90 protein-coding genes (1 of these 90 running past the window's edge) are annotated in these 115,343 nt (G+C 62.9%); 36 read left to right on the forward strand and 54 right to left on the reverse strand.

Annotated elements, in window-relative coordinates; all coding sequences use genetic code 11:
- Positions 1–698: 698 nt before the first annotated feature.
- Complete coding sequence (locus JAO73_RS07285) at positions 699–1,277, reverse strand: GNAT family N-acetyltransferase (protein WP_198976436.1); 579 nt, start codon at positions 1,275–1,277, stop codon at positions 699–701.
- A gap of 159 nt (positions 1,278–1,436) precedes the next feature.
- On the opposite strand from JAO73_RS07285, the gene JAO73_RS07290 reads away from it, so the two are divergent.
- On the forward strand, positions 1,437–3,482 hold the full coding sequence (locus tag JAO73_RS07290) for a HelD family protein (protein ID WP_198976437.1): 2,046 nt from the start codon (positions 1,437–1,439) through the stop codon (positions 3,480–3,482).
- A gap of 36 nt (positions 3,483–3,518) precedes the next feature.
- On the opposite strand, the gene JAO73_RS07295 is transcribed toward JAO73_RS07290, so the two are convergent.
- The 4 genes from JAO73_RS07295 to JAO73_RS07310 all read right to left on the reverse strand — a co-directional run bounded on the left by JAO73_RS07295 (position 3,519) and on the right by JAO73_RS07310 (position 9,766).
- Entirely contained in the window at positions 3,519–5,651 is a 2,133-nt protein-coding gene (locus tag JAO73_RS07295; protein WP_198976438.1) for a glycoside hydrolase family 97 protein, read from the reverse strand.
- Between the two features lie 156 nt (positions 5,652–5,807).
- Entirely contained in the window at positions 5,808–8,045 is a 2,238-nt protein-coding gene (locus tag JAO73_RS07300; protein WP_198976439.1) for a xanthine dehydrogenase family protein molybdopterin-binding subunit, read from the reverse strand.
- A gap of 117 nt (positions 8,046–8,162) precedes the next feature.
- Positions 8,163–9,143 carry an FAD binding domain-containing protein gene (locus JAO73_RS07305; protein WP_198976440.1) on the reverse strand — a complete coding sequence of 327 codons (981 nt, stop codon included), beginning with the start codon at positions 9,141–9,143 and terminating at the stop codon, positions 8,163–8,165.
- Entirely contained in the window at positions 9,140–9,766 is a 627-nt protein-coding gene (locus tag JAO73_RS07310; RefSeq protein ID WP_223827641.1) for a (2Fe-2S)-binding protein, read from the reverse strand. The genes JAO73_RS07305 and JAO73_RS07310 overlap by 4 nt, the downstream gene beginning before the upstream one ends.
- A 334-nt stretch (positions 9,767–10,100) precedes the next feature.
- Here JAO73_RS07310 and susR point away from each other — a divergent pair, with 334 nt between their 5' ends.
- The 6 genes from susR (at position 10,101) to JAO73_RS07340 (ending at position 19,023) form a co-directional block, all read left to right on the forward strand.
- Complete coding sequence (gene susR / locus JAO73_RS07315; RefSeq protein ID WP_198976441.1) at positions 10,101–11,702, forward strand: SusR family glycan utilization regulator; 1,602 nt, start codon at positions 10,101–10,103, stop codon at positions 11,700–11,702.
- A gap of 253 nt (positions 11,703–11,955) precedes the next feature.
- Positions 11,956–14,076, forward strand: coding sequence for a glycoside hydrolase family 97 protein (locus JAO73_RS07320; RefSeq protein WP_198976442.1), 2,121 nt, complete (start codon positions 11,956–11,958; stop codon positions 14,074–14,076).
- 47 nt (positions 14,077–14,123) lie between these two features.
- Positions 14,124–15,530, forward strand: coding sequence for an alpha-amylase family glycosyl hydrolase (locus JAO73_RS07325; RefSeq protein WP_198976443.1), 1,407 nt, complete (start codon positions 14,124–14,126; stop codon positions 15,528–15,530).
- Between the two features lie 246 nt (positions 15,531–15,776).
- Positions 15,777–16,856, forward strand: a complete 1,080-nt coding sequence (locus tag JAO73_RS07330; protein ID WP_233168862.1) for a sensor histidine kinase — start codon at positions 15,777–15,779, stop codon at positions 16,854–16,856.
- 27 nt (positions 16,857–16,883) lie between these two features.
- Positions 16,884–17,618, forward strand: coding sequence for a LytR/AlgR family response regulator transcription factor (locus JAO73_RS07335; RefSeq protein ID WP_198976445.1), 735 nt, complete (start codon positions 16,884–16,886; stop codon positions 17,616–17,618).
- 64 nt (positions 17,619–17,682) lie between these two features.
- Positions 17,683–19,023, forward strand: a complete 1,341-nt coding sequence (locus tag JAO73_RS07340; RefSeq protein ID WP_198976446.1) for a metal-dependent hydrolase family protein — start codon at positions 17,683–17,685, stop codon at positions 19,021–19,023.
- A 122-nt stretch (positions 19,024–19,145) separates the two neighbouring features.
- Here JAO73_RS07340 and JAO73_RS07345 read toward each other — a convergent pair whose 3' ends face one another.
- The 5 genes from JAO73_RS07345 to JAO73_RS07365 all read right to left on the reverse strand — a co-directional run bounded on the left by JAO73_RS07345 (position 19,146) and on the right by JAO73_RS07365 (position 25,129).
- A complete protein-coding gene (locus JAO73_RS07345; RefSeq protein ID WP_198976447.1) occupies positions 19,146–19,853 on the reverse strand; it encodes a head GIN domain-containing protein in 708 nt (235 codons plus the stop codon).
- A gap of 75 nt (positions 19,854–19,928) precedes the next feature.
- On the reverse strand, positions 19,929–20,399 hold the full coding sequence (locus JAO73_RS07350; protein ID WP_198976448.1) for a hypothetical protein: 471 nt from the start codon (positions 20,397–20,399) through the stop codon (positions 19,929–19,931).
- A gap of 81 nt (positions 20,400–20,480) precedes the next feature.
- The gene (uvrB, locus tag JAO73_RS07355; protein ID WP_190924764.1) at positions 20,481–22,526 is read right to left on the reverse strand and encodes an excinuclease ABC subunit UvrB; all 2,046 of its coding nucleotides are present in this window, start codon (positions 22,524–22,526) and stop codon (positions 20,481–20,483) included.
- Between the two features lie 226 nt (positions 22,527–22,752).
- The gene (locus JAO73_RS07360) at positions 22,753–24,480 is read right to left on the reverse strand and encodes a hypothetical protein (RefSeq protein ID WP_198976449.1); all 1,728 of its coding nucleotides are present in this window, start codon (positions 24,478–24,480) and stop codon (positions 22,753–22,755) included.
- Positions 24,470–25,129, reverse strand: coding sequence for an RNA polymerase sigma factor (locus JAO73_RS07365; RefSeq protein WP_317191207.1), 660 nt, complete (start codon positions 25,127–25,129; stop codon positions 24,470–24,472). The genes JAO73_RS07360 and JAO73_RS07365 overlap by 11 nt, the downstream gene beginning before the upstream one ends.
- 375 nt (positions 25,130–25,504) lie before the next feature.
- On the opposite strand from JAO73_RS07365, the gene wrbA reads away from it, so the two are divergent.
- The gene (gene wrbA, locus JAO73_RS07370; protein ID WP_198976451.1) at positions 25,505–26,119 is read left to right on the forward strand and encodes an NAD(P)H:quinone oxidoreductase; all 615 of its coding nucleotides are present in this window, start codon (positions 25,505–25,507) and stop codon (positions 26,117–26,119) included.
- A 200-nt stretch (positions 26,120–26,319) separates the two neighbouring features.
- On the opposite strand, the gene JAO73_RS07375 is transcribed toward wrbA, so the two are convergent.
- Both JAO73_RS07375 and JAO73_RS23340 read right to left on the reverse strand, forming a co-directional pair.
- Positions 26,320–27,129 carry a LytR/AlgR family response regulator transcription factor gene (locus JAO73_RS07375; RefSeq protein WP_233168863.1) on the reverse strand — a complete coding sequence of 270 codons (810 nt, stop codon included), beginning with the start codon at positions 27,127–27,129 and terminating at the stop codon, positions 26,320–26,322.
- A gap of 180 nt (positions 27,130–27,309) precedes the next feature.
- Positions 27,310–28,485 carry a sensor histidine kinase gene (locus JAO73_RS23340; protein ID WP_198976452.1) on the reverse strand — a complete coding sequence of 392 codons (1,176 nt, stop codon included), beginning with the start codon at positions 28,483–28,485 and terminating at the stop codon, positions 27,310–27,312.
- A 276-nt stretch (positions 28,486–28,761) separates the two neighbouring features.
- Between JAO73_RS23340 and JAO73_RS07385 the strand changes: the two genes are divergently transcribed.
- The 4 genes from JAO73_RS07385 to JAO73_RS07400 all read left to right on the forward strand — a co-directional run bounded on the left by JAO73_RS07385 (position 28,762) and on the right by JAO73_RS07400 (position 34,737).
- Entirely contained in the window at positions 28,762–30,186 is a 1,425-nt protein-coding gene (locus JAO73_RS07385) for a serine hydrolase (RefSeq protein ID WP_198976453.1), read from the forward strand.
- A 69-nt stretch (positions 30,187–30,255) separates the two neighbouring features.
- Complete coding sequence (locus JAO73_RS07390; RefSeq protein WP_198976454.1) at positions 30,256–31,179, forward strand: ATP-binding cassette domain-containing protein; 924 nt, start codon at positions 30,256–30,258, stop codon at positions 31,177–31,179.
- On the forward strand, positions 31,176–32,009 hold the full coding sequence (locus tag JAO73_RS07395) for an ABC transporter permease (protein ID WP_198976455.1): 834 nt from the start codon (positions 31,176–31,178) through the stop codon (positions 32,007–32,009). Before JAO73_RS07390 ends, JAO73_RS07395 begins: the two co-directional genes overlap by 4 nt.
- Positions 32,010–32,217: 208 nt before the next feature.
- Positions 32,218–34,737 (forward strand): TonB-dependent receptor, encoded by a 2,520-nt coding sequence (locus tag JAO73_RS07400; RefSeq protein ID WP_198976456.1) that lies wholly within the window; start codon positions 32,218–32,220, stop codon positions 34,735–34,737.
- Positions 34,738–34,869: 132 nt separating this feature from the next.
- Here JAO73_RS07400 and JAO73_RS07405 read toward each other — a convergent pair whose 3' ends face one another.
- Both JAO73_RS07405 and JAO73_RS07410 read right to left on the reverse strand, forming a co-directional pair.
- Entirely contained in the window at positions 34,870–35,622 is a 753-nt protein-coding gene (locus JAO73_RS07405; protein WP_198976457.1) for a shikimate dehydrogenase family protein, read from the reverse strand.
- Between the two features lie 125 nt (positions 35,623–35,747).
- The gene (locus JAO73_RS07410; RefSeq protein WP_198976458.1) at positions 35,748–36,425 is read right to left on the reverse strand and encodes a DedA family protein; all 678 of its coding nucleotides are present in this window, start codon (positions 36,423–36,425) and stop codon (positions 35,748–35,750) included.
- A gap of 440 nt (positions 36,426–36,865) precedes the next feature.
- Here JAO73_RS07410 and JAO73_RS07415 point away from each other — a divergent pair, with 440 nt between their 5' ends.
- Both JAO73_RS07415 and JAO73_RS23345 read left to right on the forward strand, forming a co-directional pair.
- Positions 36,866–37,789, forward strand: coding sequence for a bestrophin family protein (locus JAO73_RS07415; RefSeq protein ID WP_190924785.1), 924 nt, complete (start codon positions 36,866–36,868; stop codon positions 37,787–37,789).
- Between the two features lie 823 nt (positions 37,790–38,612).
- A complete protein-coding gene (locus JAO73_RS23345; RefSeq protein ID WP_198976459.1) occupies positions 38,613–41,276 on the forward strand; it encodes a T9SS type A sorting domain-containing protein in 2,664 nt (887 codons plus the stop codon).
- 107 nt (positions 41,277–41,383) lie between these two features.
- Here JAO73_RS23345 and JAO73_RS07425 read toward each other — a convergent pair whose 3' ends face one another.
- From JAO73_RS07425 to JAO73_RS07450, 6 genes are all read right to left on the reverse strand, one after another.
- Positions 41,384–42,214: a phosphosulfolactate synthase gene (locus JAO73_RS07425; RefSeq protein WP_190924789.1), complete on the reverse strand. Its 831-nt coding sequence runs from the start codon at positions 42,212–42,214 to the stop codon at positions 41,384–41,386.
- Positions 42,215–42,343: 129 nt separating this feature from the next.
- A complete protein-coding gene (locus tag JAO73_RS07430) occupies positions 42,344–43,741 on the reverse strand; it encodes a tetratricopeptide repeat protein (RefSeq protein WP_190924791.1) in 1,398 nt (465 codons plus the stop codon).
- Between the two features lie 164 nt (positions 43,742–43,905).
- Positions 43,906–44,922: an NAD-dependent epimerase/dehydratase family protein gene (locus JAO73_RS07435; protein WP_198976460.1), complete on the reverse strand. Its 1,017-nt coding sequence runs from the start codon at positions 44,920–44,922 to the stop codon at positions 43,906–43,908.
- Positions 44,923–45,015: 93 nt separating this feature from the next.
- Positions 45,016–45,798, reverse strand: coding sequence for a tyrosine-protein phosphatase (locus JAO73_RS07440; RefSeq protein WP_233168865.1), 783 nt, complete (start codon positions 45,796–45,798; stop codon positions 45,016–45,018).
- Positions 45,799–45,812: 14 nt separating this feature from the next.
- Positions 45,813–48,323: a polysaccharide biosynthesis tyrosine autokinase gene (locus tag JAO73_RS07445; RefSeq protein ID WP_198976461.1), complete on the reverse strand. Its 2,511-nt coding sequence runs from the start codon at positions 48,321–48,323 to the stop codon at positions 45,813–45,815.
- Between the two features lie 63 nt (positions 48,324–48,386).
- Positions 48,387–49,340, reverse strand: coding sequence for a polysaccharide biosynthesis/export family protein (locus tag JAO73_RS07450; protein WP_198976462.1), 954 nt, complete (start codon positions 49,338–49,340; stop codon positions 48,387–48,389).
- A gap of 254 nt (positions 49,341–49,594) precedes the next feature.
- Between JAO73_RS07450 and JAO73_RS07455 the strand changes: the two genes are divergently transcribed.
- From JAO73_RS07455 to hpf, 4 genes are all read left to right on the forward strand, one after another.
- Positions 49,595–50,740, forward strand: a complete 1,146-nt coding sequence (locus tag JAO73_RS07455; RefSeq protein ID WP_198976463.1) for an acyl-CoA dehydrogenase family protein — start codon at positions 49,595–49,597, stop codon at positions 50,738–50,740.
- A gap of 117 nt (positions 50,741–50,857) precedes the next feature.
- Positions 50,858–51,052 (forward strand): 30S ribosomal protein S21, encoded by a 195-nt coding sequence (gene rpsU / locus JAO73_RS07460; RefSeq protein WP_190924805.1) that lies wholly within the window; start codon positions 50,858–50,860, stop codon positions 51,050–51,052.
- Between the two features lie 165 nt (positions 51,053–51,217).
- A complete protein-coding gene (locus tag JAO73_RS07465) occupies positions 51,218–52,096 on the forward strand; it encodes a tyrosine-type recombinase/integrase (protein WP_198976464.1) in 879 nt (292 codons plus the stop codon).
- 38 nt (positions 52,097–52,134) lie between these two features.
- Positions 52,135–52,434, forward strand: a complete 300-nt coding sequence (hpf, locus tag JAO73_RS07470) for a ribosome hibernation-promoting factor, HPF/YfiA family (RefSeq protein WP_190924809.1) — start codon at positions 52,135–52,137, stop codon at positions 52,432–52,434.
- 71 nt (positions 52,435–52,505) lie between these two features.
- Here the strand turns inward: hpf and metK are convergent, their stop codons facing one another.
- The 4 genes from metK to JAO73_RS07490 form a co-directional block, all read right to left on the reverse strand.
- The gene (gene metK, locus JAO73_RS07475; protein ID WP_198976465.1) at positions 52,506–53,768 is read right to left on the reverse strand and encodes a methionine adenosyltransferase; all 1,263 of its coding nucleotides are present in this window, start codon (positions 53,766–53,768) and stop codon (positions 52,506–52,508) included.
- 185 nt (positions 53,769–53,953) lie between these two features.
- Positions 53,954–54,688: an SDR family NAD(P)-dependent oxidoreductase gene (locus JAO73_RS07480; protein WP_198976466.1), complete on the reverse strand. Its 735-nt coding sequence runs from the start codon at positions 54,686–54,688 to the stop codon at positions 53,954–53,956.
- A 105-nt stretch (positions 54,689–54,793) separates the two neighbouring features.
- Positions 54,794–56,002: a class I SAM-dependent methyltransferase gene (locus JAO73_RS07485; protein WP_198976467.1), complete on the reverse strand. Its 1,209-nt coding sequence runs from the start codon at positions 56,000–56,002 to the stop codon at positions 54,794–54,796.
- A gap of 28 nt (positions 56,003–56,030) precedes the next feature.
- Complete coding sequence (locus JAO73_RS07490) at positions 56,031–56,567, reverse strand: hypothetical protein (RefSeq protein WP_198976468.1); 537 nt, start codon at positions 56,565–56,567, stop codon at positions 56,031–56,033.
- Positions 56,568–56,801: 234 nt separating this feature from the next.
- On the opposite strand from JAO73_RS07490, the gene JAO73_RS07495 reads away from it, so the two are divergent.
- Entirely contained in the window at positions 56,802–57,539 is a 738-nt protein-coding gene (locus tag JAO73_RS07495; RefSeq protein WP_198976469.1) for a DUF4397 domain-containing protein, read from the forward strand.
- 72 nt (positions 57,540–57,611) lie between these two features.
- Here JAO73_RS07495 and JAO73_RS07500 read toward each other — a convergent pair whose 3' ends face one another.
- Positions 57,612–64,922 carry an NIDO-like domain-containing protein gene (locus JAO73_RS07500; protein WP_198976470.1) on the reverse strand — a complete coding sequence of 2,437 codons (7,311 nt, stop codon included), beginning with the start codon at positions 64,920–64,922 and terminating at the stop codon, positions 57,612–57,614.
- Positions 64,923–65,176: 254 nt separating this feature from the next.
- Between JAO73_RS07500 and ahcY the strand changes: the two genes are divergently transcribed.
- Positions 65,177–66,496, forward strand: a complete 1,320-nt coding sequence (gene ahcY, locus JAO73_RS07505) for an adenosylhomocysteinase (RefSeq protein ID WP_198976471.1) — start codon at positions 65,177–65,179, stop codon at positions 66,494–66,496.
- A gap of 74 nt (positions 66,497–66,570) precedes the next feature.
- Here the strand turns inward: ahcY and JAO73_RS07510 are convergent, their stop codons facing one another.
- The 5 genes from JAO73_RS07510 to JAO73_RS07530 form a co-directional block, all read right to left on the reverse strand.
- Complete coding sequence (locus tag JAO73_RS07510) at positions 66,571–67,074, reverse strand: hypothetical protein (protein ID WP_198976472.1); 504 nt, start codon at positions 67,072–67,074, stop codon at positions 66,571–66,573.
- A 66-nt stretch (positions 67,075–67,140) separates the two neighbouring features.
- On the reverse strand, positions 67,141–68,178 hold the full coding sequence (locus JAO73_RS07515; protein WP_198976473.1) for an LLM class flavin-dependent oxidoreductase: 1,038 nt from the start codon (positions 68,176–68,178) through the stop codon (positions 67,141–67,143).
- A gap of 117 nt (positions 68,179–68,295) precedes the next feature.
- Positions 68,296–70,353: a prolyl oligopeptidase family serine peptidase gene (locus JAO73_RS07520; RefSeq protein ID WP_317191208.1), complete on the reverse strand. Its 2,058-nt coding sequence runs from the start codon at positions 70,351–70,353 to the stop codon at positions 68,296–68,298.
- A complete protein-coding gene (locus tag JAO73_RS07525; protein ID WP_190924830.1) occupies positions 70,331–70,528 on the reverse strand; it encodes a hypothetical protein in 198 nt (65 codons plus the stop codon). The genes JAO73_RS07520 and JAO73_RS07525 overlap by 23 nt, the downstream gene beginning before the upstream one ends.
- Before the next feature lie 72 nt (positions 70,529–70,600).
- Complete coding sequence (locus JAO73_RS07530; RefSeq protein ID WP_198976475.1) at positions 70,601–71,674, reverse strand: hypothetical protein; 1,074 nt, start codon at positions 71,672–71,674, stop codon at positions 70,601–70,603.
- A gap of 341 nt (positions 71,675–72,015) precedes the next feature.
- Between JAO73_RS07530 and JAO73_RS07535 the strand changes: the two genes are divergently transcribed.
- The 4 genes from JAO73_RS07535 (at position 72,016) to JAO73_RS07550 (ending at position 75,570) form a co-directional block, all read left to right on the forward strand.
- Positions 72,016–73,539 carry an IS1182 family transposase gene (locus JAO73_RS07535; protein WP_198976476.1) on the forward strand — a complete coding sequence of 508 codons (1,524 nt, stop codon included), beginning with the start codon at positions 72,016–72,018 and terminating at the stop codon, positions 73,537–73,539.
- 494 nt (positions 73,540–74,033) lie between these two features.
- Positions 74,034–74,348: a hypothetical protein gene (locus tag JAO73_RS07540; RefSeq protein ID WP_198976477.1), complete on the forward strand. Its 315-nt coding sequence runs from the start codon at positions 74,034–74,036 to the stop codon at positions 74,346–74,348.
- A gap of 98 nt (positions 74,349–74,446) precedes the next feature.
- Positions 74,447–74,830, forward strand: a complete 384-nt coding sequence (locus JAO73_RS07545; protein WP_198976478.1) for a hypothetical protein — start codon at positions 74,447–74,449, stop codon at positions 74,828–74,830.
- An 89-nt stretch (positions 74,831–74,919) separates the two neighbouring features.
- Entirely contained in the window at positions 74,920–75,570 is a 651-nt protein-coding gene (locus JAO73_RS07550) for a hypothetical protein (RefSeq protein ID WP_198976479.1), read from the forward strand.
- A gap of 124 nt (positions 75,571–75,694) precedes the next feature.
- Here the strand turns inward: JAO73_RS07550 and JAO73_RS07555 are convergent, their stop codons facing one another.
- The 10 genes from JAO73_RS07555 to JAO73_RS07600 all read right to left on the reverse strand — a co-directional run bounded on the left by JAO73_RS07555 (position 75,695) and on the right by JAO73_RS07600 (position 87,666).
- Positions 75,695–76,282 (reverse strand): DUF4291 domain-containing protein, encoded by a 588-nt coding sequence (locus tag JAO73_RS07555; RefSeq protein ID WP_198976480.1) that lies wholly within the window; start codon positions 76,280–76,282, stop codon positions 75,695–75,697.
- A 56-nt stretch (positions 76,283–76,338) separates the two neighbouring features.
- Positions 76,339–76,836: a hypothetical protein gene (locus JAO73_RS07560; RefSeq protein WP_198976481.1), complete on the reverse strand. Its 498-nt coding sequence runs from the start codon at positions 76,834–76,836 to the stop codon at positions 76,339–76,341.
- Positions 76,837–76,919: 83 nt separating this feature from the next.
- A complete protein-coding gene (locus JAO73_RS07565) occupies positions 76,920–77,471 on the reverse strand; it encodes a hypothetical protein (RefSeq protein WP_198976482.1) in 552 nt (183 codons plus the stop codon).
- A gap of 262 nt (positions 77,472–77,733) precedes the next feature.
- Positions 77,734–78,009 (reverse strand): DUF1493 family protein, encoded by a 276-nt coding sequence (locus JAO73_RS07570; RefSeq protein WP_198976483.1) that lies wholly within the window; start codon positions 78,007–78,009, stop codon positions 77,734–77,736.
- A 199-nt stretch (positions 78,010–78,208) separates the two neighbouring features.
- Positions 78,209–78,853 (reverse strand): hypothetical protein, encoded by a 645-nt coding sequence (locus JAO73_RS07575; RefSeq protein WP_198976484.1) that lies wholly within the window; start codon positions 78,851–78,853, stop codon positions 78,209–78,211.
- Between the two features lie 456 nt (positions 78,854–79,309).
- The gene (locus JAO73_RS07580) at positions 79,310–79,678 is read right to left on the reverse strand and encodes a hypothetical protein (protein ID WP_198976485.1); all 369 of its coding nucleotides are present in this window, start codon (positions 79,676–79,678) and stop codon (positions 79,310–79,312) included.
- Positions 79,679–79,877: 199 nt separating this feature from the next.
- On the reverse strand, positions 79,878–80,591 hold the full coding sequence (locus JAO73_RS07585; protein ID WP_198976486.1) for a DUF3800 domain-containing protein: 714 nt from the start codon (positions 80,589–80,591) through the stop codon (positions 79,878–79,880).
- A 215-nt stretch (positions 80,592–80,806) separates the two neighbouring features.
- Complete coding sequence (locus JAO73_RS07590) at positions 80,807–85,237, reverse strand: DUF2339 domain-containing protein (protein ID WP_198976487.1); 4,431 nt, start codon at positions 85,235–85,237, stop codon at positions 80,807–80,809.
- Between the two features lie 762 nt (positions 85,238–85,999).
- A complete protein-coding gene (locus tag JAO73_RS07595; RefSeq protein WP_198976488.1) occupies positions 86,000–86,725 on the reverse strand; it encodes a dolichyl-phosphate beta-glucosyltransferase in 726 nt (241 codons plus the stop codon).
- A gap of 5 nt (positions 86,726–86,730) precedes the next feature.
- Complete coding sequence (locus JAO73_RS07600; RefSeq protein WP_198976489.1) at positions 86,731–87,666, reverse strand: radical SAM protein; 936 nt, start codon at positions 87,664–87,666, stop codon at positions 86,731–86,733.
- 338 nt (positions 87,667–88,004) lie between these two features.
- Here JAO73_RS07600 and JAO73_RS07605 point away from each other — a divergent pair, with 338 nt between their 5' ends.
- From JAO73_RS07605 to JAO73_RS07615, 3 genes are all read left to right on the forward strand, one after another.
- A complete protein-coding gene (locus JAO73_RS07605) occupies positions 88,005–89,024 on the forward strand; it encodes a sensor histidine kinase (protein ID WP_198976490.1) in 1,020 nt (339 codons plus the stop codon).
- Positions 89,021–89,770, forward strand: a complete 750-nt coding sequence (locus tag JAO73_RS07610) for a LytR/AlgR family response regulator transcription factor (RefSeq protein ID WP_198976491.1) — start codon at positions 89,021–89,023, stop codon at positions 89,768–89,770. The genes JAO73_RS07605 and JAO73_RS07610 overlap by 4 nt, the downstream gene beginning before the upstream one ends.
- A gap of 168 nt (positions 89,771–89,938) precedes the next feature.
- Positions 89,939–90,100 carry a hypothetical protein gene (locus JAO73_RS07615; RefSeq protein ID WP_198976492.1) on the forward strand — a complete coding sequence of 54 codons (162 nt, stop codon included), beginning with the start codon at positions 89,939–89,941 and terminating at the stop codon, positions 90,098–90,100.
- A 559-nt stretch (positions 90,101–90,659) separates the two neighbouring features.
- Here JAO73_RS07615 and JAO73_RS07620 read toward each other — a convergent pair.
- From JAO73_RS07620 to JAO73_RS07635, 4 genes are all read right to left on the reverse strand, one after another.
- Positions 90,660–91,085 carry a hypothetical protein gene (locus JAO73_RS07620; RefSeq protein ID WP_198976493.1) on the reverse strand — a complete coding sequence of 142 codons (426 nt, stop codon included), beginning with the start codon at positions 91,083–91,085 and terminating at the stop codon, positions 90,660–90,662.
- Between the two features lie 93 nt (positions 91,086–91,178).
- Positions 91,179–91,742 (reverse strand): hypothetical protein, encoded by a 564-nt coding sequence (locus JAO73_RS07625; RefSeq protein WP_198976494.1) that lies wholly within the window; start codon positions 91,740–91,742, stop codon positions 91,179–91,181.
- A gap of 273 nt (positions 91,743–92,015) precedes the next feature.
- Positions 92,016–92,312, reverse strand: coding sequence for a hypothetical protein (locus tag JAO73_RS07630; RefSeq protein ID WP_198976495.1), 297 nt, complete (start codon positions 92,310–92,312; stop codon positions 92,016–92,018).
- Positions 92,313–92,612: 300 nt separating this feature from the next.
- A complete protein-coding gene (locus JAO73_RS07635) occupies positions 92,613–93,614 on the reverse strand; it encodes a sugar phosphate nucleotidyltransferase (protein WP_198976496.1) in 1,002 nt (333 codons plus the stop codon).
- Positions 93,615–93,813: 199 nt separating this feature from the next.
- Between JAO73_RS07635 and JAO73_RS07640 the strand changes: the two genes are divergently transcribed.
- From JAO73_RS07640 to JAO73_RS07650, 3 genes are all read left to right on the forward strand, one after another.
- Positions 93,814–94,392, forward strand: coding sequence for a LemA family protein (locus tag JAO73_RS07640; protein ID WP_198976497.1), 579 nt, complete (start codon positions 93,814–93,816; stop codon positions 94,390–94,392).
- 105 nt (positions 94,393–94,497) lie between these two features.
- On the forward strand, positions 94,498–94,956 hold the full coding sequence (locus tag JAO73_RS07645) for a TPM domain-containing protein (protein WP_198976498.1): 459 nt from the start codon (positions 94,498–94,500) through the stop codon (positions 94,954–94,956).
- Positions 94,953–95,807, forward strand: a complete 855-nt coding sequence (locus tag JAO73_RS07650; protein WP_198976499.1) for a TPM domain-containing protein — start codon at positions 94,953–94,955, stop codon at positions 95,805–95,807. Before JAO73_RS07645 ends, JAO73_RS07650 begins: the two co-directional genes overlap by 4 nt.
- A 94-nt stretch (positions 95,808–95,901) precedes the next feature.
- Here JAO73_RS07650 and JAO73_RS07655 read toward each other — a convergent pair whose 3' ends face one another.
- Positions 95,902–96,534 (reverse strand): DUF1684 domain-containing protein, encoded by a 633-nt coding sequence (locus JAO73_RS07655; RefSeq protein ID WP_198976500.1) that lies wholly within the window; start codon positions 96,532–96,534, stop codon positions 95,902–95,904.
- A gap of 131 nt (positions 96,535–96,665) precedes the next feature.
- Between JAO73_RS07655 and JAO73_RS07660 the strand changes: the two genes are divergently transcribed.
- The gene (locus JAO73_RS07660; RefSeq protein ID WP_198976501.1) at positions 96,666–96,845 is read left to right on the forward strand and encodes a hypothetical protein; all 180 of its coding nucleotides are present in this window, start codon (positions 96,666–96,668) and stop codon (positions 96,843–96,845) included.
- Between the two features lie 79 nt (positions 96,846–96,924).
- Here JAO73_RS07660 and JAO73_RS07665 read toward each other — a convergent pair whose 3' ends face one another.
- The 6 genes from JAO73_RS07665 to JAO73_RS07690 all read right to left on the reverse strand — a co-directional run bounded on the left by JAO73_RS07665 (position 96,925) and on the right by JAO73_RS07690 (position 102,302).
- Complete coding sequence (locus tag JAO73_RS07665) at positions 96,925–97,602, reverse strand: sterol desaturase family protein (RefSeq protein ID WP_317191209.1); 678 nt, start codon at positions 97,600–97,602, stop codon at positions 96,925–96,927.
- Between the two features lie 36 nt (positions 97,603–97,638).
- Positions 97,639–98,223, reverse strand: a complete 585-nt coding sequence (locus tag JAO73_RS07670) for a shikimate kinase (RefSeq protein ID WP_198976502.1) — start codon at positions 98,221–98,223, stop codon at positions 97,639–97,641.
- Positions 98,224–98,253: 30 nt separating this feature from the next.
- A complete protein-coding gene (locus JAO73_RS07675; RefSeq protein ID WP_198976503.1) occupies positions 98,254–99,312 on the reverse strand; it encodes an ABC transporter permease in 1,059 nt (352 codons plus the stop codon).
- Positions 99,313–99,348: 36 nt separating this feature from the next.
- Positions 99,349–100,533, reverse strand: coding sequence for a BT_3928 family protein (locus JAO73_RS07680; protein WP_233168875.1), 1,185 nt, complete (start codon positions 100,531–100,533; stop codon positions 99,349–99,351).
- A 67-nt stretch (positions 100,534–100,600) separates the two neighbouring features.
- Positions 100,601–101,740 carry an acyltransferase family protein gene (locus tag JAO73_RS07685; RefSeq protein WP_198976504.1) on the reverse strand — a complete coding sequence of 380 codons (1,140 nt, stop codon included), beginning with the start codon at positions 101,738–101,740 and terminating at the stop codon, positions 100,601–100,603.
- A gap of 25 nt (positions 101,741–101,765) precedes the next feature.
- The gene (locus JAO73_RS07690) at positions 101,766–102,302 is read right to left on the reverse strand and encodes a DUF1599 domain-containing protein (protein WP_233168877.1); all 537 of its coding nucleotides are present in this window, start codon (positions 102,300–102,302) and stop codon (positions 101,766–101,768) included.
- Positions 102,303–102,416: 114 nt separating this feature from the next.
- Between JAO73_RS07690 and folP the strand changes: the two genes are divergently transcribed.
- From folP to JAO73_RS07710, 4 genes are all read left to right on the forward strand, one after another.
- On the forward strand, positions 102,417–103,331 hold the full coding sequence (gene folP / locus JAO73_RS07695; protein ID WP_198976506.1) for a dihydropteroate synthase: 915 nt from the start codon (positions 102,417–102,419) through the stop codon (positions 103,329–103,331).
- A gap of 105 nt (positions 103,332–103,436) precedes the next feature.
- Positions 103,437–103,820, forward strand: a complete 384-nt coding sequence (locus tag JAO73_RS07700; protein WP_198976507.1) for a four helix bundle protein — start codon at positions 103,437–103,439, stop codon at positions 103,818–103,820.
- Positions 103,821–103,934: 114 nt separating this feature from the next.
- On the forward strand, positions 103,935–104,768 hold the full coding sequence (gene cdaA, locus JAO73_RS07705) for a diadenylate cyclase CdaA (protein ID WP_198976508.1): 834 nt from the start codon (positions 103,935–103,937) through the stop codon (positions 104,766–104,768).
- A 358-nt stretch (positions 104,769–105,126) separates the two neighbouring features.
- A complete protein-coding gene (locus JAO73_RS07710) occupies positions 105,127–111,675 on the forward strand; it encodes a DUF8696 domain-containing protein (RefSeq protein ID WP_198976509.1) in 6,549 nt (2,182 codons plus the stop codon).
- A gap of 76 nt (positions 111,676–111,751) precedes the next feature.
- Here JAO73_RS07710 and kbl read toward each other — a convergent pair whose 3' ends face one another.
- The 3 genes from kbl to JAO73_RS07725 all read right to left on the reverse strand — a co-directional run bounded on the left by kbl (position 111,752) and on the right by JAO73_RS07725 (position 114,645).
- Positions 111,752–112,999 (reverse strand): glycine C-acetyltransferase, encoded by a 1,248-nt coding sequence (gene kbl, locus JAO73_RS07715; RefSeq protein ID WP_198976510.1) that lies wholly within the window; start codon positions 112,997–112,999, stop codon positions 111,752–111,754.
- Between the two features lie 87 nt (positions 113,000–113,086).
- On the reverse strand, positions 113,087–114,163 hold the full coding sequence (locus JAO73_RS07720) for a patatin-like phospholipase family protein (protein ID WP_198976511.1): 1,077 nt from the start codon (positions 114,161–114,163) through the stop codon (positions 113,087–113,089).
- A gap of 44 nt (positions 114,164–114,207) precedes the next feature.
- The gene (locus JAO73_RS07725) at positions 114,208–114,645 is read right to left on the reverse strand and encodes a BLUF domain-containing protein (RefSeq protein ID WP_198976512.1); all 438 of its coding nucleotides are present in this window, start codon (positions 114,643–114,645) and stop codon (positions 114,208–114,210) included.
- 143 nt (positions 114,646–114,788) lie between these two features.
- Here JAO73_RS07725 and JAO73_RS07730 point away from each other — a divergent pair, with 143 nt between their 5' ends.
- A protein-coding gene (locus JAO73_RS07730; protein ID WP_190924878.1) for an NAD-dependent epimerase/dehydratase family protein crosses the window boundary here: on the forward strand, positions 114,789–115,343 show its 5' portion. It continues 441 nt past the right edge of the window; the window shows 555 of its 996 coding nt (coding positions 1–555); its start codon is at positions 114,789–114,791; its stop codon lies off the right edge, out of view.

The raw sequence follows: 115,343 nt of genomic DNA on the forward strand, positions 1-115,343 counted from the left end.
GTTCATCCTGAGCCAAGATCAAACTCTCCATTGTAAAAATTTCTACACTCACCCGAAGATGAGCTGATGTCGAGTGCGAATCCGACCCGCTTTAACGAGCTATATTCAATGTTACGCTTGTTGTCGGTTTGTTTTACGTGTGTAGAACAAACCTTACCATTTGTCTTTTCCAGTCATTCAAAGAACGTTTGCTAGCTCCAATCGAGCTGGCATTGTTGCTACACCGTGATATAGCTGAGTGGCTTTCCTCGTCTACTGCCCACTTGTTTCAAGCCGGGTAACTAACAGAGGCAACACTCTTTTTGGTTCGCGTTTCCTAATCTTTTTCGCTTCCGTCCGAAGCGTCTTTCGTGATTGGGAGTGCAAAGGTACCAGGAGTTTTTTAGTCTGCAAGGCCATGGCGTAAAAAAAATTGTTGCATCATCGATTTTCTGCTCAAATGCGACTGTAATTCATTAGTAGGCAATGAGGTGTGTTTGGGGCGGCGTTTGATATTTTTTTGGAATTCAATCTTTGATAATAATTCCTCAATTGCTGGCTTGCCTTGCGGTGCTGAATATGGTAGGGTTTTGTACTGGTGGCGAACCCTAAACGTGGAGCGGCGATAAAGCCGAAAGCTGACCACTGGAAACGTGGGTCTCTTGAAACTTGTGTTCGAGCGCTTATTCGGTGAATGACCGTGAACTGGGTCGGTAAGTTCAGCAGATGCTGAGCTGCGAGGGTGGGACGTTGGATTGGTTTTTTGGGGTCCAGGACGACTTAATTATCTCATATACAAAGTTCAGCTTGAGGGCCTCGCCGAAATAGGCCACTTCCTGCTCGGCTACCTTGGTGGCTCCCAGCCGCTGAATGGCGACTTGTGAGCGCACATTGCCGGCCCCGATGTGGAAACGCACTGTTTCAACGAACTGAAACAGGTAGTTCAATAGGAGTGCCTTTACGGACGGGTTGATGCCTTTGCCCCAGTGCTGGATGCCGTAGAAGGTGTAACCGATGAAAATGCTGTTGTCCTCCGGTTGATAATCGTAGATGCGGGTGCTTCCCAACACGGCGCCCGTGGCTTTCTCTACCACTTTAAATGCGCCGCCGCTGTGCAACGCGCCCTCGAAGAAGGTAGCGAAGACGGGCTGCTGCCACCGGTCGGGGTTAGGATGCTGGGCCCAGATGGCGGGGTCGGCGGCTACGGCATACAGGGCGGCGAAATCAGCTGGCTGCAGGGGCAGCAGCTGCAGGGTATCGGTTTCGAGGGACGGCTGAAAAGAAAAGGGAATCGTCATGGATGGTAAACAACTTATGGAACAAAGGTGATATGGGAAATGGGGGGGGCTGTGTGGACGTTGCATATTAATGGCGGCATCTAACCCAGATGGTAAGAGGCGGCGTGCAGCGGAAATTTGCCAGCACCTTTGCAATCCATTTAGCAAGTGCCGCCCGGGATGAACGCAACAGAGCAGGAAGAAAAAGAATATCTGGAAGAAATAAAGGAGAAGCTGACGCTGGCCATCCGGCGCGGCGATGAGGCCGTGCGGCAGCATTCGGAAGAGCTGCGCGAGAAAAAGCAGTACATCCACGAGCACCAGTCGGGCATGGACGAGGCCGACATGGTGGCCGCCGACCAGTCTATCAACCGCATGGCTTTCACGGGGGAGGCGGCGGTGGGGCGCAAGCGCCGGCTGCTGAAGCTGGCGCAGTCGCCCTATTTCGGCCGCATCGACTTCACAGCGCGCGGCAGCAAGGAGGCCACGCCGGTGTACATCGGCGTGCATTCGTTTCTGGACGAGCGCCAGCGCAAAGGGTTGATTTTTGATTGGCGGGCGCCCATCTCGTCGATGTTCTATGATTTCGAACTGGGGCCGGCTTCATACCAAACGCCATCCGGCATTATTGAGGGCCATATTGGATTGAAGCGGCAGTACAAGATTCGCGACGGCCGCATGGAGTTCATGCTCGACAGCGGCGTGAACATTCACGACGACGTGCTGCAGCGCGAGCTGGCCAAGTCGTCGGACGACAAGATGAAGAACATTGTCGCGACCATTCAGCGCGACCAAAACGCGGTGATTCGCAACGAAACCGCGCCGGTGATGGTCATTCAGGGCGTGGCTGGCTCGGGCAAAACGTCCATTGCGCTGCACCGCATCGCCTTTTTGCTGTATCGCTACCGCGAGAGCATTCGGGCCAAAGACGTCCTCATCATTTCACCTAACAAGGTGTTTGCCGACTACATTTCCAACGTGCTGCCCGAACTGGGCGAGGAGCACCTCCCCGAGCTGGGCATGGAAGAGCTGGCGGCCGACCTGCTGGGCAGCCAGTTCGGCTTCCAGACCTTTTTCGAGCAGGTGTCGGCGCTGCTCGAAAACCACCACCCGGCGTTCATTGAGCGCATTCAATTCAAGGCGTCGTTTGAGTTTCTGAGCCAGCTAAACCAGTACCTGCTGCACGTCGAGAACCACTACTTCGCGCCCACCGAGCTGCGGGTGGGCAGCACGCGGGTGCCGCAGGCGTTCATTCAGGGGCGGTTCAAAGCGTATCATCGGGTGCCGCTATTGAAACGCTTTCCGTTGGTGGCCCAGGACGTGCGCGACCACGTGCGCGACGCGGCCCGCCGTAAGCTCACGGGCGGCGAAAAGGGCACGATTGGGGAAGCCATTCCGCGCATGTTCAAGTTCGCCAGTGCGTTGGAATTCTACCGGGATTTTTACCGCTGGGTGGGCCAGCCCGAGCTATTCCGCTACGAGCCTGGGCGGAACCTGGAGTACGCCGACGTATTCCCGCTGATTTACCTGCGCATTCGGCTGGAAGGCCTTGCGACTTACGACCACGTGAAGCATTTGCTGGTGGACGAGATGCAGGACTATACGCCCGTGCAGTACGCGGTGCTGTCGCGGCTATTCAGCTGCCGCAAAACCATTTTGGGCGACGTAAGCCAGACGGTGAACCCCTACAGCGCGTCTTCGGCCGAAACCATCGAGCGCGTGTTTCCGCAGGCTGAAGTGGTGCGGCTCTATCGCAGCTATCGCTCCACGATGGAGATTACGGCCTTCGCCCAGCGCATCACGCCCAACCCTAACATCATTCCGCTGGAGCGGCACGGGCCGGCACCCGCAGTGCTGCGCTTCCATAGCCATGCCGAAGAGCTGCACGCCATGCAACGGCTGCTCCAGGATTTTTCTGGCGCCGGCAACCAGTCGCTGGGCATCATCTGCAAAACGCTGCGGCAGGCTGAGGAGGCGCACGCGGCGCTGCAAGGCCCCGGCGTGCATTTGCTCACCGACGAATCTACTGCCTTCAAGGAAGGCGTCGTTATCACCACGGCGCACCTGGCCAAGGGGCTTGAGTTTGATGAGGTCATCGTGCCCTTCGCCTCGGCCCGTACCTACCGCACGGAGGTCGACAAGAGCATGCTTTACGTGGCCTGCACCCGAGCCATGCACCGGCTCACGCTCACTTGCCACGGCGAGGTTTCCGAGTTCCTGGCGTAGTCTGCGGGTTAACTTGTCAGTAGAACGGAAGCCGGGTTAGCGGCCGGCTTCCATCACGCTGATGGCGTAGCCGCCGCCCGGTGCACAGTACTGTGCCAGCTTGGATTTGCGGGTCACGTTCACTTTGCGAATGGCGTAGGCCTGCGGGTTTTTCTCATAGTGGGCGTCCTTGGCGTCGGCGTAGATGGTGGCGACGTACTTTTTGCCGGGCTCCAGGAAGCTCAGGTTGATGGTGGAGGTGCGGCCGTTTTCGTCGTTGGTGCTGCCGACAAACCAGCTGCTTTTGCCCTTGGCCTTGCGGGCAATGGTGATGTAGTCGCCGGGCTCGGCTTCGAGCACTTTCGAGTCGTCCCAGTCCACGGCCACGTCCTTGATGAACTGAAACGCGTCGAGGTGCTTGTTGTAGTTTTCGGGCAGGTCGGCGGCCATTTGCAGGGGCGAGTACATCGTCACGTACAGGGCCAGTTGGCGGGCCAGCGTGCTGTGCACGAAGGACTTGTTCTGTGGGTTGATGGCGCTGATTTGCGTCTGGAAGATGCCGGGCGTATAGTCCATCGGCCCGCCGATGAGGCGGGTGAAGGGCAGGATGGTGGTGTGGTCGGGATTGCTGCCGCCGAAGGCCTCGTACTCGGTGCCGCGGGCAGCTTCGTTGCCAATGAGGTTGGGGTAGGTGCGGGCCAAGCCGGTGGGGCGCACGGCCTCGTGGCCGTTCACCATGATTTTGTGCTCGGCGGCTTTTTCCAGCACGTAGTTGTAATGGTTAACCAGCCACTGGTCGTAGTGGTGGTGGCCCAGCGGCACGATGTCGCCCACGTAGCCGGTTTTCACGGCGTTGTAGCCGTATTTGTTCATGAAATCGAAAGCGTCTTCGAGGTGCCGCTCGTAGTTGCGCACCGAGCCGCTGGTCTCGTGGTGCATGATGATTTTGACGTTTTTGCTGGCGGCGTACTGTTGCAGTTCCTGCACGTTGAAATCGGGGTAGGGCGTCACGAAGTCGAACACGTAGTCTTTGTGCTTGCCGAACCAGTCTTCCCAGCCGGTGTTCCAGCCTTCCACCAGCACCGCGTCGAAGCCGTGCTGGGCCGCGAAGTCGATGTACTCCTTCACGTGGGCCGTGTTGGCGCCGTGCGTGCCGTTGGGCTTCACGGTTTTGTAGTCGATGGAGTCAAGCTTGATGTTGTCCATGTTGGTGTACGACCACGTGCTCTTGCCCGTAATCATCTCCCACCACACGCCCACGTACTTCACCGGCTTAATCCAGCTCACGTCCTTGAATTTGGTGGGCTCGTTCAGGTTCAGCACCAGCTTCGATTCCAGAATGTCGCCCGCTTTATCGCTCACAATCACCGTGCGCCAGGGCGAGAGCGCCGGCGTCTGAATCAGGCCCTTGTCGCCCACCGCGTCGGGCGTGAGGTGCGACTCCAGCACGAAGTTCTTGTCGTCGAGGTCGAGGTGCATGCAGGAGTAGTCAATCAGCGCCGCCTCGTGGATGTTGATGTAGAGCCCGTCCTGGCTTTTGAGCATGAGCGGCGTCTGCACGCCGGTGGGAGAGAAGGTGGTTTGCGAGGCGTTGGGCGTCACGGCCGCTTTCATGTTGCCGCGCACCTCCGAGAGCTTCGAGGTCACGGTGCTGTACTCCTGGGTGTCGTAGTCGCCCGGAATCCAGAAGGCCTTGTGGTCGCCGGCCAGGGCAAACTGCGTGCGTTCTTCCTTGATGGTGAAGTAGTCGAGCTTGGGCTGGCGCGGAAACTCGTAGCGGAAGCCCAGCCCGTCGTCGAACACCCGGAAGCGCACCCGGATGCTGCGGTCGGTGGCGGCCTGCTTCAGCGTCACGGCCAGCTCGTTGTAGTGGTTGCGAATGGTTTTGACCTCGCCCCACACCGGCTGCCAGCTCTCGTCGAAGCTGCGCTGCTTGGTGTCGGCCACGGCAAAGCCGCTGGTGAGGGCGGTGGCGCCTTTCAGGTCCAGCCCCAGCTTGCTGGTTTTGATGACCTCGCGGCCTTTATACGTGAGGCGGTAGGTGGGCACACCGTCGTTTTGCAGCGCAAACGTCAGCCGCAGCTGGCCGTTGGGCGACTTGATTTCCTGCGCGCCCGCTACGTGGCAGAGCAAGCTAAGACAAACCAGAAGCAAGACGTGGGTGGGCCGGCGAAGCGAGAAAGTTGCCATGAAAAGCGGACGAGGTGAGCGGTTGTGGAAACGTTTGCACAAATGACGCAGTTGCGGTCCGAAAAGCAAGCGGCCCCTCCCCAAAATGCAAAGTCAGGACCCGACGCACGGGCCCTGACTTCGTCGCAGGTTGGTGTGGAGTTGAGCCGTGGCCGCCTACACCAGCTTATCGGGGGTGATGGGCAGCTCCCGCACCCGCTTGCCAGTGGCATTAAATACCGCGTTGGCAATGGCCGGGGCCACGCCGATGATGGCAATTTCGCCGATGCCTTTGGTGCCCAGCGCGTTCACGTGCGGGTCGGGCTGGTTCACAAACAGCACCTCCACGGCGGGGGCGTCGGCCTGCACGGGCACGTGGTAGTCGGCCAGGTCCTTGGTCACGTAGCGGCCGAAACGGTCGTCCATGTGGGTGGCCTCCATCAGCGCCATGCCGATGCCGCCCACGGCGCCGCCCTTCATCTGGTTGCCGGCGGTTTTCTGGTTCACGATGGTGCCTGCGTCGGCACAGGAAACCAGCTTGCTCACGCGCACCTCGCCGGTGAGCGGGTTCACCCGCACCTCGGCAAAATGCACCGAATACGAGTACATGGAATACTTCTGGCCATTCTCGCCGTTGGGTTTCGACTCCACCGTGACGAAGCCGCCGTCGGCCTGCTTCAGCAGGTCGGCGTAGCTGGCGCGGGCGGTGTCGTTTCCGTTTAGCGTCAGGTATTTGTCGGCGAACACAACATCTTCATTCCTGGCCGAAGCGAAGGCGGCATTGCTGGTGCCCGCCATGGTGCGCAGCTTTTCTTTCAGGGCCAGGCAGGCTTCCTGCACGGCCGGGCCCACGGTGTTCACAATGGCCGAGCCGCCCTGCGTGGGCGCGGGCGCAAACTCCGAGTTGCCCCACTCAAACCGGATTTTCTCGGGCGGCAGGCCCAGGGTGTCGGCCGCAATCTGGGTCATGGCCGTGCCGGTGCCGGGGCCGATGTCGGTCACGGCGCTTTGCAGCACCACGGTGCCGTTGGGCAGCAGCCGCACGTTGGCCTTCGACGAGCCCCGGTGCGCCCCGAAGGTGCCCACGCCCATGCCGTAGCCAATCAGCCAGTCGCCGTCGCGCAAGGAGCCCGGCTTCAGCTGCCGCTTGCTCCAGCCAATGCGCTCGGCACCCATTTGGTAGCACTCCTTCAGGAACTTGCTCGACCAGGGCTTGCCGTTTTCGGGGTCCTTGTCGGTGTAGTTGCGCAGACGGAACTCCATGGGGTCGAGGTTCAGCAGGTGGGCCATTTCGTCCATGGCCGATTCCAGCGCAAAGGCGCCGGTGGCCTCGCCGGGTCCGCGCATCCAGATGGGCGTGCTCACATCGAGGGCCGCCAGGCGGTAGCGGGTGTTCACGTTGGGCGCCGTGTACATCATGCGCGTCTGCTGCACCGTCGATTCCGTGAACTCCTCGTAGCTAGAGGTTTGCCCCGTGGCTTCGTGGGTGATGGCCGTGATTTTGCCGTCGGCCGAGGCGCTCATCCCGATTTTCTGCCAGGTGTGGGGGCGGTAGCCCACCATCGTCGTCATCTGCTCGCGGGTGAGCACCAGCTTCACCGGCCGCTTTACCTGGCGGGCCGCGATGATGGCCGCCGACTCGTGCGGCCAGCTGTGCAGCGCGTTGCCGAAGGCGCCGCCCACAAACGTGGCAATGACCTTCACGTTTTCCTCGGGCAAGCCCCACTCCTTGGCGAAGTCGCGGCGGGTGGCCATGGTGCCCTGCGTTTTGTCGTAAATCGTGAGGCGGTCGGGCGCTTCCCAGTGCGCTATGATGGCCTGCAATTCCATGGGGTGGTGCACCTCGGTCGGAATCACGTACTCGGCTTCGAGCTTGACCGCGCCGGTTTTGTAGGCATCGGCGGTGCCGCGCACGTAGTCGGCCACGCCCGATTTGGGGTTCTTCTTGGCCTGCGTGGGCACAAAGGCCTGCTTCAGTCCCGCGGCCATGTCGGTTTCGTGCTTCTCCTGCTCGTACTCGGCCTTCACCAGCCGCGCCGCGTAGCGGGCCCGTTCCAACGTGTCGGCCACCACCACAGCAATGGGCTGGTCGTTGAAGCGCACCTTGTCGTCGTTGAACACCTTGAGCCGGCCGCCCGTCGTTTGGGGCTGCGAGGGGTCTTTGCCCGTGGGCGTGAAGCCCGGCACCTTGGGCGAGTTGAAATGGGTGATGACGGCCAGCACGCCCGGCGCTTTTTCAGCCGCCCGGGCATCAATGCTCTTGATGCGGCCCTTGGCGATGGTGCTGCCCACCAGCACGGCGTAGCTCATGCCGGGCAGCTCGTACTCGGCCGAATAGGTGGCCGCGCCCGTCACTTTCAGGTGGCCGTCCACCCGGTTCAGCGTGCTGCCGATTTGCTTGCTTAGTGGTTTCATAGGGGAGGTTAGAAGCTAAAAGCGTCATGCAGAGCGCAGCGAAGCATCTCGCGTGCTTAACTAATTAGTTGCCCCGAGCGAGATGCTTCGCTGCGCTCTGCATGACGTCCTGAAGGTTTAGGCGGCGGCTGCGTTTTTAAGGGACTGCACCAGCGTGTTGGGCGCCAGTCGCAGCTTGTATTCGTTGTGCTTGAAAGCTTTAGCTCCCTGCATGGCCACGGCTGCAGCCTGCTTAAAGCTCTCTTCGGTAGCCGGCTTGCCCACCAAAAACTGCTCGGCTGCCGTGAGGCGCCACGGCTTGTGCGCCACGCCGCCGAAGGCCAGCCGCGCCGCTTTGATGGTGCTGCCGTCCAGGTCCAGCGCCGCGGCGGCCGATACCAGTGCAAAGGCATAGCTCGCCCGCTCGCGCACCTTGTGGTAGCTCACGTGCTTCGTAAACGGGTTGTCGGGTACCTCCACGGCCGTGATGAGCTCGCCGGGCTCCAGCGTGGTGTCTTTTTCGGGCGTGTCGCCGGGCAGGCGGTGCAGGTCGGCGAAGGCGATGCGGCGGTCGCCGCGCGGGCCGCTCACCAGCACGGTGGCGTCGAGGGCCACCAGGGCCACGCTCATATCGGACGGGTGCACGGCAATGCATTTGTCCGAAAAGCCGAAGATGGCGTGCATCCGGTTGATGCCTTCCAGCGCGCCGCAGCCGGTGCCGGGCTCGCGCTTATTGCAGGGCATGGCCGTGTCGTAAAAATAGGGACAGCGGGTGCGCTGCAGCATGTTGCCGCCGGTGGTGGCCATGTTGCGCAGCTGCGCCGACGCCCCGGCGTTGATGGCCTGCACCAGCAGCGGCTGGCGCTCGCGCACCTGCTTGTCGTCGGCCACGGCCGAGTTCAGGGCCAGCGCGCCGATGCGCAGCTTGCCCGGGTCGTGGTCAATTCGGGCGAGGGGCAGGCGGTTGATGTCGACCAGCTTTTGCGGGGCCATCACGCCGCGCTTCATCAGGTCGACGAGGTTGGTGCCGCCGGCAATGAAGGTGGCATTGGCGTCTTTGGCCACGGCCTCAATGGCGGCCTGCTGCTTGATGGGGCGGACGTACTGGAACTGGTTCATACTTTTTGCCCTCCGTTTTTCACTTCCTGAATGGCCGCCACGATGTTGGTGTAAGCCCCGCAGCGGCAGATGTTGCCGCTCATGTACTCCCGGATTTCGGCCTCCGAGTCGGCGTGGCCTTCGCGCACGCAGGCCACGGCGCTCATTATCTGGCCGGGCGTGCAGTAGCCGCACTGAAAGCCGTCGTGCTTCACAAACGCGGCCTGCATGGGGTGCAGCTTGTCGCCGTCGGCCAGGCCTTCGATGGTCGTGATTTTCTTGCCGTCGTGCATCACCGCGAAGCTCAGGCAGCTGTTCACGCGCTGGCCGTCGACGTGCACGGTGCAGGCGCCGCACTGGCCGTAGTCGCAGCCTTTTTTGGTGCCCGTCAGGTTGAGCTGTTCGCGCAGCAGGTCGAGCAGCGTGGTGCGGGGCTCCACGTCGAGCTTGTACTTCTTGCCGTTGATTTCCAGCTTCAGCGGTACCTTTTCGATGGCCGCGGCCACCCGTTCGTCCAGCTCGGCCGTGGCAGCCTGCACCACGGGCGCTGGCACCAAGGCCACGGCCGTGAGCAGCGACGACTGTTTCAGGAAGTTGCGGCGCGCCTCGTCGTGGCTGGGCGGCAGGTCAGGTTCGTTATTCATAGAAAAAGCAGAAATACAGTTCGATAGAAAAACCGGCCCCACCGGCCCGGGCTTTATGCATACGAGTAGGCGGGGCGGCCGTTGGGCCGAAAACCCCGAAAGCAGCCAGCGGTGGCCTCATGCATGAATACACGCCGCTGCTCAACGCCGAACCCTGCAACCGGACGCGCCCGGCCGGAGGGGAGGCTCGGCCTTCACAACTGCGTTTAAGCTACAAATTGTTTTTGAAAAAAGCTGGACGCGCCGCGTGCCGCCCAATAGGTGCTATTTTTGACACTTGCCCTTGTTATGGTCTCTGTCTTCGCCGGTGAAGCTTCTATTCTTTCTTTGGGGGTTGCTGGGGGTTGTGCCGATGACGGCCTGGGCCCAGGCCAGCCCAAATGATAGCCTGCTGACGGAGCTGCACCGCGCCCTGGCCCGGAAAAGCGCCTACGACGGCCAGCGCCTGAACCGCATTGCGGTGCTCACCGCCGATTTTGCCTCGGCCGAGGTGAACGACAACACCCGCTTTGACCTGGCCCTGCGCATCTACGACGAGTACAAGGCATTTAAATACGACTCGGCCTTTGTGTATTGCCAGAGAATGCGGCGGCTGGCCAACCGCCTTCACGACCCCGAAAAAATTGAGGTGGCGCAGCTCAAACTGGCCTTCGTGCTGCTGTCGTCGGGCTTGTTCAAGGAGACGTTTGAAACGCTGGACAGCATCGACGCGCGCCGCCTGACGCGCCCTGACCGGCAAAGCCTCTATTTCCTGAAAGCGCGGGCCTATAGTGATTTGGGTAACTTCAACCAGGACCAAACCTACCGCCCGGCCTACTACGCCAAGGCCCTGGCCTACGCCGACACGGCCCTGCAGCTCTGCCGCCCGGGCTCCTACGAGTGCCTGGAGGTGCAGGAGTTTCGGGCCCAGAAAAACAACGACCTCGCAGCCGGGGCAGCCGCGTATGCCGAAATTCGGCGGCTGCCGCGGCTTTCGCAGCACCAGCTGGCCGTGAGCGCCAGCACCACGGCCTACCTCTACGAGCAGGCCGGGCAGCCCGAAAAAGCCTTCGAACTGCTGCTCGTATCGGCCATTGCCGACGTGAAATCGGCCACCAAGGAAACCACGGCCATCTTCAAGCTCTCGGACTATTGCTACCGCACCGGTGACCTCAAAAACGCCTACGCCTTCATCCGCGAAGCCCGCGAAAACGCCACGTTCTACAAGGCCCGGCAGCGGCAGCTTGAAATCAGCCACGTCTCGTCCGTCATCGAAGGGCAGAAAATCAACATCATCGAAAGCCAGCGCAGGTCGCTGAAAACCTACGCCATCATCATGACGGTGCTGGCCGGGGTGGTCATTGCCTTCGCGGTGGTGAGTGCGCTGGCCCTGCGCCGGCTGCGCAAAGCCGACCAGCTCGTCTTCGCCGCCAACCGCGAACTGCAGGCGCGCAACGACGAGCTGCACCAGCTCAACAGCGGCCTCAACGAAGCCAACCAGATTAAGGAGGAGTACATCGGCTACTACTTCCACAACAACTCGCAGTACATCGACAAGCTCGAAACCCTCAAGAAGCGCGTGGAAGCCCTGCTGAGCAGCAAGCAGTACGCCAGCCTGCAAAAGCTGGTCGACGGCGTCAACATCAAAACCGAGCGCAACGAGCTGCTGAAAGGCTTCGACACGGTGTTCCTGCGGCTGTTTCCCAATTTTATCGCGCAGTTCAACGCGCTTTTCCGGGAAGAAGACCGCCTGACGCTGGCCGACGACCAACTGCTGACGGCCGAGCTGCGCATCTTCGCCCTTATTCGTTTGGGCATTGCCGACAGCGAGCAAATCAGCCGCATGCTGGGCTATTCCATCAACACGATTTACACTTATAAGACGCGGGTGAAGAACCGTTCGCTGGTGCCGAACGAGGAGTTCGAGGCGCGTATCCAGGCCATTGAGGCGGTGTAGCAAAACGGCCCGCAAGTGAGACTCTGAGGGCCACTGATGCGGGCGAATGGGGCAATATCAGGGCAATACTTTGGGTGTTGGAATTTAATATAGTGTATTGATTTACAGTGTGAATTTGCCTTGACGGGTTGATATTTTCTATATCCGTCTTTGATTAGGTACGGGCGGGAGGGGGAGGCGCTAGCTTTGTTACCTTCCCACTCCAACCGATGGCGGCCAGGCCCGACGGCCCTGGTCCTTCGGCGCTTCACTTATGAGAAAATTGCTGCTGGCCCTGGGCCTGCTGACGGCGGCGCGCGGCGCCCACGCCCAAGCCGCCGCCCCGCTCACCGCCCGCCTCGACCAGGTGAGCCTGACCGTGGCGCTGGGCCCCGACGGCCGCCCCACCTACGCCGTTTCTTACGGCACGAAATCCGTCATCAAGCCTTCGCGGCTGGGCGTATCGTTTGCCGATGGCAAGGGCTTTGACGGGCCGCTGGAGCTGGCCGGCAGCGACACCAAAGACGTGGACGAAACCTGGACGCCGGTGTGGGGCGAGGTCAAAACCATTCGCAACCGCTACCGGCAGCTCACGGTGCACCTGCGCCAGCCGGCCGCCCCCGGCCGCTTGCTCGACGTGGTGTTTCGGGTGTTTGCCGATGGGGTGGGCTTTCGCTACGAGTTTCCGGCGCAGCCCAATCTGGGCTACTTCACGGTGCAGGACGAGCACACCGAGTTCAACCTGCCGGCCAACCACAAGGCCTTCTGGATTCCGGGCGACTACGACTCGAACGAGTACGCCTACACCACCAGCCGCCTGAGCGAGGTAAACACCACGCCGATTGAGGCCATTCAGCAGAAGGCCGACCCCAAGCGGGTGCAGACACCGCTGATGCTGAAGTCGGACAACGGGCTGTACCTCAACATCCACGAGGCCGCGCTGGTGAACTACCCGGCCATGTTCCTGAACGTAGACACGCAGACCTTCGGCCTGCGCAGCCAGCTCGTGCCCGACGCCACCGGCACCGGCGCCAAGGCCTACCTGCAGGCGCCGGAGCACACGCCCTGGCGCACCGTGGTGGTGGCCGACAACGCGCCCGCAATCCTCTCTTCCAAGCTTATTCTGAACCTGAACGAGCCGAGCAAAGTGGCTGACACGGGCTGGATTCAGCCGCAGAAATTCGTGGGCGTGTGGTGGGAGATGCACGTGAACCGCGCCAGCTGGAACTACGCCGACGTGTCGAACATCAAGCTGGATAACACCGACTGGAATGCCCTGAAGCCCAACGGCCACCACGGCGCCAACACCGCCAACGTGAAGCGCTACATCGACTTCGCCGCCCGGCACCACATCCCCGGCGTGCTGGTGGAAGGCTGGAACGTGGGCTGGGAAGACTGGGCCAATAACTGGAAGGAAAACGTGTTCGATTTCGTGACGCCTTATCCCGATTTCAACGTAGACGAGCTGCAGCGCTACGCCGCCGGCAAGGGCGTCAAGCTCATCATGCACCACGAAACCAGCAGCTCGGTCACCAACTACGAGCGCCGGCAGGACGCCGCCTACCGCTTCATGAAGCAGCACGGCTACGACGCCGTGAAAACCGGCTACGTGGGCCGCATCATCCCGCGCGGCGAGCACCACGACGGCCAGTGGATGGTGAACCACTACGTGCGCACCGCCCAGCTCACGGCCGACAACCGCATTATGGTGGATATGCACGAGGCCGTGCGCCCCACCGGCCTGCACCGCACCTACCCCAACTGGCTGGCCAACGAAGCCGCCCGCGGCAACGAGTTCAACGCCTGGAGCAGCGGCAACCCGCCCGAGCACGAAACCATCCTGCCCTTCACCCGCCTCATGGGCGGGCCAATGGACTACACCCCCGGCATTTTCCAAATCAAGCTCGACGACTGGAACCCGGAGCGGAATAAGGGCAAGCAGGTGCACACCACGCTGGCCAAGCAGCTGGCCCTGTACGTGACGATGTACTCGCCCCTGCAAATGGCCGCCGACCTGCCCGAGGCCTACGAAAAGCACCTCGATGCCTTCCAGTTCATCGAAGACGTGCCCGTCGATTGGGACGACACCCGCATCTTGGCCGCTGAGCCCGGCGACTACCTCACCACCGTGCGCCGCGCCAAAGGCAAAGACGAGTGGTACCTGGGCGCCATAACCGACGAAAACGCCCGCAAGCAGTCCCTCAAGCTCGACTTCCTCACGCCGGGCCAGCGCTACGAGGCCACCATCTACGCCGACGACCCGGGCGCCGACTGGCAGAAGAATCCCATGGCCTACCGCATCAGCAAGCAAGTGGTGACCAGCAAATCGTCGCTGGCGCTGCAGCTGGCGCCGGGCGGCGGGGCGGCCGTCAGCTTCAAGCCGGTGAAGCGGTAGCTGCCTGGCGTATTCGCGTAACTCATTTTATCATAGAAATTTTCGACATGTTTACTCAACGAATTGCGCGCGCTGCGGCGCTGGTGCTGGGCACCGTGGGCCTGCTGGCGGCTTGCCACAAAGACGCTCCGCCGCCCGATGTGACCTTCCCCACCATCACGTCGACGCCCACGCCGCCGCAGTACGGCACGCCCTTCGCCGGGGTGCCCAACCGCCAGGACGCGGTGATTTACCAGGTCAATATGCGGGCCTTCAGCCAGGGCGGCAACCTGGCCGGCGTCACGGCCCGACTCGATTCCATCAAGGCCATTGGGGTGAACGTGCTGTACCTCATGCCCATTTACCCGATTGGCACCGATAGCAAGGCGGTGAATTCGCCCTACGCTGTGAAGGACTACCGGGCGGTGAACCCCGAGTTTGGCACCCTGGCCGACCTGCGCGCCCTGGTGGACGCCGCCCACGCCCGCGGCCTGACCGTGATGCTAGACTGGGTGGCCAACCACACCTCTTGGGATAACGCTTGGATAACCCAGCACCCGGACTGGTACATGCACGAGGCCAACGGCGCCATCAAGGCGGTGTCGAACAACGGCACGACTTACAACGACGTGGCCCAGCTCGATTTCAACAACGCCTACATGCGCGCCGAAATGATATCGGCCATCAAGTCGTGGGTGTTCACGGCCAACGTGGACGGCTTTCGCTTCGACTACGCCGACTTCCAGCCCGCCGACTTCTGGAAGCAGGCCGTCGACACGCTGCGCAACGTGAAGACCCACAAGCTGCTGCTGCTGGCCGAGGGCAAGCGCCCGGCCAACTTTGCCTCCGGTTTCGATTACAATTTTGGGTTCGATTTCTACGGCGGCATCTACAACGTGTACCGCAGCAACCAGCCGGCCACGGTGTTTGACGCGTTGAATACCAGCGAGTACTCGGGCGCTGCCGGCACGCAGCAGGTGGTGCGTTTCATCACCAACCACGACGTGAACGGCTCAGACGGCAGTCCGGTCACCCTGTTTGGCGGCGACGCGGGCGCCATGTCGGCCTTCGTCATCGCGGCCTTGTATAAAGGCATTCCCTTCGTGTACAACGGCCAGGAAGTGGGCATGAGCCGCGCCATTCCGTTTCCCTTCACCGGCGTGAAAATTACTTGGGGCGTGCGCTCCGACGTGAAACGCGCCTACCAGCAGCTGCTCGGCGCCCGCGCGGCCAGCACGGCCCTGCGCACGGGCACGCCCACGCCCTACAGCACCGCCAACGTGTGCGCCTTCACCAAAACCGCCGGCGCCGAGCAGGCCCTGGTGCTGGTGAACGTGCGCAACTCGGCCCAGACGTTCGCGGTGCCCGCCGCCCTGGCCAACAGCAGCTGGACCAATGCCCTGCAGGGCGGCACCGCAGCCATTGGCACCTCGGTCACGCTGCCGGCATACGGCTACCTGGTGCTGAAAAAGTAGACACGACGGCCGCAGCAAGAACCACAAGAGCCGGGCGGCAGCGCCCGGCTCTTTTTGGTGTCTTATAAATGCCAATGCGGGTACCCTTGAAGCAGCCGGGGGCGCTTTCGTCACATTATTGGCCCTATTCGTCCCACACAGTTGAAGGTGCAAAAACGGGGGACTAATCTTGTTCTTGAAAGGCCGGAGCAGCAGTTAAGGATGCGCTTTTGCCCGGCCGTATCCTCACGTTTTCAGCGTTGCCTCATGGTTGACATTCTCGCTTTCCCCCGCCAGTTGAGCGGTTTTCTGTGGCCCATGGCCGATGATGCGCTGCCCTCGTCTGGGCCCACCATCCGGCGCGACGTGACGGTGGTGGCCGGCCTGTGGGTGCTGGGATTGATGCTGCTGCTGGCGGCCGAAGCCAACCTGGGCCTGTTCCTGTTCCTGAATATCGTGGCGGTGTCGGCGGCCGCGCTGCACAGTCTGGCCAGCTCCACGCTGATTCCCGGCGTGCTAAACCGCAAGCGGCCTTTCCTGCGCTACATGGCGAAGTGTTTTCTGCTGCTGTTGCTGGCCATGGTGCCCGTGGGCTGCCTGGCGCTGCTTCTTACCAGCAACAAAGACGAGAGCTCCGTTTTTGCCTTCGTCAATAGCCTTTTCCAGTTTCTGTTCACGGCGCCGCTGTCGTGGGTGCTGTACCGGCGCCGGGCGCGCGGGCAGGAGGCCATCGAAGGGCTCAAGCAGGAGCTGGGGCAATCCGAAGCCACGCTGGAACTGCTGCGCTCGCAGATAAACCCGCACTTTTTGTTCAATGCCCTGAACACGCTCTACGGCACGGCCCTGCAGGAAAACGGCGAGCGCACCGCCCAGGGCATCCAGATGCTGGGCGACATGATGCGCTTCATGCTGCACGAAAACCACCAGCCGCGCATCCTGCTGGCCCGAGAGCTGGATTACTTGCGCAACTACGTCGAGCTGCAGTCCTTGCGCATTGCCACTTCGCCCGGCATCAGCATCGACACGGCCCTGGACGAAGTGCCGCTGGGCAGCTCCATCGCGCCCATGCTGCTGATTCCCTTTGTGGAAAATGCTTTCAAGCACGGCATCAGCCTGCAGCATAAATCCTGGATTAAGGTGAGCCTGCACGTGACCGACAACCGGCTGTATTTCGACGTGTACAACAGCATTCACCCCAAGTCCGAGGCCACGTTGCCCGACGAAACCTCCGGCCTCGGGCTGGCTAACGTGCGCCAGCGCCTGGCCTTGCTCTACCCCGGCCGCCACGAGCTAGTCATCCGCCAAACCCTGGGCGAGTACTTTGTGCACCTCACGCTGGAGCTGTAGCTTCAACGCCAGTCCATCCCGCCGCCCATGAAAGCCATTGCCATCGACGACGAGCCCATTGCCCTGGACGTGGTGCGCGCCTTGGCCGCCAAGGTGCCGTTTCTGGAGCTGCAGGCCTGCTTCACCGATGCTTTTCAGGCGCTGGAATATTTGCAGCGCGAAGCCGTGGACGTGCTGTTTGTCGACATCAACATGCCCGATATCTCGGGGTTGGAATTTGTGAGCAGCCTGGCCGAAAAGCCGCTCATCATCTTCACCACGGCCTACTCCGAGCACGCCGTTACGGGCTTCGAGCTCGATGCCGTGGACTACCTGCTGAAGCCGTTTTCGCTGGCCCGCTTCCTGAAGGCCTGCAACAAAGCCCAGGCCTTGCTGCAGCTGCGCGCAGCGCCGCCGGCCGCGCCCGCCCCGAGCTACTTCTTCCTAAAAACCGGCCCCGAGCAGGTGAAAGTGCGCTTCGACGAGATTCTGTACCTCGAAGCGGCCGGCAACTACGTCACCTTCGTGCTCACGGGCCGGCGCTTGCTGACCCGCCTCACCATTCAGGAAGCACTCGATTTGCTGCCGGCCGAGCGGTTCACGCGAGTGCACCGCTCTTTCGTGGTGGCTAACGACAAGGTCGACAAAGTAGAGCGGCACCAGCTCGGCATTGGCAAAGCTATGGTGCCGGTGGGCGCCTCCTACCAGCCGCTGGTGCAGCCGCGGCTGCTGGCACCTAGCCCGGCCGCTCCGCTACGCGAGGAGGGCCGGCCGGCCGCATAAATCGGCCCAGGGCGTAGCTTCGCAAGGGCCGCCCGGATGGCGTGCGGCCTTTTTCGCCTTTTGTATGCATCGTTTTCGTTTGCCCGCCGCGGCCCCGGCCCGGTTGAGGGCCTTCTGGCATTTGGGTCGGGCCGGCACCGTGTTGCTTGCGGGCTTGCTGCCGGCCCCGGCGCGTGCCCAGGCCGGGGCGCTGGCACCGGGCGCAGGGGCCGTGCTCCTGCGCCCGGCTGCCGTATTCGACGGTCAGGAACGACACGTGGGCTGGGCCGTGCTGGTCGAAAACGAGCGAATTGTAGCCGTTGGGCCCGCGGCGCAAGTGGCCGCGCCCGCCGGTGCCCGCACCCTGGAGCTGCCCGGCCTCACGCTGCTGCCCGGCCTCATCGAAGGGCATTCGCATTTGCTGCTGCACCCCTACAACGAAGCCGCCTGGAACGACCAAGTGCTGCTCGAATCGCAGGCGCTGCGGGTGGCGCGGGCCACGGCGCACGCCCAACGCACGCTGCTGGCCGGCTTCACCACCGCCCGCGACCTGGGCACCGAAGGCGCCGGTTTTGCCGACGTCGGCCTCAAGCAGGCCATCGACCAAGGCCTCATCCCCGGCCCGCGCCTGCTGGTGGCCACCAAGGCGCTGGTGGCCACGGGCAGCTACGGCCCCAAGCTCTCGGTGGACGAAAACGTGCCCCAGGGCGCGCAGGAAGCCGACGGCGTCGACGGCATCGTCCGGGCCGTGCGCGAGCAAATCGGCAAGGGTGCCGACGTCATCAAAGTGTACGCCGACTACCGCTGGGGCTTGAATGGCACTGCGCAGCCCACGTTTTCGCAAGAGGAGTTGACTCTGATTGTGCAAACTGCCCGCTCGGCGGGCCGCGGCGTGGTGGCCCACGCCAGCACGCCCGAGGGCATGCGTCGCGCCGTATTGGCTGGCGTCGAAACCATCGAACACGGCGACGATGGCACCTTGGAGGTGTTTCAATTAATGAAAAAGCGCGGCGTGGCCCTGTGCCCCACCGTGGCCGCCGGCGACGCCACCTCCCAATACAAAGGCTGGAAAAAAGGCCAGGAGCCGCTGCCGCCGCGCCTGCAAGCCAAGCACCTCAGCATGCAGGCCGCCCTGAAAGCGGGCGTGACGCTGGCCATGGGCGGCGACGTGGGCGTGTTTGCCCACGGCGACAACGCCCGCGAAATGGAGCTGCTGGTGCAGGACTATGGCCTCGCGCCGCTGCAGGTGCTGCGCCAGGCCACCAGCGGCAACGCTCAGATTTTCCACCTCGCCGACCGCGGCAGCATCCGCCCCGGCCTGCTGGCCGACCTAGTGGCCGTGGCCGGCGACCCCACCCAAGACGTAGCCGCCGTGCGCCAAGTGCGCCTCGTGATGAAAGGCGGCGTGCTCTACAAGCAGCCCTGAGCAAAGCCAACTCTGGTCAGCTTTGTGCTGTTCGATTGGTACAAAAAAAGCCCAAACCGGTCAGGTTTGGGCTTTAAAACAGGGCCGGGTATTTCAGTTAGCCAGCGGCTTAGGGGGCAAAGCTAATTGGCGCGGCGCACGCTGCTACCGCCCGAGTGAGAGGCGTTGGCCACCCGGGCGGCGCCTTTGTAGCGCACGTCGGAGCCGCCGCTGGCGCTGGCGGCCAGCTCGCCGTCCACCGTCAGCTCCACGTCGGAGCCGCCGCTGGCGCGCACGTCGGCTTTGGTGCTTTGCAGGTTGTAGCCGTTGTAGTCGGAGCCGCCGCTCACGTCCACGGTTTGCTGGTCCACGCGGCCACTCAGGTCCACGTCGCTGCCGCCCGAAGCCGAGCAGGTCAGGGTTTTGGCCGTGAGGCTAAGCTTGACGTCGGAGCCGCCGCTGGCGCTAATCTTGAAATTATCGGCCGAGAAATTCGACTGGCCTTTGGCGTCGGCACCGCCGCTCAGGCTCAGGCCCGTCAGGCGCGGGCAGGTGATGTACACGTTGGCCTTGCGATTGTTGCTGAGCAGGTTTTTCCACGAAAAGCCGTTTTCCCAACCAATTTTAAGGATGCCGCCTTCTACCGTGGTCACGAGGTGTTTCTGGGCGTCTTCCGACGCTTCTACCAGCACCGAGGTATTGGCGCCCTGGGTCAGCACCACGTCGATGCCACCGCTGGAGGCGACGGCTTGGAACGTGCCCACCTGGCGGGGCTGCTTCACTTGGGCCTGGGCCGTGCAGGAGGCGAGCGAAACGGCCGCCACGGCAGCCGCGAAGAATAAGTTGTTCATCGTAGTAAGCAGAAAAAAGAGGTGTGAGCAGACGGATGCCGGCAGCCCGCGTTGGGTTGCCTGGCCGGCTTAAAACTACAACGCCTTGCGGAATAGGTAGCGCGTCTCGGAATAAGTATTGAACGCCGTGGTGCTCACGTAGACCGGGTTAGCCGGGTCGGTGGCCCGAGGGTCTTTCTCGATTTTTTGCGTGGCGCCGGTGGTTCTCGATTCCGTGCGAATCTCCACAAATTCCCAGCCCTCGGCCAATAGCTCATTGACGGTGCGCATCAGCAACACCTCCAGCTCGCCTTCAATGTCGAAATTGAGAAACCGGTGCGAAGGCTCCAGCTTGAACTTGCCATGCCAAGCGGGCGCCAGCCACACGCAGTCCGACACAGGGTGTATCATCTGGTATTGGTACCGCACCCCGGGCGTATTTGGCATCGTGGTGGTGCTCACGGTGGGCTGCGGGTTGGCGGCGGGTAGCGGCAGCGGCACGGGGTGCGACTGCGCGGCGGCCGTGCGGCCCACTAGCAGGGCGGCGAAAAGTAGCAGGTGTTTCATAGCTGGCGAAAGCAGAAAAAGGGTTGACGATGCCGCATCAAGCAGCATCGTCAACCCTTCTCCTAATATTGTGCCAGCCGGCTACTCCCGCTTGCCCTTGAGCATGGTGCGCAGCGCGGCCAACTCGTCGCGCAGCTTGGCAGCCGTGAGGAAGTCGAGGTCCTTGGCCGCGGCTTCCATCTGCTTTTCGGTGGTCTTGATGAGCTTTTCCAGCTCGGGGCGGGTCATCATGGCCACCACGGGCTCGGCGGCCAGGGCCAGGGCGGTGCCACCGTCGGAGTCGGGGCCGGCGTAGCCCTGGGTTTCCACCACGCGGTAGTCGGCCAGGTCGGTTTGGCCGATGATTTCGGCGTGGCTCTTGCGCACGGTGCGCGGCGTGATGCCGTGCTCCTGGTTGTAGGCCAGCTGAGTGGCGCGGCGGCGGTTCGTTTCATCAATGGCCCGCTGCATAGAGCCTGTGATGCGGTCGGCGTACATGATGACTTTGCCGCGGTCATTCCGCGCCGCGCGGCCCATGGTTTGGATGAGGCTGCGCTGGTCGCGCAGGAAGCCTTCCTTGTCAGCATCGAGAATGGCCACGAGGCTCACTTCGGGCAAGTCGAGGCCTTCGCGCAGCAGGTTCACGCCAATCAGCACGTCGATTTCGCCGAGGCGCAGCTTGCGCAGGATTTCCACGCGGTCGAGCGTTTTCACGTCGGAGTGCACGTATTCGACCTTAATGCCGAGGCGGTCCATGTACTTGCTCAGCTCCTCGGCCATGCGTTTGGTGAGGGTGGTGACGAGCACCCGGTCGCCCATTTTTACGCGGTTGTCCACCTCGTCCAGCAGGTCGTCAATCTGGTTCACGCTGGGCCGGATGTCGATTTCGGGGTCGAGCAGGCCCGTGGGCCGAATAATCTGCTCCACGATGATGCCGCCGCTTTGCTCCAACTCGTAGTCGGCCGGCGTGGCCGACACGTACACGGCCTGCCGGAACATGCTCTCAAACTCGTTGAACGTCAGCGGCCGGTTGTCGAGGGCCGAGGGCAGGCGGAAGCCGTACTCAATAAGGGCCGTTTTGCGGCTGCGGTCGCCGCCCCACATGGCCCGGATTTGGGGCATGGTGGCGTGGCTTTCGTCCACCACCAGCAGGTAGTCGTCGGGGAAATAATCGAGCAAACAGAAGGGCCGCGAGCCCGGCGTGCGGCCGTCGAAATAGCGCGAGTAGTTCTCGATGCCCGAGCAGTAGCCCAGCTCCCGAATCATCTCCAAATCGAACTCGGTGCGCTCCATGATGCGCTTGGCTTCGGCGTCGCGGCCTTCTTTTTCGAAATAAGCGTGCTGGTGCACCATGTCGTCCTGAATCTGCTTGATGGCCGAATTCAGGGTTTCCTTGCCCGTCACGAACAGGTTGGCCGGGTACAGGGCAATGCCGTGGGCTTCGTCGCTCAGCTTCTTGCCGCTCACCGGGTCAATCTTGTGCACCGACTCGATTTCATCGCCGAAAAAGTAGATGCGAATGGCGTAGTCGGCATAAGCCGGAAACACGTCCACGGTGTCGCCCTTCACCCGAAACGTGCCGCGCGAAAACTCCACCTCGGTGCGCGAATACAGAATCTGCACAAACTGATAGAGCAGGTTGTTGCGCGTGTAGCGCATGCCCGGCTTCAGGAAAATGACGTTTTTGGCGAATTCCTCGGGGTTGCCGATGCCGTAGATGCACGACACCGAGGCAATGACGATGACGTCGCGCCGGCCGCTGAGCAGGGTGGAGGTGGTGTGCAGCCGGAGCTTCTCGATTTCCTGGTTGATGGCCAGGTCTTTCTCGATGAACACGTCGGTGCTGGCGATGTAGGCTTCCGGCTGGTAGTAGTCGTAGTAGCTGATGTAGTACTCGACGGCGTTGTTGGGAAAAAACGCCTTGAATTCGCCGTAGAGCTGGGCGGCCAGGGTTTTGTTGTGGCACAGCACCAGGGCCGGCTTGCCGGTTTCGGCAATGACGTTGGCCATGGTGAAGGTTTTGCCGGTGCCGGTGGCACCCAGCAGCACCTGGGCCGGCTCGCCGTTGTTGATGCCCTCCACGAGCTTGGCAATGGCCGTGGGCTGGTCGCCGGTGGGCTTGAATTCAGAGGTAAGTTGGTACTCCATGCAACGGGAAAGGTAGGCCGAAAAGGTCAGCCTACCTTAACCATAAACGGAGAAATTGGGTTTCGGAGGAATCGAGAAAAACGTGGCGGCATGATGGAGTAGAAACGGTTATGCCGAGCGCAGCCGAGGCATCTTGCGTAAGAAGCAACCCTGTCGATTGGGTTACTTACTCTACGCGAGACGCCTCGGCTGCGCTCGGCATGGCGTTCTTTTCAGGTTCTGCCTACTACCGCCCGAACTCCACCCCGGCTTCCATGCCGAAGCTGTAGGGGCGGCTTTGCGCCAGGAAGCTTTGCGCCGGGTGCGCGTTCAGCGGCACCAGCCCCATTTCGGCCACGGGGCCCAGGGTGAGGGCCCAGCTGCCGGCCGTGGGGCGGTATTGGGCGCCGGCTGCGCCGCGCAAGGTGCCCAGCACGCGGCGGTAAGGCCCCCCGGCGGTAAGCACCGAGTACGTTTTGGTGGCTTCGGGCTCGCCCTCCACCTCGCTGCGGGCGCCCAGCAGGGCACTCACCACGCCGCCCAGGCGGCCGTAGAAGCTCCAGCCGCGCTTCAAGGGGTTGGAGTAGCTCACCTGAAAGGGCACGCCGGCCATGCGATAACGGAAATTGGTGGTGCGCAGGTCGCTGTTGGTAAACGAACCCAGGTCGTAAAGCTGCTCGCCCACGAAGGCGGAGGTGGAAGCCGACTTGGCGGTGGCCTGCGTGAACTCCAGGCCGGTGCTGGCCGACCAGTGGCCCTTCAGATGGCGGGTGGCCAGCAGGGCAATGCGCTGGCTGAGGCCGGGGCGCAGGTTTTCGCGGTATTGGGTGGCGGCGGCTTCGGTCAGGGCCGGCGAGTCGGGGCCGAGGGCGGGGTTGTAGTCAAACTCCGGCTCAATGCCTTTGCGCGAGAAATTCACGTTGGGGTTGTACACCGAAGCGGCGTAGCTCACGCCGTAGTGCCACTTGCCAAAGTCAGCTGCGGGAGTTGGCTCGGGCAGCGCCACGGTGGCCAGGCCTTTGGGCAGGGCGGCGGCATCGGTCAGGCTGAGCGTAGCCGGCCGGGCAGCGAGGAAGCCCACCTGCTGGGGGCCGGCCACCGAAGCCGCCGGCGAGAGCGCAGCCGAAACCGAAGTGCCCCCCGCTGCTTCCGCAGCAGCGCTAGCGCCGCCTACCGGAACAGCCGAAGCCACGGCGCCGCTTGCGGGAACCGTGCCGGCGGCTACCACGCCGCTTTCCGCCGCACGGGCAAGGCCCGCCGCACCTGATGCCGAAGCAGAAGCCGGGTCGGCCTGCGCAATAACAGCCTCGCGGCTTGCGGCCACCGAGCCCGCCTGCTGGGCCGCCGATATGCCCATTACGCGGCCGGCGGTGCTGGAGCGGCCCGCCGGAGCCGCATTTTCGAAGCCCTGGCGTACCGATGCTGAGCCGAAGCCAGTGCCGGCCGCCGAGGGGATGGCGGCGTAGGTGCGCGCGGCATTCGCGTTGCGCTCGCGCGAGCCAGCAGTTTCCGAAGCAGCGTACGTGCCTGCCGCGGCAGCTGCATCGGTGGCTGCTTCGGGGGCAGCGGCGGAAGTGACCGAATGCTGCGGCCGGCTCGTGCTATTGAACTGGCCGGCGTTGTCGGCTGCGCGGGAGGGAGTGGGGGCGGTGGCGTACCCGCCGTGCTGGCCCTGGGCGGTGCCGGCCGGCGCGGTGGCTACCTCGGCGCTGCCAAAATTGCCGTCGTGCTGGGCCCACCAGCCGGTGCCGGCCAGCGTGGCCAGCAGCAGGCTGGCCGCGGCCACCCAGCGCGTGGCCACCAGGCGCTTGCGGTACACTTCGTTCTGCCGAATCAGCAGGGAGTTGTCAATCTGGTCCCAGAGCATGGGGCGCGGCGGCACGGCGGCTTCCTCCCCCATGTGGTGGCGGAATAATTCCTCCAGGCTGCCGGTGGTTTTAGGCGTAGTGGTATCGTCGATAGGATTAGCTGACATGGCGGGTTGGAGCCCCGAGGCGCTCCAGTTTAGTTTGTAAGATGACGCGGGCCCGGGAATACTGCGATTTGCTCGTGCCCTCGGTGATGCCCAATAATTCGCCGATTTCCTTGTGGGTATAGCCTTCGATGGCGTAGAGGTTGAACACCATGCGGTAGCGGGGCGCCAGTTCCTGCACCATGGCCAGCAGCTCCTGAAAATTATAGTTGCTGAGCGTAAATTCTTCGCTGGACAGCGTTTCCGGGTATTCGCCGTCGCTCACGGCCACCAGCGAGGCGTTGCGGCGGTGCTGGCGCAGGGCCGCGTTAATCATGATGCGGCGAATCCAGAACTCCAGCGGGCACTCGCGGCGGAAGCTGGCCAGCGTGCGAAACACCGTGAGAAAGCCTTCCTGCAGCACGTCTTCGGCCTCGAAGGTGGTTTGGGCGTAGCGCAGGCACACGGCCATCATTTTGCCGGCGTACTTGTCGTAGAGCAGCTTTTGGGCCAGTTGGCGGCCGCGCAGGCAGCCGTCAATCAGCTCGGCTTCGGTGGGCGGGCTGGTCACGGCCGAGCTGCGGCTGGCGGTGAGGCGCGGCGCCACGGGCGCGGCCGCTTGGTCGGGCAGCACGTCGTCGGCCCCGAACGCAAACCAGGTGGCCGCGCTCACGCCGGCAGCCGGTAACCCAGGCCGGCGAGGGATGGAGTAGACAAGGTCATTTTTTGCAGCATAGAAAGGCGAAGGTGTCGGGGCAAAGCCCGGCCCGCACAAGGCGTGCTGCAAAGGGGAGGCACCCCGCCGCCAAAAGGTTGCAAGCAAGTTGCAAACCGTTTGGGTTATCGAGCAAAGCAGCGTCCGGCACCAATCCATGCCCTAATATATTTCGCAGAGCGCCAACAACCTTTCCCCGGGCTTAAGGGTATTAAATGTACCTACATTAAATACTGGGCCTGTGTAAGCTTATTTTCACTCGGCCCCGTACTTATGGGTCTGTAGCTCTTTCTTCTTTCTTCTTTTTTCTTAACCCATTAACAACTTCCTCACATGAAGACTCTTGTGCTGTTTTATTCCACCTATGGTCACATCTGGAAAATGGCCGAAGCCGTGGCCGAAGGCGCCCGCCAAGTGGCCGGCAACGACGTAGTGGTGAAGCGCGTGCCCGAAACCCTGCCCCAGGCCATCCTCGACCAGATTGGGGCCACCGGTGCGCAGCAGGCCTTCGCTCACATCCCCGTGGCCACCCCGCAGGAGCTGGCGGAATACGACGCCATCATCTTCGGCACGCCCACGCGCTACGGCAACGTGTGCGGCCAGATGCAGGCCTTCATGGACAGCACCGGCGGGCTTTGGGCCTCGGGGGCGCTCATTGGCAAAGTGGGTGGCGTGTTTGTGAGCACCGCCACTCAGCACGGCGGCCAGGAAACCACCATCCGCAGCTTCCACACCGAGCTGCTGCACCACGGCTTTGTGATTGTGGGCTTGCCCTACGCTTGGCAGGGCCAGATGGGGCACGAGGAAGTGACCGGCGGCACACCCTACGGCGCCAGCACCGTGGCCGGCGGCCAGGGCGAGCGCCAACCCAGCGAGAACGAGCTCGAGGGTGCCCGTCACCAAGGCAAGCACACGGCCGAAATCGCCAGCAAGCTGGCCGCGAAGTAGGCAAGCCACCTGTCATTGCGAGCGCAGCGCGGCAGTCCGTCCTCCCTCCGTGACTAGTTTAATAACGTGAAAAGCCCCGGCACTGTGCAGTGCTGGGGCTTTTTCATGAATTTGGCGCATCTCTGGATTGGTCGCACGGAGAGGACGGATTGCCACGGGCTGTGCCCTCGCAATGACAGGTGGCACGCTCAACTAGTGCATCATAGCTGGTTGTGGGCCCGAATCAGCTCCGCAAACGATTCGCGGTAGGTGTCGCCCACGGGCAGCAGGCGGCCTGCCACCTGCACCTTGCCGCGCTCCACGTGCTCGATGCGGCTAAGGGCCACCAGAAACGACTTGTGAATGCGCGCAAACCGCTCGGGCGGCAGCACTTCCTCTACGCGGCGGAAGGATTGCAGCGTTAGGATTTTGCCGGCGCTGGTGGTGTGCAGCAGCAGGTATTCTTTCATGCCTTCGATGTAGAGAATGTCATCGAACGCCACGCGCTGAAGCCGGTGCTCGTTTTTGACGAACATGGCATCGGCCGGAGCCGGGGCAACGGCGGGGACGCTGGCTTCGGGAGTGGCGGGGGCTGCCGGCCCGGCAACGCTGTTGGGCAGGGACTGCCGCACCTTGCTTACGGCCTGTAGAAAGCGGTCGAAAGCAATGGGCTTGAGCAGGTAGTCGGCCGCATTCAGGGTGTAGCTCTGCACGGCATACTGGTCGTAGGCGGTGGTGAAGACGATGCGCGGGGCGGGCGTGGGCAGCAGCTGCACCAGCTGCAGGCCGGTGAGGCGCGGCATGTGAATGTCCATGAACACCACATCCACGGGGTTGTCCTGCAAAAACGCCAGGCCGGCCAGTGCATCGTGAAACTGCCCGCGCAACTCCAGAAACGGCACTTGCGCGCAGTAGTCGGCCAGCAGGTCGAGGGCCAGCGGTTCGTCGTCGAGGATGGCGCAGGTCAGGCGTTGCATGTGGGGTAGGCGGGTTGAGTAGCGGTTGGTTTTGGGATTGTAAAAGAACGTCATGCCGAGCGCAGCCGAGGCATCTCGCGTGCTTCGTGCAGCGGGGCGCCTCACCCCCAGCCCCTCTCCCAAGGGAGAGGGGAGCCGGACGATTGAGCTAGTTCAGCACGCGAGATGTCTCAATCGTTCGGCATGATGTTCATTTTGCTCACTGCTCACTGCTCACCGCTCACCGCTCACTGCTTACTGCTCACTGCTAAGCTGCAGCACCAGCTCCACGGCGTACTCGCCGGGCAGGGTGCGAATGTGCAGCTCGTGGCGCTCCGGGTACAGCAGCGCCAGGCGGCGGCGCAGGTTGTGCAGGCCGAGGCCGCCAGGCTGGCGCGGCAGGTCGGCGATGGCGGCCACGTAGTTGTGCACCGAGAAGCGCAGCTCGGAGCCTTCCACTTCCAGCTCCATCCGGATGGCTTCGGGGCGGGCGGCGAGGTCGCCGTGCTTGAAGGCGTTTTCGACCAGCGGCAGCAGCAGGAGCGGGGCCACCGGCGGGGCCGCCTCGATGGCGCCGTGGGTGGTGAACACGATGGCGGTTTCGGCCTCGGCGGCGGGCAGGCGCAGGCGCTGCAACTCCAGGAAGCTGCGCAGGTGCGTGAGCTCCTGGGCGAGGCTCACGGCGTCGGCGCCGCTGTCGTAGAGCAGGTAGCGCATGCTCTCGGCCAGGCGCAGCACGGCTTCCGGGGCGCGGTCCGATTTGCGGCTGGTGAGCGAGTAGATGTTGTTGAGGGTATTAAACAGAAAGTGCGGGTTAATCTGGGTTTTGAGCATGCCCAGCTCCGTGAGCAGGTGCTGGCGCTCCAGCTCGCGGCGGTTGCGCTGGCCCTGCAGGTACTCAATGGTCATGCGCACGCCCGAGCTGGCCACCAGCGTGAGCAGGCCGCCCAGCAGCAGCCCTATCCACAGCGAGCCCGTGTAGGCGGCCAGCCCCGGCTGGTGGCCGTTCATCAGCCAGTACACCGCATTGGATGCGGCGATGCGCAGCAGCCCAAATACCCCGGCCGAGGCCAGTGCCAGCGCCAAGTACGTGGCCAGCCGCCCCTGCGGCAGCGTGCGCGGAAACAGTGTCACCCAGTTCCAGTAGAACAAGGCAGCCGTGAACCCGTCCAGCACGGCGTTGCGCACAAACCACACCGCATCGAGCTTCACGGTGCTTTTGGGGCTGAGGCGAATGGCGTAATACAATAGGGCGTCGATGCCCAGCAGCACCGCCACCAGCAGCAGGTGTACCCACCACGGCACGGGCGTGTGGTCGTGCACCCGCGGCCACCACCGGAAGCCGGCCGAAGCGCGCGCGCGGACACGGGCCGGCTGCTCAGGAGCGGCAGCGGAAACAACAGCGGCGGGCGAAAGAAGAGAATTTTCCACGTCGAAAGGTAGGAAATGCGGCAATGGCGCCCGGCCCGGTTTCAACCAACGCCCCGCCCGGCCCGCCCAACGCCGGCCGCCGATGCACCAACCCGCTGCCGCAACCCCAGGCACCCGTTGGTGGAACCCAAAGCCGGGTTGACGGGCTAAAAAGCGGTGTTGCGGGGAGCCGCATCGGGGTTGGTTGAATAGTGGTTTGCTGATGTTTTGGCGGGTCTAGGTTTGCCTCAGATTTCACCAGTCGCTCACTTCCTCGCCACTCTCACTGCTTTCGCCATGAAAAAAACCTTCTACCTCCATGTGGCCCGTTCCGGCGTGTTCTTTCTTGGGTTGCTGGGGGCTGCCGGCGTGCTGGCCCAGCCCACCGCCCCCGCCCAACCGGCCACCGCCACCCCCGCGCTGGCGCAGCAGCTCGACGACTTCGTGCGGCAGTACGAAAAAAGCGGCCGGTTTTCGGGCACGGCGCTGGTGGCCGACCACGGCAACATCCTCCTGCAGAAAGGCTACGGCCTGGCCAACCGGGAGCAGAACCGCGCCAACTCCGCCGACACCAAATTCCGCATCGGCTCGCTCACCAAGCAGTTTACGGCCGCGCTGGTGCTGCAATTGGTGGATAAAGGCCGGCTCAGGCTCGACGGCCACGTGGCCGACTACCTGCCCGACTACCCCCAGCCGGCCGGCGGCCAAATCACCCTGCACCAACTGCTGACGCACACCGCCGGCCTGCCCAACTACACGGCCCAGCCCAGCTTTGCCTCCGCCGTGATGCGCACCCCCCACACGCCTACGCAGCTGGTGGCGCTGTTTTCGACGCTGCCGCTGGAGTTTGCGCCCGGCACCCAGTACCACTACAGCAATTCCAACTACGTGCTGCTGGGCGCCATCATCGAGAAAGTGACCGGCAAGCCCTACGCGCAGGTTTTTCAGGACAACATTGCGGGCCCGCTCAAGCTCAAAGCCACGTCCGTCGACGTGCAGGAGCCCGCCGACGCCCGCCGCGCCGCCGGCTACGAAACCTCCCCCAACGGCCTCGTGCCCGCCCCGGCCCTCGACATGACGGTGCCGTATGCGGCGGGCGCCATCACCTCCACCGCCCCCGACCTCTACCGCTGGAGCCAGGCCCTCGATGGCAACCGGGTGCTCTCCCCGGCCAGCAAAAAGCTGCTCTTCACGCCCCTAAAAAACCACTACGCCTGCGGCTGGATAGTGTACAAAGCCAAAATCGGGGCCGAGGCCGACAGCACCCTGACGCAGGAGCACAACGGTCGCATCAACGGCTTCAGCTCCTACCTGGTGCGCGTGCCGCAACGCCAGCAGGTGATTGTGCTGCTCGACAACCACGGCGGCGAAGCGCTGGCCGAGCTGCGCCAGGGGCTGCTGCGCATTCTGCACCACCAGCCGGCCGTGGCGGCCCCGGTGCCCAGCGCCCCCGTGGCCGTCGACCAAGCCACGCTGGGCACCTACGTGGGCGTGTACGAGCTGGCGCCCACCTTCCGCATCACCGTGCGCCGGCGCGACGGCCGCCTGTTTATGCAGGCCACCGGGCAGTCGGAGTTCGAAACCGAGGCCGTGTCGCCGGTGCTGTTTGCCGTCAAGGGCGTGCCCGCGCAGGTAGAGTTTGCCAAGAATGCCACGGGCCAAGTGGCGCGGCTCATCCTGCACCAGAACGGCCACGCCCAGCCCGGCGCCAAAATAGAATAGCTACTTAGCTATACTAGCCACCGATTGAATTCCGTTTGCAACCGCTTTTCTCACCTTCTCCTTTCTGCAATGAATACCGCTCCCCTTGTCGAAACCACTGACCTTTCGTTCCGATTTGGGGAGCGGCCCGTGCTACACGGCCTGGGGCTGGCCGTGCCCGCCGGCAGCATCTACGGCTTCCTGGGGCCCAACGGGGCCGGCAAAAGCACCACGCTGCGCCTGCTGCTGGGGCTGCTGCGCCCCGGCAGCGGCACGGTGCGCCTGTTTGGGCACGAGCTGGCCCGGCACCGGGTGGCCCTGCTCAGCCGCGTGGGCGCCCTCATCGAAAACCCCTCGCTCTACGACCACCTCACCGGCCACGAAAACGTGGAAGCCACCCGCCGCCTGCGGGGCCTGGCGCCCGCCCGCACGGCCACCGTGCTGGCCCAGGTGGGCCTGAACGCAGCCGCTCACCGGCCGGTGAAGGGCTACTCGCTGGGCATGAAGCAGCGCCTGGGCCTGGCGCTGGCCCTGCTGCCCGACCCCGACCTGCTCATCCTCGACGAACCCACCAACGGCCTCGACCCCGCCGGCATCAGCGACCTGCGCCTCCTGCTGCGGCAGCTGCGCGAGGAGCACGGCAAAACCATTCTGCTCTCCAGCCACCTCATTGGCGAGGTGGAGAAAGTGGTGACCCACGTGGGCGTCATTCAGCAGGGGCAGCTGGTGTTTCAGGGCAGCCTGGCCGACATGCAGGCTCGCCAGCACACCCGCGCCCAACTGGTGCTCGAAACCGCCTGCGCCGCCACCTGCCGCCGCCTGCTGCCCGAGCTGCACGCGGCCACCGTGGCTGCGCCGGGTACCCTGCGCGTGCCTTTTCACTCGCGGGAGCACACCGCCGCGCTGGCCAGCGCGCTGGTGGCCGCCGGCCAGCCCGTGTTCGGCCTGCACTGCGAGCAGCCCACCCTCGAAGACACCTTTTTGCACCTCACCGAAACCACCGCTGCCCAATGAGTCCCGCCGTTGCTTCCTCTTCTCCCGCGCTGCCGGCCGTGCCGGGGCCTTTTGTGCAACTGGGCCGCAGCCTCACGGCCGATGTGCTGAAACTGCGCCGCACCCCGGCGCTGTGGCTCACGCTGGCCAGCGGCGTGCTGCCGGTGCTGCTCAACTTCTGCATTTTCTACTTCAAAGGCCACCTCATGCTAAAGCCCGGCGCCGACGGCTGGGTGAAGTACGCCAGCATGAGCTGGCAAACGGCCGCCGTGCTGCTGCCGCTGTTCGTGGTGCTGCTCACCAGCCTGGTGGTGGGCGTAGAGAACAAGGCCGAGGGCTGGAAGCACCTGTTTGCGCTGCCGGTGGGCCGCCTGCCGGTGTGGCTGAGCAAGCTCTTGATAATTCTGGGGCTGAATGCGCTGGCCCAGGTGCTGTTTGTGGCCCTGCTGCTGGCCGGCGGCTACTTGCTGCAAGCGCTGCGGCCGGAGCTGCGGCTGCAGCAGTTTGCGCCGCCGTTTCACGTGCTGGGTGTGCTGTTGGGCCGCACCTACCTGGCCACGCTGGGCATAGTGGGCGTGCAGTACGTGCTGAGCAAGTGGCAGTCGGGCTTTGTGCTGCCGGTGGCGGCGGGCATGGCGGGCTGGGTGGCCGGCCTTACGCTTATGCGTTGGGAGCACGTGGGCTGGATTCCCTACGCCGGCCCCTTCCTCACGCTCACCACCACGCCCTTCAAGGCCGTGCCGGGGCTGGTGGTGCCCGCCGTGGCGCCGCACGAGTGGTACCAACTGCTGTGGTTTGGGGCGGCCGTGGTGCTGGGCTATGTAGTACTGCGCTGGCGCAACCTTGCTTGAGGGGCTGGAAAAGATATCAGGGACGCAACCGGCTGGGCTTCTATTCCTCCCTGATGCCGAACGGCTGAGTTTTTTTCTGCCAGCTGGTAATAAAAGCGGCCATTCGCCGATATACCCCGCGCGGCAGGTTCGTGTTGACCTTTCTCCAACAGCCAGCCGCAACGCTCTCCCTTTTTCTGCATCGTTCGCCCGCACCTCTATTCTGCTGATGAAACACCCCTTACTCGGCCTGTCGCTTGTGGCGGCGTGCATTAGCCCCGCTTTTGCCCAAACTCCCGCCCCGGCCCCGGCCAAGCCCGCCACCACCAAGCCGCTGGTGCTGCCCGAAGCGCCCAAAGGCACCGGCCGCCTCAGCGGTGCCGTGCAGGACGCGGCCACCAAAAAGCCCGTCGAATTTGCCACCGTGGCCCTGCTGCCGCCCACCGGCGACACGCCCATCGACGGCACCGTGGCCGACGACAAGGGCCGGTTCAGCCTGCGCGGGCTGGCGCCGGGCGCCTACCGCCTGCAGCTCAGCTTCCTGGGCTACGCGCCCCTCACGCGGGACGTGACCGTGACCAGCGGCACCACCGACCTGGGCTCGCTGGCCCTCACCGCCACGGCCCAGCAGCTGGGCGACGTGACGGTGACCGGCGAAAAAGAAACCGTGGAAGTGAAGCCCGACCGCATCGTGTACAACGCCGACCGCGACCTCACCAACAAGGGCGGCGTGGCCGCCGACGTGCTCCGCAAAGTGCCGCTGCTGAACGTGGACCTCGACGGCAACGTGCAGCTGCGCGGCTCCTCCAACATCCGGGTGCTCATCAACAACAAGCCCAGCAGCATCCTGGCCGGCAACCTGGCCGACGCCCTCAAGCAGCTGCCCGCCGACCAGATTGCCTCCGTGGAAGTCATCACCACGCCGGGCGCCAAGTACGACGGCGAAGGCACGGCCGGCATCGTGAACATCATCTTGAAAAAGAACAACCTGCAGGGCGTGAATGGCAGCGTGAACGCCGCCGCCGGCAACCGCAGCTCCAACGCCGGCGGCAGCCTCAACGTGCGCCGCGGCAAGGTGGGCGTGAACACCAACCTCAGCAGCTACCTCTACTACAGCCCCAGCGCCAGCACCTCGGAGCGCACCAGCTTCGACGGCTCGGCCGGCAACGTCGTCTCGCGGCTGAGCCAGAACGGCAGCGGCGACAATCTTGGCGGCGGCGCCTACGGCCGCATGAGCCTCGACTACGACCCCGCCAAAAACCACAGCCTCACCGTGGGCTTCAGCGGCAGCCTCAACCGCAACCGCAGCCAAAGCGACCAAGTCAATGACTTCGTGAACATCGCCGGTCCTTCGCCCAGCCAGCTGTTCACCCGTGCCACAAACAACAACTACAACTCGTCGAGCTACGACGTGAACGGCACCTACACGCGCACCTTTGAGGGCCAGCCCCGCCGCGAGTGGAGCCTGCTGGCCCAGCACTCGCGCAACCGCAACCTGCAGCCCTACTCCCTCAACCAGTACGAAAACCAGTTCACGGCCACCGGCCTGCCCAACTACCGCGAAAGCAGCGACAACCTCTCGCGCAACCTCGAAACCACGCTCCAGACCGACTACACGCACCCCATCGGCGACAAGCGCAGCGTGGAAGTGGGCGGCAAGGCCATTCTGCGCCAGGTGCTGAGCGACTATCAGATTCAGACGGCCACCGGCACCGATGCGCCCTTCGTCATTGACCAGCAACGCTCCAACGTGTTCGACTACGACCAGAACGTGGCCGCTGTGTACGGCACCTACGGCTTCCCGCTGGGCAAGAAGCTGAATGCCCGCGTGGGCACCCGCCTCGAGCGCACCGACATCGTGGGCCGTTTCCAGCAAAACGACATCACGCGCTTCACCAGCGGCTACACCAGCCTGCTGCCCAACGCCAGCATCAGCTACACCCGCAAGCCCGGCAACACCCTGCGCCTGGCCTACAGCAAGCGCATTCAGCGCCCCAACATCTACTACCTGAACCCCTACGAAAACCGCGTCGACAAATTCAACATCAGCAAAGGCGACCCCACGCTGGACCCGGAATTTACCGACAGCTACGAGCTGAACTACAGCACCTTCGTGAAAGGCTCGGTGCTGAACTTCTCGCTCTTCGCGCGCCAAACCAACAACGCCATCGAATCGGTGCGGTCCCGGTCCGGCGAAACCACCCTGACCACCTACGCCAACGTGGCCCGCAACCACACCTACGGCGCCAGCGTGTTCGGCTCCTTCAAGCCCACCCCCAAGTGGGAGCTGAGCGGCTCCACCTCCTTCAACTACGTGGTGCTGCGCTCGGGCTACCTCAACACCACCAACGAGGGCCTGATGTACAACCTCAACCTCAACTCGACCTACAAATTCACCAAAACGCTGAGCGCCCAGTTCTACGGCGGCATTAGCTCGTCGCGCGTGCAGCTGCAGGGCCGCGCCGCCGCCTGGAACTACTATTCCATGGGCATCAAAAAGACCATTCTGAAGGAAAAGGGCGACCTCACCCTCAACGCCGACAACTTCCTCACCGACCGGCGCGACCTCAACTCCACCGTCAGCACGCCCTTGTTCAACCTGGAGCAGCACAACTACATCGCCCTGCGGGGCATCCGCCTGGCCTTCGGCTACCGCTTCGGCAAAATTGAAAACGCCCCGCCCAAGCCGCGCCGCAGCATCCGCAACGACGACCAGAAAGCCGGCGAAACGCAAGGGGGCCAGCAGTAGGACGCCGCGTTGTTACGAACGGGTAATTAACCCGTCTGTCATCCTGAGCAAGGCGAAGGGCCTTATCACCGAAGAACAATTCGTTCTAACGTGATAAGGTCCTTCGCTTTGCTCAGGATGACAGATGCTTCCTCATCCCTCCTTAAGCGCAGCGTTCCAGATATCCCAGGCGGCCTCGGCCTGCAGGCACAGCATCTCGAAGCCGTTTTTTACCTGCGCGCCGGCCTCTTTGCCTTTGTGCATGAAGAGGGTTTCGGTGGGGTTGTACACCAGGTCGTGCAGGTAGTGGTGCTCGGTGAGGGCGGCGTAGGGGAGGGGTGGGCACTCGTCGGTGCGCGGGAAGGTGCCCAGCGGCGTGGCGTTGATGATGAGCGGATGCGCCGCCACCAGCTGCGGCGTGAGGTCGTCGTAGGTCAGGCCGTGGGCCATGGGGTCGCGGCTCACCAGCCAGTGCGCAATGCCCAGCTCCTGCAACGCCACCACCACGGCCTTGGCCGCCCCGCCCGTGCCCAGCACTAGGGCCCGGGCCTCGGGCGCCCCTGGAAAGAAGCGTCGCAACGACTCCCGAAAGCCCACGAAGTCGGTGTTGTGGCCGCGCAGGCGGCCGTCGGGCAGGCGCTCCACCACGTTCACGGCGCCCACGCGGGTGGCCGAGGGCGCCAGCTCGTCCAGGTACAGCATCACCGATTCTTTGTAGGGCACGGTCACGTTCAGGCCCACCAGGCCGGGGTGGGCGGCCAGCAAGGCGGGCAGTTCGTTGATGGTGGCCAGCTCGAACAGGTCATATTGGTGGTCGGGCAGGCCCAGCGAATAAAACTTCTGGGTGAAGTACGTCTGCGAGAAAGAATGGCTGAGGGTGCGGCCGATTAGCCCGAACTGGCGCATGCGAAGGGGAGAGGGAAAGAGCGGAAGGTTGCCAAAAGAACAATAAAAAACGCCCCCAACCGTCTGGTCGGGGGCGTTTTCGCCAAATATTACTAATTAATCCCCGACAACCGCCGGGCCGCTGCCTAGCGCACGTCGGCACCGGGCTGGGAGCCAAATTTGCTTTTCAGGAACGACCACAGCGGCGGCAGCACCGATACGAGAATGATGGCGTAAATGACCAGCGTGAAGTTGTTCTTCACCAGCGGGATGTTGCCAAACAGGTAGCCCGCCAGCGTGAGCGACACCACCCACAGCGCCGCCCCCGCAATGCTGAAGGACGCAAAGTAGCGGTACGTCATGGTGCCCACGCCCGCCACAAACGGCGCAAATGTGCGCACAATGGGCACGAAGCGCGCCATGATGATGGTTTTGCCGCCGTGCTTGGCATAGAATGCTTGGGTCTGGTCGAGGTACTTTCTATTGAGAAATTTGTAGTTTTCTCGAAAAACCCGCGGTCCTAAATAGTCGCCTACTAGGTAATTCAGGTTGTCACCAATAAAAGCCGCCGCGATGAGCAGCGGAATCAGCAGCCAGATGCTGAGCAGGGGATGGCCCGTTTCGGGGTTGGGCTGGGCCGCCAGCGTGCCGGCCACAAACAGCAGCGAGTCGCCGGGTAGGAAAGGCATCACAATCACCCCGGTTTCGGTGAAAATGATGATGAACAGGATGAGGTAGGTCAGGTTGCCGTACTCGTGCACCACGTTCACCAGCGTTTTATCGAGGTGGAGCAGAAGGTCGAAAAAGTGCTTGATGATTTCCATGCCGGGCGTAAGTAAGCCACAAAGAAAACCGCCCGGCCCCGAAGTGCCGACGCGGGGCCTCGTGTGGCGCCGGCCCGGACGCTGGCGAGCGCTGAGCCGACACCGTGGGCGTCTAGGCCGAAATCAAATATTTCTCGCTGTAATCCAGCTACATGGGCATGGTTTCATTGTACTCCTGCCAGACAAAGTTGGCCGGCCTGACCGTTAGGTTGTAATTTTGTCATTATTTTTTTCAGTACCTGCCTCATCCCATTAAATCCCATTGCTGGCATCAGAAAAGCCATAAACTGCAGCCAGGAATGCCTTTGTGCTCGCAATAGAGCCGGCTCTGAGCCAAAAAATGGCACGGCGTATGATGGGCGGCGCCACGGGGCCACAACTTGGCCCAACCCCGGTGAAACCTTTGCCGTTGCAGGACTTAGAAATTTTTTACCCGTCCGATGATTGTGTACCAAGGAGGCGATTGGTGGCGGGCCCTATGGCACTTCCACACCTCCGCCGTTATTCGCCTGTTGCTGAAGCGCGTGGCGCTGGTGGGCCTCTATGGCTCGGCCATTGCCGTCGTGAGCCTCGATTTTCATACCCTCAATGTTCGCATTGGGCGTGAGTACCTGTCCATTCTGGGCATCTTGCTGAGCTTGCTGCTGGTGTTTCGCACCAATACGGCCTACGACCGGTATTACGAAGGCCGCAAGGTGTGGGGCATTCTCGTGTCGCAGTGCCGGGGGCTGGCCATGGAAATGAACGCGCTGCTGCCCCGCGAGGCCAAATCGAGCCGCCGCTACTTCGCCGCCCTCATCTCCAACTTCCCCATTGCCGTAGAAGGCTCGTTGCGCAACCGCATGCGCTTCGACAAGATGGAGGCTACCCCCGACATCATCGAGCGCCTGCAGAAAGCCGAAAACGTGCCCTCCACCATCATCGCCGTGCTCATGGAGAGTGTGGAGCAGCTGCGGCAGGTGCAGATTTTCGACCCCATCCACCTCGTCAACATCAAGCAGCACTACCTGAGCATGATGAGCGTGAACGGCACCTGCGAGCGCATCAAGGCCACGCCCATACCGTACTCGTACAGCTTCTTCATCAAGTGCTACATCACCATTTTCATCATGATAATGCCGCTGGTGCTGGTCGATTCCTGCGACTGGTGGATGGTGCCCATCACCATGATTGGCGCCTACGCCATGCTGGGCCTCGAAATGATTGGCAACGAGATTGAGAACCCCTTCGGTTACGACAGCAACGACTTGCCCATCACGCAGCTGTCAAACAAAATTCGCGTCAGCGTGCACGACCTCCTTGGGGTGGAACTGCCGGCCGAGAAAAAAGCGCTGGCCACCGTGCCCTACAGCGTGGTGCACTAACCCAAGCTTTATCAGGGTGCAGCAAGCCCTGATTGAAAAACACACACTAAACATAGAAAAGATTGAATTTTAATCTTTCCGACAATATTTTTAATTTTTTCAAAACCCATGTACCTTTTTTTGACCCCTCCGTATATGCGCCTCATTACGATACGCTAGTAGTGCGTTTCTTTCCTTTTAACATCCAATCCTCATCCAAATGCAAACTTTAACCTTTACTCAGAAGCTCTTGCGACAGCGTCGCTTCCTCAGCTTTCTCCTCCCTTTATTCGCCATTTTTGTTGGCCTGAGCGTCCAGGCCCAGACAATTACCAACACCAATTTCTTTGTTGATAACACTGCTGGTAGCACCAACACTACTTACGGTGGCAGTTCTTCTGTGACTCCGAATTTCAGTGGAGCCAATTTGGGTAGCTTCGATATCAACAACGCGAATGACCTGCTGCTGAATGGTGGCGAATTGACCTTTACTAGCGGCGTAGCTCCTACAGGTGCTCAGCTAAATTTCCAGATTTATACCTCCCCGGGAGGTTCTTCTGTTGGCGGTCCCCAAACCATTTCGCTGGGCACTCCTACCGTAAATGGCAATATTTACACGTACAGCATCAACAATGCGCAGCGGAGCCTAATTAGCTTGGTTCCTAGCGACGGTAGCTACGAAATCGACGCAAACTTTACGGTTTTCTACGGTACGCGTGCTTCTGCAACCAGCATTTCTGATGGTATTCGGACGGCATCGTTTAGCATAACCGGCACGCGCCCGGTACCCAGTTCGGTTACGTTCTCGGCTGAAGCGGTAACTGTAGACCAGGGCAACGGCAACGTGACTTACCCCGGCACCGCCTTCAACACGACGCTGGTTGACCAGAAGCCTGGCTCGACCACGACTCCTGCTTTCGACATTAATGCCGGCCAGCTCATTTTGCGCGGCGGCACCGTGACGACGACCGAAACCGGTACCTACCAGGTAAACGGCGCCAACTTGGACTACACGCTCTATGACCCGAGTTTCCAGCCGGTTACGACGGGCACGTTGCAGCTGACGCAAATTTCCAACAGCGGTGGCCAGCGCCAATTTTCCCTCACCAGCGGCACCACCAACCTCATCAGCTTGGTGGCAGCTTCCGGCAATGGCTTTACACTGCAGGTTACGTTCCATGCCACTTACCAAGTAAACGGTACGGGCCTCCCGTCCCGTGTCAACGACACCAACACGTACAATGCCAACTTCAGCGTGACTGGTACCCGTACGCCGGCCCCCACGCTTAACCCGAACACGATTCAGATTGCCCCCGATGGCGGCACGGCAACGTCTTATTTCTTCCCGAACAACCCGTCTTCTAACCCGCAGTTTCCGGGTGCCACCTTTGTTTCGTCGACCAACGCCGGCGGTGTAACGGGGGCGTTCGATGTGAACACCGGCCAACTGCGCCTCACCAACACCACGGTGAGCACCACTGAATCAGGTACAAATACGGTTTCGACCGTTGTTCTCTATTACCGCACTCGCCTTGCTGGAACCAGCGGTGGTGCTTTCCAGCCCATCACGCTGAGCCAGTCGGGCCCGGCTTCGGGCGGTACTCGCATCTTCGTTATCGACCCCGCTTCGACGACCAACACCAATGCCCAGCCCAACCTGATTGCTACGCCCGCGGTAACGGCTGCTGGTACGTACACGGTTGACATTTACTACCAGGCCAACGGCACCAACAACTCGACGGGTATTCCTTTTAGCATTACCTACCCCCCCACCGGCGTGTTGTCGGCTAACTTCACGGTAGCTGGTAGCCCCATCGCCACCACCATCTGGACCGGCGCGGTGAATGACAACTGGTTCGACCCAGGCAACTGGAGCAACGGTGTTCCCAATGCTACCGCTAATGCTCTGATTCGTGACCTGGGCGCTGGCAACAGCGTGCCCTATCCTAACATCAACTCCGACGTTGAGGTGCGCACGGCTGGTGGCACCCTCCTGTACAGCAACTTGAACTCAGGTCCGGCTCGTACCCGTAACCTCATTCTGGGCGGCACTTCGCAGGCATCGCGCTCCATCACGCGTCTCGTGAGCGGCCAGCTGCAGGTATACGGTGACTTCAGCAACGAATACGACAGCTTCATTCAGCGCGAAAACACCATCATGGAGTTTGCCGGCAGCGGCAACCAGACCATTTCCAACGGTACGTTTGTACGTGTTGACATTTCGGGCGGCGGCACGAAAAACCTGACCGGCATCATGAACGTTTCACAGTCGCTGAATTTCCTGACGCCGACGGTGGGCCTGTACAACGCGTACGTTCCCAACCTTTACACGCCGCTGAATGCAAATGCCGGCGTGTTGTTGACCAACATATTGACGCCCGCTCTGTCGGTGGTGGTACTATCCGACCGTGCACTCATCAACGCCAACAACGGCGCCCAGATAAACGGCGAGACGGATGCCTCGTACCTGCGTGGTTTTGTTCGGACCAGCCGGACGGCGGTGGTGCCCGGCGAGACTTACACCTATGGCAACATGGGCCTGTCGCTGACCTTCACCAACGGCAACTCGCCCGGCAATGTGGATGTGACTCGCAACACGGCCGAGGCGTACTCGCCCATCAACAACCGCTACGGCATCCGTCGCATCTTCGGCGTGCGCCCCACCGACCAGCAAACCAACACCGGCGGTCTGCAGGCTACGATGATTTTCCGCTACCGCGACAGCGAGACGCAGCAGCTGAATGGCCCAAACACGTACACTCCCGGAACGAGCAGCATCAACGAGGCTGACCTGACGCTTTTCCTCTCGACCAACGGTGGCAACACCTTTATTCCGCAGGGCCGCGATAACCTCAACACCACCACCAACGAGCTGACCCGCGCTGGCATCACCCAGTTTGCTACCTTCACCCTCGGCGACCGGTTCAACCCGCTGCCCGTGACGCTGACCAGCCTGGAAGCCAAGCGCATCGGCAACGACGCTCAGGTAGCTTGGGAAACCGCCAACGAAACCAACAACAAGGGCTTCGAAGTGCAGGTGAGCACCAACGGTTCGGACTTCCGCACCTTGGGCTTCGTGGCCGCTGCGGCCACCAACAGCTCGGCTGCCAAGTCGTACACCTTCCTCGACGTGGAGAAGAACAAGACCGGCGACCGGTACTACCGCCTGCGTCAGATTGACGTAGACGGCAAGGACTACTTCTTCGGCCCCCGCGTGGTGAACTTCAGCGGCAAGGCCACCGAAGGTGCTTCGCTGCTCGCCTACCCGAACCCCTTCAACAGCGCCGACCAGGTGCACCTGACCCTGCAGTCGGCTTCGGCTGGCAAAGGCTCGGTGACCGTGACCGACATGACCGGCCGTACCGTGCGCCAGCAGACGCTGGACCTCGGCAAAGGCAACAACGACGTGACGGTTGAGCAACTCGGCGACCTGAAGGCCGGCGTGTACATGGTGCGCCTCACCCAGCCCAACGGCCAGGTGCAAAGCCTGAAAGTGGTGAAGCAGTAACCGCGCCTCACCCACCAGCAAAAAGGCCGGCTCCCGCAAGGGGGCCGGCCTTTTTTTGTGCTCTGTGGCTTTGGGTGTCGGGCTTACTCGCCCGCGCCCGTCATGCGTTAGCCGCGGGGCATGGAGGTGCCGGGCTTGGTGCTTTTGGCTGCCGGGCGGAACATGGGGTCCACGGCGTCCATGTCGAGGAAGTGCGTAAAGGTGTCGCCGCGCAGGCCCAGGCGAATGGTTTCGAGGCTCACCACTTCGTTGGGGGCAATGTTGCCGAGGTTCACGTTGGCACCCAGCAGCTTGATAAACCACACCTGCTGGGCTTTCTGCGGGGCTTCCCACAGGATTTTCTCCGACGGTATTTTGGTCAGAATCTCCTCAACCAGGCCCGAGCGCACCTCGCCGGTGCTCCGGAACAGGCCCACGTTGCCGCCCTCGCGGGCCTCGCCGATGACCTTGATGGCGCCGGCTTCGAGCTCGGTTTCCATCTGCGAAATCCACTTGTAGGGCGGAATGATTTTTTCGGCGTCCTTCGAGCCCACTTCGCTCAGCACGCGCACGCTCTTGCTCAGCTCGCGGATGTACTCGCATTTGCGGCCGTGGTCGAGGTCGATGCTGCCGTCCGATACCTCGGCGTACTCCATGCCAAAATTATCGAGCAGGCGGCGGTAGTCGTCGAACTGGTTGCGGATGATGAAAGCCTCGAACAGCGTGCCGCCGAAGTATACCGGAATGCCCGCCGCGCGGTAGATTTCGAGCTTGCGCTTGAGGTTGGGCACCACGTAGGAGGTGGCCCAGCCCAGCTTCACTACGTCGGTGTAGGAGCCGCCCACTTCTAGGAAGTCTTCCACTTCGCGCAGGCTCATGCCCTTGTCCATCACCATGGTGTAGCCCTGCTCGCGGGGCTTGGCCGTGCGCTCGGGCAGTTGAGAGAGGTCGTAATTCATCGGTTTTCTAGGTATAAAGGCAATGAGGTAAGAGGTTACATCGACCGGAAAAGGGTGGGGCCGACAACAAAAAACCGCCCGTTCGCGAGAACGGGCGGTTGCAAAAGTAGCGTCTAAGTCAGGGAATTGTTATTTCCGGAACTGCTCGATGAGTTTCTTCAGGCCCGGCTGCTCGCGCAACTCGGGAAAGTAGTCGAACAGCAGCACGTGCTGCTCGTAGTTGAGCGTGAGGGCCGTTTCCAAGGTGGTATAGGCCTCGCGCATGCGGCCATCGGCCAGCAGGTAGGCGCACAGCATGTAATGGAAATGGGCCTCCATGGGGTGCAGGTTCACGGCGTGGCGCACCAAGTCCACGGCTTCGGAGTAGTGCCCCTGCTCGTAGAGAATGGCGCTCCAGCTCACCCAGCCCTGCACGTCGTCGGGGGCCACTTCGGTGGCTTTCTCGTACGATTCGAGCGCGCTCACCACGTTGCCCACGTGGTTTTCGGCCGCGCCCAGCGCCGACCAGTACTCGCCGCTCTCCGCGTACAGCTCGGTGGCCTTCCGGAAATAGTGTATGGCCTCAAACCAGCGCCCTTGCTCCTGCAGCAGCACGCCCTGGCCAAACCACGCCTCGTCCATCTGGGGGTTTATCTCCAGGGCCTGGCGGTAGTATTTGCGGGCAGGTTCCCAGTCGCGCAGCTTCTCGTAGCACTCGCCGATGTTGCACAGGGCCTCATCCGTGGGCTGGCCGGGCGGGTAGGCCAACTCAAACTCCGGAATGGCCTTGCGGTATTCCTGCTGGCACACAAAGGTGTCGGCCAGCCAGTGGTGGGCGTCGTGAAAGTCCGGGCTGATGGTCACGGCGTAGTCAAACGCCTCGGCTGCTTTCGCAAAGTCTTCGCGGCGGTACCAGTACTGGCCCAGGTTGTACCAGGCCGTGGCCGAGTACGGGTCGTCGTCGGTGAAGCGCTTGAAAAACTCCTCGTGCTCTTCCAGCCGGCCCGTGATGTCGAGGCAGTGCAGGAGCTCCTGCACGCCGGTTTCGTTGTCGGGGTTGAGGCGCAGGCTCTGCTTGTAGTGCTTGGCCGCGCTCTTGAATTTTTGCCAGCTCTGAAAAGCCAGACCGAGATTGAAGTGAATGTCCTCGCGCTCGGGTTCCTGCTCCAGGCCGGCCCGGAAAAACTCCACCGCCTCCGCAAACTCGCCGCGCTGGGTGCTGATGATGCCGCGCGTCACGGCCACGTCGGCGTTGGTGGGGTCCAGGGCCGCCACTTCGTCAATCTGACGCTCGGCTTCGGAATAGTCGCCGCGCATGGCCGTCACCTGGGCGCGGTCAATCAGCAGCTCGGTGGAGAAGGGGTATTGGCCCAATGCAGCCTCGCAGGCCTGCAGGGCATTGTCGAACGCGGCGTTGGTAACGTAGTGGTCGATGATGTTTTCGAAATCTTCCAGGTCGAAGAAAACGGGCTCCTGCTGCGCCACCATCTGCTCGAAACGACGAACGGTGTCCAGCACAGCCCGGTGGTTTTCAAAATGTTCGTTCATGCGCATAAAATCGCAGTTAAGTGGATTAATCGGGGTTTTAGGCAGGCGTGGGGTCGACGGGAAAATAAAGGAAATAAACCGTCGGCCAGCGCCTCTTCACTCCACTTGTCAGTACTCTGTCAATGATAACAAATATTGGGCAAAACCGTGCAATCCGGCTCTTGCTAAGATACGATAACCGCCGGGGCAGTGGCCGTGTTCGCAGCCAGTTCGGCTGCACACCAGGCCAGCGTATCGGCTAACGGCCGGAATACTAAGCCGGTAGCGCTTTGTACTTTGGCGTGCGCGTACACCACTGGCCGGCGGCCCGCCCGGGCCGTGTCTTTCGTGATGAGCGGCCGGGCACCCGTGAGCACGGCCCGGGCGTGCTCCAGGCGCCAAATGACTTCGGCGGCCCAGTCGGGCACGGCCACCGTGGGCGGACGCCGCTGCAACGCCGCGGCCGCCTGCCGGAAAAACTCGCCCAGCGGCACGGCTTCCGCGCTGAGGATGTAGCGCTCGCCGCTCAGTTCGGGCCGGTCCAGGGCCAGGGCCAGCAGCTGCGCCACCACGTCGCGCACGTCCACGAAGTTGACCAGCCCGCGGGTATAAAAGCGGTGCTGCTGGTGCGCGTAGCGCAGCAGGCGCGTGCTGCTGCGGTTCCAGTCGCCGGGTCCCAGCACCACCGAAGGATTCACGATGACGGCCGACAGGCCCTCGGCCACGCCGCGCCACACTTCCAGTTCGCCCAGGTATTTCGAGGTGGCATAGGCCGGGTGCGCGGCGCCCAGGTCCCAGGTAGCGGCCTCGGTCACGGTGAGGGTTCCGGTGGCCTCTGCTGCGCCCGCCGGCGTGCCCAGCGCGGCCACCGACGACACGTGCGCCAGCCGGATGCCCGGCCGTTCCAGGCAGGCGTCCACGATGGCGGCGGTGCCGTCCACGTTCACGCGCAGCAGCGCGTCCTCGTCCTGCGGCGCGTAGGAAACCAGCCCAGCGCAATGAAACACGTGCGTGACCTCGGGCGTAAGGGCCGCACGCAGCAGGTCGGTATCCAGCAGGTCGCCGGCCAGCCATTCCACGCCCGGAGCGGCGTCGGTTGGCGCGGCCCCGCGGTGCAGGGCACGCACCGCCAGCCCGCGTGCCCGCAGCGCCCGCAACAGAAAGGAACCAATGAGGCCGGTGCCGCCGGTAACGAAAATCATAATCCAGTTGTCAGTGGTCAGTTGTCGGTTGTCAGTTGTTCATAATCCGTCGGTAGCCTTGGCCTGACAAGGAGCAGCTGACAACCAAATCCGTCAAAGCGTATTATTCAGCAGGGGCAGGCGCAGCAGCTTTTGCAGGTACGGCTGCGGCACGGTGCGGCGCAGCAGAGTGTCGGTGTGGCGCAGGTGGTGGGCATCGGTGCCCACGAAATCGACCAGGCCGCCGTCAATCAGCTCTTCGGCTACCCGTTTGGCCCCGGGCGAATAGTAGCCGGCTAGCGAGTTGAGGTTCACCTGCAGCAGCACGTCGTAATCGCGGCGCAGTTTCTCGATTTCGGCCAGCCGTCCATACAGGTACGTGTACCGCTCCGGATGGGCCAGCACCGGCCGGTAGCCCTGCGCTTTCATCTCAAAAATGATTTCGAACAGGTTGAGCGGCTCGTTCATGTACGACGTCTCAAATAGCAGGTACCGCTTCTCGCCGCCGAAGGTGAGCATCTCGGTGCCGTCGGCCAGCTTCCGGCCCAGGAACTCGTCCAGGTAATACTCGGCCGCGCAGTCCAGCTCCACGTCGCCCAGGCCGGCACTGGCGGCGGCGTCGCGTAGCAGCTGCAGCGCCGCCCGAATGCCTTCCGGCGTGTTCTTGTAGAAGTCGCCCATGATGTGGGGCGTCATCACCAGCTTGCGGTAGCCGAGGGCGCGCAGGGCCCGCAGCAGGTCCAGCGAGTGCTCCACCGTTTCGGCCCCGTCGTCGAGGCCGGGCAACAGGTGCGAGTGCATGTCGGCCCCCAGCGCCGCCAGGGCCGCCACGGGCAGAGCCGCCGGGGCGGCCTCGGCCGCTGCCCCGCCAAAAAGCCTTTGCCAGAGCGAAGCCATCGGTTCAGAATGCGTTAAGACAGGAACTTCTTCAGCTTCTGGCCAAAGGTAAGCGGCTTGGCCACGGGCTCTTCGTAGTAGCCCTGGCCGTATGCCCCGTAGCCATACCCATACCCATACCCGTAGCCATACCCGTAGCCGTAGCCGGCCCCGGCAGGCGCATCATTCAGGATGGTGCACATGTTCGTGAAGTTGTTGCTCCGCATCAGCCGGTTCATGTTCTTGATGAAGGCTTTGCGCGAGTAATCAGCCCGCACGATGTAGAGCGGAATGTCGGCCTTGCGCATGATGAGGATGCCGTCGGTCACGAGGCCCACGGGCGGGGTGTCGATGAGGATAACGTCGTAGGTCCGGAACAGCTCCTGAATCATCAGGTCGAACCGGTCGCTCAAAATCAACTCCGAGGGGTTCGGCGGCGTGGGGCCCGCCGAAATGAACTGCATCGACTCGATGTTGGTGGGTTGAATGCACTCCTGCACCGTGTGCCGCTCGATGAGGATGGTACTCACGCCGCGCGTGTTTTCGGCGCCAAACGCCAGGTTCACTTTGGGCTTGCGCATGTCCAAATCGAGGATGATGACGCGCTGGCCCGAGAGGGCAATGATGCCGGCCAGGTTCACCGTCACGAAGGTTTTGCCTTCGCCCGAGATGGTCGACGTCACCGAAATCAGCCGCTTCTTCTTGGCCGAGCTGATGAAGTCCAGGTTGGTCCGGATGGAGCGGATGGACTCCGAAATGGCCGACTTGGGGTTCTTGTCCACCACCAGGCGCGAAATCTCCATCTTTTCCTTGTCGTAGGTCGGGATGATGCCCAGCACCGACGCCTTGGTGTTGCGTTCCAGCTCGCGCACGTTGGTAACGGTGTTGTGCATGAAGTAGCGCACCGCAATCAGGCCCAGGCCCAGCAGCAGGCCTCCCACCAGCCCAATGGCGTAGGCAATGAGCTTGCTCGGGAAAATGGGCGCGGCCGGGGCCGAGGCTGGCGACAGAATCTGGAAGTCGGGTATCTGACCAGCTTGTTGAATGCCGAAATCAATTTTGCGTTGCAACAAACTCACATAGGTTTCACCATAGAGCGCCACGGGGCGCTTCAGCCGCTCCTGTTCGGTGCCTTGCTGTGGCTTTTCTTCCAGCAGAGCGTTAAGCTTGTCGCTTTGTTGGTTGAGCCGGGCCAGCTGGCGGCGCAGCACGCTTTGGTCCTGTTGCAGCAAGCGCTTGATTTTATTGCGCACGAAAGCCAAGCTAGCTTCCCGCTGCTGCACGGCCTCGGTTTTGTCGGTGCTGGAGCGGCGCAGGCGGCGCAGGTCCCATTGCTGCGCGTTCAGGTCGTTGAGGGACACGGCCAACTGCGGGTCTTCGATGCCTGCAATGGCCGGAATGGTCTGCTCCACGGTCTCGTTTTCGCTGGTCGTGATGCTCTCGTCGTTTATCAAACGGCTGATGGTAACCAGCAGTGACACCTTCTCCTCCAGCTTGAGGCGGTCTTCTTCGAGCTTTTCCAGCTTGGCCGTAATAGCGGCTGCATCGCCCTGTACATCGTAGGTTTTGTTGGTCTGCGTGAAGTCCTTCAGCTTATCCTCTGCCTGCTGCAGTTGCTGTTTGGTGTCGTTGAGGGTGTTGTCCAGAAAGTTCAGCTTTCGGGTAGTCGATTCTCGTTTCTGAGAAAGCTTCTCCTTCAGGTACACCCGGTCAATGGCATCGACAATGCTCTGTGCTTTGCTGGGATTGAAGTCCTTAAAAGAAATCTGAATGGTGTTGGCATCCGGATTGATGATGTCGACGGCCAGATTTTTATCCAGGTAAGCATTGACGGCCGCCTCATCCTGGATGGTGAAGTGGTAGTCGGCTTCGCGTGAGTCGTCGGTCAGTTCATTCGTGCCGCTTATCTGCAGCTTAATACCAGGCAGCACAATGGGTTGGTCCAGAACGTACACCCCACCCAGCGATTGGCCCTGGCCCACCACGTCAAGTTTAAATTGGCGGGGCCCGGTGAATTTGAGGTTGAACTTGCGGTTGTACAGTGCCGGGTCGCTGATGGCGTATTTGACGTGGAAGGGCGAGGTGTTGTACATCTCGGTTTCCAGCACGGTGCCTTGCACGTAGTAGTTTACGTCCAGGGCCAGCGAGTCCTTCAGACGACGGTAAATGATGTTCGACTTAATCAGCTCCACCTCACCTGCCAACTTGCTGGACCGGGCCTTATCGGCAGCAGCCGGCGCTATCTGGTCGGCGATGCCTACTTCGGCGGCCTGCTCGCGCTCGTTGATTTTCAGCAGCGAAGCCGACTGGTACACCGGCTTGGTGTAGCGCAGGTACAGCCACGAGGCCGTCACGCCCAGCACCACCAGCAGTAGCAGCCACAGCAGGCTGCGCCGGGCCACCAGCACCAGGGTCGCGATGTCGAGGCCCCCGGCGTCGTCGTCGTCGGCCGGCAAGCCCGCCGTGGGCGCCGACGGCGGGGCCGCCACCCCGCCCGACGCGTTACGGATGAGCTCTTCTATTTCGGTATTTTCGTTGATAGCCATTGCACTGGAATTGCCAACTCACTTTTGCCTTCGGGGTATACGGAAGGCAGAGCAAATCAGAGCTTACCGATTTAATTGAGAGATAATAAAATAAGTAGTGGTGACCACCAGACTTGCCACCCCGATGAGCGGGTTCAAATCAGCAAGGTTGTCGAGGAAGGGGCGTCGAATGGGCTCGATGTAAATCACGTCGTTGGGCTCAATCTGCAGGTTGGCCCGGCGCATGCCGTTGAGCGTCGACAAGTCGATTTGCTGCACCCGCGGGTTTTTCAAATCGCCGCGAATGATGCGGATGTTGTCGGCGCGGCCGCCGTTGCGGTACAGCCCCGTGCCGCCACCGCCGCCACCTTGGCCATCTATCCCGCCGGCCAGGGCCAGCACTTCCAGCAGGTTCATGTTGTCGTTGGTGAGGGCGATGACCTGTCCGCCGGTGGCCCCAAGCACGATGACGCGGTTGTTGGTCACGCGGGTCGTCACGAAAGACTCCTTGTAAAACTCATTGAAGCGAATGGCCAGCACGCTATCGGCTTGGAGCAACGACAGTCCCTTGACACGGACCCGGCCCACCAACGGCAGCACCACCGTGCCATCGGCCTGCACCAAAAACTCCGAGCCGCCCGTTGCCGAACCCGCGCCCTGCCCGGTGTTGCGTTGTGGCGCGACGTTGCGGCTACTGGCGTTGTTTTGCTGCCCGCCTATCACGGTGCCGCGGCTGGGCAGCGTGCCGGAAGGTTGGCCAAACTGCAGTTCCCCGTTAGGGTCCAAAATGCGTTCGCCTTTGTTGGTGTTCACCCGCACTTCCAGAAAGTCGTTGGGCTGAATGACATAATTGCGCTCGGTCCGGTTCAGGGCGATGCGCAACTTGGTGCTGTCGAGCTGTCGGCCTTGGCTATCGGTTAGGCGAAAGAGCGTTCTTTTTTGATAGTATTTCGACGAGGCGCACGACGAAAACAGTAGCACGGCCGGCAATGCGAGCAGCCACAGCCGCCCAAGGCGGCGAAGGAAAAAAGAAGGCATGAAGGCCAATGAATACAGAATCAGCGGAAAAAATCCGGGAAAATCCGCCAGCGTCAGCGTCAGGTTCTCCCCAAAAAGCCTCAAAAGTAACGCTTTTGCCGCGCCCTTTCAAGAAAGAGCCACCGGGCCGCTGCGGCGGGTCGCCGTTTCCAACTGCCAAAACCGTACTTTCGTGGAGCCAAAACGAACACTCGTTGGGTTTGGCAGTTCCCGTTCTGTACCTACTCACAATTCCCACCAATCGTTCTCCTTACATGGAAGCCGTAGCCACCGAAAACCAAACCATGATTGCGCAGATGGTGCGCGATTTTGGCGCCCAGCACATCAAGCCCCACATGATGAAGTGGGACGAAAGCCAGGAATTTCCCGTCGATGTGTTTCATAAGCTGGGCGAGCTGGGCCTGATGGGCGTGCTCGTGCCGCAGGAGTACGGCGGCTCCGGCTTCGGCTACATGGAGTACGTCACGGCCATTGTGGAGCTGTCAAAAATTGACGGCAGCATCGGCCTGAGCATGGCCGCCCACAACTCGCTCTGCACCGGCCACATCCTGCAGCACGCCTCCGAGGAGCAAAAGCGCAAGTACCTGCCCAAACTCGCCAGCGGCGAATGGATTGGGGCCTGGGGCCTTACCGAGCCCAACACCGGCTCCGATGCCGGCAACATGCGCACCACCGCCGTGCTCGACGAGAGCGGCGAGAATTACGTGCTCAACGGCGCCAAAAACTTCATCACCCACGGCAAAACCGGCAACGTGGCCGTGGTCATTGCCCGCACCGGCGAGGTAGGCGACTCGCACGGCATGACGGCTTTCATCATCGAGCGCGGCACGCCGGGCTTCGCGGCCGGCCGCAAAGAGGATAAGCTGGGCATGCGCGCTTCCGAAACCACGGAATTGATTTTTACCGATTGCAAAGTGCCCGTGGGCAACGTCATCGGCAAGGTGGGCGACGGCTTTGTGCAGAGCCTGAAGGTGCTCGACGGCGGCCGCATCAGCATCGCGGCGCTTAGCCTGGGCATTGCGCAGGGCGCTTTCGAGGCGGCGCTGCAGTACAGCAAGGAGCGCCACCAGTTCAATCAGCCCATCAGCAATTTCCAGGGCATCGCCTTTAAGCTGGCCGACATGGCCACCGAGATTGAAGCCGCCAGCCAACTCACCTACCGCGCCGCCGACATGAAGGACCGCGGCCTGAACGTGAACCTGGAATCGGCCATGGCCAAGCTCTACGCTTCGGAAGTGAGCGTGCGCGTGGCCAACGAAGGCGTGCAGATTTTCGGCGGCTACGGCTACACCAAGGACTATCCGGCCGAGAAGTACTACCGCGACGCCAAGCTGTGCACCATTGGCGAAGGCACCAGCGAAATCCAGAAGCTGGTGATTGCCCGGGCGCTGCTGAAGTAGTAATCGACAAGGATTCAGCCGCCTTGCCTGGGGAATAGTTTGTTTCGCTAACAATTCTACTTATCTTTGCGGCCCGGTTTACACCGCACTCCTCAGAAATCTCCCTCACTCCCTGATATGATTATCGTTCAAATCAAAGACAACGAATCGGTTGACCGCGCTCTGAAGCGTTTCAAGAAGAAGTTTGAGCGCACCGGCGTGCTGAAAGAGCTGCGTCGTCGCACGTTCTTCCAGAAGCCCAGCATCACGCAGCGCAAAATGAAGCAGAAGGCGGTGTACAAGCTCGCCACCTACGGCCAGCCCAACGAATAGCCCAACGCCCTAGGGCCGTTTAGCTTAGCTAAAACCGGCTGGTTTGTCCTAATTGGCAAGCCGGCCGGTTTTTTCGCGTCCGTACCGTACGCGGTTATTTGGTAAAAAATAAAAAAGCCCTACATTGGATGCCCGGCCCAACCGCCGGGCTTTTTTGCTGTGGGAATGGACGCTTTTCTCGATTTTTTGCGCTTTGAGAAGCGCTACAGTGGGCACACGCTGACGTCGTACCAGACCGACCTGGGCCAGTTTGCGGCGTACCTGAAAGCGGCCTACGAGCTCGACGACCCGGCGCAGGCCACGCACCCGCTCATCCGCGGCTGGGTGGTGGAGCTGATGCAGCAAGACCTCGACCCGCGCACCGTGAACCGCAAAGTGGCCTGCCTGCGCTCCTACTACAAGTTCCTGCTGCGCGCCGGTGCCATTGCCAGCAACCCCATGCTGCGCATCAAGGCCCCGAAGATGGCCAAGAAGCTGCCCGAGTTCGTGCCCGAAGATTCCCTGAACGGCTTGCTGAATTCGTTCGAATTTGGCGACGACTTTGCCGGCGTGCGCGACCAGTTGGTGCTGGAAATGCTGTACGGTACCGGCATCCGCCTGTCGGAACTCATCGGCATTCACGCCGACGACGTGAGCCTGGGCGCCGGCACGGTGCGCGTGACGGGCAAAGGCAACAAACAGCGCATCGTGCCCCTGAACCCGACGCTGATGCAGGTAATTGAGAAATACCAAGCCCGGCGGGCGCACGAATTCGGAACAGCCGAAGGCCCGCTGTTGCTCACCGACAAAGGCGAGGCCATGTACGAAAAGTTTGTGTACCGCACCGTGAAGCGGTATTTAAGCCAGATTACGACTTCCGGGGCGCAGCAGCACCCGCACGCGCTGCGGCATGCCTTCGCCACGCATTTGCTGGGCAAAGGTGCCGACCTGAATTCCATCAAGGAATTGCTGGGGCACGCCAGTTTGGCGGCCACGCAGGTATACACGCACCTGTCCGTCGACCGCCTGAAATCCGTATTTGAACAGGCCCACCCACGGGCCTGAAGTTGCCACACTCTTTTACCCTCTTAATCAACTGCTTTATGAAAGTTCAGATGCATTCGGTGCACTTCGACGCCGACAAGAAATTGCTTGATTTTGTGCAGCAACGCCTCAATAAGCTGGAAACTTTTTATGATAAGTTTACCGACGGCGAGGTGATTATGCGCCTCAACAATAAAGACGGCATTGCTAATAAGACGGTAGAAATAAAGCTTTTTGTGCCGGGCTCCACGTTGTTCAGCGCCGAAGATGCCGCTTCCTTTGAAGCCGCCGCCGACGCGGCCACCGAAAGCCTGCGCCGCCAAATCACGCGCTACAAGGAGAAAACCTTGAGCCATTAATGGCTGCGCCTGCAGCAACAAAAAAGCCCCTCCGCAACCGGAGGGGCTTTTTTGTTGCTGGAGTTGTCTGCCTACAAACCAAACTCGGCCTTAATCTGGGGCACGTAGTCGAGCTTTTCCCAAGTGAAGGTCTCGAAGGTTTTGGTTTCGCCGTCGGGCATCACCACGTTCACGGTGCCGGGCTGGCGGCCCATGTGGCCATAGGCTGCGCTCTGGGCGAAGATGGGGTTTTGCAGGCCAAAGCGTTTCACGATGGCGTAGGGGCGCAGGTCGAACAGCTTCTGCACTTTCTGGGCCACTTCACCGTCGGTGAGCGGCTGGCCGGCCGCATTTTTGGCCTTGATGGTGCCGTAGGTAGTCACGAACACGCCCACGGGCTGGGCCACGCCAATGGCGTAAGCCACCTGCACCAGTACCTGGTCGGCCACGCCGGCGGCCACCAGGTTTTTGGCGATGTGGCGGGCAGCGTAGGCGGCCGAGCGGTCCACCTTGGAGGAGTCTTTGCCGGAGAAGGCGCCGCCGCCGTGGGCGCCCTTGCCGCCGTAGGTGTCCACGATGATTTTGCGGCCGGTGAGGCCGGAGTCGCCGTGCGGGCCACCGATGACGAACTTGCCGGTGGGGTTGATGTGGTAGGTAATCTGGTCGGTGAAGAGGGCCTGCACGTCGGCGCTCAAGCCGGCCTTCACACGTGGGATGAGCACGCTGAGCACGTCGGCTTTAATCTTATCGAGCATCTTGCTCTCCGAAGCGTCGAACTCGTCGTGCTGCGTGCTGATGACGATGGTGTCGATGGCTTCGGGCTTGTGGTCGTCAGAGTAGCGAATCGTGACCTGGCTTTTGGCGTCGGGGCGCAGGTAGGGCATGTCGCGGCCTTCGCGGCGGATGGCGGCGAGCTCCTGCAACAGGCGGTGCGAGAGGTCGAGGGCCAGCGGCATGTAGTTGGCCGTTTCGTGGCTGGCGTAGCCGAACATCATGCCTTGGTCGCCGGCGCCCTGGTCTTCGTCCTTAGCGCGCTCCACGCCCTGGTTGATGTCGGGCGACTGCTCGTGCAGGCGGTTCATCACCTCGCAGGTGTCGGCGTTGAAGAGGTATTCCGGCTTGTCGTAGCCAATGCGGCGGATGGTTTCGCGCACAATGGGCTCGGCGTCGACGTGGGCTTTGGACTTGATTTCGCCGGCCACCAGCGCAAAATCGGTGGTCACCAACGTTTCGCACGCCACTTTGGAGGTGGGGTCCTGGCGCAAGTACTCGTCGAGGATGGCGTCGGAAATCTGGTCGGCAACTTTATCGGGATGGCCTTCCGAAACCGATTCGGAAGTGAACAGATAGGGCATTGAATGCGCGAAAAAGGCAGGAGAGAAAAAACGGGGCGCCCGCCCAACCGAAACCGGCGAGCGGGCGCGCGCTGCAAAACTACGGAAAACCGGGCTATTGGCCGTGGGGGGAAGCGGGAAAGCGCAAGCTGCTTTTGCTCGGCAACAGCCTGACGTTGCGGCGGCAGTAGCTCGTGCGTGGTGCGCTATAATTGGGCTAGCCGGCCGCCATCCACGGCCAGGGTGGCGCCGTGGATGAAGCTGGCCTCGGCCGAGGCCATGAAGGCAATGGCGGCGGCCAGTTCTTCGGGCTTGCCCACGGTGGCTTTGTCGATTTTCTCGTTGCCGTTTTTCACGTTGGGGTTGCTCCAGAGCATGGGCGTGTCGACGGCGCCGGGCGCAATGGCGTTGATGCGGGTCTGGCGGAAGTCGAGCTCGCGGCTCATGCCCCGCACGAAAGCTTCGAGGCCGCCCTTGCTGGTGGCGTAGGGCACCACGGCGGCCGTGGTCTGGTGGGCATGCACCGAGCTGATGGCCACAATGGCGCTGCCCCTAGGCATGTGTGGCAAACACAGCTGCGTAAGCTGAGCCAAAGAGCGCAGGTTCACCTGCATGAGCAGGTCCCATTTCTCCAGCGGCAATTTTACGAGCGGTTCAAACGTCATCATGGCCGCGTCGCAAACAAGCACATCGACGCGGTGGAATTTGGCCAATACTTTCTGTACGGTGGTTTCGATAGCCTTGGGCTTGGCCAAATCGCAGGCTATGAACACGGCCTGGCCACCGGCCTCCTCGATGAGGCGCACGGTTTCGGCGCCGTCTTTTTTGTCGCGACCCAGGGCAATGACGGTGCCGCCTTCGGCCCCCAGCCGCACGCACGCGGCTTGGCCAATGCCTGAGGTTCCGCCCGTTACCAGGCACACTTTATCTGTAAAACGCATAACAACCAGCTTATTTCTAAAGAGATGCTTCGCCACCCGGCGAGCAAGCTGATTGTACGGGCAGCGTGGCGCAGCGGCCGAGCCTGCCTAGAAATTTGACGGTACTCAGGCGGCAGCAAGGCCGGGCGCCACCTTCTCGCACACCAGCACCACGGGCCGGCCGCGCAGGTCGGTGGTGGCGAACAAGTACACGTCGCCACCTTCGCGAATGCCGGTGCGGCGCCGGAAATCGGCCACTGAGTCGGGGAAGTTGCGGGTGGTGACGTGGGCACGCGCCTCGGGCCCCAGATGTGCCTTGAGGGCAGCGCCGTCGGCTTTTTCCACGGCCCGTACCCGAAAAATGCGACCCGGAAAATCGGCGCGCAGCACGTCGGACGTGTACAGGTGGCTGTGCTGGTGCAGTTTCAGCAGTTCGAAGGCCGTGCCGATGCTGCGGAACGCGCCGGCCTTGAGCACGGCGGCGTTGGGTTCGTAGAGGAACTGCTGGGCCTCGGCGTAGCGGGGCGTGGCGCGGGCTTCGCGGGCGCGGTTGAGGCGAAATTCCTGCTGGGTGCCGTCGCGGCGCAGGTTCAGGGCGTAACGTTCGGGGTCGACGGCGGGCTCTTGGCCTAGCTCGTAGAGGACTTCTTTCACCTCGTTGTCGACGGCCACCACCCAGAGCCGACGCACGTGGCCCAAGCCCTGTACGGCCTGCTCGATGTCGAGCATGGGCGAGGTTTTGAGCAGCACTTTGGTGGCTTTGTGCAGCAGCAGCGGCATGAGCTTCACCACGTCGGGCTCGCAGTCGCGCAGCAGAAAAATCTTGCGCGCGGCCGTATCGCGCCGGGCCGGGTCGAGGTAGAGCCAGTCGTAGCGCCGGTCGGTTTCCTTGAGGAAGGCCAGCGCGTCGGCGGCGTGCACGTCCACGTTGGCGATGCCAAGCTGGCCAAAGTTATAGCGCACCACATCGGCCAGCGCCGGGTTGCGCTCCACGTAGTCGACGTGGGCCACCCGCTGGGCAAACGCCGCCGAGTCGGCCCCGAAGCCGCCGGTGAGGTCGGCCAGGCGTTGGCCATCCACCAAGCTGGCTTTGAACGCCGCCGTGCGCGCCGACGAAGCCTGCTCCACCGAAAGCGCGGGCGGAAATATCAAATCGGGGTTGTCGGCCCATTCTGGCAGCTTCACGCGGGCCTTCTGGCGGGCCTGAATCTGGCGCACGAGCTCGGGCACGGGCAGGCCGGGGTGGCGGCGGGCTTGCAGGGCTAGGTGGGCGGGGTCGTCGTGCAGGTGCGCGGCCACGTAGCGCCTGGCCGCTTCGGGCAGGGGGTAGTCCATGGAAAGGGTATACGGAAAACCGCGGGCCTTAGCGCAAGTTCCAGCGCAACGCCAGCAGCGGCTGCCCGGTGGGCGCCGCGCCGATGCCCATGCTGCTGGGGCGCAGCCGGGGCCACACGCTGCCGTGCGCCGGCGGGGCGGCGTTGTAGGCTTCCACGGCGCGCTTCATGTAGGTGTTGGTGTTGCGGTTGATGAAGACCGTGGCCAGCAGGCTGGTGGCAAACACGCCCAAGGCCACTTTCTGGGTGTTGTTGAAGTACTGCCGCTCGTCGCCCGCCAAAATCTGCTGGCCCCACAGGCCGAAAGCGCCAACAGCCACCACGCGGTCGACGAGGAAGATGGTTTTCTGACGACGGTACTGGTCGAGGTGGGCCAGGGCCTGGGCGTTGCCGGCCAGGTAGGGGCGCAACTTTTGGCCAAAGAAGCCAGCGCTCTGGTAATCATCGCCGCCCACGCCGGGGGGCAGAAACTCGAAGTTGTGCTGGGGGCCATTCAGGCCGCGCTCGGCGTCTTCCGGATGCAGGCGAATAGTAGCCGGGGCCTGCTGAGCCAATGTCGGGGTCAAAAGACTCAAAATCAACGCCGTAGTAACCGCCCCGCGCAGCCGCCACTGTGGGGCGGCCAACCAATTAAGTTTGTGCATATAACAAAGATAGAATGCGAACGGAGGCTGAAAATGGCCATCGATGTCAATTTTTTGGGTCCGCAACTCAACAAACCGGTTCGCGCGCACGTTCAGGCCGGGCCGGCCGGTAGTTTCCGGTCGGCCTGCAACTTCATTTACCGCTGTATTCTTCGTATGAAAACGTCTTTCGCTTCCCTCGCCTTCCGGGCCCTGTTGCCGGCCACTGTGCTATTGGCCTCGTGCAGCAAAAAAGATGAACCGGCCGCTCCCGTCGTTGAACAGGGCCAAGTTAAGTTTCACCACGCCGCCCCCAGTGCCAACCTCGACGTGAAGTTTTTGGCCGATGATACCGAAAAGGCCACGTTGGCCTACGGCGCCAATAGCGGCTACCAGGGCGTGCCCGCCGGCAGCCGCACCCTCAAAGTGAACGTGGCCACTTCGGGCCAAAACGCCGTGACGCAAAGCGTGACGGTGGAAAAGGACAAGAGCTACTCGTACTTTGCTTACTCGCCGGGTGCTACCACAGCGGTGAGCGGTTTGTTTGTGAACGACGACCTGACGGCACCTGCTTCGGGCAAAGCCAAGATTCGGCTGGTGCACTTGGGCCAGGGGCAGTCTTCGCCGCTGCGTTTGACCCAGCGCCTTGCCGTGGGCTCGCAGGCCATCACCCCCGACGTGCCTTTTGGCACAGCCTCGTCTTTCGTGGAAATTAACGCCGGTACGTACAACATCGACGTGTCGGCCGGCAACCCCAGCGTGGCCGTCCTCTACGTGGCCGAAGGCAATGGCTCGGGTTCCACCACTGCTTCGAAAAATTACGAATCGGGCAAGATTTACACCGTGCTGGTACGTGGCTATACCAGCCTCGACCCCAACCTTACGTCGAAAGTGGTGCTTATTCAGAATAATTAATCTGACAACCATAACCACAAAAAAGCCCGCTGGATATTTCCAGCGGGCTTTTTTGTGCACAACGGTGAAGGACTATTCCTTCACCACCTTGAGGTGCTGCGCGGGCTGGCCGGCGAAGGTGAGCTGCACGAAGTACACCCCGCTGGCTTGGCCGCGCAGGTCGAGCGGCAGCTGGCTGAGGCCGGCGCTTAGCAGCGGGGCGGTGGTCAGCACCACGCGGCCGGCCGCATCGGTCACACGTAGCTGGGCGGCGGCAGTCGGGGTGCCGGCGGGCAATTCCACGCGCAAAGTCAGGCCGTGCTCGAAGGGGTTGGGCACGCCCGTGAGCACCAGGGCCGGCGCGGCTTCGCTCTCGAAACGCACGGTGCGCACGGGCGAAAATTCGGCTTTGCCCGTCACATCCAGCTGGCGCAGGCGGTAGTAGCGCAGGCCGGCTTTGCCCTTCTCGGCGTCGAGGAAGGTGTAGTGACGCGGGGCGTTGCTGCTGGCCGAGGGGCTGGCCACAAAGCCCAGCGTGCGGAACGCGCGGCCGTCGGGGCTCACCTGCACGTCGAAGCCGGCGTTGTTTTTCTCGCTGGCGGTGGTCCAGGTCAGGGCGGCGTTGGTGCCTTGGCGCTCGGCCGTGAAGGCGGTGAGCTCCACGGGCAGCGGGTTGGTGGCGCTGCCCAGCGTCCAGATGGAGAAGTCGGCGATGCCGGTTTTGCTCACCGTGTTGCCGGCGATGGTGATGGGCGCTTGGTTGGCCCACGGCCCCGAGAGGCCGCTCACCGACTTAAACAAGGCCACATTGCCGGGCGCAATGCCGTTGCGCTCGTGGTCGAAGTAGCTGAAGTCCATGGCCACGTTCAGGCCCGTGTTGGTGGCGGGCTGAATGTCAAAGTAGCGCTTGATGCTTTGGCTGGTGCCCGCGCCGGTGAGCACCGTGCCCGTGGTGCGCACCACCGTGGTGAGGCCGGGGAAGGCCGTGGAAGCGGCGTCCGGCGTCAGCGTCAGGCCGATGTTGCCGAAGCTTTCGGCCGTGGCCGTGCTCAGGTCGCGGCCGGGCACCGCTACCTGACCCAGCACGTAGCTGGCGTCGGTTTCGGAGAGGGTGGCAGCGGGGGCCAGGGTCAGCGCAAATGCGCCGGTATTGAGCACGCCTTGTGTCATGGTGAGGGCGTGCGTCACGCTGATGTCGTTGGCCAGGGCCAGCACCCCGGCGGCAGCAGTCAGGTTCACGTTGAGGTCGTAAAAACCGTCGATGCCCGTGACGGTGGGTGCCGCGCCACGGAAAGCTACCATGCCGCCGGTTAGGCTCACATTGGCGGCGGGGGCGTTGTTAGTCAGGTCGCCGTACACATTAAGGGTGCCGGCGCTCTGGACCAAGCTGGCGCCGCTGGCGATGCTGAGGGTGCGCACGGCCGCCGTGGCTGAAGTGTTCAGGCTGGGGTAGAAGTTTAGCCCACCGGGAATGAGGGCGTCAATCGTGTTGCTGGGCACGCAAGCCGTCCAGTTGGCGGCGTTAAACCAGTTCTGGCCGTCGCCGGGGGCAGCCCCGGTGTACGTGGTGGTGGTAACCACCGTGAAGGCGATGCTGGGCAGCGTGTTCACGTCGGCTGAGCAGCCGTTGGCATCGGTGAGGGCCGTGATGGCAAACGTGGTGTTCTGCGCAATGGGGTAGCTCAGCGAATACGAGGCCTGGGGCACAGTGGTGGTCTGGCTGGTGGTGCCGCCCGCGTCGGTAGCCGTCACCGTCAGGGTGAAGGGCGGCGTGCCGGTGAGGGTGGTGTTCACGGTGGCGGAGCTGCCCAGGCATAGGGTCTGGTTCGGGCTGGTGAGCGCGGCCGTGGGCTTGGGGTTCACCGTAAGGCTGCCCGCCGTGGCCAGCGAGCATCCGTAGGTATCGGTTACGCTGGTGAGGGTGTAGGTTTTGCCGGCCGCCGCTGGGAAGGTGAAAGGCGATGTCACGCCCGAGGCCGTGGTTGACGCGCTGCCGTCCGAGTATGTCACGGAGTAAGGCCCGCCGTTGCCGGTCAGCGTCACGGAAGCTGTGGTAGGGCCGCAAACCGGGCCCGGGGTGACGATGGTGGCCGTTTGCTGCACGGGCGCAAACTCGTCGGAGCCAAGGTCGGGCGTGGTTTGGCGGCTGGTAGCGGCGTTGTCATACTCGCCGTCGACGGTGGCAAGGGCTTGCCCGGCGTTGTCGAGCGAGCAGTTGGTGGTGGCATCCAGGTTGAGGTTGCCCACTGCCGGGTCGATGAATTTAACCGGCCGGTTCTTCGAGTTAACATCCGGGGCGCTGCTGTGGGCCTGCCAGCCGGCAAAAGCATACGGCGTCGTGTTGTTCTCTCCCAGTGTGGCGCTGTTGCTGCTGAACAAGTCGTTGTAGTTGGAATTGACGGCGGCCGCAGTGGTGGTGCCCACGGTCACGGCCGAGCCCGTGCCGATGGCAAAGTGGCTGCCGGTGCCGCCGGCGCGCTCGTTCACCAGTATGTTGTTGCGCAGCAGCGAGCTGGCCGTGCCCATGTGCCGGAAAGCGTAGGTTTTGAGCGCGCCACTGGCGGTGCCGGCAATGCGCACCGAGTTGAAATACATATACTCGGTGGTGGCCACGAGCGACACGTTGTTGGCAATGCCGATGATGACGGGGCCGTTGGTGGGGCTGGTCACGGTGGCGCTGGTGTTGCTCAGGGCCACCTGGTTATTGCTCGTCGTCCAGGCGCCGCCGTTCAGGCCAATGCCGATGATGCCGGCCGTGGTGGCCGTGCCGGCATTGGTGAGGTTGTACACGCGGTTGCGGCTGAGGGTGCCCGTGGCCGTCGACGAGGAGCGGGTCGCGATACCCGTCACGTAAATGTTGGCGGTGCTGAGCGTGGCCGGGGCCAGGTTCAGGTTGTACACCGTATTGCCGGTCACCACCTGCGCCGTCGAGGACGTGGCGTTGCTGGTGGCCGCGATGCCCACGAGGCCGGTCGTGCCCAAGCCATTGGACTGGGTGGAGTTGCTGCTAACGTCGCTGACGGTATTGCCCGACACGGAGTACGAGGTGTTGTCCAGCGTCGAAGTGCTGACCTCGATACCGGTAAACGTGCCCGTGCCCGTGGTCCCGCCCGTGATGGCGAAGTTTTGCACAAAGTTGCCGCTGATGGTGGTGGCCGGTGTGTTGGTGGTGCCCGCCCCATTGAGGTAGATGCCGCGGATGGTGGCCGAAGTGGCCGTATTGGCCCACGCCGCTCCGCCCGCCAGCGGCGCCGAGCCGCCCACGTAGTTGCCGCTCACCACCGTGCCCGTGGCCGTGCTGGCCCCGCGAATGGCAATCACGCTCAGGCCCGTGCTGGTGGTGACGGCCGTGCGGCCCGTGTTGTAGAACGAGTTGCCGCTAATGGTCCAGTCGCCACCCGTGCCATTGGCCAGGCCCACACCTTGAAAAGTAAAATTGAAGATGTTGCAGCCCTGAATGGTGTTGTTGCTGTTGGTGGCTATGGCGCCCGTGATGCCGGAGTACACGCCCTGCGCCGGTTGGGCCGTGGCCACGTCGCTCCGGTCGCGAATGTCGCAGTTCAACACCTGGTTGAAGTCGTTGCCCGTCACGCCGCCCGCTACGCCGTTCACCGGCGTGGTGCTGGAGGTGCCGAAGGTGATGCCGCCGGTGGAGGTTGACCCCTGCGTTTCGGTGATGACGTTGCGGATGACGTTGTTGGTGGCATCCTGCGCTAGTACAAATGCCGAGCCGCTGCTGTTGGCGTTGCGGAACAAGAGGAATTTATCGGTCCCCGTCTGGTCGTAGCGGCCGTCGAATACTATGCGGTCGGCGCCGTTCAGCGTGATGCCGTTGGCGGCCGTGGCCTGGGCCGCCCAGCCCGATACCGTGCGCAGCGTGGCCGCGCTCGGCTGAATGCGGATGGTGTAGCCGCTGCTAAGGGGCTGCTCGGTGGGCGGGTTCAGCGCGGTGGCGCCGTCTTCGGCGTTAAGGTCGCCCGTGATAAGCACCGTCAGGTCGCCGGTGAGCACACCGGCGTTCAAGCGGGCAAACAAGCCATTCGCGGCCGTCAGGCTGCTGATGGTTTCGGTGGGCCCCACGTTCAGCGTGCCGCTGAAGGACTGCAGGATGCTGTAGCTGTTCGGGCTGGCCGGAGCGGTGCTGCCGGGCGGGGTGGCGCCACTGCCCCCCGCGGGGCTGGTGGCCACGTTGGCGTTGGGGCTTGCGTCCTGCGCCGCTACATAATAATTGATGACGTCGCCGCCGCTCACACCGCCCAGATTGGCGTAGTCAATGGTGAACGTGTACTGGTTGCCGCTCACGCCGGTGGCTACCGCCGAGAAGTACGCGCCGCTGGTGCCTTTGCGGTAGTAAACGAGCGGCGCGCCGGCGCCGGTCCCAATGCCGCTGGCATCGGTGATGGTTGCTGCCAGGGTTTGGTTGGCGGTGCTGTTGGTGTTGGCGATGGGCGTGTAGGTGATAACCGGCGGCGTGAGGTCGCTGGGGGAAAACTCGCCTTCATCGGCCCCAATGTCGGGACCGGTGGTGCTGGTGCCAGCGTAGCCGGTTTCGCCCTGGCGCAAGGCAGCGTCGTAATCATCTGGCACCGCCACCGCCGACTGGGCGCCGCCGGTCAGGCGCTGGGCACCGCTTTCGGCCTGGGTCGGCACGCTGGTAAGCAGGTGGGGGTCGGTGGCGCTCACAAAGGGCGTGGTAGTTTCCGTAACTGCGGCCGATTCACGCGTGCCACTGTCGGCAGAATTGAGCAGTGCGCGGTAGCTCGCAAGGCCGGCCGGCCCGAACCCGGTGCCAGAGTTTGTTGCGACGGCATAAATGCCCGAGGAGCCGTACACCAGGTTGTTGTTGCTCGTGGTGGCAATGATGGGGTTGTTGACCGTGTTGCTGGATTTGTAAACGGCCACGTTCCGCGGGCTGCCCCCTCCGGAGCCCGCCACGTAACCATTATACAAGATGTTGTTGCGGAAGTCGAGCGTGGTGGTGCTGGTCGAGGCCAAGTACAGCGCGGCCGATTGGGGCCCCACCGTGGTAGAGGCGCCGTTTAAATACACCGTGTTGTAGTACACGCTGATGGTGGTGCCGCCCGTGATGTTGATGGCCCGCATCCCCATGGAACTGTTGTTGCCGTCGTAGCGCAGGTTGGAGAGCAGGTTATTGTAGAGCAGGCACGTGGTGCCGCCGATGATAATGCCGCTCACAAAGTTGCCGCTGCCGCTAGCCTGCGTAATGGTGTGCAGGGCATTGCGGTACACGGTGTAGGTGCCCAAGCCAGTAATGTTCAGGCCCGTCACACCGGCACCGCCGGTGCCAGTGGCGGTTTGGCGCACGTTGTTGATGGCATTGTCATAAATGTTGACCGTGCCGGCGCTCGCGAAATACATGCCGAATACAGCGGCACCCGTGTTGGCGGCGCCCACCGATACGGTGGCAGCGCCCAGCGGCGACACGGTGTTGCCGTTTACTTGTGCCGTGCCGCCCGCGGTAAGGTAAATGGCGGCCACGTTGTTGGCGCCGGAGGTTTGAATGTTGGAAAACCGGTTGCTCGAGAACGTGACCGTGTTGGTGCTGCCCCCCACCGTGCAGGTGATGCCGTAGCAGGTTCCCGACGTGGAAAAATCCTGAAACGTGGTGTTGAGTACCTGGAAGCCCGTCTGATAGGCATACTGCACCCCAGCCACCGCTGCGCTACCGCCGGCCAGAGATTTGACCGTACTCGTGCCGGCGCCCGACGTGGCAATCTGATTGTTAGCACCGGGCGCGGCGCTGGCACCCACGATGTTGTAGCCCACGCGGGCATTCTGAACCGTCAGGTTCAACAATGACAGGTTGCTGTGCGCGCCGCTGGCCGCGGTGGCCGCGCTGCTGAGCGCATACACCCCCGTGGTGCCGTTGGCGTTGCTACTGTTCAGCGAAATAGTAGCGTTCTGGAAGGTCACGCTTTGGCAGCCGTTGGTCCCGGTAGGTGCCGTCAGGAACAAGCCGTATTCCATGCGTTGCGCATCGGTCGTGTTGCCGGCATTTTCCTTTAAATCAATGCCGCTAAACGTGATGTAGTCGCTGCCACTGAGCGTCATAACGGCGTCGGTGCTGCCCGTGCCGCCGGTGCCCTGCACCACCGGGTTAGCTGCGTTGCCGGCGCTGCTTACGAAGGCGAGCGTGGCGCCGCTGGTAGCCGTTTGGGTCAGCGTGAGCGGGGCCTCGTTATACACGGGCGTGGCGCTGTTGTACTTCACGCTAATGGTGGTGCTGGCCGTAATGGAGCCCGCGTTCAGCGTCGTGAAAGCGTCCGTGAAGTTGTTGAAGTTGGTGCCGCTGGTCGGCTGCGAATTGTCGATGGTGTAAGGCGTGCCGTTGAAAACAACCGGGGCCAGCGTGGCCTGCGTGCCCGTGAGCCCGGCCGAGCCCCGGCCTTCGGCAATGGCCTGGATTTTAACGGTGTAGGTTTGGGCTGGCGTCAGGCCCGTGAGGGGCACGTTATAGGTAGTGCCCGTGCCCGCGCTGGTGGTCGACGCCGGGTTGGCCGCCACCGTGTAGGTGGTCCCGCCGTCGGTGGAGATAAGCACCGCAAACCCGGTTTCGTTGGTGGAGTTGTCCACAAAGCTCACCGTCATGCTCGAATAGCTCACCACAGAGAAAGCCAGGGTGGTGGGCGCGGCCGGAACCGTGGCCGGCGGGGTAAAGGAATACGTCTGCCCCGTGGCGGGGCGCGTGCTGATGCTGGTGGTTTCGGAAGTGGACGAAACGGTGGGGGAGGTGCCCGCGCCGTTCAGGGACAAAAAGTTGCCGCTGCCCGTACCCACTGCCGTAATGCCGATGGAAGCGGAGCCCAGGTTCACGTTGGTGGTTTCCTGCCGGTACACAAACTCCACCTTGCCGTCGGCCTCGTATAGGCGGGCCTGAAATGAAACGACGCTGTTGGTGGCGTTGGCGTTCCACTTGGCGTTCAGCCATTCAGCCGTCAGCACCCGGTTCGGCGCAGTGCCCGTCGTCAGGTAGGTGAAATTGGAGGTGGCTGGCAGGTTGAGGTCGTCCCAGAGCGGCGCAATCACGGGCCGCACGCTGCCCCCCGAACTCAGGCTGTTGGTGACAGCCGCATTGGTCAGGCTGCCCCCCAACGCCAGAAAGCCGTTGGTGCTGGCCGAAAAGGTAGAATAAGCCCGGCCGTTGTAGATGAACGGAAAGCCAATGGGCGCGCTGGCATAGTAGCCATCATCGGTGGTGCCCGTCACGGTGGGAGTAGCGCCGCCACTCAGGGCCGTGAAAGTGCCGGCGCTGGCCGCAAATGCCCCATTGGGCGCGATATAATTGGTGAGGGCCTGCGCCTGGGCGCTGCCACTGCTGAGCAGCAGCGCCACGCCCGCACCAGCGAGCGGAGTCCGTAAATGCGACAGTAGTTTTCTTATCATAAAGAGGTGGTAAGAGGAAAATGAAAAGCAATGAAAAACAGCAGAGAAGCCCCGTCAGCGGTGCCGGCCGGCTTGGGCACTGCTGGCTAACTGGCAAGGTACAACGTACCTAAATCAATAAAAATAGGGTATTGGCAATGTGCAATTGACACCTTGCCATGGTTGCCTAGCCGGGACAGGCCGGTTCTCGTTCGGCAGCGAACAAAACGAGTATCTTTGCGGTTGAAACGCGATACCAACATTTAATTCATATCATGGTGGAAACCACGACGAAAACGTACGTTCCGTACAAAGTAAAGGACATGAGCCTGGCCGAGTGGGGCCGCAAGGAAATCCGTCTGGCCGAAGCCGAAATGCCCGGTCTGATGTCGCTGCGCGAGGAGTTTGGCGCCAGCCAGCCTTTCAAGGGCGCCCGCATTGCCGGCTGCCTGCACATGACCATCCAAACCGCTGTGCTCATCGAAACGCTTAAGGCGCTGGGTGCGGAGGTGACGTGGTCGTCGTGCAACATCTTCTCCACGCAGGACCACGCCGCCGCGGCCATTGCCGCCGCCGGCATCCCGGTGTATGCCTGGAAAGGCATGAACGAGGAAGAATTCAACTGGTGCATCGAGCAGACGCTGTTCTTCGGCGAGGAGCGCCAGCCCCTGAACATGATTCTGGACGACGGCGGCGACCTCACCAACATGGTGCTCAACCAGTACCCCGAGCTGGCCGCCGGCATCAAAGGCGTGAGCGAGGAAACCACCACCGGCGTGCTGCGCCTGTACGAGCGCGTGAAAAATGGCACGCTGCCTTTCCCCGCCATCAACGTGAACGACTCGGTAACGAAGTCCAAGTTTGACAACAAGTACGGCTGCAAAGAGTCGGCCGTGGACGCCATCCGTCGGGCTACCGACGTGATGATGGCCGGCAAAATTGCCGTGGTGGCCGGCTACGGCGACGTAGGAAAAGGCACCGCGGCCTCGCTGCGCGGCGCCGGCGCCCGCGTCATCGTGACCGAAATCGACCCCATCTGCGCCCTGCAAGCTGCTATGGACGGCTACGCCGTGAAGAAACTCACGAACGCCGTGAAGGAAGCCGACATCGTGGTGACGGCTACCGGCAACTGTGACATCCTCACCGAGGAGCATTTCCGCAGCCTGAAGGACAAAGCCATTGTCTGCAACATCGGTCACTTCGACGATGAAATCGACATGGCGTGGCTGAACAAGAACTACGGCCACACCAAGGACACGGTGAAGCCGCAGGTAGACCTCTACACCATCGACGGCAAAGAGGTCATCATCCTCGCCGAAGGCCGCCTCGTGAACCTGGGCTGCGCCACCGGCCACCCCTCGTTCGTGATGTCGAACTCGTTCACCAACCAGACCCTGGCCCAGCTGGAGCTGTGGGAGCGAGGCAACGAGTACGAAAACCAGGTGTACACCCTGCCCAAGCACCTCGACGAGAAGGTGGCCCGCCTGCACCTCGCCAAAATCGGCGTGGAGCTGGACGAGCTGACCGCCAAGCAGGCCGACTACATCAAGGTGCCGGTAGAAGGCCCCTTCAAGTCGGACCTGTACCGCTACTAAGCGTAGGAATTTCGATTGCAAAAAAACGCCTGGCCGTGTGCCAGGCGTTTTTTTGTGCCCATTGGGCTGGTGCACTACGGAGGGGTAGGCGAAGGCATGACGCCCCTGAACTCCTCTATCTGGCCATACACCTGCATGCCCAGCAGGCGCCATTCGTGCTGCATCGTCACCTCGTATTGCATCCGGGAGCCCTGCTCGTGCAGCATGCCGCCAATCGGCTTCCAGCGGTGCCCTAATACAATGCCAGATACCGTGGCGTACAGGCTCAGCGGCTCGAGGTGGCCGTTGTTGCTTCGGTAGGAGCACAGCAGGGTGAGGGTATTGCTGCCCCCCAAGGCGATTTGCTGCTGGCTGCTGGCGTTGCCGAGGGGGGGCTGTGCTGGCCGCGCCAGCAGGTTTCGGGGGGCCTCGGAAGAAGCATCTGCGCTCCGACCGCCGATAATAAACAGCGCCAATAAGAAGCCCAGCAGAGCTCCGGTTCCCAGGTGCTGCTTCACGAGTTTCGCGGCCCGGTACAAGCTATAGAAGACGAGCACGAGAAGCACCGCATTCAGGGCCGACCACAGTAGATTCAGCATAGGTCAATGGCGGAAATGAAAATCTGGTATTAAGCGGTGTATTTCTAATAACGTAGAGACGAGATTTTACTTCTTGCCTAATGCCGCCCGCACGGCCGGCGCCACCTCCTGCCCGAATAATTCCACTGACCGCAGCACGCTGGCGTGCGGAATGCCCTCCAGCACCAACTGGGCCAGGAAGCGGGCGTTGTTGAACAGTCCGTGCAAGTTCAGCAGCTTAGCGGTGATTTCCTGAGGCGTGCCCACGAACAGCGGCCCTTCCGGCCCGCGCAGAAAGTCGAAGTGGCGCCGGTCCATGGGCGACCAGCCCCGCTCGCGGCCGATGCGGTTCATGAGCGTGGCATAGGGCGGAAAGAACTCATCGGCAGCCTGCTGAGACGTTTCGGCCAGGTGGAAGTGGCAGTTGAGGCAGAGCGGCAGCTGGGCTGCGTCGTGCCCGGCCTGCTCAGCCGATTCGCGGTAGAGCTCGGCAAAGGGCGCGTAGCGGGCGGGGGCGCCGCCCAGGATGGCAATGGTGAGGGGCAGGCCCAGCTTGCCGGCCCGTACTGCCGATGCCGGTGTGCCGCCAATGCCAATCCAAACGGGGATTTTGGGCTGGGCCGGGCGCGGGTACACGCCCTGGGCCGCAATGCCGGGGCGGTGCTTGCCCTGCCAGGTCACCACTTCGCTCTCGTTGATTTTCAACAGCAGCGCCAGCTTATCCACAAACAGCGCATCGTAGTCGTCGAGGTCGTAGCCAAACAACGGGTAAGATTCGATGAAGGACCCGCGGCCCGCGATAATCTCGGCCCGGCCGTTGGAAATCAGGTCCACCGTGGCGAAGTTCTGGAAGGTGCGGACCGGGTCGGCGGAGCTGAGCACCGTGACGGCGCTGCTGAGGCGAATGTTTTTCGTGACGGCCGCGGCAGCTGCCAGCACCACTTCGGGCGAGGAAATGATGAAATCGGAACGGTGGTGCTCGCCGAGGGCCAGCACGTCGAGGCCGACTTCATCGGCGCGCCGGGCCAGGGCCAGTAGCTCCTGCATGCGCTGTTGGGCGGCGCGGTCCTGGCCGGGCACGTGGGCGGGCGCTACTTCGCCAAATGAGCTAATTCCTAATTCCATAGAGGGCTGTAATTGGAGAAGTAGAGACGCCATAGTTTGCGTCTCGTCGGGCGCGCCGTTTGGGCGTTATCGTTCAATGACGAGACGCAAACTATTATGTTTCTACCAGCACTGACATCATGATAACTCCGGCGTCACGCCCATGTTGGCGTAGCAGAAGCTCCACACGTCGGCCCATTCATCAATGAGCAGGGCGGTGCTTTTGCCGGCGCCGTGGCCGGCGTTCACGTCGACCCGAATGAGGGTGGGGTGGGGGCCGGCGTTGGCGGCCTGCAGGGCGGCGGCGTACTTGAAGGAGTGCGCGGGCACCACCCGGTCGTCGTGGTCGGCGGTGGTGACGAGGGTGGCGGGGTAGGCGGTGCCGGGGCGCAGGTTGTGCAGCGGCGAGAACGCCAGCAGGTTGCGGAACTGGGCCTCGTCGTCGGAGGTGCCGTATTCGGGCGCCCAGTTCCAGCCGATGGTGAATTTCTGGTAGCGCAGCATGTCCATCACGCCCACGGCGGGCAGGGCTACCCGGCACAGGTCGGGGCGCTGGTTGGCCACGGCGCCCACCAGCAGCCCGCCGTTGGAGCCGCCCGCAATGGCCAGGTGCTGCGTGTCGGTGTAGCGGTTGGTTTTGAGGTATTCGGCGGCGGCAATGAAGTCGTCGAACACGTTTTGCTTGTGCGGCGTCATGCCGGCGCGGTGCCAGTCTTCGCCGTATTCGCCGCCGCCGCGCAGGTTGGCCACGGCCAGGATGCCGCCGTTTTCGAGCCACAGCATGCGCGCCACTGAGAAGCCGGGCGTCAGGCTCACGTTGAAGCCGCCGTAGGCGTAGAGGTAGGTGGGGTTGTGGCCGTTCGGCGTCAGGCCCTTTTTGTGCACGATGAACAGGGGAATGCGCGTGCCGTCCCGGCTCGGATAGAACACCTGCGTGGTTTCGTAGTCGGCCGGCTGCACGTCTACCGTGGGCGCCCGGAATACGGTGCTGGTATTAGTGGCGAGGTCGTAGCGGTAAATGGTGGTCGGGTACGTGAACGAGGTGAAGGCGTAATACACCGCCGTGGCCCCTCGCCGCCCGCCGAAGCCGCTGGCTGTGCCAAGGGCCGGCAGCGCCACGTCGTGCTGAAACTCGCCTCGTTCCGAGTAGACCTTCACCTGCGAGCTGGCGTCGTGCAGGTAGCCGGCCAGCAGGCAGCCGCCCGCCTGGGTCACGCTTTCGAGCTTGTTTGCGGTTTCGGGCAGCACCTCGCGCCAGTTCGCTTCTTCGGGCCGGCTGGGGTCGATGCCCACCACGCGGTAGTTGGGCGCCCGGTAGTTGGTGTACACCAGCACCTCGCCGCCCACGTTGCCGACGACGGTGTTGTTGAATTCATAGGAATCAAACAGGATGGTCCAGGTGCCGGCCTGTGCCGGGTCGGTCAGGTCGCGCACCAGCAGGCGGTTGCCGTCCGACACGCCGTCGGTGAGGTAGAGGCACAGGAACCGCTCGTCCTCGGTGGCGCCGGCCATGCGAAAGCCGAGGGACATGTCCGGGTTTTCGTACACCAGCTCGTCTTCCCCCTGCGGCGTGTGCAGGCGGTGGAAATAGACTTTGTGAAACTCGTTTTTGCCCGACAGGTCGTTTTCGCCGGGCTTGGGCGCGTCGTAGCGGCTGTAATAGAAGCCCTCCGCCGTCCACGAGGTACCCGAGACTTTCACCCAATCCAGCGTGTCGGGCAGTAGCTCTTGGGTGCTGAGGTCCATGATGCGGACCTGGTTCCAGTCGGAGCCGCCGCTGCTGGTGGCGTAGGCCAGGTAGCGGTGGTCGTTGCTGAACTCCATGCCGGCCAGGGCCGTCGTGCCGTCTTCCGAGAATTTGTTGGGGTCGAGCAGCACCCGCGGTTCCTCGTCGCCGCGCTGGCGGTACACCACAGCCTGATTCTGCAGCCCGTCGTTTTTGGCATACACCAGCTCGTCGCCCACCTGCTCGGGCACGCCGTAGCGCTCGTAGTTCCAGAGGCGGGTGAGGCGCTCCCGGATGGCATCCCGAAACGGAATTTGCTCTAAATACCCAAACGTGATGTGGTTTTGGGCCGTCACCCAAGCCTTGGTTTCTTCGGCGTCGGGGTCTTCCAGCCAGCGGTAGGGGTCGGGCACCGGGGTGCCAAAATAGGTGTCGGTAACGTCGGCTTTACGGCTTGGGGGGTAGGTCACGGCGGGTGGTGTCGGGAAGCTCCAGGCCGGCTTTGCGGCTGGGCTCGGCATTTTCGGGGGTGGTGGTTTCGGTGAGGGGCTGGCGGCGCGGCAGGGTGTTGCGGGCGGGCGGCGTGGTGGCCCGGCAGGCCGGCAAAGCTGCCAGTAGCACGAGCAGGCGAAAGGCAGCTTTCATGGGCGAGGAGAAAAAAGCGGTGGGGCGCCAGCAGGTACGGCTGCAGAGAGCCAGCCGGCTAAAAATGTATCGCTAATCGAGTTGCACGTCGTCGGCCACCGAGCCCTGGCGCTCTGTGCCGGGGGCCGGCGCAATTTCATCGGGTGCGGCCGGCGGCCCGGGCACAGCCACGGCGGCGGCCACCAGCTCGGGCAGGTTGGCGCGCAGCCAGCGCAGCTCTTCGTCTACGCGCTGGCTCACCAGGCGCTCCACTTCCAGGCGCTGGGCGGGGCTGAGCTGGTCGAGGGCCGGCGTGGAGGCCGGTGCGGCGCGGGTTTCGGAGGCGGCCAGCACCAGGGCTTCGGCCCGTTTCACGCGGGCCACCGAGTCGGCCACGGCGGCGCTGGTTTCGGTGGCGGCGGCCGTGGCGGCGGCGGCGGCCTGCTTGGCCACCAGGGTTTCGCGGCGCTGCTGCCGGCGCCACTGCCCCAGCGTGATGCGCAACATGACGTACAGCACCAGACTCAGAATGGCTAGAATGAGAGCCAGCGGCGCGGCGAAGCGGAAGAGCAGGCTGCCCGGACCGGCCGTGGGCAGGGCGGCCGAGGACGTAGCGGCGGCTTCGCGGTCGGCGGCTTGCTCAGCGGCTTCGGCCGGGCCCAGCGCGCCGGGAGTGGCGGTGGTGTCGGCCGTTTCGGGCGCCATGGCCGCCGACACGTCGCCGAGCGGGGTGCCGCTTTCCACGTAGTGGGTGAGGGCGGTCTCGAGGGCCTCCACGCGGGCCATGCGGGCGGGGTCTTTGCGCCGGGCCGGCGAGCCTTTCAGCTTGCTCACAATGGCCTTGGTGAGGGCCGCGAGGCGGGCGGGGTTGTCTTTCTTGCCCTGGTATATGGCCCCGCGGCCCTCAATGGGCTGGTAGAGCAGGCTGTACACGCGCAGGCTGTCGGGCCGGATGCTGGCGGCCAGGGCGTCGAGGTTGCCGCCTTCGCAGCGCACGGTGCTTTTGAGGGTGGGCCGGCCGGCGTCGTTGTACACGAAGCGCACCGTGGCGCACCAGATTTGCACCTTGCTCTCATCGAGCGAGGGCTGGCCCAGGGGCGTTTGGCCCTGGGCCGACTGGAAAAACAAAGCGGCCCAGAACGTGGCCAGAACAAAGCGGAAGGTCATAAGCAGCGCGGTTTTGACCGAAAAGTACGGCGTGGGGCGCTATTTATGATGCGCTGGGTGCTAGGGGCTTCACCCCCGACCTCGCTCCCGCTCCCGAAGGTGCCGGGAGCCGGACGATGGTAAACGCAAAGTGCCGCCCGGGTTCACTTTTTCAAGTCAAGCGCCAGCTACGACATCCGCCGTTTTGAGGGGCCGGCGCTGCGGCTACCCCGGCGGCCGGAGTGGTAGCCGGGCCAAGAGAAGCTGAGGGCGCAAAGAGCTTCTCAATGCCTTTTAGTTAAATTACCGTTTGGCTGTTGCAGAAGTCGTAGCCAGCTCGGCCCGAGATTCGTAGCGGGAAGATGCAAGGCAAGAAGCTGTTTCTCGACAAAGAGGTCGTGCGCTTTCGGCTCAGTGAGCGGGTGCCACGCCATAATCTGTACCGCCGGCTGGCCGAGCTCGTGGACTGGACGTTTCTCTACGAGGAAACGCAGGGTCTTTATAGCCACACGGGTCAGCCCTCGTTGGACCCGGTGGTGTTTTTCAAACTCGTGCTCGTGGGCCGGCTGGAAAACCTCGTGAGCGACCGCCGGCTCGTCGAGCACTGCGCCCTGCGGCTCGACATCCTGCTGTTTTTGGGCTACGAGGTGGACGAAGAGCTGCCCTGGCACTCGACCATCAGCCGCACCCGCCAGCTGTTTCCCGCGTCTATTTTTGAGCGCCTGTTCGACCACGTCTTTGCCCAGTGCGTGGCCCGCGGCCTGGTGGCCGGCGACACGCAGGCCGTGGATTCGGCCCCCGTCAAGGCCAACGCGTCGCTCGACAGCGTGCGCGAAAAGCAGCTGACAGGTACCACCGGGCCGTTTTTGGCCCCGGGCCAGTCGGCGGTCCCGACGCCAGCCGTCACCGCCCCGGCCCACCACTTGCGCCGCGAAGCGGCCCGACAAGCCAAGCGCCGAAGCGAGCCCGGGCCCCTGGGCGCGCAACACGAAAAAGCCCGCCTGCTAAGCAACAAGACCCATTACAGCCCCACCGACCCCGACGCGCGCATCTCCATCAAGCCCGGCAAAGCCCGGGCTCTGAATTACCTCTGCAGCCTGGCCGTGGACACGGCCCACGGCGTCATCAGCCACGTGCAGGCCGATTTTGCCGACAGCCGCGACAGCCTGCACCTGCCCCGCTTGCTCAGCGGGCTGCAACGGCGCTTGCGGGCCAACGAGTTGCGCCTGCGCGACCTGTTGGCCGATGCCGGTTACGCCAACGGCTCGAATTACGCGCTGCTCGAAGCCCAGCAGGTCACGGCGTGGATGCCCGTGTTTGGCCAGTACAAGCCCGAAATAGCAGGCTTCACGTACGACCGGGGCACCGACGCCTACACTTGCGCGGCGGGCAAGCGCCTGCCGTTCCACCGCCACGAGGTGACGACCGACGGCAGCTGGGTCAAGCTCTACTGGGCCGCTTACGGCGACTGCCAGCAGTGCCCGCTCAAGCCCAGGTGCGTGCCCGGCGCCAAGCGCAAACAGCTCACCAAGACGATTTACGACGCGGCCTACCGCCGGGCCTGGCAACGGCAGCAAACCCGGCGCGGGTACCGCCACCGGCGCTTGCGGCAAAGCACCGTCGAGCCCGTTTTCGGCCACCTGCTGCACCACTACGGCCTGCGCCGGATGAACGTGCGGGGCCAGGCCGGCGCCCACAAAACCATGCTGCTCACGGCCGTGGCGTACAACCTGAAAAAGCTGCTCCAGCACCGCCCCAACCGGCAACTGAGCGTGGCCATAGCCCTGCCCCAGCCATTGCTGGCGGTTAATAGGCGCGCTGGGCAGCAAAGTCGGTGCTTCGAAGTGCCAACCCCGGTACCCGCCACGCCGCTAACTAGAAAGTGAACTGCCTAAACTGAGTTCTGCAACAGCCACTACCGTTTGGCTGAACACTTCACGTAGGTTTACAACCTAAAATATCCGCTCAATGAGTTCTTCTTGGCTAGTCCGCCTTGCTCTCCCTTCCCAGCCCCTAGAATTGCGCTTGCTCGTGCTCACGTTGAGCATCGGGTGGCTGGGGGCGGCTGTTGGGAGCCTCTTCTTTCTGGGGTACATGGGAAGCCTTCCCAATGCTCCGGGGGTGCCCACCACCATGTGTTTGATGATTGGCGCTATACTCCTGTTGGCCGCTGCGGGGCATGCCGCGTTGGTTCGCGCACATCGCTGGACAGGAGTGCTCTTCTTACTCGGCGCGTGTGGGGTGGGGGCCTTTCTGCTGTATTGGGCCTTTTGGGCCGCCATCATGCTGGGGCTCATTTACGGTGACTGATAAGACCCTCGTTATTCTATTCGGACCGTTAAAGTGAACGTGGAGAGTTGGCGACGGTATATTGCCCCCCATGCCGAGATTATTTAACTTCCAATCGCTCGTCGGGCTCTTGACCGTTGTCACGGCTTGCCAATCCGGCAACCCCGAAGGGGTGCGCCAGGCGGAACGGGCCGTGCAAGCAGCGGTCAAACGGCGGGTAGAGAAACGAGGCGCTATTTATGCGCCCTTGTCTGTCAAAACGCAGGTGCATGGAAAGGATAAGGGACGCTGGTACCAGGTCACGCATGCCTACACGATTACCGTGGACAAGGGGGAGACGATGAACGAGACCGGTGTTTTCTTCGTCGATTCGGTTGGAGCCGTTCGGGAATATGGACAGCCCTAGCACCGTTAGTGTACCCGTTTGTCGCCTGTATGTGGCCTAGCCTTTTTCTATGTGCCGTTGCTTGCGCAATGCCCCGCGCCCGGCCGCTTTCCCCGCCGGTGACGGTTGGCCTGCAGCTCGAGCGGTCCAACTCGGCCCCTGCCGTTGCCATTCGCCTGGCCAACGCCGGAACGAGCCGGTTGTCGTACTTGGTGCAGTACTTCTACTCCACCGACGGCCGGGCCTATCACCTGCTCAATGGCAACGTTGACCACACCGGCGCGGTGGCCCACACCCCGCCTTGCCGAACCCTGAAAGCCAAGGCCCGGGCCGCACTTGCGTACCCCTACCGCCGCTTCTTTGCGTTGTTTCCAAGCGAAGCGTCGTTTTTTAAGTACGCGGGGGCCAACGCCGTTTTTGTCAAGGCATCGGTGAAGGACTGTGACAACAACCAGGAGTATCGTTCGCCCCCAATCAGGATAACCAACCCCGCGAGTAATTAATCGGACCGTTTAAGTGAACAGGAAGTAGTGCCGGAAAATCCCTTTTGCAGGACGGGGAAACTCAGAGCACAGCTCGATACCTTTATGCGATGCGCTCTATCACCGTCCACCAGCCGTTCACCTGCGCCGAAAGCTGGGATGCCATGGCCCCCACCGACGTGGGCCGGCACTGTGCCAGCTGCCACACGCAGGTCGTGGACTTTACCCGGATGAGTGATGGGGAAGTAGTGGCCTTCTTAAGCCAGTATAGCCCCGAACGCCGGTGCGGCCTGTTTCGGGACGACCAAGTGGGCCGGCCCTTGCTCGCGGCGGCGCAGCCCCTGACCGGGCGGCGGCGGTGGGCGGTGACTCTGGTGTTACTCCTGTGGTCGGTGTGGGGGCTGAAGGCGCGGGCCCAAGGTGCGAAGCCAAGGGCTTCGGCTACCAAGCCTACACACGCTACCGTTCCCGACAGCTTGTTTCTGGTGCAGGGGGTGGTACGTAACTGGCTGGGTATTCCCAAAGCCGGGGCACTGGTGAACCTGCGGGGCCTGCGGGACAGCACGGATGCGATGGGCCACTTTCGGTTGTTGCTGCCCAAGCGTGCGTTTGGCGTGGCGCACCACATTACCGTTCGGTATTGGAAGGAGCGTTACGGCAGAAACCATTTAGGGGCCAGGGTGCGATTCGATTCTACTCGCACCCAGCCCTACCACATCACGTTGAGAAAAGTGATTAACCGGAATCCCGGGTTTTTCTAGGCACCGCTGCTTCGGGGGGGGGCTGGGCTTCGATGATTGTCACCAGGGTTTGCAGCTACCCTCTTTTGCTCTTCGGACCGTTTTCTTGAACGGGGGAAACTTGCGTTTACTGTACTATAGGTTATCAGCACGCCTCCTCCAATAGCAGGTGGGGTAGGGCCTGGGTTGGGTAAACCGTTTCTTTCGGTAATCGGTCCGCAGCGGCTTGCAGGTGACCGGCTTGCACCAACGCCTGGATTTCGTGGGCCTGGTCTGTGACATCGGTTACCTCCACCACCCACTCGTGCACCAACCGGGGCACGGCTTCGCCGGACAACCCGATTTGAATGGCGCGATGCGGCAACGGGTTGAGGTGCAGGTCCCGCTCGGGGTCCCATTGAATGCGTACGGGTGCCGCCTGCAGCTGTTCCTTCCACGCCAGCGGGTTCGGATGGGCCGTGGCTACAAAATGGGACAAGCAGGCGTGCTGCAGGGCCCAATCAAGACCAGTACGCCTGATTTTCAAGGCCAGCACCCGTTCTTGGTGCTCTTTCATGGCCCACCCCGAGCGGTACATCATCCATAGGAACGAGGGCTTAATCCACGTCATGCGCTCCACCTTGAAGGCGGGCACGGCCAGGCTTTGCTGCGCCACGGCCGGGCCGGCAATGCCGGGGGCGTACGCCTGGTAAACGGTGAGCGTGTGCTTGTCGTAGGCCGCACGAATTAGCATAAGAAAAAAAATAGCGCCGTCATAGCGTTTGGCAAGGGATAACCCCACCCGGGACCTTATATCCAGTACGGCAGGTTGTCCGGGGAGAAATACGCGTGCAAATCATCAAAATCGCCCGCTGCTTGGCATTGCTGCAAGTAGTCCACGGCGGCCGCGGCATCTGGGTCGGGCAAGGTCTGCAGGTAAGCAATCGTTGGGTCAATGCCGGCAAAGGCGACCATTTGGATGTCAAACTCGCAGGCCGTGTCAAACGTGAGTTGCTTGGTGCGCCAGAGCGCAAGCGCGTCGCGCACGTCGCCGTGCAGGCCGATGAGGTAGCCGGCCAAGCGCAGCCCCTGGGTCGTGGTCGGACCGCCGTGGGTATACCCGTGCACGTACCGGGTACTCAGCGTGGTGAGCAGGGCGCGCGCAAAGGCAATGTTGGGGCGTTGGCGAAAGCAGTGGTACAAGCGCTTGCCGGCCTCCGAAGAATCCTCCTCGTCCGTTAGCTCCGCGAGCGCTTGTTCCGACAGCTGCCCGGTCGCTTCGTATGCGGCCAGTAGAGGGCAATCCATACCATGTCATTTAAGGAGATAAGCGATAATGATATGCTCCTTTCGCTAGAATTACCGTTTTCATGAGCAGCAGAAGCAAGAATTTAGGGCAAGTGCTGAAAAAACCGGAACGCCTTGGTTCTGGTATTTAACCGAACGTAGCCTCCCCGCATGCCAATGCAAACCTCGTGGTTGTCGAAAACGGCCACTGAATTTGGATAAAGGCTGCTCCAAAACGTCTTTTCCAAAACGGCTTCTTTTTGTAGATTCCGCAGTACCGTAAACCCATGAAATTGGGCAATGTACACGTCGTTGCCCACCACGGCGAACGCCTCCGGCGCGTCGTTAAAATCGGCTAGTTTGACCCAGGTGAAGGCTGGAGCCTTTCCGGTGACCTGATAGAGCGCCCCGGCATTCCGCCCCATATGGGCCAAGCCCTCGATGAAATACACGCGGTCATTGGCTTGGAAAAGCAGGCGGATATTGCCCTCTTTGAGGGGTGCCGGTGCGGTCTGCTTGCCGGCCGGCTGCAACAGCAACTGCCCGCCCCATTCGCCACGGTCCCGGCCGAGGAAGGTGCCATCGGGGGTTTGCAACTGGGGGGACTGCTGCTCGCTACTTTTGCCGACCACGAGTTTCCCGTCGACGTTTTTCACGGAATACCCTGGCGCGTAGTTCAACTTGGACCACGCCGCACTGCCGACCAAAGGCGGAGACGTTTCGCGGAACGAGGTCAGTGCAGAGGTTTGAGCGGTGCTGGAGAGAACCTGGCAGCTTAGTAGTAGCGCAAATAGCCAGTGAGTACGCATGCAAGAGGCAAACTTAGGAGGGCATAATGTTACGCTCCTTATTTCATTCGGACCGTTTCACTGAACCTAGTGCAGGCTGAGTGGCTACATGCTCATTATCCGTTCTAAGCTAGGAATACTCTGGCCCAAAGCCGCCATGTTCCACTGCCCGCAAAATGTCACCCACTGTAAAGGGTGCTACCGCTGGGTAAGTCACGTCCAAGGAGGGCTCCGGATGAAAGTATTTATCCCAGCGCAGGTGAGTCAGGTCTAGGTGGTAGCGTGCAGCCAGGGCGTGCAGCAAGCGAACAGCCTCGTAGCCCGTGACACCTAGGTCGTCTTCTAAACTAGTGGCCGGGGTGAGGGCTAAGTCCTGGGTGCCGGTGGCATCTTGGATAAACGCCATGACTGCTTGGGTTGCTTCCATCCTCAAAGAAATGCTCCTTCCTGTGAACGGGCCACGTTTTGCTACGCGAAAACCGTGACGAATTCCGTGACGGATTCCGTGGCGAGCGCCGCACGGATGTCGTCACGAATTTCGTCACAGCTTTCGCACCGATTCGGCTCTTCCGACCCTTTTTGTGAACGCCTAAGCAGCATTGCCTCTAGCCCTTGGTCAACCGTATGAGCAGCTTTTGGGCTTGTTGAATAAGAGTGGTTTGAAGCTGCGCATCGGTTGGCACTGCTGTTATTTTTTGTAGCGTCGTGACCAAAGCCACCAAGTCACTCATCTTGGTGCCGGCACGTGGCGACCACGTTTGGCCCCCTTGCAAACCAACGCCCAGTTGGAAGTGGCTAAAATCGTACGTCGTCCCGTCGAATCCCAAGCTACGGCTTGTGCTTGGCTCGGGGTAGTGCGTTTGGGAAATGGCTTGGGCCACGGCCGAAGCAACGGCCTGTGCCGCGGGTGGGTTGAGCTCCACGGTGGTCGTTTTTACTGAAACGGGTGGCTGGCTTTTGTCTTGCAGGCTCGCCCACACGCTGGTTTCGCAAATTCGATAGGTCAGGTAGTACTTCGCGGCCCGCTCTTCCAGGGATAGGACGTATTCGGGGGTAAAGGAGGGCAGCACAACCACTTGCGCGACCGGCGTGTCGGTCAACCCTGCGCACAGCACCTCGCGCACGCGTGGGTAATAGGCGCGTTCGTGAGCAAAGCTGGTGAAGTAGCCGTCGCTGGGAAGCAAATGGTCTTTTGCCTGTTGGGCAAAGGAATCGAAGGACCAGCAACACAAGACCCAGATGGTGGCCAATAGCCTACGGAAAAGCATACGCGAAAAAGGAAATCAGGCGATAAGGCGAAGTAAACTGCTTTAATGCTCGTTTTTCTGTTCGGACCCAGTTGGGTTTTCGGTTAAGCATAGGGCGAAGGCACCTGCCGGAGCTGCTCTTCTAGGGCCCAATCCAGGGGCTTGAAATGCGGGGCCATCCACGCGGCGCCGCTGGCCAGCCATGCTTGCCGAAACGCAACGGCCGATGCCCGATTATGGTCTTCGTGCCCAAATTCGACGCCGCAGCACGGACAGAAATCATAGTTGGGGCTCCGGTCGTCGGCGCCCCAGGGGGGGTAGACGACGTAGAGCCCGCAGATGCGGCAATGATGGTTGGGTGCGGGCATAAGTTCCGGTTTCTGGAGCACACGTAAATGACAAGAATAAGGGCAATAGCACCGTTTCATTGAACTGCTAGTTACCCGGCCTTATGAGCGCTCACTCATCAATGTTTTGGGGTGGTCCCGCTTGTCCATAACCGCCCCCACCAATTTTGATTTCGGTGAGCAAGGCTTGCACGGGCCACACCAGCTCGTCTTGGTTGCACCAGTAGTCGCGGAAGGTGCCGTACTGTTCATAAGCCGAGAGGTTAAAACCTTCTTCAATGTCGTTGTACCAGATGATGCGCTTGCCCACCACGGCCACGACCCAGAACCCGCCTCCTTCGTCGCCATAGGGCGTTTGCTGCCACTTTTCGGGGAAGATTTGAATCATTTGCCAGAACCGCCACAGTTCCCCCTGCATCTTTTCTTCGGCCGCCAGAATGTGATCGTAGACGGCTTCGAGTGTTATGGCTTCCCACTGCATAAAAGTCATTCATAGCGTAGTTCAGCCGAAAGGTAAACGAACTCTAACCCTCCTTTGAGTGAACAAACAGCTACCTGCTATCGCCCTACAGGTCTCGAACCATGTTCGCCGGTTTTCCGTTATCTTTGCACTGGTCTGACACCGGATTATTTCGGAAGTAGGACTCCCCGGGGCCGCGCGAGCGGCCCCCTTTTTTTGCCTACACCATCCAAATCGGGGGCTGTTGTTGCTGGACCAAGACGTTGATCGGGGCTAAGCGGTGGAAGTAGCGGTGCGCGCCTTTCTCCCGCACGCGCCGGTTGGGTTCGTAGAGCTGCTTGGCGAAGTAGGCAATCACGTCGACCATATGGTGCAGGTACGAGGTGCGCGAGTCCCACAGCACCGGGTCGCCGATCACGTGCTGCAACGGGGCCCCGCGCGGTGCGCCCGCCGGTTGCCGCAGCGAGTGCATCAGGTGCGTGAGCTTGGTGCCGTCGGTGTTGTCGCAAAACACGAGTCCTTGCGCGGGGCCGGCCGTGGCCAAGTGCGCGTCGAAGAGGCGCAGCAGTTGGCGCCACACGTCCTGAAAGACGGTGTTGGTCACGGCTTGCCGTTTATCCGTGCCCACGGCCAGCAACTGCACGTCCGTGCGGCGCCGGCACCAGTCGACGCACTCGAGCAGGATGCGCAGGCGGTCGTTGAGCGGGATGCGGGCCACGGGGCCGGGCTTGCTCAGGAAGGCCGAGGCATGGATCTCCTCGGAAATGAGCAGGCCGTACTTCGCGGCCAGGTGCTGGCGGAAGCGGTGCAGGTCCGCCGAAATGGCCTGCAAGTGCAACGGATCAATGGCCAACCCTGCCAGAAAAAAGTATTGAACCGGGCTGGTGGGGGTCAGGCCCGAGTCCCCGCTTTCGTCCACGTAGAGAAACTGCATACGGCCGCAAAGAACGCCACGGCGCGCGAAGACACTAGGCAAAAGCAGGGAGCTGCAAAGCAATCATGCAGCAACTGTTGCACAAATTCGCCTTTCGCTGAATTGGACCCTTTTCGTAAACAGGCAATGGTCTGGCTAATTGCCTAAACCATTCATGAATCCGTTGTAAATGACGGTATGCCGCTTGCCAGGTCGTGGCAAGCGGCATACCGTCATCATGCCCGAACGTCTGGACGGGCCAGCGCCTCCGACGCTTTATCGTCTTCTTCCGACTCCTTTGGGGAAAAACGGGCCTTAAAGCGGGCATACAGGGCATGCATGCCGAGCAGCAGCAACCCCATGAAGATAAAGACGAAGGCGCGCGTGATGGTTCCGCTGCGGCTCAGGTCAAAAAATACCAGCCGGAGCAGCGAGCCCAGCATGCCGGCCAGGGCGAGGTAACGCAAGTCCTGACGCCGCAGCAACAGGCTGGTGCTGAAGACGGCCACCACTTCCAACATCAGCAACACGGTGAGTACCGAGTGGTCGAAGGACTGCACGAGCAACAGCGTGAACGCCAGGAAAGCCGGGTAGAGCAGCCAAGCTTCGAGTACGCGGCGCGGCGGGTGGATGAGCCGCTCCCAGGCGGGCGAGTGGCCGGCAGGAGAATGGACCGCTTGCAGCGCCAGGGCAATGTAGGCAAACAGCAATGCCACTGCCGCTGAAATTCCCCACCAATCGAAGCTCAACAGCTGTTCCGGCGTGATGTAGCGCAGGCAGGCCAGGCTAGCCGTGCCGGCCGCCAGCCAATAGTAAAGCCGGCCGTACGCGGCCAAACGGCGGAAGCGTGCCGGGATTCGGGAAGCCACGAACGTCAGCGCCAGCGCGCCTGTCGCCCACAGCAGCGGCAGCCAGGGCGTGCGCACGTGGTGGCCCAGCGTGGCCGTGCCAAAGAGCAGCGCCGCTTCAGGTAGCCAGGGGTGCAGCCGGCGCCAAGAGTTGTACACCGGACCCGTCGCGGGCGGGGTGGCCAACGCCAAGGCGGTGAGCGTGGCGAAGAGCGCCGCCGCCGTCACGTATTCGGCGGGCTGGCCGAAGAACCGCTCATTCAGCGCGAGAAGGTACCCATGCGTGAGCAGGCCCGCCGTCAGGAACCCGTAGCTGAGGTGCAGCAGGTAGCGGTCGGGAAGGCCTGCTTGCCATACCGCCGACTCGTTGGGCAGGCGGCGGCGCCACATCTGGGCGGCGGTGAAGGCGGCCCCCGCCAGTCCGGTAAAGCCCAGCGAGAGGTAAGCCACGTGGCCCGCGGGCACGGCGGCCACCAGCGCCACCATCAGGTGCAGCCCCAGCAGGTACACCCACGGGCCGCGCACGAACCGTTGGGCTGGCGCCCACCACGACACCCAGGCGCCCACCAACGGCACGGCCAGCGTGGGCAGCAGGTACAGCAGCACGGCCTTCGCGCTGGCCAGTTGTCCGGCTGGCAGCCGCAGCGCGTAGCTCCACTGCAGGCCCAGGTAACCCACCGCCGCGAGCAGCAGGCCGGCCCACACGCCCGGCACCGCAACCCGGCGCCGCAGGTACAGCAGGGCGCTCAGCAAGCCCACCATGGCCCAGGCGGCCCAGGCTTGGTCGTACACCAGCGCGCCGCCACTGAGCAGCAGCCAGCCCACGGCCAGCCCCAGCGCCGGCAACCGCAAGGTACCACTGAGCGGCAGCACCGCGTACTCTTCGCCTCCCTCCAAGCGCAACCGGTGCCGCAGCTGGTAGCCCACCGTGAGCAGGGCCGCCCCGACGAGCAAGGCCGCCCGCACCTCCGCCCCGAAGGCGCTCGGCGACGTGTAGCGCACCAGCAGGGGCAACAGGGCTGCCAGCAGCACCAGCAGGTAGGTCTGCAAATGCAACAGGTCATCTTCGTCGCGGCCACGCAACAGCAGCGCGGCCAGCATATTCTCAGCGTACAGAACCAGTAAGACGCCCGGCCAACTCAGGCCGGCCTCGTGCAAGCCCAACGCGGCCAGCACGACAAACGCCTGTCCCAACACCAGCTGCTGGCGCCGCACCCAACGGGGCAGTAGTCCCCGGGCGTGCACCCATGCTGCCAGGCCCAGCGCGAGGCCCCCCATGGCCAGGAGGGCCCCCAGCAGCACGACCGCCGGCGCTCCGGGTGCGCTAAACAGCGCCCGGCCCAGCAGCAGCCCGGTGCCGGCTTGCAGCAAGCCCGCCAGCCCCGCGATGCCGGCCAACAGGTCCCGGTCAGTTTTCGCATCATCCGGCCCTTCGGTATGCCGGGCCGGCAATAATTGACGGTGGGTGAAATCAACCCATACGATTCCCGCCCAGCCGGCCAACGCCAGTACCAGGGCATCGCGGTAAAGCGTAGGCAGCAGATTGTGGTCAGCGTTGCCGATGGCCAGTAGCAGCAAACTCAATCCCGCGGAACAGGCGCCGGCCAGGGCAACCCGGTAGATGAAAATCTCCCGCTTTCGGGCGGCGAGTAGGGCAACCGCCATGTTTTCGGCAAAAAGTAGGCCCAGCACCACGGACCAGCTCATCCCTAACTCGTGCCAGCCCGACACCGTGAGCAGGGCGAATACCTGCGCCAGCAATAGCTGCAGTGGCCGCACCCAGGCGGGTAACCGGGGCTCGGCGCGCACCCAGGCAGCCAGTGCCAACGCTACGCCGCCCATTAGCAGGAGCGCCCCTAACAACGCAATTACCGGCGCTTGCTGCCAGCCAAACAACACGCGCGCCAGCAGCAGGCCCGTGCTGGCTTGCAGCAAGGCGCCCAGCCCCGCAAAGCCACTAAGCAAGCGGTGGTTTGTGTCGGATATTTCTGATGAGCCGGAAGCCGACAGCTGCCGGTAAGCCCACCGAAGGAAGGCCAGGCTCAGCCAGCCGGTCAGGGCCAGCACCAAGGCGTCGCGGTACAGTTCACGGGGCAGGGCGTGGTTTACCTTCGCCCAGGCCGTCAGCAACAAACTGCCACCGGCCAGAAAGGCGCCGGCTTGGGCAATGTGGTACAGCAGCGGCTCGCGCCGCCGGCCAGCCAGCAGGGCCACCGCCACATTCTCGGCATAAAGAATGCCCAGCACCACCGCCCAGCTCAGGCCCAATTCGTGCAGGACTAGACCAGCCAGTAACGCGAAGCCCTGCGCCAGTACTAGCTGCTGTTGCCGCACCCAGGTCGGGATTTGGGGAGCGGTGCGTATCCAGGCCGCTAGGGCCAGAGCGCCGCACGCCAGGGTCAGCAGAGCACCGAGCAGCAGTGCAACGGGCGCGTGGTCCCAGGCAAATAGCACGCGGGTCAACAGCATTCCGGCCCCCGCCTGCAACAGGCCGGCCAGCCCCGCAAAGCCTGCCAATAGGTTGCGGGCCGACGTGGCGGGAGAGTTAGCCCCAAACCGCTCCTTCGCGTTGGGTTCCTCTGCTTGCAGCAGCGGCTGCTTGTACATCAGCTGGGTGAACGCCAGGCCCGCCCAGCCCGCCAGGGCCAGCAAGAAAGCGTTGCGATACAACACTTGGAGCAGGCTGGAATCGGCGTTGAGGGCCGCGAAGAACAGCAGGCCACCGCCTGCCAGACACGCGGCAAATAGGGCCACGCGGTACACCAGCGCTTCGCGTTGCCGGGCCATGACCAATGACACCAGCAGCGTTTCGAGCAGCATAAACACCAGAATGACCGAAGGGGTGGCGTGCCAGCCCTGCAGCGACAGGGCCGTGGCCAGCGCCAGAATGAGCGAGATGATGGTATCGGTCTGGAACAGCCAGCCGATGCCGAGCTTTTTGGCTTGACGCCCGGCCCAGAAGGTGAGCAGCGCGCCCAGGCCCAGCGGAATGGTTTTCCAGATGGAGCCCGTGCTGTACAGGTAAAGGTTAATGCCCAGACAGGTCCAGTTGAGCAGGTGGGCGGTGAAAAGCAGGGGTTCGAACCGGCGCTGGGCGTACACGCGGCGGTACTGCACCACGGCGGCGGCCAGGCCCACCAGCGCCACCAGGGCCATGGCCGTCAGGCGCAGGGAGTTGGTAATGTCCGTCAGCTGCCGGTGCCAGTAGAGGTGGAAGGCGAAGAAGCTGGCGATGCCGAGCAGCAGCTGGTACTTCCACCGCTGGCGGTAAGTGATGGCGATGGTGAACGCCGTGACGGCCGCTGCCGTGCCCAGCGTGAGGGCCGTGGGCGGCAGCACCGCCAGGGCCACCAGGCTCAGCACGCCGTGCAGCGTGGCGACTTCCTCGCGGCTGGCGCGCCAGGCCAGGAGCAGGTTGGCTCCCACGCCGGTGAGGAGGAGTAGGTAGTCCCAGGGCGCAGCTACCCAGCGCAGGCCCTCAATGCTCACGGCGGCCACGCAGGCAAACAGGAAGATGGCGGCCGCGCTGCTCAGAAGCCAGCCGTTGAGCTGCCGCGCGAAGCTTTTCTGCCGAAGTGCCCACCGCACGCCCAACAGGCCCGCCGCGAACGCGCAAATCAGCAGAAACCGCAACGGCGGACTCACCCGCAACGCCGCGTAGATGCCCAGAAAGCCGACGCCCGTGACCAGCACCACGGCCCCGAGGATGCCGGTCCAGTTTTCCAGGATGAGGGTGGCGGCCCGCTCCCACCAGGTGGGCCCGGTGGGCGCCGGCGGGGGCGGCGGGCGCCGTAGCGGCCGGGGCGGAGCTGGCGGCACGGGTGGCAAAGGTGGTGGAGCCGGGGCTGCTACTGCCGGCTCAGGGGCAGCCTCAGGGCTAGTCTCCGGTATGGCGCCTGCCGCCGGAACCGCTACTTCATTTGGGATGACAACCGACTCAGAAACAGGCGCAGCCACTGGGGGGGCGGGCACCACTGGTACGGATACCGGGACCGCTGGAACCGGTTCTGGTGAAACCAAAGCCGGCTCGGGTGCAAGCGCGGGCGTTGGTGCTGCCGGAACAACCGGTGCTTCTGGCAAGCCCAATGATTCCACTGCTGCTTGAACCGAAGCTGCAGGTGGAGCTGGCAACGCTACGACCGGCTCCGCAACCACAAGCTCAACCGGAACGGGTGCTGGGGCAACTGGCTCGGCCACCGGCTCCGGAACAACCGGCTCGACGTCCGGCGAAGTAGCCGGAGACGTTTCCGCTTCTGAGGCCTCGACCGGCACAACAGCGGCCGTAGCAGCGGCGCCTGGCCGTAGCAGGGGCGCTACCGTCGGGGCGGCAGTGGGCGGCGCCCCCGCTTCGAGCAGGCCGTCCACCTGTTCGCGCAGGCGCAGTAGCTCCTGTCGCAACTCGGCTTGCTGCCTGCTAAACTCCGCTTGGCGGATTTTCACCTCCTCCTGCAACTCCAGCAGTCGCTTGGGCAGGTCCCACACCCGCAAGGCCACCACAACAGCAATAATTAAAATTACAACGAAAGCATCCATGCCGAAGAACAGTGAATAAATGATTGGTTTTCAGGCAATAATTTGCCTTTAGTTGCCTGCCTGTTTTTCGGCTTGCCGCAGCTGCTGGCGAAGGCGGTACACCTGCTGGAACTCCCGGGGCAGTTGCCGGAGGTGGGCCTTGCTGCGCTCGTCGTTTTCCCAGCGCACGGGCACTTCTTGAATGCGGAATCCGAAGGCGCGGGCGCGGGCCAGCACTTCCAGGTCGAAAGACCAGCCGTTCACGGTGCAGGCGCCGAAAATGCGCTCGGCCGCGGCGGCCGTGAAGGCTTTGAAGCCGCAGTGCGTGTCGGCCACGCCGGGGAGCAGCACGCGCTGCACCACCCGGTTCGCGAGCCGGCTCCACACCCGGCGGTGCCAGGGTTGGGGCCGCGTGACTCGCGACGCCGCCAGGTAGCGCGAGCCGATGGCCATGTCGGCCCCCTCGGCCAGCGCCTGCAACAGCGAATTCAACTCATCGATGGGGGTGGAGCCGTCGGCGTCAGAAAACAGGCGGACCTGGCCCGTGGCCGCCCGCATGCCCAGGCGCACCGCGTGGCCTTTGCCTCGGTTGGCCGGGGAGCACAGCACGCGCAGACCGGGCAACTCGCCGGCCAGAGCCGATACCAAGGCCACCGTTTCGTCGGTCGAACCGTCGTCGACCACGAGGATTTCAAAGCGTGCGGGGCGCGCGGCCATAAACGCATGGAAGCGCCGCAGGGTAGGTTCGATGCGTTGCGCTTCGTTGAAGGCTGGGATGATGAGACTCAGTTCCATTGGTCTCAGGCGTGTTTTTGAACCCGAAATCCGTCGAGCCGACTGCCCAGGTGGGCGTAGGCAATGGGGCAGCGGGCAGAGCACGTTTTGCCGCAGTCAAACTGTTGCCGAATGTCCTCCACGGAATACTCGGCCAAGGGCTTGGCGGGCGCGCCGGTTTTGGGCTGGCACAGGTGCACCAGGCCGGCGCCGTCGACCTCGAAGTGGCGGGCCCCGGCCCGGCATTTCCAGGGCTTGCTTTCGCCGCGGGCCAGGGGCAGCTGGAAGTTGTCGTTGAGGATTTGCGGCAGGCGGCCTTTCAGGGCCCGAATGCGCAGGTAGGCCTGCAGGGCTTCCTCGCTCAGGGGCAGGGCCTGCCCGGCGCTGTCGCGCATCAGCGAGCACTGGAACCCGAAGCCAAAGCCGACCACCACCTTGGCCACTTCTTCCATCTCGGCCGGGTTGCCGGAGCCCAGCACCCCGTTCACGCGCACCCTAAACTGGGCGTGCTCGCGCAGCAGCTCCAGCTTGGGGCGAAGGCGGCGCATGCTTTTCTCGGTCACCTCGTTGTCTTCCAAGCTGTCGCAGCTGAGCTGCATGCCGAACAGGCCGGCCTCGTTCAGGCTCTTGATGAGGGGCGCCTTCAGCACGTGGCCGTTGGTGTTTATCATCGGCACCATGCCGGCTTCCGCGATGTAGCGCACCAACTCCGCGATGTGGGGGTGCAGCAAGGGCTCGCCGCCGTTGAGCGTCACGAACACGGCTTTCAGCTTGCGCAGCGCGTCCACCCGGGCTTTGAGCTCCACCAGGGGCACGGGCTTCGATACCTTGTCGTACTCGTAGCAATAGCCGCAGGCCAGGTTGCAGCGGCGCGTTACCACGATTTGCACCAGCACGGGCCGGTCTTTGTCCAGGGCGGCTTTGGTGAGTTTCCACAGCACCCGGGTTCGGGAAATGCGCAACGGGGAATCAAACAAGGGCAAACGCATGGGGGAGGAGGTTGACGGTGAAAAAGAAGGACATGCCGCGTTCGGCTGCGGCTAGGATGGAGCAATACTCTCCTGCGTTTCGCCCGTCCGGAAGTGCTTTCTGTTGAAGGAGGATGCCGGGGCAATGAATCGGGAAAAGAGCCCGGTGAATCGGCAGCCGGCGTGCGGCTTTTCGCCGGGTGACCTGATACTTTTGCCTTGCTGCTCCGCGAGGGTTCTCCGTCTTTCCGGCCACGAACGGAGCCATTGACTCCGCCTTTCTTTATCCGCGACCGTGGCCTTAGCGCCCGGCGTCGCCTCACCCTAGCCCCATGATTCGAAAAATTGCGCTGGCGGCGCTGGCCGCCACGGCGGTCTTCCACATGGCGGTGTTCATCCAGTTTGGCACCTTGTGGGTGGGCGCGCTGGCCAGCTACCAGGAGCTGCTGCTGGTGTTTGCCTTCCTGCTGGCCACCTTCTTAGCACACGCGCGCATTGCCCCCGCCTTCGGGGCCAACCGCCTGACCCAGCTGCCCGCCTGGGCCAAAGCCCTGCTGGAAGGGCAGAGCGTGGTGCTGGTCAGCGTGGCGTTCTGGCTGCTGTTCTTCACGCTGCCGCAGCACTACCTGGTGCCCACGGCCGACGTTTCGCCCCGCGCCCTGCGCCTGTCGCTGGCAGTGAGCGCCGTGCTGTCCTTGTTTTTCTACTACTTCGTGGAGCGCGAGCACGTGCGCCAAAACCTGCAGCAGGAGGTGGTGCGGGTGGCGCAGCTGCAAAAAGAAACCTTCCAGGCCCAGCTCGAAGCCCTGAAAAACCAGGTCGACCCCCACTTCCTCTTCAACAGCCTCAACGTGCTTGGCTCGCTGATTCAACTCGACGCCGACCGGGCCGTGCAGTTTCTCGGCCAACTGGCGGAAGTGTACCGCGCCCTACTCGACACGGGCGCGCAAACGCTGGTGCCGTTGCACCAGGAGATGTCGCTGGTGCGCGCCTACGCCAGCCTGATGGAAACGCGCTTCGGCGAGGCACTGCGCGTGGAATGGGACGTGGCCCCGGCCTGGGAGCAGGCCCTGGTGCCCCCCACCGCCGTGCAAATGCTGCTGGAAAACGCCATCAAGCACAACGGCGCCACCACGCGCAAGCCCCTGCTTATCAAAGTGTCCGCCGCCGACGGCCGCTTGGTGGTCGAAAACAACCGGCAGCCCCGCACCGACACCGTGGCGTCCACCCACACGGGCCTGCGCAACATCCAGCGCCGCTACCAGCACCTGACCGACCGCCCCGTGGAAATCGTGTCCACGCCGGCCTCGTTCGTTGTCCGCCTTCCCCTGCTTACCGCCCCCGCCGCATGAACGTCGTTGTCATCGAAGACGAGCCCCTGGCTGCCCAGGCGCTGGCCGCCTTGCTCACCCGCCTGCGGCCCGCCGCGCGCATCCTGGCGTCGCTGGGCTCGGTGGAAGAGGCCGTGGAATGGCTGCGCGAGCAGCCGGCCCCCGACCTGCTGTTGTGCGACATCCATTTGTCGGACGGCAACAGCTTCGAGATTTTCCGGCAGGTAGCCGTCAGCGCCCCTGTCATTTTCACCACCGCCTACGACGCCTACGCCATCCAGGCCTTCCAGGTGAACAGCGTGGACTACCTGCTCAAGCCCCTGCAAGCCGCCGAGGTAGAACGCGCCCTGCAGAAGTACGAAACCCTCCGCCCGGCCGCTTTGCCGGCCGCGGCTGAAAACGTGCAGCGCCTGGTACGCGCCACGCCCCGTACGCGCTTTCTGGTGAAAACTGCCCAAGCCCTAAAAGCCGTGCCGGTGGACCAGGTGGCCTATTTTTTGGCCGAAGAGGGCGTGGTGTTCCTCGTCACCCACCCCGGCAAGCGGTACATCATCCCCGACACGCTCGACCAACTCGAAAGCCAATTAGATGCCCAGAACTTCTTTCGCATCAACCGGCAGTTTATCCTGAGCATTGGGGCGGTGCAGGAAATCCGTCCCTATTTCAAAGGCCGGCTGGTGCTACAGGTGGTCCCTCCAGCCGCCGAAGAGGCGCTGGTCGTCAGCGCCGGGCGCGCGCCGGCCTTTAAGCAGTGGTTAGACCATTAATCCCTGCCTTCGCCGGATTGACTCTTTCGCTGAACCGTAGCACTCCATTCGCGAGGTAGCGCCTTTCAGTGTCTTCGAATTTTCACCACGCTCTTTCGCTGTCTTTCCTTGCTCTTCAACCTGCTGTTTGCGCGCGTTCAGATGGGGCCGCCTGGTTTCTATTTGGTTATGCTTCCTATCCTGGGCCTGTTCTGGCTCGCCACGAAAGCCGTGGCCTGGGTCGATGGGAAGAACCCGGCCAAGCAGGTGTTGGGCAAAGTCCTCTTCGCGCTACTCGGAGCCGTGGTCCTGTACCTAATGTACGCGTTTGTGGAAGCGCTAATTGGCTAAGAGTTTTCGTTAAATAAGGCCCGTTTCACTGGACTGGGTACACCGTTGTAAACGGGTGTATCTTCCGCCTCCCTCCCACGAACATGGGTATTTTATCCGAGACTGTTTCCTTCGAGGGCCGCTTACCAACGGCCGCCGCCTTCGTTACGGCTTTGTCTCAGCATACCGGCGAAGCGGTTCGGTTTGATGAGGAAACGGAAGTGCTTTCGTGCGCTGCAATAGGTCATGACGTGGGCTTTTGGGCATTAGTCTATGAGCCTGGCCGCACTTGGACGTTGCGGAATCTCAACTTCGGTGGGGACTACCTCTATTTCGCGTCGTTTGCCGTACTGCAATCACTTGGCGGCACGCGGAATGCGGCCCTTTTCACGCAACCACCCGCGCTGCCCGTGTGGGCCTATAAGCCGTGGAGACTGGCAAAACAGGAGTGTAAACAACGCCGTGCTCTTTGGCTAACCCACGAAGAAGCCTGCCGACAGGGATTGGCGCGAAGTAATGAGGCGCTCTAGTCGTTAATACGCTCCTTTGCGCCATTCCCACCGTTAGAATAAACACCTAGCTAGGCACTAGTAGAGGGGTCTGGGGAGTGTGTGCGCAACGTGGGCAGGAGCACAACCATAGCAACGAGGCGTGACCCAAAAAACGCCACGTAGGAGAAGGCCGTCCACAGCGAACTGTGCAGCACTGGCAGCAAGGTCGTGCGGTACTGCACCACGGTGTACACCAGCGTGGCGACTTGACCGAGCACAAACAGCCACTTGAGCAGCGTCACGCCGCGGCGGATGGCGTAATAAAAGCCGCCGAGCAGCACGAAACCCAACAACAGCATCCCCACCGTCGCGGGTTTGTGGAGCGCCCCACACATGGCCCACGCGCTGTCCACCAGGGCCACCGCCAAGCCAAGGAATAAGATGTTCGAGGCAAGAATTTCGCGACGACGCGACGCAATAGGGTCCATAAAGGCAGCATCAATGGGCTTGGCCAAAGATAAGGCGCTCGTGCAGTCCCCAAGGCCGTTAAATAAAAGCCCCTTTTGCTACTCGGACCCTTTTGCTGAACCGAGGGCGAACCGTTCTGCCTAAGGAAACTCCGGAGGCCTCTCCGACGAGGGAGCAAACAAGCGGTTCACCCGCGGCTGCAGCAGCCAGATGCCCACGGGAAAAAACCAGAGCAAAAAAAACTCTCCCACGTACTCGCCAAAGGACACCGGGGCCTGGCGTTCCACCGTTTTGAGGGCTTTGGCCGTGAAGTAGAGGCAGTAGAACACGCAGGCCATGGACGCCAAGTGCAGCAGCACGAGCAGCGCAACCGCGCCGCCGGAGGGGCCTCCCCCCGACGCGGTCGCGACGCCGACCACGAGCAGCAACAGGTACGCGACGGGAACCGCGGCGGCGAGGCGCAACCGGGTCAGATTCATCGGCGCCGCGGCCGGCAGCCGGCGGTGCAGGTGGACGTTGAGGGCCACGAACCACGCCAGCAGCGCGCCCAGGCTCAGCAGGGAGGCTAGCAGAATGCCCGGTAGCACCCAGCGGCCCGCGTGTCGGGAAAACAAGGAACCCATCACCACCATCTGCAGCACCAGTGGAACGCCCACCACGAGCAGAAAGAGCTGCCAGGCCTTGAGGTGTAGAAGTGCGCGCATAGAGGGAGGACGCCAAACAAGAGGGTAATCCGTCAAACATACGCGGTCCACCGGCAGCTGCGTGAAATAAGCTTCTTTTCCTACTCGGACCGTTTCGCTGAACTCAACCCTTATCTTGCTGAGAGCAGGCTCCGTCACCAGCGGGCGGTTAAGGGGCTTACCGGCGCGCAGCGGCGGGCACCGTTCGGCCAGCTCAGCGATGGGCAGAGAACGGCCTGCGTAAGTCCAGCAAATCGCCGCATCGCGCCACTCACGGGACTACCCATTAATCGCTTACCTGCCGATGCGCCTCGTAAAGAACGAAGCGATGATTATCAGGAGGGCCAAAAAGCACCACTCGAAAAACGTTATTGTCAACCCAACTGCCGCATGGCCCACCTCGATGAAGATTTGCTTCGAAAATAAATACCCTTCGAGCGAGAACATGACGGAGGTTAACGCCACGACTGAAGCAACATAAACGGGAATCAGCCATGCGAACGCGCGCCGTCTGTGGCTGGTGAACAAATACCCCGCCGACAACAGGGCAAAACACCCCCAAAAAAACAGCATGAATACATTGGTGTACATGTTGGCTGGCGCGACCCGAGTTGTTGAAGGCGTTTCCCATAGGCAAATTACGACCTGCCCCAAGGAATCCAGAAAATAGCTCGTTTTACTAAACCACTAGTAAAAATAGAATAATTGCCCAGCAAGCTATTGCCGTGCTCAGCGAGTTTACGAAACTCGTCTACGATTCAACGTTTACGAAACGCATGTAGTAGATGAGTTTCGTAAACCCGTTGGCTTACAAAAAGGCACTCGCATTCCGAAGAATTTTAAGATGTTCAGCCCCGTTGAGCCGCCGGCTGCTGGTATGCAACGATGGGCTCAGCTATAGTCAATCTCCGTGTTGTCGCCGATGTTCAGCGAGTGGTTCATGCCGCGGAAGGACGCGTCGGAACCCACGATGCAGTCGTGCATCACGGCCGAGCGCAGCTCCGAGTAGGAGCCAATGATGGAGTCGCTCAGGATGGTGTTTTGCACGATGGTCTTGTCGCCAATGGCCACGTTGGGGCCGATGATGGACTGCGAAATGCGGCAGCCCCGCCCGATGCTGACGGGCGGAATAATCACCGAGTCCGGAAACTCCGAGTAGTCGCGCGGCTCCAGGAATTCGGCCGTGTTCAGCAGGCGGGCGTTGGCTTCGAGCAGGGTTTCCTTGCGGCCGCAGTCAAACCAGTTGTCGACGGGGCAGGTCGTCATCACCTCGCCGTCCTCGATGAGGCGCATCAGCGCGTCGGTGAGCTGGAACTCGCCGTGGGTGCGCACGTCGGTTTCGCGCAGCCACTCCAGGGCCTGGGCCAGCTTTTCGGCGTCGGCCAGCTTGTAGAGGCCCACCATGGCGAAGTTCGACTTCGGAATTTTGGGCTTTTCCACCACCTTGTTCACGCGGCCGCCGGCCCCGGTCTCCACAATGCCAAAGCGGGTGGGGTCCTTCACCTCCTTCACGGCCAGCACCGAGCCGGGCGTGGCCAGCAGGGCGGGCAGGTCCACGTCCACGATGGTGTCGCCGAGCAGGATGAGCACGCCGTCGGGGTCGTGGCGGAACTCCTCGCGGGCCAGCCACAGGGCGTGGCCCAAGCCCTCGCGGGGCTCCTGCATCACGAAGGTGGCCTTGAGGTCGGGGTAGTTGCGGCGCACGTAGCGCACGATTTTATCGCCCAGGTAGCCCACCACAAACACAAACTCGGTGAGCCCAGCGCCCTGCAGGCGGTCGATGATGTGGCCCAGAATGGTGTTGCCGGCCACCGGCACCAGGCTTTTGGGCTGGGTGTGGGTGTGGGGGCGCAGGCGCGAGCCAATGCCGGCGACGGGAATAACGGCTTTCATTGTAATGAACCGGAGGAGAAGTCGATGAAGGAAGGGCGGAAACGGCGAAGAGTGCCAGCTACGCAGCAAGCTACAACTACTAGGGCCAAGCTACGTACTTTGCGCCAAGCCCGGAACCAAACCGGCGCGGCGGCCGCAGGTTTTGGCCGTTGCCGCTTGCCCTCCGAGCATCTTTCACCATCACCCCTTCTTTTTTCACATGAAACGCTTTCTTCTGTATTTCGCGGGCCTGGCCCTGTTGCTCACCCAGTCCTCGTGCGGCTACAACGGCATGGTGCAGCGCGACCAGGCCGTGAAAGCCCAGGCCGGCAACGTGCAAAGCGCCTACCAGCGCCGCAACGACCTCATCGGCAACCTGGTGAACACCGTGAAGGGCGCCGCCAAGTTTGAGCAGGGCACCCTCACCTCCGTCATCGAAGCCCGCGCCAAGGCCACCAGCGTGCAGCTCAACCCCGGCGACCTCACCCCCGAAAACATCAAGCGCTTTCAGGAAGCCCAAAGCCAGGTTTCGGCCGGCCTGGGCCGCCTGCTGGCCGTGTCGGAAAACTACCCCGACCTGAAGGCCAACGCCAACTTCCAGGAGCTGCAAGCCCAGATAGAGGGCACCGAAAACCGCATCAACGTGGAACGCAACAAGTTCAACGCCGTCACCAACGACTACAACACCTTCACCCGCTCCTTCCCCAACAACCTGTTTGCCGGCATGTTCGGCTTCCAGCCCAAGCCCTACTTCGAGGCCGACCCGGCCGCGAGCAAGGCGCCCACGGTGCAGTTTTAAATTTCAGTTATCAGTTAACAGTGAGCAGTGAACGAGTAGGGCCTCAGCCGCTACTGTGGGTTACCGGCTGCTCACTGTTAACTGTTCACTATTAACTGCTAACTGATGAATAACCCCCTTACCCCCGCCCAGGACGCGGCCTTGGTGGCCGCCATCCGGCAGGCCGAAGTCACGACTTCGGGCGAAATCCGGGTGCATCTGGAAGACACCTGCCCCACGCCCGAGCCGCTGGACCGCGCCGCCCAGGTGTTCGGCGAGCTGAACATGCACAAGACCGCCGCCCGCAACGGCGTGCTGTTTTACCTGGCTTGGCAAAGCCGGCAGTTTGCCGTTATCGGCGACTCGGCCATCAACGCCGCCGTGCCCGATGACTTCTGGGAAACCACCAAGGAAGCCGTGCTGGAGCAGTTCCGCCACGAAAACTACGTGCTGGGCCTGGAGCGCGGCATCAAGATGGTGGGCGAGCAGCTGCAGCGCTACTTCCCCTACGATGCCAAATCCGACCAGAACGAGCTGGACGATTCTATTTCCTTCGGCGGCCCAAAGCCGTCTTCCGACGCATGAAAAATTCCGAGGCTGACGCCAGGATAGACGCGCCCCGCGCGCAGGCGGCTGGGGTGCGCACGCCCCGGCCCGCGGCGTGGCGCTGGCTGCTGGTGCTGCTGTGGGCCCTCACGGCGCTGGGCGCGGCGGCCCAAAACGTGCCGCCCCGGCCCAACCCGCCGCGTCTGGTCAACGACCTGGCCGGGCTGATGCAGGCCGGCGAAGCCGATGCGCTGGAGCGCAAGCTGGTGGCCTACAACGACAGCACCTCCTCGCAGATTGCCGTGGTCACGGTGCCCACCCTCGACGGCGACGACGTGGCCAACTACGCCCAGAATCTCTACGAAAGCTGGGGCATCGGCCGCAAAGGCAAAAACAACGGCATCCTGATACTGGTGGCCCAGCAGGAGCACGTGGCTCGCATCCAAACCGGCTACGGCCTCGAAGGGGCCGTGCCCGATGCCATCGCCAAGCGCATCATCAGCAATACGCTGGTGCCCGCGTTCCGCCAAAACCAGTACTACGCCGGCCTCGACCGCGCCACCGACCAGCTCATTGCCCTCGCCAAAGGCGAGTACAAAGCCGACCCGGAAGACGCCCGGCCGCAGCGCACGCGCGGCTCATCCGGCTCTGGCATTCCGTTCTGGCTCATCATTGCCGTGATGGTGTTCATCTTCATCATGCTGCGCAACCGGGGCGGCGGCCGCGGCAACCGCGGCTTTGGCGGCGGTTTCGTGCCGCCCATCATCTTCGGCGGTGGCGGCGGCTTTGGCGGCGGCGGAGGCGGCTGGGGCGGTGGCGGCGGAGGTGGCGGCTTTGGGGGCTTCGGCGGCGGCAGCAGCGGCGGCGGCGGCGCCAGCGGCAGCTGGTAGGTTTTTAGTGGTTAATGATAAACGGTTAGTGGTCAGTGCCCGGTTATTTACCGCTGGGCACTGACCACTAACCGTTTATCATTAACCACTAAACTCAGTGGTCGCTCTGCACGCCCACCGGAATGGCCACCGTCAGCCGGTTCTCGGCCGGCGGCACGGGGCAGGAGTAGCCGTGGTTGTAGGCGCACGAAGGATTGTAGGCCCGGTTGAAGTCCAGCTGCATCACGGTGGTGCCGCGCGGCGGAGTGCGCAGGTCGATGTAGCGGCCGCCGCCGTAGCTGCCGTGGCCGTTGGTGAGGTCGGTGAAGGGCAGGAAAAGGTAGTCTTCCAGGCCAGGCCGCTTCAGCAACTCTTGGTTTTGATACACGCTGAGCCGCTGGGGCTGGCCGTTGAGCACGAAGCGCAGTTCGCCGTATTTGCGGTAGGTGGGCCGCCGGGCGGTGCTGGTTTCCATGGCAAAGGGCCGGGAGGTAGAGTCGCGCACAAACGTGGCCGTCACGTAGTAGCGGTACTGGGTGGGGTAGTAGGGCAGGCTGACGAGGGCCTGCTGCTCGGCCAACGTCAGGGGCGACTCCTTGGGGTTGCGAAACTCCGCGTTCAGGGCCTGCTGAAAGGCCAGCACGCTCTGGCGGTGGGCCACTGAGTCGAGGTGCGCGGGAGCGGTTTGCGCCTGCGCTGCGCGGGTAAGCAGCACGCTTACTAGCAGGAAGGAAAAGAAAGATTTCATGAGCCAAAGCTACTGCGCCTCCCGCGCCAGCAGGCCGTTTCCAACCTTATTGCCCAAACGCTAGTATCAAGCCTTGATTCGGCGGTAGCAAGGCCGCGGACAATTTCTTTCACCCTTCTTTTGTCGATGCCATGAATGCTTCCCGCCTGACCCTCCTGTTCTTTTTCTTCGCCCTGGCCACCACCCTCACCGGGTGCGACGCCATTACCGGCATCTTCAAGGCCGGTGCCTACACAGGCATCATCGCCGTATTTATCGTGGTGGCGCTGCTGTTCTTCATCGTGAACAAAATGCGCGGCCCGCGCCCCTAGTCACCGAGGCAACCATCCAACAAAAAGCGCGGCCCCTTCACAGGGGCCGCGCTTTTTGCGTTGCATCGAAACCGGGAGGCTATTCGCTGCGCTGCTTGCTGGGCATGGTGCCGATGATGTGGTCCCAGAGCGTGCTGCTCACGCCGAAAGCCACCTCGTCTTGCCGGTAGTGGTGCTGGCTGTGGTGCGTCCACCACACTTTCAGGAAGTTTTTGGGCGGCGCGTAGGCGTGAATGGCATAGTGCACAAACAGGTACATGGCGTAGCCAAACGTGAAGCCCGACAGCAGCCCAAACGCATACGAGCCGAAGCTGAAGCGGAAAATGAAGAACAGCAGCGAGGCTACGAATACCGTGATGATGGGCGGCATGGCCAAGCGCGTCTTGTCCTTGGGGTACTCGTGGTGCACGCCGTGCATGGTGTACTGGAACTTGGCCCGGCCCGGTGTGGTGGCCGGAATATGGTACACGTAGCGGTGCACCAGGTATTCCACCAGCGTGAAGGCCAGCAGCCCCACCAAAAACAGCCCCAGCGCGCCTAGGCCCGTCATGAAGCCGCGGGTGAGGCCATAATACATGCTCAGCACGCCCGTAACGGCGAAAATGCCCACCGGCAACGCAATGTGCGTATGCGAAAGCCGCTCCAGCACGGGGTTCTGAAACAGCTGGGCCGAGCCTTTGTGCTTGGGCCGCATGGGGGCCGCGGCGGAAGCAGGAGTGGGCTTAACGTCTGGTTCTTCGGTGGATAGGGTTTGCATAATAAGGACGAACAACAAACGGATGAAGGTGCAAAATTACGGTGCCGGGGGCAAAGTGCCCGGCAAGGCAAAACCCGCGCCAGCCAGCTGCGCCACCACCGCGGGCAGCGTGCAGGCCGCCGAGCAGCGCAGCCGGGCCTGGGCATAAAACCCTTTCCGGGCCTTCAGGGTTTCGCGCAGCCAGGCTTCGGCCCCGCCCGCGGCCGCGATGAGGGGCCGTTTGGCCACTTCCTCGGGTGGCAGGCGGGCGGCCAGCACTTCCACCGGCACGTCGAGCCAGAGCGTGATGCCCGCGCTGTTGAGCAGCGCCATGTTGTCGTGAAAGCAGGGCGTGCCGCCGCCCGTGGCCAGCACCAGCGGCGGCCCCGCGTGGGCCAGAGCCCGCCGCAGCACCGCCGATTCTATCTCCCGAAAGCCGGCCTCGCCCTCGGCGGCAAAGATTGTCCGCACGCTGCGCCCGGTCTGCGCTTCAATGGCCACGTCCAGGTCGAGAAACGGGCGGTTAAAATGCGCGGCCAGCTGGCGGCCCAGGGTGGTTTTGCCGGCGCCGGGCAAGCCCACCAGGCTCAGGTGGCCGGAGCCGCCGGGCAGAATTGAACCAAGTGGTGGGCTTTGCTTCACAGGTTTGCAGGTAGGGAGTAAACGAGAACGTTACCCCAGCTTCACGCGTGGGTCGAGCACGGCGTAGAGCACGTCGACCGCAATGTTGATGACGACAAACAGCGCCGCCACGAACAGCGTGGCGCCCATCACCACCGGGAAATCGAGGTTTTCGACGGCGCGCAGCGTCACGGTGCCCAGGCCTTTCCAGTTGAAGATGTATTCGATGAAAAACGCGCCGGCCATGAGCGAGGCCAGCCAGCCCGACACGGCCGTCACCACGGGGTTGAGGGCGTTGCGCAGGGCGTGGTGCAGCACGGTGGCGGGGCGGCTCAGCCCCTTGGCGCGCGCCGTGCGGATGTAGTCCTGGCTCAGCACGTCGAGCATGCTCGAGCGCGTGAGCTGCGTGATGATGGCCAGCGGCCGGATGCCCAGCGCCACGGCCGGCAGCAGCAAATTGCGCAGCACCAAGTGCCGCTCACCCGTGAACGGGTCGGTTTCATACAGCTGCCCGGTGAGGCTCAGGCCCGTCCAGCGGCTCCAGTAGAAGCCGAAGGTGACGGCGATAAGAATGGCCGCTACGAACGAGGGCACCGAAATGCCCAGCACCGAGGTGCTCACCAGTACCCTATCCAGCCACGACTGCGGCCGCAGCGCCGCCGCCACCCCAAAGGCCACGCCGCCCACGCTGGCAATGAGCATGGCTGCCAGCGCCAGCCACATGGTGCCGGGGAAATAATCGAGCAGAATGCGCAGCACGTCCTTGTTGCTTTGGAAGGAGCGGCGCAGGTAGGGCTTTTTGAGCACCAGGGCGCGCTCGCCCAGGGGCAGCACCGTCAGGCCGCCGTAGCGGGCGCGGCCGGCCGAGTCGCGCGGGTGCAGGCCCAGCGGCGACACGTCGTTGAGGTAGCCCGCGAGGCGGGCGGGCAGGGGCTGGTCGAGGCCGAGGTCGGCGGTGATGGCGGCTTTGGTGGCCAGGTCGGTGCGCTGGCCGGCCAGCAGGGCGGCGGGGTCGCCGGGCAGCACGTTGAACAGCAAAAACACCGTGCACGCCACGCCCACCAGCACAAGCAGGCCCTGGCCCAGGCGACGAAGAATGAAAGCAAGCATAGAACTGGGCCGCCGCGGCAGCGGCGGCAACGGGTATTATTTCGTTGCCGGCGCTTTCATCAGCCGCTCCACCTCATACAGCGGCGGCAGGTCGTGGTAGTGGTACTTGGCCTTAATCACGCCGTCGCTGAGCACCAGCAGGCCGGGGTTGGAGCGGATGATGGACTTGAGGACCGTGGCATCGGCAAAGTAATAGGGCCCGGCCAGGTTCACGTCGTGGCGGAACGAGTCGAACTTAGCCGCGCTGGTGCTCGTGATGGTGAGGGCCGTGATGCCGCGGCGCGACTTGGCGGCGCCTTCCATCAGGGCGTTGATGGCGTCGAACCGGTCGCGGTCCGTCTTGTTCGTGTTCTGCACGATGAGCACCAGCTTGTTGCCTTTCAGCAGCTCCTGGGTGTAGGAGTTGCCCTCCACGTCGCTTATCTCAAAATCGGTCACGGCCGGGGTCGACTCCTTGGGGTTGAGGGCGGTCATGGCCTGGTATTTCCAGGTGGTGTCGGTGGGGTATTGGTCGAATTCCTTGGTTTCGCCGTTGCGCGTCATCGTGTAGCGGTAGCGGGCCGGCTCGGCGGGTTTCATCAGCTTGTGGATGTCGGCGCCCACTTTGTAGGGCAAAAAGTCGAAGTAGGGGAGGTGGCCCAGCGCCCGCACCCCAATGCCGATGGCAATGGCCGTGGCAAACGTCATCACCATCACGCCCAACGTGCCCTGCACAAAGGAGTGCCGCAAAAACCGTTTGTTGAAAAACACCACGGCCCACAGCACCAGCAGAAACAGGTCTTTGAAAAACGACGTCCAAGGCGTGAGCTTGATGAAGTCGCCGAAGCAGCCGCAGTCGGTGACCTTGTTGAAGGCGGCTGAATAGAAAGTCAGAAACCCGAAAAACACCAGCAGCCCCAGCAGCGCCCACAAAATGATGCGCAGGTGCCAGCGCAGCAGCAGCGCCACACCCAGAATCACTTCGAGCGAGCTGAGCACGATGGAAAGCGTGCGCGAAATGTTCTTGAACCACAAAAAGAAGCCGCCGATGGCGGGCAGCGACTCGGCAAATACCTCGAAGTATTCTTCCAGCTTGTAGGCCGTGCCCACCGGGTCGTTCAGCTTGACGAGGCCGGAGAAGATGAAGATGGCCCCCAGCAAAAACCACGCAGCGCGCGTGAGGGTGCGCAAGGGGTGGGGCGCCGGGGCAACGGGAGCGGTGACGGAACTAGGAACTGACATAAGACAAAGTAAGCCCGTGGCAAACGGCTGGGCAACGCCGGAGGTTTGAAAATGGGAGCAGAGCGGTTCAACGTGTGCGGTGCCCCGTGGGGCCACGTTCCAGGCGCCGGACAAGGCGGCGCCCCAGTTCTTGCCCCGGAACTTCTACCAGCCGATGAAGCACAACGCTCGCGACCGCACCCAGCCCCAGCACTAAGCAAAACCGAAGTCCAATGCCGAGCAGGGCCGACGCGGTGCCGCTCACCGGCACCAGTTGCGCCACGCCAAAATGCCCCAACCCATACAGCACCATAAAGTGCGAGAGGTAGAGGCAATAGCTATGAGTGCCCAGAAACGTGGTGGCCCGGTTGACCAACGGCCGCAGGCCGCCGCGGCTCATCACCCAGGTCAGCCCGAAGAAAAAGGTGCCAAACACATAGTGCAGGCTGCCCCCAAGGGGCCGGACGGTGCATAGCACAGCCACGGCCGCCGCTGCCAGCAACGCCCACGTGGAACGGCGCAGGGCGCGCGCCTCGGGTGGCCCGGTGCACACCCGGTTGAGCAGCACGCCCAGCCCGAAATGCGGCAACTGGCTGGGAAACCACCAGAACAGGTATTGCCACCAGAGCGTAGCGTCGGCGATGGGCTGGCGCGGCAACAGCACGAGTGTACTCGCCACGCCCACCGCCACGCTGATGGCTACGAAACGGGCGGCGCGGTCGGCCGTGCCCAGGCTCGCAAACAGCCACGGCGCCACGGCATAAAACCATACTTCCACGCTGATGCTCCAGCCCCCGGGCACCGGATTGTTCAGCCAGTAAGGGCTTAGGCCGTTGAGAAAGGTGAGGTGGGCCAGCGTGTTGGCAGGGGTAGCGGTGCTGGGCTGCCCACTCAGCCACGGCCAAAGAAACCCGTAAAAAAGCACGCCCAGCCAGTAAAGCGGGGCAATGCGAAAGAGCCGCCGCAAAAAGAAATTGCGGGTGGGTGCCTGCTCGTTTCGCCGGGTTTGGGCGGAGCGGCACAGGGTGAAGGCGCTCACCAGAAAAAACAGCTGCACGCCTCGGCTACCCACGTCGAAGGCATTGCGCAGCCAGAGGTTGAGCCAGTGCAGCTCGGTGCCATACACCACCGTATGAATAAACAACACGCCGATGATGGCCAAGCCCCGCAACGCGTCGACGTAGGCAAGTCTGGCCGCAGAATCGGCAGGGGCGACAACCGGACGCATGGCAAGCACAACGGCAAAAGGCGCGCTACCGCTCCCCGCGCAAAATGAGCGCAAACACGGCGTAGTTCAGCATGTCGCGGTAGCTGCCTTCCACGCTTTCGCTCACCCAGGCGTCGCCCCCAATGTCTTCGAGCTGCTTCACGCGGTGGAGCTTCATCAGGATGAGGTCGGTGATGCTGGACACGCGCATCTGGCGCCAGGCCTCGCCGTAGTCGTGGTTTTTGGCCAGCAGCAGGCGGCGGTTTTCGGCGGCTTCCTCGTCGTAGGCGGCGGCCACGGCCTCGGGCGTCAGGTCGAGGGGCGTGTCGGGCGGCAGGTGCAGCTGCATCAGGGCAATGAGGCAGTAGTTGATGATGGCCACAAACTCCTCGTTCACGTCGTCGGCCACGAGCTGCACGCCGGTTTCCTGAATGGTCCGGATGCGGTTGGCCTTGATGAAAATCTGGTCCGTGACCGAGGGCAGCCGCAGGATGCGCCAGGCCGTGCCGTAGTCGTGGGTTTTGGCCAAGAACAGGGCGCGGCAGCGGGCCAGCAGCAGGTCGTAGTGCTCGGGGGTTTGCAAGGGGGGAGGTGGGTGGTGAGGTGGTGAAGGAGGGAGGTTGGAATCCCGCCTCAAGCCGCAAGTTCGGTTCATCGGCCGGATATTGGCGCTTTCACCGCCTCGCGCCTCCCGTCTATGTCGTCATCTATCGTTAAGCCAATCGCAAGCTTACCCTTTCACCACCTCACCACCTCCCTGCTCAGCCCCCACGGCCGCCTGCTCAGCCTGCGCCGCCCGCAGGTAATGGGCATTCTCAACCTCACGCCCGACTCGTTTTTTGACGGCAGCCGCGTGGCTTCGGAAAAAGACCTGCTCACCCGCGCCGAAGCCATGCTGAAAGCCGGCGCCGCCGTACTCGACCTCGGCGCCTACAGCACCCGCCCCGGCGCCGCCGACATCCCGGAAGCCGAAGAAACCCAGCGCCTGCTGCCTGCCCTGGCCGCCCTGCGCCGCGAATTCCCCGACGCTTTTCTTTCCGCCGACACCTTTCGGGCCGGCGTGGCCGATGCCGCCGTGGCCGCCGGCGCCGACCTGGTGAACGACGTGGGCGGCGGCACCCTCGACCCCCAGATGTTTGCCACCGTGGGCCGCCTGCGCGTGCCCTACGTGCTGATGCACCTGCGCGGCACCCCCCAAACCATGAGCAAGCTGACGCACTACGAAGACGACCTCGTGCTCACGCTGCTGCGCTACTTCCGCGACGGACTGGACGCCCTGCGCCGGGCCGGCGCCGTCGATGTGGTGCTCGACCCCGGCTTCGGCTTTGCCAAAACTGCTGCCCAAAGCCACGAGTTGCTGCGCCGCCTGCCCGAACTGCACGCCCTGGGCCTGCCCATCTTGGCCGGCCTCTCGCGCAAACGCATGGTGTACGGCCCGCTGGGCCTGGGCCCGGAGGCGGCGCTCAACGGCACCACGGCCCTGCACGTAGTGGCCCTGCAGGGCGGCGCCCACCTGCTGCGCGCGCACGACGTGGCCGAAGCCGTGCAAACCATTCGGCTGTGGGAGCAGGTGAGGGGGGAAGAGGGGGAGGAGGTTGTGCAGGTCCGGTAGGCGCCGTCAGGAAGAAAAAAGGTCAAAGCCGCCAGCAAAACAGGAAGAATTGCCCTATTTGCGCTATATTTCAGATAAAGCGTCTTTACCCTTCTCCTTCTACCTATGGCTCGCCGAGAAAGGCCTCACCAGCGCCTAGAAGCATGGCGCGTCTCCTTTGAGTTCGTGGCTACGGTGTACGCGTTGTCGGCGGCGTTTCCAAAGCACGAATTGTTTGGGTTGACGTCGCAGGTACGGCGGGCCGCTGCTTCCGTGCCGCTGAACATTGCCGAAGGGGCCGGCCGGTTTTCCTCAGCCGAGTTTGTTCGGTTCCTGTACATTGCCCGCGGGTCGGCCGGTGAAACCGAAACCGCCCTACTCATTGCCGAACGTCTCCAGTACCTCACCGATGCCCAAACCGATGCATGCCTGGAAACATTGAGTCATGTGGTTAGCCTACTGAATGGTTTGATTCGAAAACACAAAAGCGCTGCCAACGAAACTGAATAGATAACGGCTCCGGTAAGCGAAAAGGCAGCGCAGCACGCAATTCTTGCTTCAATTTGCCGTCCTTGCGTCAGCTCTTCTCCCCTACTTCCCTTCTCTCCATCTTCCCAAAATTCCATGTCCGGCCCGTTCCCCATCAATTTCCTGCGCTTCGGCTGGATTGACGCGGCCGACGTGTTGCTGGTGACGGTGCTGCTCTACCAGCTCTACAAGCTGCTGCGCGGCTCGGTGGCCCTCAACGTGGCCCTGGGACTCATTTCGTTCTACGTGCTCTACCTGCTGGTGAAAGCCACCGGCATGGAGCTGCTCACCAAAATTCTGGGGCAGTTCATGAGCGTGGGCGTGCTGGCCAGCATCATTTTGTTTCAGCAGGAAATCCGGCGGTTTTTGCTGAGCGTGGGCAAGGCCACGGCCCTGGAGCGCATGCGCGGCTGGACCTGGGGCCGCCCCGCCGAAGCCGCGCCGCTCTCAGTGGGCCCGTTTGTGGAAGCGGCCAAAAGCCTCTCCAACAAATACACCGGGGCCCTCATCTGTTTTGCCCAAGCGTCGGACCTCACCTCGTTTGCCGAGTCCGGCGACCGCCTCGACGCCGAAATCAGCAAGCGCTTGCTGCTGTCCATCTTCAACAAAACCTCGCCCCTGCACGACGGCGCCGTGATTGTGGCCGGCGGCCGCCTGCAGGCCGCGCGCTGCATCCTGCCGGTGAGCGAAAACCCCGACGTGCCCGCCTCCCTGGGCCTGCGCCACCGCGCTGCCATCGGCCTGAGCGAAATCACCGACGCGGTGGTGCTGGTGGTGAGCGAAGAAACCGGCGCCATGAGCCTCGTGCGCCACGGCGAAGTGCACCGCAACCTGGCCACGGCCGAGCTGCGCGCCCGCCTCAACGAGTGGCTGCTCAGCAGCGCCGGCCGTCCTGCCACCGTGCCAGCCAAGTCCGAAGCCGCGGCGTAGCCGCCGGACAGAGGCCAATAGGCTGCGCTGCGGCGCTTAGTTCGGCGAAATAATAATCGCAATGTAGACATGTGCCTTACCCACAGTGGTGTGAGGGTGGTTTTTGCGTGGGTGGAGTAGCGAGGCGCGAGGGGCTTATTAGGTTTTTGGGCATTTCGTTTTTACTTTTCTCGGAATATTCCTGTGCCAAGGCGGAAGGGTAGGCGTGTTGCAGCCGACGAACCTATCGGCTTGAAATCCTGCCTGCTCTCCAGTTGCCTGCGCCGGAATTACTGCGTTCTACCACCCGTTGCTGCGCTTTTTTCCTTCACTCTTTCCTCTTTTCACCCACCGTATTCCTCACTTTTACCTTCTTTTTATGCATAAAAAAATACTTCGCGAGCCGCAGCAGTTGCGGCTCGGAATTCTGACAGCGCGCAAGCGACTGTTGGGGCTGATGGGTGCGGGTGCACTGCTGCTCAGTAGCTTGAGCGCGCAAGCCCAGCTGTCCGGCGCCAAATCCATTCCCGGCGATTACGCCACAGTGGCGGCGGCCGTCACGGCCCTGAACGCACAGGGCGTGGGTTCGGGCGGGGTAACGTTCAATATCGCCCCGGGCTACACCGAAACGGTGTCCAACGTGCTCATCACGGCTAGCGGCACAGCCGCCAACCCCATCGTGTTCCAGAAAGGAGCCGGCACGGGCGCCAACCCGCTCTTCACGGGCGGCACGGGCGTGTCGACCACGCTCGACTCCTTCTTCACGCTGCAGGGCGCCGACTACGTCACCTTCGACGGCCTGTCCCTGGTGGACCCCGCCGCCAACGCCACCACCACCACGCAGATAGAATGGGGCTTTGCCCTGCTCAAAACCAGCTCGCCCGCCGTGGACGGCTGCCAGAACGTGGTGATTCGCAACTGCGCCATCACGCTGCAGAAAGGCACCGCCACCTCGGGCATTTACTCGGCCAACCACACGCCGGCCAGCACCACCACGCTGGCGCCGGCCACGCTGGCGGGCACCAACTCCAACAACAAGTTCTACGGCAACACCATCAGCCGGGTCAATAACGGTATTTACGTGGCGGGCTACGCGGCGGCCACTCCCTACCTCTACTACGACCAGAACAACGAAATCGGCAGCGTGCTGAGCGGCACCACCGCCACCGGCAACACCATCACCGACTACGGCACCACCACCACGGCCTACGGCATCTACTCCATCTACCAGCACGGGGTGAAGGTGCAGGGCAACACCGTGACCACCACCACGGCGGCCACCACCGCGGGCCCCACCAGCACGCTTTACGGCATTCTGGTGACCACGGGCGGCAGCGCCGACCTGCTGGGCAACACCGTGACGGTGAATACCTCCACCACCACCTCGACGAGCTACGGCATCCAGAACGCCAGCGGCGCTAACGGCCTCAATGGGGCTGCCACGACGGTGAACATGGGCAACAACAGCCTGAGCATGAACTCGACCACCACCACCACGGGGGTGTTCTACGGCGTGTACAACACGGGCACGCCGAACAACCTGAACATGTTCGCCAACACCATCAGCAACTGGAACCGCACGGGCACGTCGGCGTTCAACTACCTGCTCTACGTGAGCTCGAGCCCCACCGCCACGCTGAACGTGTACAACAACACCATCAGCGACGTGACGACCACGGGCGCTACCAGCGGCATCTACGGCTACTATGGCTTCCCGGCCAGCACGGCCGCTACGCAGTACTACGGCAACACCATTCAGAACGTGACCTGCGACGGCAACACGCTGTATGGCATGTACCTGAGCGGTGGCGGCAACGTGGACGTGTACCGCAACCGCGTGTCGGGCCTCACGGCCAACGGCACCACGGCCACCATCTACGGCATTTACACCACGGGCACCACCACCACGCTGACCAACAACCTGATGGGGGACTTCAAGGCCCCTGCCGCTTCGAACACCACCGCCCTGACGGGCTTGTACTTGGCCGGTGGCACCACGGTGAACGCCCAGTACAACAGCATCTACCTCAATGGCAGCAGCTCGGGCGCCAACTTTGGTACCTCGGGCATCTACTTCACTTCCACGGCCACCACGCTGGTGACCCTGCGCAACAACGTGGTGGTGAACACCTCCACAGCCGCGGGCACGGGCAGCACCATCGCCCTTCGCCGCTCGACCGGCACGGTGGGCGTTGCGCCCACCAACCTGACCACCGCCACCAACAACAACCTGTACTACGCCGGCGCCCCGGCTACGACCGGCAACCTGATTTACGGCGAAGGCACCGCCACCCTCACCAACGGCCTGTCGGCCCTGGCCGACTACAAGGCATTCCTGACCGACCGCGAAGGCAATTCGGTGACCGAAAACGTGCCCTTCGTGAGCACCGTGGGCACCAACGCTAACTTCTTGAAAGTGAGCACTACCACGCCCACGCAGGTGGAAGGCGGCGGCGTGCCCATTGCGGGCATCACCACCGACTATGCCAACGCCACGCGCAGCGCCACCGCGCCCGACCTGGGCGCCTACGAAGGCACGTACCAGCCGCTCGACCTCACCGGCCCCGCCATTCTGAACGCCACGCTGAGCAATACCAACAGCACGGCCAACCGCACGCTGGTGGTGACCATCAGCGACGCCGCGGGCGTGGCCACGGGGGCCAACGCCCCGCGCCTGTACTACCGCAAAGGCACCTCGGGCGCCTATGTGTTCGTGAACGCCACCAGCGTGAGCGGCAACCAGTACACCTTCACGCTGAACTACGCCCTGCTGCCCGGCGGCACCGTGGCCACCGGCGACGTGATTCAATACTACGTGGCGGCCCAGGACCTGGCCGCTACCCCCAACGTGAGCACCGCCCCCAATGGCGGCACCGGCGCCACGCCTCCCGGCACCACGGCCCCGGCCACGCCCGGCTCCTACCAGATTGTGGGTGTGCTGAGCGGCATCTACTACGTGGGTACCTCCACGCCCCCGGCCGGCACCCCCGCCGACCGCGTGTACCCGACCCTGACCGCCGCCGCCAATGCCTACAACGTCAATGTGCTAGGCGGGGCGGTGACGTTCTACCTGCTCGACGCGACATATTCAACGGCCGAGACGTTTCCCATCGTGTTCAACGCCAACGCCTCGGCGTCGGCCACCAACACGGTTCGCATCAGCCCCTACACGGGTGTGACGAGCACCATCACCGGCGCGGCCAACAGCCTGCTCCAGTTTAAGGCCACTACCTACCTCACGTTCGACGGCTCGAACGTGGTGGGCGGCACCCAGCGCAACCTCACGCTGAACAACACCCAGACCACGGCCTCCGGCGTTGTCATCGTGGGCAGCCAGGGCCTGGGCAACGGCACCTCGTTCCTTGCCTTGCGCAACCTGAACCTGCGCGGCGCCAGCAACGGCAATTCGAGCTCGTTTGGCATCCTGGTGTCGGCCACGCCGACGGGCACTCCCGCCACGGGCACCGGCGCCGACAACGACAACCTGACCATTCAGAACAACTCGATTTCGGGCGTGTACTACGGCATTTATGCCGGGGGCACCACGGCCGTGAGCGCCGGCGGCCTCGACGGCCTGACCATTTCGAACAACCTGATTGGGCCGGCCACGGCCGCCGCCGCCGATAACATCGGCAACACCGGCCTGTACCTGACCAACGCCGTGAACCCGGTGGTGAGCGGCAACACGGTGCGCAACGTGACGGCCTCGACCACCACCTACGGCATGAACTTCCCGGCCGGCGTAAACGGCGCCACGGTGAGCCAGAACATCATCAGCGGCGTTTCGACGAGCAGCACCAACGCCTACGGCATCTACCTGGGCACGAACTTCATCAACGGCGTAGTGGACCGCAACCGCGTTGAAAACGTGGTGGGCGCGCCCACCGGCGGCTACGGCGGCAAGGGCATCGACATCGCCACCGGCAACGCCACCAGCAACCTGGTGGTGAGCAACAACCTGATTTCGGGCATGAACGGCTCGGGCTGGAGCACCCTCACTTCGGACGCCATCATCGGCATTCGCGTGAGCAGCGGCTCGGGCATCACGGTGGCCTACAACTCGGTAAACCTGTACGGTTCCTACCTGACGGCTTCGACCAGTGCCTACCTCTCGGCGGCGCTGTTTGTGAACACGGGCTCGACCAACCTGACCGTGGCCAACAACGTGCTGGTGAACACGCTCACCAACGCGGGCGGCACGGCCAGCGTGGCGTACTCGTTCTACACCTTCGCGCCGGCTTCGGCCTACACCGTGCTCAACAGCAACGACTACTACGTGGCCGGTGCCCAGGGCGTGCTGGCCAACGTGGGCGGCTCGGGCGGCATTTCGACCGCCACGGCGGTGGCCACGCTCGCGGCCCTGCAAACGGCCACCGGCAAAGACGCCAGCTCGGTGAGCGCCGACCCCATCTTCGCTTCGAACACCGACCTGAAATCGAGCCAACCGGCGCTTAACAACGTGGGCACGCCCGTAGCGGGCATCACCACGGACTTTACCGGCGCGGCGCGCTCGGCCACCACGCCCGACATCGGCGCGTATGAGTTCACGCCCCAGCCCATCGACATCGCCGCCAGCGCGCTGGTGTCGCCGGTGAACTCGGGCACCTCGACCTGCTTCGGTGCCGGCACGCCCGTGACGGTGCAAGTGCGCAACAACGGCACGGCGACGCTCAACTTTGCCACCAACCCCCTCACGGTGACGGTGGTCATCACCGGCCCCACGGGCACCACCCCGCAGACGCTGACGCAGGTCATCAACACGGGCACGCTGGCCTCGACGGCCACGCAGAACATCACGCTGACCAGCCTGGCCAACTTCACCACGCTGGGCACCTACTCCTTCGGCGTGACCACCACCGTAACCGGCGACCTGAACACCACCAACGACGTGCTGACCCCCGCGGCCACACTCAACGTGGTGGCCCCGGTGGCCGGCACGCTCTCGCCGTCTACGTATTCGATTTGCGTGAGTGGCTCCACCACGCTGACCCTGGCCGGCGCCGCCAACGGCAGCATCCAGTACCAGAGCAGCACCAGCGCTACCGGTCCGTTCTCCGACATCAGCGGGGCGACGTCGGCCACTTACACCACGCCCACGCTCACCAGCACCACCTACTACCGGGCCGTGGTGAGCTGCGGCAACAACTCGGCTACCTCCAACGTGAGCACCGTGGCGGTGAACAACCCGGTGATTTCGGCCGCGCCCTCGCCGGTGAGCACCTGCGCCGGGGCCACGGCTTCGCTTTCGGCCACCGTGCCGTCGGGTGTGAGCGTGCGCTACTTCACCACCGCCACCGGCGGCACGGCTGTTGGCACGGGCAACCCCTTCACCACCCCCGCCCTCACGGCCAGCACCACCTACTACGCCGAAGCCTTCGCCGGCGCCCAGGAGTATGTGGGCAAGCCTTCTACCACGGGCACCGACGGCACCAACACCATCGGTGGCCTGTACTTCACGGCCACGGCTCCCACGGTTATCACCAACGTGACGGTGTACCGCACGGCCAACGCCGCCGCGGGCACGGCCACTATCCAACTGCTGAACGGCAGCACCACCAGCGGCACGCCGGTGGCCAGCGTCACGGTGCCGGTGCCGGCCAACACCACCGCTGCCATCTCGCCCACGGTGCTCACGCTGAATCTGGCAGTGCCCGCCGCCGGCTCGTACACGCTGTACCTGAGCGCGGCTACCCCGAGCCTCATCCGCGACTTCAGCAGCACGCCCCAGCCGGCCACGGCGTATCCCTACACTTCGCCGAGCGGGTTGATTAGCATCACCAGCTCGACGCTGGGCAATGATTACTACTACTTCTTCTACAACTGGCAGATTGGCTCCGAGTGCGTGGGCGGCTCGCGCACGCCCATCCAGGTGAACGTGACCCCCGGCCTGGTGGCCTCCCTGCCGGTGGCAGCCTTCACGAGCTGCGGCCAGACGCCTTACCAGCTGAACGGCGCCATCGCCGGCACGGCCACGGGCGCCGTGTACACGAGCACGGGCACGGGCACGTTCTCGCCCAACGCCACCACGCTGAACGCCACCTACACGCCTTCGGCCGCCGACGTAGCCGCTGGCACCGTCACCATCACCCTGACCCCGACGGGCCCGGCCGCGCCGTGCACCTCGACGGGCCGCGTGGTGCTCACCCTGCAGGCGGCGCCCAACGCGGCGTTCTCGTATCCCGCCGGCACGTACTGCACCAACTCGCCGGTGACGGTGGCGCCGGTGCTGGCGCCGGGCGCGGTGGCCGGCACGTTTGCCACCACGGGCTTTGGCCTGCGCATCGACCCCGTGACCGGGGTGATTAACCTGGCCAACACGAACATCGACGGCACCTTCACGGTGACCAACACGGTGGCCGGCACGGGCGCCTGCGCGTCCTTCACCGCCACCACCACGTTCACGGTCATCTTCGGCATTGGCCAGCCCACGCTCACGGCCACGCCGCAGGCGGGCGGGTCGGTGCTGCTGAGCACCCCGGTGCTGGCCGGCGCCACGTACCAGTTCTTCAAGGGCAGCCCGGCCGTGGCCGTGGGCCCGCCCAGCAGCGCCAACACGCTGCTGCTCTCGGCCGGCACCCAAACCGGCAGCTACACCGTGGTCGTGACGGCCACCACCGGTTGCTCGTCCATCCCCTCGGCGCCGGTATCGGTGGTGGTGACCGGTACGCAGACGGCCACGCGCAACGGCGTGAGCCTGCTGGTGTACCCCAACCCCACGCCCAACGGCAACCTTACCGTGGAGCTCCGTGGCACGAAGGCCAACGCCTCGCAGTTTACGGTTTTCAACGCCCTGGGCCAAGTGGTACGCACCGGCACGCTGGGCGCGGGCCTCGAGTCGCTGAGCCTGAGCAACCTGTCTTCGGGCGTGTACACCCTCCGCGTGCAAACTTCGGAAGGCGTGCTCACGCAGCGCATCGTGCGGGAATAGCCCCACGCTTCGCGTAATTGAAAAGCCCCGCTGGCAAGCTGCCAGCGGGGCTTTTTTGTGCAGGTGCGGCGCTGCCTCACGGCGTGTTGGTCACCACTTGGCCGCTGGCCGACTGCTCGGCACCCGGCTCCTTGAGCGTGCCCAGCTCCTTGCCCACGGCGATGAAGGCGGCAATGGCCTTGTCGAGGTGCGCGCGGGTGTGGCCGGCCGAGAGCTGCACCCGGATGCGGGCCTGGCCCTGCGGCACCACGGGGTAGTAGAAGCCCACCACGTAAATGCCCTGGTCGAGCATTTTGGCCGCGAACTCCTGGGCCAGCTTGGCGTCATACAGCATGACGGGCACGATGGGGTGCTGGCCGGGGCGAATGTCGAACCCGGCTTCGGTCATCTTCTCACGGAAGTATTTGGTGTTTTCTTCGAGCTGGTCGCGCAGCTGGGTGCTTTCCGTGAGCAGTTCCAGCACGCGCAGGCTGGCGCCCACGATGGCCGGCGCCAGCGTGTTGGAGAACAAATACGGCCGGCTGCGCTGGCGCAGCATGTCGATGATTTCCTTGCGGCCCGAGGTGAAGCCGCCCATGGCGCCGCCCAGCGCCTTGCCCAGCGTGCCGGTGATGATGTCGACGCGGCCCATCACGCCGCGCAGCTCGTGGGTGCCGCGGCCGGTTTTGCCCAAAAAGCCGCTGCTGTGGCATTCGTCCACCATCACCAAAGCCTGGTACTTGTCGGCGAGGTCGCAGATTTTGTCGAGCTGCGCAATGGTGCCGTCCATCGAGAACGAACCGTCCGTGACGATGATGCGGTGGCGCGTGCCCTTGGCCTGGGCGTCCTGGAGCTGTTTTTCCAGGTCGGCCATGTCGTTGTGGGCGTAGCGGTAGCGCTGGGCTTTGCACAGGCGCACGCCGTCGATGATGCTGGCGTGGTTCAGGGCGTCGGAGATAATGGCGTCCTGCTCGTTGAACAGCGGCTCGAACACCCCGCCGTTGGCGTCGAAGGCCGCGGCGTAGAGGATGGTGTCTTCGGTGCCCAGAAACTCGGCCAGCTTCTTTTCCAGCTCTTTGTGAATGTCCTGCGTGCCGCAGATGAAGCGCACCGACGACATGCCGTAGCCGTGCGTGTCGATGGCTTCCTTGGCCGCCTTGATGACCTCGGGGTGGGAGCTCAACCCCAGATAGTTATTGGCGCAAAAGTTCAGCACCTCGCCGGCTTCGTTGGTTTCAATTTCGGCGCCCTGGGGCGAGGTGATGATGCGCTCCTTCTTGAAAAGGCCGGCGTCTTTGATTTTCTGAAGCTCTTGTTCGAGGTCGGGCTGGAGGGTGGCGTACATAAGGTTGGTGAAGTGGTGGGATGATGAATGAATATAAGCACGTCATGCCACGCGTAGTCGAAGCAGGACGCTCTTTGTTGACGGCTTTCACCGGCTGAAAAACGCCTGCACGCCCCGGCGCCCGCTGTCCATCAGCTGCTTTTTCTGGGCATCCGTCACGCGCTTGATTTTGGGGCTGAAGTTCAGGAAGTCGATGTTGATGGTGCGCCGTTGGTCGGCGGGCTGCACGGGGTTGAGGTTTTCGAGGGCCACGGTGTAGAGCGCGGCCATGTAGGAGTTGAAATCCTGGATGTCGTAGGGCGCGAGCTGCTGGCGGCCGGTGGGGGCGGTGTCGAGCGGAATCTGCTCGGCGCGGTCGAGGCGCAGGCCGAGGGTTTCGGGGTTGAAGACGCGGCCGCGCGCGTCGGGCGGGCCCGCGAAGCCGGCGGGCAGGTAGCGCGGGTAGTCGAACATGTCGACCGGATAGTTGGCCAGCAACCCGCCGTCCACCAGCACCTGCACGGGCTGGCCGGGCGCCGGGTTGCCGGTCACCACGTGGCCCTGGGCGTCGAGCAGCACGGCCCGGAAATACAGCGGAATGCTCATGCTGATGCGCACGGCGTCGGCCACGCGCATGGCGGGGTTGGTTTCGTAGCTGAACACCTGCACGCGCTGCAGCGTGAGGTTGGTGCCGGTGGTGTAGAGGTCGCGGAAGCGGCCCGGCTGCTCTTGGGCCAACTGGTGCAGCTCGGCCAGGGTGAGGTTGGGACGCTGGGTTTTGCGGGCCACCAGCTCGCTGAGGTAGGTGGCAAACTCGTCGCCCCTATACCAGCCGTACTGGGTGATGAGCCGGTGCGTGCCCCCAAAAAAGATGAAGCGGCCGTCGTTGAGCCGCTGCACGGGCGTGGCGTTCACCACGGCCACAATCTCGTCGGCGGAGTAGCCCACGGCCAGCAGCGCCGCCTGAATGGCCCCCGCCGAGGTGCCGCCCACCCGCCGGATGCCCTGCAGCAGCCCGCGCTGCTCCAGCTCCTGCAGGGCGCCGCCGTAGGCAATGCCACGGATGCCGCCTCCCTCCATCACGAGGTTGCGGTAGGGCGACGCGGGCGGCGCCTGGCCGCACACCAACGGCCCGCGCAAGAGCACGCTCACGCCAATCAACAAGGAAACCAGCCGGCTTTTCATCGGGCCAAAGATACCGACTGGGGCCAGCCGCAGCCGGATGCCTATCAGGAGTCTTGGGCGTTGCTCTGGGCAAAGTCGCGCAGCAGCTGGCTGACCTCCTTGCAGGGCGCCGCCGTTTGGCCCACGTCGGTGGGCAGGGGCAGGCAGTGCGCCACCTTGTCCACAAAAGCAGCTTCTACGGAAGCGTAGGCCATGGGCCAGGGACCGAAGGAGCGCAGCTCGATGGGCCCGTAGGCGAGCGTGCGCACGTCGTAGTGGCGCGGGTCGTCGTTGATGCGGGCGTACAAGTCGCTCAGGGCCGGCTCGGGGCCTTCCAGCACCTGCAAAAACTGGCCTTTGGCAAAAAGCAGGATGCCCGTGAGGCGGGCCTGCTGGTTGTGCAAGCGGGCCTTGCGCACCAGCGAGGTCAGCGTGACCTCGTGCACGGCGCGGGAGGCCTGACTGCGATAAATCAGGGTGTAGAGAGGGGTGAGCTCGGGCATAGAAAGGACGCAGGGCCTTGGGTGAGGCGGCCTGGCAACGTGGAAGGAGGTAATACGTAGCTTGGCACGTTCGGGCTACGGCGGTGCCGGTATCTTTGCGCCCTTATCCATTCCCACCTGCTCACTCAACTCCGACTTTCCGCATGGCTTCCCCTTCCGGCGACCCCGAAACTCCCCCTGTTCTGCCCGGCTCCGTGCTGGTCATTGGCGCCTGCGGCCAGCTTGGCCTCGAGCTGGTGGCCGCCCTGCGCCAGCGCTACGAGCCCCACCTGGTGGTAGCCGCCGACGTGCGCCCTCCCAAAGACCCCAACCTGCTGGCCGGCGGCCCCTTCGAGCTGCTCGACGTGCTCGACCGCACCCGCCTCGACAAGCTCATCCGCCAGTACCGCCCCAAGCAGATTTACCACCTGGCCGCCCTGCTCTCGGCCACGGCCGAGAAAAACCCGCTCTTCGGCTGGCAGCTGAACATGGACGGCTTGCTCATCGTGCTCGAAGCGGCCGTGGCCCACGGCGTGGCCCAGGTGTACTGGCCCAGCTCCATTGCCGTGTTCGGGCCCGACACCCCGCGCGACCACACGCCCCAGGTCACCATCATGAACCCCAACACGGTGTACGGCATCAGCAAGCTGGCCGGCGAGCAGTGGTGCGAGTGGTACCACCGCAAGCACGGCCTGGACGTGCGCAGCCTGCGCTACCCC

Origin of the sequence: Hymenobacter miniatus, assembly GCF_016427455.1 — a bacterium.
Lineage (GTDB): Bacteria > Bacteroidota > Bacteroidia > Cytophagales > Hymenobacteraceae > Hymenobacter > Hymenobacter armeniacus.

Coding starts and splice junctions, on each gene's coding strand:
- JAO73_RS07395 (WP_198976455.1), top strand. CDS start 31,176: ATGAGTCCCGCCGTTGCTTCCTCTTCTCCCGCGCTGCCGGCCGTGCCG.
- JAO73_RS07305 (WP_198976440.1), bottom strand. CDS start 9,143: ATGAACCAGTTCCAGTACGTCCGCCCCATCAAGCAGCAGGCCGCCATT.
- kbl (WP_198976510.1), bottom strand. CDS start 112,999: ATGTACGCCACCCTCCAGCCCGACCTCGAACAAGAGCTTCAGAAAATC.
- JAO73_RS07335 (WP_198976445.1), top strand. CDS start 16,884: ATGAAAGCCATTGCCATCGACGACGAGCCCATTGCCCTGGACGTGGTG.
- JAO73_RS07455 (WP_198976463.1), top strand. CDS start 49,595: ATGGAAGCCGTAGCCACCGAAAACCAAACCATGATTGCGCAGATGGTG.
- JAO73_RS07640 (WP_198976497.1), top strand. CDS start 93,814: ATGAAACGCTTTCTTCTGTATTTCGCGGGCCTGGCCCTGTTGCTCACC.
- JAO73_RS07675 (WP_198976503.1), bottom strand. CDS start 99,312: ATGCTTGCTTTCATTCTTCGTCGCCTGGGCCAGGGCCTGCTTGTGCTG.
- JAO73_RS07555 (WP_198976480.1), bottom strand. CDS start 76,282: ATGCTAATTCGTGCGGCCTACGACAAGCACACGCTCACCGTTTACCAG.
- JAO73_RS07720 (WP_198976511.1), bottom strand. CDS start 114,163: ATGAAAAGCCGGCTGGTTTCCTTGTTGATTGGCGTGAGCGTGCTCTTG.
- JAO73_RS07375 (WP_233168863.1), bottom strand. CDS start 27,129: ATGACGTTCTTTTACAATCCCAAAACCAACCGCTACTCAACCCGCCTA.
- JAO73_RS07385 (WP_198976453.1), top strand. CDS start 28,762: ATGAAAAAAACCTTCTACCTCCATGTGGCCCGTTCCGGCGTGTTCTTT.
- JAO73_RS07680 (WP_233168875.1), bottom strand. CDS start 100,533: ATGTCAGTTCCTAGTTCCGTCACCGCTCCCGTTGCCCCGGCGCCCCAC.
- ahcY (WP_198976471.1), top strand. CDS start 65,177: ATGGTGGAAACCACGACGAAAACGTACGTTCCGTACAAAGTAAAGGAC.
- JAO73_RS07525 (WP_190924830.1), bottom strand. CDS start 70,528: ATGAAAGCTGCCTTTCGCCTGCTCGTGCTACTGGCAGCTTTGCCGGCC.
- JAO73_RS07580 (WP_198976485.1), bottom strand. CDS start 79,678: ATGCAGTGGGAAGCCATAACACTCGAAGCCGTCTACGATCACATTCTG.
- cdaA (WP_198976508.1), top strand. CDS start 103,935: ATGTCCGGCCCGTTCCCCATCAATTTCCTGCGCTTCGGCTGGATTGAC.
- JAO73_RS07285 (WP_198976436.1), bottom strand. CDS start 1,277: ATGACGATTCCCTTTTCTTTTCAGCCGTCCCTCGAAACCGATACCCTG.
- JAO73_RS07550 (WP_198976479.1), top strand. CDS start 74,920: ATGCGCTCTATCACCGTCCACCAGCCGTTCACCTGCGCCGAAAGCTGG.
- JAO73_RS07320 (WP_198976442.1), top strand. CDS start 11,956: ATGAGAAAATTGCTGCTGGCCCTGGGCCTGCTGACGGCGGCGCGCGGC.
- JAO73_RS07495 (WP_198976469.1), top strand. CDS start 56,802: ATGAAAACGTCTTTCGCTTCCCTCGCCTTCCGGGCCCTGTTGCCGGCC.
- JAO73_RS07685 (WP_198976504.1), bottom strand. CDS start 101,740: ATGCGTCCGGTTGTCGCCCCTGCCGATTCTGCGGCCAGACTTGCCTAC.
- JAO73_RS07390 (WP_198976454.1), top strand. CDS start 30,256: ATGAATACCGCTCCCCTTGTCGAAACCACTGACCTTTCGTTCCGATTT.
- JAO73_RS07510 (WP_198976472.1), bottom strand. CDS start 67,074: ATGCTGAATCTACTGTGGTCGGCCCTGAATGCGGTGCTTCTCGTGCTC.
- JAO73_RS07360 (WP_198976449.1), bottom strand. CDS start 24,480: ATGTCAGCTAATCCTATCGACGATACCACTACGCCTAAAACCACCGGC.
- JAO73_RS07615 (WP_198976492.1), top strand. CDS start 89,939: ATGCTTCCTATCCTGGGCCTGTTCTGGCTCGCCACGAAAGCCGTGGCC.
- uvrB (WP_190924764.1), bottom strand. CDS start 22,526: ATGGAGTACCAACTTACCTCTGAATTCAAGCCCACCGGCGACCAGCCC.
- JAO73_RS07725 (WP_198976512.1), bottom strand. CDS start 114,645: ATGCCCGAGCTCACCCCTCTCTACACCCTGATTTATCGCAGTCAGGCC.
- JAO73_RS07440 (WP_233168865.1), bottom strand. CDS start 45,798: ATGGCTTCGCTCTGGCAAAGGCTTTTTGGCGGGGCAGCGGCCGAGGCC.
- JAO73_RS07570 (WP_198976483.1), bottom strand. CDS start 78,009: ATGGCGTTTATCCAAGATGCCACCGGCACCCAGGACTTAGCCCTCACC.
- JAO73_RS07585 (WP_198976486.1), bottom strand. CDS start 80,591: ATGCAGTTTCTCTACGTGGACGAAAGCGGGGACTCGGGCCTGACCCCC.
- JAO73_RS07665 (WP_317191209.1), bottom strand. CDS start 97,602: ATGCAAACCCTATCCACCGAAGAACCAGACGTTAAGCCCACTCCTGCT.
- wrbA (WP_198976451.1), top strand. CDS start 25,505: ATGAAGACTCTTGTGCTGTTTTATTCCACCTATGGTCACATCTGGAAA.
- JAO73_RS07535 (WP_198976476.1), top strand. CDS start 72,016: ATGCAAGGCAAGAAGCTGTTTCTCGACAAAGAGGTCGTGCGCTTTCGG.
- JAO73_RS07660 (WP_198976501.1), top strand. CDS start 96,666: ATGAATGCTTCCCGCCTGACCCTCCTGTTCTTTTTCTTCGCCCTGGCC.
- JAO73_RS07560 (WP_198976481.1), bottom strand. CDS start 76,836: ATGGATTGCCCTCTACTGGCCGCATACGAAGCGACCGGGCAGCTGTCG.
- JAO73_RS07540 (WP_198976477.1), top strand. CDS start 74,034: ATGCCGAGATTATTTAACTTCCAATCGCTCGTCGGGCTCTTGACCGTT.
- JAO73_RS07515 (WP_198976473.1), bottom strand. CDS start 68,178: ATGGAATTAGGAATTAGCTCATTTGGCGAAGTAGCGCCCGCCCACGTG.
- JAO73_RS07610 (WP_198976491.1), top strand. CDS start 89,021: ATGAACGTCGTTGTCATCGAAGACGAGCCCCTGGCTGCCCAGGCGCTG.
- JAO73_RS07480 (WP_198976466.1), bottom strand. CDS start 54,688: ATGCGTTTTACAGATAAAGTGTGCCTGGTAACGGGCGGAACCTCAGGC.
- JAO73_RS07450 (WP_198976462.1), bottom strand. CDS start 49,340: ATGCCTTCTTTTTTCCTTCGCCGCCTTGGGCGGCTGTGGCTGCTCGCA.
- JAO73_RS07325 (WP_198976443.1), top strand. CDS start 14,124: ATGTTTACTCAACGAATTGCGCGCGCTGCGGCGCTGGTGCTGGGCACC.
- JAO73_RS07645 (WP_198976498.1), top strand. CDS start 94,498: ATGAATAACCCCCTTACCCCCGCCCAGGACGCGGCCTTGGTGGCCGCC.
- JAO73_RS07710 (WP_198976509.1), top strand. CDS start 105,127: ATGCATAAAAAAATACTTCGCGAGCCGCAGCAGTTGCGGCTCGGAATT.
- JAO73_RS07485 (WP_198976467.1), bottom strand. CDS start 56,002: ATGGACTACCCCCTGCCCGAAGCGGCCAGGCGCTACGTGGCCGCGCAC.
- JAO73_RS07630 (WP_198976495.1), bottom strand. CDS start 92,312: ATGTACACCAATGTATTCATGCTGTTTTTTTGGGGGTGTTTTGCCCTG.
- JAO73_RS07415 (WP_190924785.1), top strand. CDS start 36,866: ATGATTGTGTACCAAGGAGGCGATTGGTGGCGGGCCCTATGGCACTTC.
- JAO73_RS07650 (WP_198976499.1), top strand. CDS start 94,953: ATGAAAAATTCCGAGGCTGACGCCAGGATAGACGCGCCCCGCGCGCAG.
- JAO73_RS07300 (WP_198976439.1), bottom strand. CDS start 8,045: ATGAAACCACTAAGCAAGCAAATCGGCAGCACGCTGAACCGGGTGGAC.
- JAO73_RS07500 (WP_198976470.1), bottom strand. CDS start 64,922: ATGATAAGAAAACTACTGTCGCATTTACGGACTCCGCTCGCTGGTGCG.
- JAO73_RS07700 (WP_198976507.1), top strand. CDS start 103,437: ATGGCTCGCCGAGAAAGGCCTCACCAGCGCCTAGAAGCATGGCGCGTC.
- JAO73_RS07445 (WP_198976461.1), bottom strand. CDS start 48,323: ATGGCTATCAACGAAAATACCGAAATAGAAGAGCTCATCCGTAACGCG.
- JAO73_RS07410 (WP_198976458.1), bottom strand. CDS start 36,425: ATGGAAATCATCAAGCACTTTTTCGACCTTCTGCTCCACCTCGATAAA.
- JAO73_RS07330 (WP_233168862.1), top strand. CDS start 15,777: ATGGTTGACATTCTCGCTTTCCCCCGCCAGTTGAGCGGTTTTCTGTGG.
- rpsU (WP_190924805.1), top strand. CDS start 50,858: ATGATTATCGTTCAAATCAAAGACAACGAATCGGTTGACCGCGCTCTG.
- JAO73_RS07635 (WP_198976496.1), bottom strand. CDS start 93,614: ATGAAAGCCGTTATTCCCGTCGCCGGCATTGGCTCGCGCCTGCGCCCC.
- JAO73_RS07605 (WP_198976490.1), top strand. CDS start 88,005: ATGATTCGAAAAATTGCGCTGGCGGCGCTGGCCGCCACGGCGGTCTTC.
- JAO73_RS07290 (WP_198976437.1), top strand. CDS start 1,437: ATGAACGCAACAGAGCAGGAAGAAAAAGAATATCTGGAAGAAATAAAG.
- JAO73_RS07340 (WP_198976446.1), top strand. CDS start 17,683: ATGCATCGTTTTCGTTTGCCCGCCGCGGCCCCGGCCCGGTTGAGGGCC.
- JAO73_RS07400 (WP_198976456.1), top strand. CDS start 32,218: ATGAAACACCCCTTACTCGGCCTGTCGCTTGTGGCGGCGTGCATTAGC.
- JAO73_RS07430 (WP_190924791.1), bottom strand. CDS start 43,741: ATGAACGAACATTTTGAAAACCACCGGGCTGTGCTGGACACCGTTCGT.
- JAO73_RS07530 (WP_198976475.1), bottom strand. CDS start 71,674: ATGACCTTCCGCTTTGTTCTGGCCACGTTCTGGGCCGCTTTGTTTTTC.
- JAO73_RS07345 (WP_198976447.1), bottom strand. CDS start 19,853: ATGAACAACTTATTCTTCGCGGCTGCCGTGGCGGCCGTTTCGCTCGCC.
- metK (WP_198976465.1), bottom strand. CDS start 53,768: ATGCCCTATCTGTTCACTTCCGAATCGGTTTCGGAAGGCCATCCCGAT.
- JAO73_RS07425 (WP_190924789.1), bottom strand. CDS start 42,214: ATGAATTACGACCTCTCTCAACTGCCCGAGCGCACGGCCAAGCCCCGC.
- JAO73_RS07350 (WP_198976448.1), bottom strand. CDS start 20,399: ATGAAACACCTGCTACTTTTCGCCGCCCTGCTAGTGGGCCGCACGGCC.
- folP (WP_198976506.1), top strand. CDS start 102,417: ATGTCGTCATCTATCGTTAAGCCAATCGCAAGCTTACCCTTTCACCAC.
- JAO73_RS07295 (WP_198976438.1), bottom strand. CDS start 5,651: ATGGCAACTTTCTCGCTTCGCCGGCCCACCCACGTCTTGCTTCTGGTT.
- JAO73_RS07435 (WP_198976460.1), bottom strand. CDS start 44,922: ATGATTTTCGTTACCGGCGGCACCGGCCTCATTGGTTCCTTTCTGTTG.
- JAO73_RS07655 (WP_198976500.1), bottom strand. CDS start 96,534: ATGAAATCTTTCTTTTCCTTCCTGCTAGTAAGCGTGCTGCTTACCCGC.
- hpf (WP_190924809.1), top strand. CDS start 52,135: ATGAAAGTTCAGATGCATTCGGTGCACTTCGACGCCGACAAGAAATTG.
- JAO73_RS07405 (WP_198976457.1), bottom strand. CDS start 35,622: ATGCGCCAGTTCGGGCTAATCGGCCGCACCCTCAGCCATTCTTTCTCG.
- JAO73_RS07465 (WP_198976464.1), top strand. CDS start 51,218: ATGGACGCTTTTCTCGATTTTTTGCGCTTTGAGAAGCGCTACAGTGGG.
- JAO73_RS07310 (WP_223827641.1), bottom strand. CDS start 9,766: ATGAATAACGAACCTGACCTGCCGCCCAGCCACGACGAGGCGCGCCGC.
- JAO73_RS07595 (WP_198976488.1), bottom strand. CDS start 86,725: ATGGAACTGAGTCTCATCATCCCAGCCTTCAACGAAGCGCAACGCATC.
- JAO73_RS07625 (WP_198976494.1), bottom strand. CDS start 91,742: ATGCGCGCACTTCTACACCTCAAGGCCTGGCAGCTCTTTCTGCTCGTG.